The sequence below is a fragment of the Streptomyces daghestanicus genome (assembly GCF_020521275.1).
Taxonomy (GTDB): Bacteria; Actinomycetota; Actinomycetes; order Streptomycetales; family Streptomycetaceae; genus Streptomyces; species Streptomyces griseoviridis.
In genome coordinates, this window is sequence record NZ_BNDX01000016.1 from 807,401 (window position 1) to 920,285 (window position 112,885).

The 112,885-nt window shown below is 74.1% G+C and carries 96 protein-coding genes, 3 tRNA genes and 4 pseudogenes (2 of these 103 cut by a window edge); 44 read left to right on the top strand and 59 right to left on the bottom strand.

Annotated elements, in window-relative coordinates; all coding sequences use genetic code 11:
* Both dnaG and Sdagh_RS30280 read left to right on the top strand, forming a co-directional pair.
* On the top strand, positions 1–922 hold the end of the coding sequence (gene dnaG, locus Sdagh_RS30275; protein ID WP_189412908.1) for a DNA primase. 992 nt of this gene lie to the left of the window's left edge; only the last 922 of its 1,914 coding nucleotides appear in the window; the start codon falls outside the window, past its left edge; it ends in the stop codon at positions 920–922.
* A gap of 246 nt (positions 923–1,168) precedes the next feature.
* Entirely contained in the window at positions 1,169–2,350 is a 1,182-nt protein-coding gene (locus tag Sdagh_RS30280; protein ID WP_372478483.1) for an RNA polymerase sigma factor, read from the top strand.
* A gap of 63 nt (positions 2,351–2,413) precedes the next feature.
* On the opposite strand, the gene Sdagh_RS30285 is transcribed toward Sdagh_RS30280, so the two are convergent.
* The 4 genes from Sdagh_RS30285 to Sdagh_RS30300 form a co-directional block, all read right to left on the bottom strand.
* Positions 2,414–4,342 (bottom strand): ABC transporter ATP-binding protein, encoded by a 1,929-nt coding sequence (locus Sdagh_RS30285; protein WP_190077592.1) that lies wholly within the window; start codon positions 4,340–4,342, stop codon positions 2,414–2,416.
* A complete protein-coding gene (locus Sdagh_RS30290; RefSeq protein ID WP_190007892.1) occupies positions 4,342–6,075 on the bottom strand; it encodes an ABC transporter ATP-binding protein in 1,734 nt (577 codons plus the stop codon). Before Sdagh_RS30290 ends, Sdagh_RS30285 begins: the two co-directional genes overlap by 1 nt.
* A 119-nt stretch (positions 6,076–6,194) precedes the next feature.
* On the bottom strand, positions 6,195–7,649 hold the full coding sequence (locus Sdagh_RS30295; RefSeq protein ID WP_189412914.1) for a xylulokinase: 1,455 nt from the start codon (positions 7,647–7,649) through the stop codon (positions 6,195–6,197).
* A gap of 73 nt (positions 7,650–7,722) precedes the next feature.
* The gene (locus Sdagh_RS30300) at positions 7,723–8,028 is read right to left on the bottom strand and encodes a YtxH domain-containing protein (RefSeq protein WP_189412915.1); all 306 of its coding nucleotides are present in this window, start codon (positions 8,026–8,028) and stop codon (positions 7,723–7,725) included.
* A 148-nt stretch (positions 8,029–8,176) separates the two neighbouring features.
* Between Sdagh_RS30300 and Sdagh_RS30305 the strand changes: the two genes are divergently transcribed.
* The 3 genes from Sdagh_RS30305 (at position 8,177) to Sdagh_RS30315 (ending at position 8,600) form a co-directional block, all read left to right on the top strand.
* Positions 8,177–8,249 (top strand) — tRNA-Asn (locus tag Sdagh_RS30305).
* A 5-nt stretch (positions 8,250–8,254) separates the two neighbouring features.
* Positions 8,255–8,327 (top strand) — tRNA-Asn (locus tag Sdagh_RS30310).
* Positions 8,328–8,526: 199 nt separating this feature from the next.
* A tRNA-Ile gene (locus Sdagh_RS30315) sits at positions 8,527–8,600 on the top strand.
* A gap of 333 nt (positions 8,601–8,933) precedes the next feature.
* On the opposite strand, the gene Sdagh_RS30320 is transcribed toward Sdagh_RS30315, so the two are convergent.
* Entirely contained in the window at positions 8,934–9,683 is a 750-nt protein-coding gene (locus tag Sdagh_RS30320; RefSeq protein WP_189412916.1) for a nitroreductase, read from the bottom strand.
* 237 nt (positions 9,684–9,920) lie between these two features.
* Here Sdagh_RS30320 and Sdagh_RS30325 point away from each other — a divergent pair, with 237 nt between their 5' ends.
* On the top strand, positions 9,921–10,517 hold the full coding sequence (locus Sdagh_RS30325; RefSeq protein ID WP_189412917.1) for a TetR/AcrR family transcriptional regulator: 597 nt from the start codon (positions 9,921–9,923) through the stop codon (positions 10,515–10,517).
* 266 nt (positions 10,518–10,783) lie between these two features.
* Here the strand turns inward: Sdagh_RS30325 and Sdagh_RS36780 are convergent.
* The 3 genes and pseudogenes from Sdagh_RS36780 to Sdagh_RS30340 all read right to left on the bottom strand — a co-directional run.
* Positions 10,784–11,359: pseudogene (locus Sdagh_RS36780) on the bottom strand (hypothetical protein); the annotation flags it as partial.
* 63 nt (positions 11,360–11,422) lie between these two features.
* Complete coding sequence (locus tag Sdagh_RS30335; RefSeq protein WP_226535966.1) at positions 11,423–11,521, bottom strand: carotenoid oxygenase family protein; 99 nt, start codon at positions 11,519–11,521, stop codon at positions 11,423–11,425.
* A 142-nt stretch (positions 11,522–11,663) separates the two neighbouring features.
* A pseudogene (locus tag Sdagh_RS30340) lies at positions 11,664–12,179 on the bottom strand (carotenoid oxygenase family protein); the annotation flags it as partial.
* A gap of 698 nt (positions 12,180–12,877) precedes the next feature.
* Between Sdagh_RS30340 and Sdagh_RS30345 the strand changes: the two are divergent.
* The 3 genes from Sdagh_RS30345 to Sdagh_RS30355 all read left to right on the top strand — a co-directional run bounded on the left by Sdagh_RS30345 (position 12,878) and on the right by Sdagh_RS30355 (position 16,627).
* Entirely contained in the window at positions 12,878–15,412 is a 2,535-nt protein-coding gene (locus tag Sdagh_RS30345) for a tachylectin-related carbohydrate-binding protein (RefSeq protein WP_190077594.1), read from the top strand.
* Between the two features lie 220 nt (positions 15,413–15,632).
* Positions 15,633–16,355: a DUF899 family protein gene (locus Sdagh_RS30350; protein ID WP_190077655.1), complete on the top strand. Its 723-nt coding sequence runs from the start codon at positions 15,633–15,635 to the stop codon at positions 16,353–16,355.
* 56 nt (positions 16,356–16,411) lie between these two features.
* Positions 16,412–16,627 carry a hypothetical protein gene (locus Sdagh_RS30355; RefSeq protein WP_190007895.1) on the top strand — a complete coding sequence of 72 codons (216 nt, stop codon included), beginning with the start codon at positions 16,412–16,414 and terminating at the stop codon, positions 16,625–16,627.
* Between the two features lie 19 nt (positions 16,628–16,646).
* Here the strand turns inward: Sdagh_RS30355 and Sdagh_RS30360 are convergent, their stop codons facing one another.
* Entirely contained in the window at positions 16,647–16,805 is a 159-nt protein-coding gene (locus tag Sdagh_RS30360) for a hypothetical protein (RefSeq protein WP_190077595.1), read from the bottom strand.
* Between the two features lie 87 nt (positions 16,806–16,892).
* Positions 16,893–17,528: an ANTAR domain-containing response regulator gene (locus Sdagh_RS30365; protein ID WP_189412926.1), complete on the bottom strand. Its 636-nt coding sequence runs from the start codon at positions 17,526–17,528 to the stop codon at positions 16,893–16,895.
* A 156-nt stretch (positions 17,529–17,684) separates the two neighbouring features.
* On the opposite strand from Sdagh_RS30365, the gene Sdagh_RS30370 reads away from it, so the two are divergent.
* Together Sdagh_RS30370 and Sdagh_RS30375 are read left to right on the top strand one after the other, a co-directional pair.
* Positions 17,685–18,035, top strand: a complete 351-nt coding sequence (locus tag Sdagh_RS30370) for an STAS domain-containing protein (RefSeq protein ID WP_190077596.1) — start codon at positions 17,685–17,687, stop codon at positions 18,033–18,035.
* Positions 18,032–19,000 (top strand): anti-sigma factor RsbA family regulatory protein, encoded by a 969-nt coding sequence (locus Sdagh_RS30375; RefSeq protein WP_190077597.1) that lies wholly within the window; start codon positions 18,032–18,034, stop codon positions 18,998–19,000. Before Sdagh_RS30370 ends, Sdagh_RS30375 begins: the two co-directional genes overlap by 4 nt.
* A 48-nt stretch (positions 19,001–19,048) precedes the next feature.
* Here Sdagh_RS30375 and Sdagh_RS30380 read toward each other — a convergent pair whose 3' ends face one another.
* The 6 genes from Sdagh_RS30380 to Sdagh_RS30405 all read right to left on the bottom strand — a co-directional run bounded on the left by Sdagh_RS30380 (position 19,049) and on the right by Sdagh_RS30405 (position 29,853).
* On the bottom strand, positions 19,049–20,452 hold the full coding sequence (locus Sdagh_RS30380) for a GAF domain-containing protein (RefSeq protein ID WP_190007899.1): 1,404 nt from the start codon (positions 20,450–20,452) through the stop codon (positions 19,049–19,051).
* Between the two features lie 7 nt (positions 20,453–20,459).
* Positions 20,460–21,497 (bottom strand): rod shape-determining protein, encoded by a 1,038-nt coding sequence (locus Sdagh_RS30385; protein WP_189412933.1) that lies wholly within the window; start codon positions 21,495–21,497, stop codon positions 20,460–20,462.
* Positions 21,498–21,686: 189 nt separating this feature from the next.
* Complete coding sequence (locus tag Sdagh_RS30390; protein WP_190077598.1) at positions 21,687–26,711, bottom strand: SAV_2336 N-terminal domain-related protein; 5,025 nt, start codon at positions 26,709–26,711, stop codon at positions 21,687–21,689.
* Positions 26,701–27,756: an AAA family ATPase gene (locus Sdagh_RS30395; RefSeq protein WP_190077599.1), complete on the bottom strand. Its 1,056-nt coding sequence runs from the start codon at positions 27,754–27,756 to the stop codon at positions 26,701–26,703. The genes Sdagh_RS30390 and Sdagh_RS30395 overlap by 11 nt, the downstream gene beginning before the upstream one ends.
* Positions 27,757–27,832: 76 nt before the next feature.
* Complete coding sequence (locus Sdagh_RS30400; protein WP_190077600.1) at positions 27,833–29,494, bottom strand: VMAP-C domain-containing protein; 1,662 nt, start codon at positions 29,492–29,494, stop codon at positions 27,833–27,835.
* Positions 29,491–29,853: a CU044_2847 family protein gene (locus Sdagh_RS30405; protein WP_189412941.1), complete on the bottom strand. Its 363-nt coding sequence runs from the start codon at positions 29,851–29,853 to the stop codon at positions 29,491–29,493. Before Sdagh_RS30405 ends, Sdagh_RS30400 begins: the two co-directional genes overlap by 4 nt.
* Positions 29,854–30,074: 221 nt before the next feature.
* Here Sdagh_RS30405 and Sdagh_RS30410 point away from each other — a divergent pair, with 221 nt between their 5' ends.
* Positions 30,075–33,701: a S8 family serine peptidase gene (locus tag Sdagh_RS30410; RefSeq protein ID WP_190077601.1), complete on the top strand. Its 3,627-nt coding sequence runs from the start codon at positions 30,075–30,077 to the stop codon at positions 33,699–33,701.
* 247 nt (positions 33,702–33,948) lie between these two features.
* On the opposite strand, the gene Sdagh_RS30415 is transcribed toward Sdagh_RS30410, so the two are convergent.
* From Sdagh_RS30415 to Sdagh_RS30425, 3 genes are read right to left on the bottom strand one after another with little or no spacing between them, the layout of a single operon-like run.
* Positions 33,949–35,319, bottom strand: coding sequence for a carboxyl transferase domain-containing protein (locus Sdagh_RS30415; RefSeq protein ID WP_189412945.1), 1,371 nt, complete (start codon positions 35,317–35,319; stop codon positions 33,949–33,951).
* The gene (locus tag Sdagh_RS30420; protein WP_189412947.1) at positions 35,312–36,760 is read right to left on the bottom strand and encodes an acyl-CoA synthetase; all 1,449 of its coding nucleotides are present in this window, start codon (positions 36,758–36,760) and stop codon (positions 35,312–35,314) included. Before Sdagh_RS30420 ends, Sdagh_RS30415 begins: the two co-directional genes overlap by 8 nt.
* Before the next feature lie 22 nt (positions 36,761–36,782).
* Positions 36,783–38,030 (bottom strand): SLC13 family permease, encoded by a 1,248-nt coding sequence (locus tag Sdagh_RS30425; RefSeq protein ID WP_190077602.1) that lies wholly within the window; start codon positions 38,028–38,030, stop codon positions 36,783–36,785.
* A 210-nt stretch (positions 38,031–38,240) separates the two neighbouring features.
* Between Sdagh_RS30425 and Sdagh_RS30430 the strand changes: the two genes are divergently transcribed.
* Together Sdagh_RS30430 and Sdagh_RS30435 are read left to right on the top strand one after the other, a co-directional pair.
* Entirely contained in the window at positions 38,241–38,942 is a 702-nt protein-coding gene (locus Sdagh_RS30430; RefSeq protein ID WP_190077603.1) for a FadR/GntR family transcriptional regulator, read from the top strand.
* A 221-nt stretch (positions 38,943–39,163) separates the two neighbouring features.
* Positions 39,164–40,027: an ATP-grasp domain-containing protein gene (locus Sdagh_RS30435; RefSeq protein WP_190077604.1), complete on the top strand. Its 864-nt coding sequence runs from the start codon at positions 39,164–39,166 to the stop codon at positions 40,025–40,027.
* On the opposite strand, the gene Sdagh_RS30440 is transcribed toward Sdagh_RS30435, so the two are convergent.
* The gene (locus Sdagh_RS30440; RefSeq protein WP_190077605.1) at positions 40,008–40,604 is read right to left on the bottom strand and encodes a hypothetical protein; all 597 of its coding nucleotides are present in this window, start codon (positions 40,602–40,604) and stop codon (positions 40,008–40,010) included. The genes Sdagh_RS30435 and Sdagh_RS30440 overlap by 20 nt on opposite strands.
* A gap of 198 nt (positions 40,605–40,802) precedes the next feature.
* On the opposite strand from Sdagh_RS30440, the gene Sdagh_RS30445 reads away from it, so the two are divergent.
* Positions 40,803–41,573, top strand: a complete 771-nt coding sequence (locus Sdagh_RS30445; protein WP_189412956.1) for an IclR family transcriptional regulator — start codon at positions 40,803–40,805, stop codon at positions 41,571–41,573.
* Positions 41,570–42,421, top strand: coding sequence for an SMP-30/gluconolactonase/LRE family protein (locus Sdagh_RS30450; RefSeq protein WP_190077606.1), 852 nt, complete (start codon positions 41,570–41,572; stop codon positions 42,419–42,421). Before Sdagh_RS30445 ends, Sdagh_RS30450 begins: the two co-directional genes overlap by 4 nt.
* 7 nt (positions 42,422–42,428) lie before the next feature.
* Here Sdagh_RS30450 and Sdagh_RS30455 read toward each other — a convergent pair whose 3' ends face one another.
* From Sdagh_RS30455 to Sdagh_RS30470, 4 genes are all read right to left on the bottom strand, one after another.
* The gene (locus Sdagh_RS30455) at positions 42,429–43,835 is read right to left on the bottom strand and encodes an FAD-dependent monooxygenase (protein WP_189412960.1); all 1,407 of its coding nucleotides are present in this window, start codon (positions 43,833–43,835) and stop codon (positions 42,429–42,431) included.
* A gap of 67 nt (positions 43,836–43,902) precedes the next feature.
* The gene (locus Sdagh_RS30460) at positions 43,903–45,060 is read right to left on the bottom strand and encodes an MAB_1171c family putative transporter (protein ID WP_189412962.1); all 1,158 of its coding nucleotides are present in this window, start codon (positions 45,058–45,060) and stop codon (positions 43,903–43,905) included.
* A complete protein-coding gene (locus Sdagh_RS30465) occupies positions 45,057–46,223 on the bottom strand; it encodes an MAB_1171c family putative transporter (RefSeq protein ID WP_189412964.1) in 1,167 nt (388 codons plus the stop codon). The genes Sdagh_RS30460 and Sdagh_RS30465 overlap by 4 nt, the downstream gene beginning before the upstream one ends.
* Positions 46,220–46,738 carry a toxin gene (locus Sdagh_RS30470; RefSeq protein ID WP_190007918.1) on the bottom strand — a complete coding sequence of 173 codons (519 nt, stop codon included), beginning with the start codon at positions 46,736–46,738 and terminating at the stop codon, positions 46,220–46,222. Before Sdagh_RS30470 ends, Sdagh_RS30465 begins: the two co-directional genes overlap by 4 nt.
* A gap of 435 nt (positions 46,739–47,173) precedes the next feature.
* On the opposite strand from Sdagh_RS30470, the gene Sdagh_RS30475 reads away from it, so the two are divergent.
* Genes Sdagh_RS30475 through arfA form a run of 4 tightly spaced genes read left to right on the top strand, consistent with a single transcriptional unit; the run spans position 47,174 to position 51,880 of the window.
* The gene (locus Sdagh_RS30475) at positions 47,174–48,532 is read left to right on the top strand and encodes an extracellular solute-binding protein (protein WP_189412972.1); all 1,359 of its coding nucleotides are present in this window, start codon (positions 47,174–47,176) and stop codon (positions 48,530–48,532) included.
* Positions 48,529–49,473 carry a carbohydrate ABC transporter permease gene (locus Sdagh_RS30480; RefSeq protein ID WP_189412975.1) on the top strand — a complete coding sequence of 315 codons (945 nt, stop codon included), beginning with the start codon at positions 48,529–48,531 and terminating at the stop codon, positions 49,471–49,473. Before Sdagh_RS30475 ends, Sdagh_RS30480 begins: the two co-directional genes overlap by 4 nt.
* A complete protein-coding gene (locus Sdagh_RS30485) occupies positions 49,470–50,327 on the top strand; it encodes a carbohydrate ABC transporter permease (RefSeq protein ID WP_190007922.1) in 858 nt (285 codons plus the stop codon). The genes Sdagh_RS30480 and Sdagh_RS30485 overlap by 4 nt, the downstream gene beginning before the upstream one ends.
* Before the next feature lie 47 nt (positions 50,328–50,374).
* Positions 50,375–51,880 carry an arabinosylfuranosidase ArfA gene (gene arfA, locus Sdagh_RS30490; protein WP_189412978.1) on the top strand — a complete coding sequence of 502 codons (1,506 nt, stop codon included), beginning with the start codon at positions 50,375–50,377 and terminating at the stop codon, positions 51,878–51,880.
* 2 nt (positions 51,881–51,882) lie between these two features.
* On the opposite strand, the gene Sdagh_RS30495 is transcribed toward arfA, so the two are convergent.
* Positions 51,883–54,588: a beta-galactosidase gene (locus Sdagh_RS30495; protein WP_226535968.1), complete on the bottom strand. Its 2,706-nt coding sequence runs from the start codon at positions 54,586–54,588 to the stop codon at positions 51,883–51,885.
* 237 nt (positions 54,589–54,825) lie between these two features.
* Between Sdagh_RS30495 and Sdagh_RS30500 the strand changes: the two genes are divergently transcribed.
* Together Sdagh_RS30500 and Sdagh_RS30505 are read left to right on the top strand one after the other, a co-directional pair.
* Positions 54,826–55,752, top strand: a complete 927-nt coding sequence (locus Sdagh_RS30500; RefSeq protein ID WP_189412982.1) for a sulfite exporter TauE/SafE family protein — start codon at positions 54,826–54,828, stop codon at positions 55,750–55,752.
* Between the two features lie 82 nt (positions 55,753–55,834).
* Positions 55,835–56,044, top strand: coding sequence for a hypothetical protein (locus Sdagh_RS30505; protein ID WP_226535970.1), 210 nt, complete (start codon positions 55,835–55,837; stop codon positions 56,042–56,044).
* Positions 56,045–56,427: 383 nt separating this feature from the next.
* Here Sdagh_RS30505 and rph read toward each other — a convergent pair whose 3' ends face one another.
* Positions 56,428–59,049, bottom strand: coding sequence for a rifamycin-inactivating phosphotransferase (gene rph, locus Sdagh_RS30510; protein WP_190077608.1), 2,622 nt, complete (start codon positions 59,047–59,049; stop codon positions 56,428–56,430).
* A 236-nt stretch (positions 59,050–59,285) separates the two neighbouring features.
* Entirely contained in the window at positions 59,286–60,182 is an 897-nt protein-coding gene (locus tag Sdagh_RS30515) for an SDR family oxidoreductase (protein WP_190077609.1), read from the bottom strand.
* Between the two features lie 104 nt (positions 60,183–60,286).
* Here Sdagh_RS30515 and Sdagh_RS30520 point away from each other — a divergent pair, with 104 nt between their 5' ends.
* Positions 60,287–60,868 (top strand): TetR/AcrR family transcriptional regulator, encoded by a 582-nt coding sequence (locus Sdagh_RS30520; RefSeq protein WP_190077610.1) that lies wholly within the window; start codon positions 60,287–60,289, stop codon positions 60,866–60,868.
* A gap of 34 nt (positions 60,869–60,902) precedes the next feature.
* On the opposite strand, the pseudogene Sdagh_RS30525 reads toward Sdagh_RS30520, so the two are convergent.
* A pseudogene (locus Sdagh_RS30525) lies at positions 60,903–61,561 on the bottom strand (dioxygenase family protein); the annotation flags it as partial.
* A 227-nt stretch (positions 61,562–61,788) separates the two neighbouring features.
* On the opposite strand from Sdagh_RS30525, the gene Sdagh_RS30530 reads away from it, so the two are divergent.
* The 3 genes from Sdagh_RS30530 (at position 61,789) to Sdagh_RS30540 (ending at position 64,353) form a co-directional block, all read left to right on the top strand.
* Positions 61,789–62,661: an AraC family transcriptional regulator gene (locus tag Sdagh_RS30530; protein ID WP_190077611.1), complete on the top strand. Its 873-nt coding sequence runs from the start codon at positions 61,789–61,791 to the stop codon at positions 62,659–62,661.
* Between the two features lie 130 nt (positions 62,662–62,791).
* Complete coding sequence (locus tag Sdagh_RS30535) at positions 62,792–63,199, top strand: YciI family protein (RefSeq protein ID WP_189412991.1); 408 nt, start codon at positions 62,792–62,794, stop codon at positions 63,197–63,199.
* An 8-nt stretch (positions 63,200–63,207) separates the two neighbouring features.
* Positions 63,208–64,353, top strand: coding sequence for an RNA polymerase sigma factor (locus Sdagh_RS30540; protein ID WP_190077656.1), 1,146 nt, complete (start codon positions 63,208–63,210; stop codon positions 64,351–64,353).
* Here Sdagh_RS30540 and Sdagh_RS30545 read toward each other — a convergent pair.
* A complete protein-coding gene (locus tag Sdagh_RS30545; protein ID WP_190077612.1) occupies positions 64,331–65,458 on the bottom strand; it encodes an alkene reductase in 1,128 nt (375 codons plus the stop codon). The two genes, Sdagh_RS30540 and Sdagh_RS30545, sit on opposite strands and share 23 nt — an antisense overlap.
* Positions 65,459–65,519: 61 nt before the next feature.
* Here Sdagh_RS30545 and Sdagh_RS30550 point away from each other — a divergent pair, with 61 nt between their 5' ends.
* The 5 genes from Sdagh_RS30550 (at position 65,520) to Sdagh_RS30570 (ending at position 69,676) form a co-directional block, all read left to right on the top strand.
* Positions 65,520–65,891, top strand: a complete 372-nt coding sequence (locus Sdagh_RS30550) for a MerR family transcriptional regulator (protein ID WP_189412995.1) — start codon at positions 65,520–65,522, stop codon at positions 65,889–65,891.
* Positions 65,892–66,075: 184 nt separating this feature from the next.
* Positions 66,076–67,044, top strand: a complete 969-nt coding sequence (locus Sdagh_RS30555; protein WP_190077613.1) for an arabinan endo-1,5-alpha-L-arabinosidase — start codon at positions 66,076–66,078, stop codon at positions 67,042–67,044.
* 128 nt (positions 67,045–67,172) lie between these two features.
* On the top strand, positions 67,173–67,451 hold the full coding sequence (locus Sdagh_RS30560; RefSeq protein ID WP_189412999.1) for a polyprenyl synthetase: 279 nt from the start codon (positions 67,173–67,175) through the stop codon (positions 67,449–67,451).
* The gene (locus Sdagh_RS30565; RefSeq protein ID WP_190077614.1) at positions 67,444–68,496 is read left to right on the top strand and encodes a polyprenyl synthetase family protein; all 1,053 of its coding nucleotides are present in this window, start codon (positions 67,444–67,446) and stop codon (positions 68,494–68,496) included. Before Sdagh_RS30560 ends, Sdagh_RS30565 begins: the two co-directional genes overlap by 8 nt.
* A gap of 22 nt (positions 68,497–68,518) precedes the next feature.
* Positions 68,519–69,676 carry an oxygenase MpaB family protein gene (locus Sdagh_RS30570; RefSeq protein ID WP_189413003.1) on the top strand — a complete coding sequence of 386 codons (1,158 nt, stop codon included), beginning with the start codon at positions 68,519–68,521 and terminating at the stop codon, positions 69,674–69,676.
* A gap of 605 nt (positions 69,677–70,281) precedes the next feature.
* On the opposite strand, the gene Sdagh_RS30580 is transcribed toward Sdagh_RS30570, so the two are convergent.
* The 7 genes from Sdagh_RS30580 to Sdagh_RS30610 all read right to left on the bottom strand — a co-directional run bounded on the left by Sdagh_RS30580 (position 70,282) and on the right by Sdagh_RS30610 (position 78,822).
* Positions 70,282–71,433, bottom strand: a complete 1,152-nt coding sequence (locus Sdagh_RS30580) for an aldose epimerase family protein (RefSeq protein WP_190007941.1) — start codon at positions 71,431–71,433, stop codon at positions 70,282–70,284.
* 61 nt (positions 71,434–71,494) lie between these two features.
* Positions 71,495–72,739, bottom strand: coding sequence for a multiple monosaccharide ABC transporter permease (gene mmsB, locus Sdagh_RS30585; RefSeq protein WP_190077615.1), 1,245 nt, complete (start codon positions 72,737–72,739; stop codon positions 71,495–71,497).
* A complete protein-coding gene (mmsA, locus tag Sdagh_RS30590; RefSeq protein ID WP_189413009.1) occupies positions 72,736–74,286 on the bottom strand; it encodes a multiple monosaccharide ABC transporter ATP-binding protein in 1,551 nt (516 codons plus the stop codon). The genes mmsB and mmsA overlap by 4 nt, the downstream gene beginning before the upstream one ends.
* Positions 74,287–74,318: 32 nt before the next feature.
* A complete protein-coding gene (chvE, locus tag Sdagh_RS30595) occupies positions 74,319–75,431 on the bottom strand; it encodes a multiple monosaccharide ABC transporter substrate-binding protein (RefSeq protein ID WP_189413011.1) in 1,113 nt (370 codons plus the stop codon).
* 96 nt (positions 75,432–75,527) lie between these two features.
* Complete coding sequence (locus tag Sdagh_RS30600; RefSeq protein WP_190077616.1) at positions 75,528–76,496, bottom strand: hypothetical protein; 969 nt, start codon at positions 76,494–76,496, stop codon at positions 75,528–75,530.
* Between the two features lie 161 nt (positions 76,497–76,657).
* Complete coding sequence (locus Sdagh_RS30605) at positions 76,658–77,662, bottom strand: zinc-dependent alcohol dehydrogenase (protein WP_189413015.1); 1,005 nt, start codon at positions 77,660–77,662, stop codon at positions 76,658–76,660.
* On the bottom strand, positions 77,659–78,822 hold the full coding sequence (locus Sdagh_RS30610) for a mandelate racemase/muconate lactonizing enzyme family protein (protein WP_189413017.1): 1,164 nt from the start codon (positions 78,820–78,822) through the stop codon (positions 77,659–77,661). The genes Sdagh_RS30605 and Sdagh_RS30610 overlap by 4 nt, the downstream gene beginning before the upstream one ends.
* Before the next feature lie 225 nt (positions 78,823–79,047).
* On the opposite strand from Sdagh_RS30610, the gene Sdagh_RS30615 reads away from it, so the two are divergent.
* Positions 79,048–80,097 carry an SCO2400 family protein gene (locus Sdagh_RS30615; protein WP_443732408.1) on the top strand — a complete coding sequence of 350 codons (1,050 nt, stop codon included), beginning with the start codon at positions 79,048–79,050 and terminating at the stop codon, positions 80,095–80,097.
* A gap of 78 nt (positions 80,098–80,175) precedes the next feature.
* Positions 80,176–80,595: an SRPBCC family protein gene (locus Sdagh_RS30620; RefSeq protein ID WP_189413021.1), complete on the top strand. Its 420-nt coding sequence runs from the start codon at positions 80,176–80,178 to the stop codon at positions 80,593–80,595.
* Between the two features lie 25 nt (positions 80,596–80,620).
* On the opposite strand, the gene Sdagh_RS30625 is transcribed toward Sdagh_RS30620, so the two are convergent.
* Positions 80,621–81,037: a winged helix-turn-helix transcriptional regulator gene (locus tag Sdagh_RS30625; RefSeq protein WP_190077618.1), complete on the bottom strand. Its 417-nt coding sequence runs from the start codon at positions 81,035–81,037 to the stop codon at positions 80,621–80,623.
* A gap of 103 nt (positions 81,038–81,140) precedes the next feature.
* On the opposite strand from Sdagh_RS30625, the gene Sdagh_RS30630 reads away from it, so the two are divergent.
* Positions 81,141–82,031: an alpha/beta fold hydrolase gene (locus Sdagh_RS30630; protein ID WP_190077619.1), complete on the top strand. Its 891-nt coding sequence runs from the start codon at positions 81,141–81,143 to the stop codon at positions 82,029–82,031.
* Here Sdagh_RS30630 and Sdagh_RS30635 read toward each other — a convergent pair.
* Entirely contained in the window at positions 81,994–82,959 is a 966-nt protein-coding gene (locus tag Sdagh_RS30635) for a LysR family transcriptional regulator (RefSeq protein WP_190077620.1), read from the bottom strand. The two genes, Sdagh_RS30630 and Sdagh_RS30635, sit on opposite strands and share 38 nt — an antisense overlap.
* A gap of 151 nt (positions 82,960–83,110) precedes the next feature.
* Here Sdagh_RS30635 and Sdagh_RS30640 point away from each other — a divergent pair, with 151 nt between their 5' ends.
* The 3 genes from Sdagh_RS30640 to Sdagh_RS30650 all read left to right on the top strand — a co-directional run bounded on the left by Sdagh_RS30640 (position 83,111) and on the right by Sdagh_RS30650 (position 85,082).
* The gene (locus Sdagh_RS30640; RefSeq protein WP_226535971.1) at positions 83,111–84,313 is read left to right on the top strand and encodes an MFS transporter; all 1,203 of its coding nucleotides are present in this window, start codon (positions 83,111–83,113) and stop codon (positions 84,311–84,313) included.
* Positions 84,314–84,343: 30 nt separating this feature from the next.
* Complete coding sequence (locus tag Sdagh_RS30645; RefSeq protein ID WP_226535973.1) at positions 84,344–84,667, top strand: hypothetical protein; 324 nt, start codon at positions 84,344–84,346, stop codon at positions 84,665–84,667.
* Positions 84,668–84,884: 217 nt separating this feature from the next.
* Positions 84,885–85,082: a hypothetical protein gene (locus tag Sdagh_RS30650; protein ID WP_190077621.1), complete on the top strand. Its 198-nt coding sequence runs from the start codon at positions 84,885–84,887 to the stop codon at positions 85,080–85,082.
* Positions 85,083–85,115: 33 nt separating this feature from the next.
* Here the strand turns inward: Sdagh_RS30650 and Sdagh_RS30655 are convergent, their stop codons facing one another.
* Positions 85,116–85,568, bottom strand: coding sequence for a MarR family winged helix-turn-helix transcriptional regulator (locus Sdagh_RS30655; protein WP_189413032.1), 453 nt, complete (start codon positions 85,566–85,568; stop codon positions 85,116–85,118).
* A gap of 111 nt (positions 85,569–85,679) precedes the next feature.
* On the opposite strand from Sdagh_RS30655, the gene Sdagh_RS30660 reads away from it, so the two are divergent.
* The 3 genes from Sdagh_RS30660 (at position 85,680) to Sdagh_RS30670 (ending at position 88,065) form a co-directional block, all read left to right on the top strand.
* Positions 85,680–86,702, top strand: a complete 1,023-nt coding sequence (locus Sdagh_RS30660; protein ID WP_190007957.1) for an NADP-dependent oxidoreductase — start codon at positions 85,680–85,682, stop codon at positions 86,700–86,702.
* Positions 86,703–86,806: 104 nt separating this feature from the next.
* A complete protein-coding gene (locus Sdagh_RS30665; protein WP_190007959.1) occupies positions 86,807–87,226 on the top strand; it encodes an organic hydroperoxide resistance protein in 420 nt (139 codons plus the stop codon).
* Positions 87,227–87,267: 41 nt separating this feature from the next.
* Positions 87,268–88,065, top strand: coding sequence for an EI24 domain-containing protein (locus tag Sdagh_RS30670; RefSeq protein WP_190007961.1), 798 nt, complete (start codon positions 87,268–87,270; stop codon positions 88,063–88,065).
* Between the two features lie 13 nt (positions 88,066–88,078).
* Here the strand turns inward: Sdagh_RS30670 and Sdagh_RS30675 are convergent, their stop codons facing one another.
* The 5 genes from Sdagh_RS30675 to Sdagh_RS30695 all read right to left on the bottom strand — a co-directional run bounded on the left by Sdagh_RS30675 (position 88,079) and on the right by Sdagh_RS30695 (position 95,281).
* Positions 88,079–88,549 carry an SUKH-3 domain-containing protein gene (locus tag Sdagh_RS30675; protein WP_190007963.1) on the bottom strand — a complete coding sequence of 157 codons (471 nt, stop codon included), beginning with the start codon at positions 88,547–88,549 and terminating at the stop codon, positions 88,079–88,081.
* On the bottom strand, positions 88,546–88,689 hold the full coding sequence (locus Sdagh_RS30680) for a hypothetical protein (protein WP_190077622.1): 144 nt from the start codon (positions 88,687–88,689) through the stop codon (positions 88,546–88,548). Before Sdagh_RS30680 ends, Sdagh_RS30675 begins: the two co-directional genes overlap by 4 nt.
* 7 nt (positions 88,690–88,696) lie before the next feature.
* Complete coding sequence (locus Sdagh_RS30685; protein ID WP_190077623.1) at positions 88,697–93,268, bottom strand: RHS repeat-associated core domain-containing protein; 4,572 nt, start codon at positions 93,266–93,268, stop codon at positions 88,697–88,699.
* Between the two features lie 72 nt (positions 93,269–93,340).
* Positions 93,341–94,627 (bottom strand): pyroglutamyl-peptidase I, encoded by a 1,287-nt coding sequence (locus Sdagh_RS30690; RefSeq protein ID WP_189413045.1) that lies wholly within the window; start codon positions 94,625–94,627, stop codon positions 93,341–93,343.
* 48 nt (positions 94,628–94,675) lie between these two features.
* Positions 94,676–95,281, bottom strand: a complete 606-nt coding sequence (locus tag Sdagh_RS30695; protein ID WP_189413046.1) for a TetR/AcrR family transcriptional regulator — start codon at positions 95,279–95,281, stop codon at positions 94,676–94,678.
* A 64-nt stretch (positions 95,282–95,345) separates the two neighbouring features.
* On the opposite strand from Sdagh_RS30695, the gene Sdagh_RS30700 reads away from it, so the two are divergent.
* Positions 95,346–97,847 (top strand): beta-glucosidase, encoded by a 2,502-nt coding sequence (locus Sdagh_RS30700; RefSeq protein ID WP_190077624.1) that lies wholly within the window; start codon positions 95,346–95,348, stop codon positions 97,845–97,847.
* A 99-nt stretch (positions 97,848–97,946) separates the two neighbouring features.
* On the opposite strand, the gene Sdagh_RS30705 is transcribed toward Sdagh_RS30700, so the two are convergent.
* The gene (locus Sdagh_RS30705; RefSeq protein ID WP_189413050.1) at positions 97,947–98,924 is read right to left on the bottom strand and encodes an aldose epimerase family protein; all 978 of its coding nucleotides are present in this window, start codon (positions 98,922–98,924) and stop codon (positions 97,947–97,949) included.
* Between the two features lie 28 nt (positions 98,925–98,952).
* On the bottom strand, positions 98,953–99,843 hold the full coding sequence (locus Sdagh_RS30710; protein WP_190007971.1) for an SGNH/GDSL hydrolase family protein: 891 nt from the start codon (positions 99,841–99,843) through the stop codon (positions 98,953–98,955).
* Between the two features lie 268 nt (positions 99,844–100,111).
* Between Sdagh_RS30710 and Sdagh_RS30715 the strand changes: the two genes are divergently transcribed.
* Positions 100,112–100,606, top strand: coding sequence for a DUF3145 domain-containing protein (locus tag Sdagh_RS30715; RefSeq protein ID WP_189413054.1), 495 nt, complete (start codon positions 100,112–100,114; stop codon positions 100,604–100,606).
* A gap of 145 nt (positions 100,607–100,751) precedes the next feature.
* Here Sdagh_RS30715 and Sdagh_RS30720 read toward each other — a convergent pair whose 3' ends face one another.
* From Sdagh_RS30720 to fasR, 5 genes are all read right to left on the bottom strand, one after another.
* A complete protein-coding gene (locus Sdagh_RS30720) occupies positions 100,752–102,023 on the bottom strand; it encodes a beta-ketoacyl-[acyl-carrier-protein] synthase family protein (protein ID WP_190077625.1) in 1,272 nt (423 codons plus the stop codon).
* An 85-nt stretch (positions 102,024–102,108) separates the two neighbouring features.
* Positions 102,109–102,357, bottom strand: a complete 249-nt coding sequence (locus Sdagh_RS30725; RefSeq protein ID WP_019326292.1) for an acyl carrier protein — start codon at positions 102,355–102,357, stop codon at positions 102,109–102,111.
* A gap of 78 nt (positions 102,358–102,435) precedes the next feature.
* Entirely contained in the window at positions 102,436–103,437 is a 1,002-nt protein-coding gene (locus Sdagh_RS30730; RefSeq protein WP_189413058.1) for a ketoacyl-ACP synthase III, read from the bottom strand.
* Positions 103,438–103,453: 16 nt separating this feature from the next.
* On the bottom strand, positions 103,454–104,371 hold the full coding sequence (locus tag Sdagh_RS30735) for an ACP S-malonyltransferase (RefSeq protein WP_189413060.1): 918 nt from the start codon (positions 104,369–104,371) through the stop codon (positions 103,454–103,456).
* A gap of 89 nt (positions 104,372–104,460) precedes the next feature.
* Positions 104,461–105,669, bottom strand: a complete 1,209-nt coding sequence (fasR, locus tag Sdagh_RS30740) for a fatty acid biosynthesis transcriptional regulator FasR (protein ID WP_189413061.1) — start codon at positions 105,667–105,669, stop codon at positions 104,461–104,463.
* Between the two features lie 61 nt (positions 105,670–105,730).
* On the opposite strand from fasR, the gene Sdagh_RS30745 reads away from it, so the two are divergent.
* The gene (locus Sdagh_RS30745) at positions 105,731–106,396 is read left to right on the top strand and encodes a pirin family protein (protein ID WP_190077657.1); all 666 of its coding nucleotides are present in this window, start codon (positions 105,731–105,733) and stop codon (positions 106,394–106,396) included.
* On the opposite strand, the gene Sdagh_RS30750 is transcribed toward Sdagh_RS30745, so the two are convergent.
* The 5 genes and pseudogenes from Sdagh_RS30750 to Sdagh_RS30770 all read right to left on the bottom strand — a co-directional run bounded on the left by Sdagh_RS30750 (position 106,377) and on the right by Sdagh_RS30770 (position 109,941).
* Positions 106,377–106,640: a DUF397 domain-containing protein gene (locus tag Sdagh_RS30750; RefSeq protein ID WP_189413063.1), complete on the bottom strand. Its 264-nt coding sequence runs from the start codon at positions 106,638–106,640 to the stop codon at positions 106,377–106,379. The genes Sdagh_RS30745 and Sdagh_RS30750 overlap by 20 nt on opposite strands.
* Positions 106,606–107,268: pseudogene (locus Sdagh_RS30755) on the bottom strand (DUF5753 domain-containing protein); the annotation flags it as partial. The pseudogene Sdagh_RS30755 and the gene Sdagh_RS30750, both read right to left, overlap by 35 nt.
* A gap of 3 nt (positions 107,269–107,271) precedes the next feature.
* On the bottom strand, positions 107,272–108,396 hold the full coding sequence (locus Sdagh_RS30760) for a DUF5954 family protein (protein ID WP_190077626.1): 1,125 nt from the start codon (positions 108,394–108,396) through the stop codon (positions 107,272–107,274).
* A 49-nt stretch (positions 108,397–108,445) separates the two neighbouring features.
* A complete protein-coding gene (locus Sdagh_RS30765) occupies positions 108,446–109,264 on the bottom strand; it encodes a serine hydrolase domain-containing protein (protein ID WP_189413069.1) in 819 nt (272 codons plus the stop codon).
* 206 nt (positions 109,265–109,470) lie between these two features.
* On the bottom strand, positions 109,471–109,941 hold the full coding sequence (locus Sdagh_RS30770) for a GNAT family N-acetyltransferase (RefSeq protein WP_189413071.1): 471 nt from the start codon (positions 109,939–109,941) through the stop codon (positions 109,471–109,473).
* A gap of 94 nt (positions 109,942–110,035) precedes the next feature.
* On the opposite strand from Sdagh_RS30770, the gene Sdagh_RS30775 reads away from it, so the two are divergent.
* Complete coding sequence (locus Sdagh_RS30775) at positions 110,036–110,500, top strand: MerR family transcriptional regulator (protein ID WP_189413073.1); 465 nt, start codon at positions 110,036–110,038, stop codon at positions 110,498–110,500.
* On the opposite strand, the gene Sdagh_RS30780 is transcribed toward Sdagh_RS30775, so the two are convergent.
* The 3 genes from Sdagh_RS30780 to Sdagh_RS30790 all read right to left on the bottom strand — a co-directional run.
* Positions 110,497–111,363 carry a DUF4429 domain-containing protein gene (locus tag Sdagh_RS30780; RefSeq protein ID WP_189413797.1) on the bottom strand — a complete coding sequence of 289 codons (867 nt, stop codon included), beginning with the start codon at positions 111,361–111,363 and terminating at the stop codon, positions 110,497–110,499. The two genes, Sdagh_RS30775 and Sdagh_RS30780, sit on opposite strands and share 4 nt — an antisense overlap.
* Positions 111,364–111,421: 58 nt before the next feature.
* Complete coding sequence (locus Sdagh_RS30785) at positions 111,422–112,639, bottom strand: alpha/beta hydrolase (RefSeq protein ID WP_189413075.1); 1,218 nt, start codon at positions 112,637–112,639, stop codon at positions 111,422–111,424.
* 81 nt (positions 112,640–112,720) lie between these two features.
* A protein-coding gene (locus tag Sdagh_RS30790) for a TetR family transcriptional regulator (protein WP_189413076.1) crosses the window boundary here: on the bottom strand, positions 112,721–112,885 show its end. 462 nt of this gene lie beyond the right edge of the window; the window shows 165 of its 627 coding nt (coding positions 463–627); its start codon lies beyond the right edge, outside the window; the stop codon is at positions 112,721–112,723.

The following is a 112,885-nucleotide window of genomic DNA, read 5'->3' on the forward strand; positions in this document are numbered from 1 at the left end:
GGACGACCAGAAGTTCGCCGCCGAGACGTACATCGCCATCGCCCCCGACGGCATGGACCCCTGCGACCTGCGCCTGGCCAAGGGCGACGAGGCGGTCGCCGACCTGACCCGGCCCCGCACCCCGCTGTTCGAGTTCGCCCTGCGCCAGATCGTCTCCCGGTACGACCTGGACACCCCGGCGGGCCGCGCCGCCGCCCTGGACGAGGCCGCGCCCGTCGTCGCCCGCATCAAGAACAGCGGCGCCCAGCACGAGGTCGCCGTCCAGCTCGCCGGCATGCTCGGCATCCTCGACACCCAGTTCGTCGTCAAGCGCGTCGCCCAGCTCGCCCGCTGGGCCCGCGAGCGCGGCGGCGGCGGCGACCGGGGGCCCGCCCCCGGCGGCCCCCGGCAGCAGTACGCCGCGGCCCCGGCCCAGGCCGCCGCCCCCCGCGGCCCGTCCCTGACCCTGCGCAACCCCGTCTACGCCACCGAACGCGAGCTGCTCAAGCTCGCCCTCCAGCGCCCCGAGCTGGTCTCCCCGGCCTTCGACGCGTACGGCGTGGACGAGTTCACCGCCCCGCCCTACGCCGCCGTCCGCCAGGCGATCATGGACGCGGGCGGCGCCGAGCACGGCGTCGAGGACCCGCAGGAGTACCTGGTCCGGGTCCGCGAGGCGGCCCCCGACGACACCGTCCGCGCGATGGTCACCGAGCTGGCCGTGGAGGCGATCATGCGCCGCGCGGTCGACGAGGTGTACGCGGGTGAGGTGCTGGTCCGGGTCCGCCGCCGCGCCGTCGAGCGCCGCATCCGCGACATCCACGCCACCTTCACCCGGCTGGGCAACGGCGGCGACCCCGCCCATCTCGCCACCGTGCAGAACGAGCTGTGGGTGCTGGAGAAGTACGACCGCGCCCTGCGCGACCAGGGCGCCGCCGCCCTCTGAGCACCGCGCCGTCACGGACCGGACGCAAAAAGTCACCGCACGCCCCTCGTGGCGGTGATGTGTCGTACCCCACACTGGTGCCGGTGCCTGAGTCCTCGGAGCGCGGCCGTCCCCGTCCCCCACGGGTCCCCCGACCCCGCGGTTCCGGCCCCCGCGTACGGGACGGACAGCGGCGGGGCCGCCGACTCCGCCCGCGAAGCAGCGCTGCCGCACGGCCGGGCAGCGATCACCCTGGAGGTCGCACCCGTGCAGACCCAGACCCTCGCACAGACCGACACCGGCGGCGACACCGGCGGCGACACCGGCGCCGGCGGCGGTACCGGCGGTCCCGCGGAGCCCGAGGCCGCCGCGGACGTCCTCGGCGCGGTGCCCGCCCAGCACCGCGCCCGCCCGGAGAACCCGCCGGCCGCACCGGAGACCACCCCCGAGCCCGACTCGGAGTCCGACCCCGAGGCCGCCCCCGACCCGGACCCCGAGCCCGTCGATCCTCCCCCCGCCCGCGTCGACACCGGCAGCGGCCCCTCCGCGGACCTGTTCCGCCAGTACCTGCGGGAGATCGGCCGCATCCCGCTGCTCACCGCGGCCGAGGAGGTCGAACTCGCCCGCCGCGTGGAGGCCGGCCTGTTCGCCGAGGAGAAGCTGGGCACCGCCCCGGACCTGGACAGCCGCCTCGCCCACGACCTGGACCGGCTCGTCGTCATGGGCCGCCTGGCCAAGCGCCGCCTCATCGAGGCCAACCTGCGCCTGGTCGTCTCCGTCGCCAAGCGGTACGTGGGCCGCGGCCTGACCATGCTCGACCTGGTACAGGAGGGCAACCTGGGCCTGATCCGGGCCGTGGAGAAGTTCGACTACGCCCGCGGCTACAAGTTCTCCACGTACGCCACCTGGTGGATCAGGCAGGCCATGTCCCGCGCCCTGGCCGACCAGGCCCGCACCATCCGGGTCCCCGTCCACGTGGTCGAACTCATCAACCGGGTCGTCCGCGTCCAGCGCCGCATGCTCCAGGAACGCGGCTACGAGCCGACCCCGGCCGAGGTCGCCGCCCACCTCGACCTGCTCCCCGAGCGGGTCAGCGAGGTCCTGCGGCTCGCCCAGGAGCCGGTCTCGCTGCACGCCCCGGTCGGCGAGGAGGACGACGTCGCCCTCGGCGACCTGATCGAGGACGGCGACGCCGCCAGCCCCGTGGAGTCGGCCGCGTTCCTGCTGCTGCGCGAGCACCTGGAGGCCGTGCTCTCCACCCTCGGCGAACGCGAACGCAAGGTCGTCCAGCTCCGCTACGGCCTGGTCGACGGCCGCCCCCGCACCCTGGAGGAGATCGGCCGCATCTTCGGCGTCACCCGGGAGCGGATACGGCAGATCGAGTCCAAGACCCTCGGCAAACTCCGCGACCACGCCTTCGCGGACCAGCTCCGGGGCTACCTGGACTGACCGGGACGGGACCGGCCGGGGCGCGGACCCGCCCGCCCCCGGCAACCAGCCCCAGCCCAGGCCCTAGTCCACCTCCGCCACCGCCTGCGCGAACTGCGCCCGGTACAGCCGCGCGTACGCCCCGCCCGCCGCGAGCAGCTCGTCGTGCGCGCCCTGCTCGCCGATCGAGCCGTTCTCCATGACGAGGATGGTGTCCGCGTCCCGGATGGTGGAGAGCCGGTGCGCGATGACGAACGAGGTCCGCCCGTGCGCCAGCTTGGCCATCGCCTTCTGGATCAGCACCTCGGTACGGGTGTCCACGGAGGACGTCGCCTCGTCCAGGACCAGGATCACCGGGTCGGACAGGAACGCCCGCGCGATGGTGATGAGCTGCTTCTCGCCGGCGCTGACCCCGCTGCCCTCGTCGTCGATCACCGTGTCGTAGCCGTCGGGCAGCGTCCGTACGAACCGGTCGGCGTGCGCGGCCCGCGCGGCCTCCTCGATCTCCCCGCGCGTCACCTCGCGGGACGCCCCGTACGCGATGTTCTCCGCGATGGTGCCGCCGAACAGCCAGGTGTCCTGGAGCACCATGCCGATCCCGGCCCGCAGCTCGTCCCGCGACATCCGCGCGATGTCGACCCCGTCGAGCGTGATCCGCCCGCCGGACACCTCGTAGAACCGCATCAGCAGATTGACGAGGGTCGTCTTCCCCGCCCCCGTCGGCCCGACGATGGCGACCGTGTGCCCCGGCTCGACGGTGAGCGACAGGTCCTCGATCAGCGGCTTCTCCGGGTCGTACCGGAAGGACACGTGCTCCAGCGCCACCCGCCCCCGCGGCTCGGCCGGCCTCTCGGCGGCGGCCGGGTCGGCCGACTGCTCCTCCGCGTCCAGCACCTCGAAGATCCGCTCGGCGGAGGCGACCCCGGACTGCACCAGGTTGGCCATCGACGCGACCTGCGTCAGCGGCATCGAGAACTGCCGGGAGTACTGGATGAACGCCTGCACGTCCCCGATGGACAGCGCCCCGGACGCCACCCGCAGCCCGCCGACCACGGCGACCAGCACGTAGTTCAGGTTGGACACGAACATCATCAGCGGCTGCATGATCCCGCTGTTGAACTGCGCCTTGAACCCGGCCTCGTACAGCGCCTCGTTCTGCTCGGCGAACTGCGCGGCCGACTCCTCCTGCCGCCCGAACACCTTCACCAGGGCGTGCCCGGTGTACATCTCCTCGATGTGCGCGTTCAGCTTGCCCGTGGAGCGCCACTGCTGCACGAAGTGCGGTTGCGACCGCTTGCCGACCCGGGTGGCCACCACGAACGACAGCGGCACGGTCACCAGCGCGACCAGCGCGAGGATCCAGGAGACGTAGAACATCATCGCCAGCACGCCGATGATGGTCAGCAGCGAGTTGATGAGCTGGCCCATCGACTGCTGGAGGGTCTGCCCGATGTTGTCGATGTCGTTGGTCGCCCGGGACAGCACCTCGCCGCGCTGCCGCCGGTCGAAGTAGGACAGCGGCAGCCGCGACAGCTTGGTCTGCACGTCCTCGCGCAGCCGGAACATGGTCCGGTTGACCGCCCGGTTCACCAGCCGGGTGGCCACCGCCATCAGCAGCCCGGCGACCAGGAACGTGCCCAGCGCGAGCAGCAGCACATGCCCCACGGCCGTGAAGTCGATGCCCTCGCCGGGTGTGAAGTCGGTGCCGCGCAGCATGTCGGCGACGTTCCCGTCACCGCGCTCCCGCATCGACTCCAGCACCTGCTCCTTGCTGGCCCCGGACGGCATGTCCCGCCCGATGATCCCCGCGAAGACCAGGTCGGTGGCCCGGCCGAGGATCTTCGGCCCCACCACGTTCAGCCCGACGCTGACCACCAGGCACAGCAACAGCAGCCCGATCGTCGCCCGCTCCGGCCGGAACTGCCCGACCAGCCGTCTGCCCGACCCCTTGAAGTCCATCGACCGCTGGTCGGGTCCCGTCCCGGCCATCATCCGCCCCGCCGGCCCTGCCATCAGGCGGCCTCCGCTTCCGTGAGCTGGGAGAGCACGATCTCCCGGTAGGTGTCGTTCTCCGCCATCAGCTCGGCGTGCCGACCGGTGCCGACCACCCGGCCCTCGTCGAGGACGACGATCCGGTCCGCGTCCCGGATCGTCGACACCCGCTGGGCGACGATGACGACGGTCGCCTCCGCCGTCTCCTCGGCGAGCGCCGCGCGCAGGGCGGCGTCGGTGGCGTAGTCGAGGGCGGAGAAGGAGTCGTCGAAGAGGTAGATCTCCGGCCGCTGCACCAGCGTCCGCGCGATCGCGAGCCGCTGCCGCTGCCCGCCGGAGACATTGGTCCCGCCCTGCGCGACGGGCGCGTCGAGCCCGCCCTCCAGTCCCTGGACGAACTCCTTGGCCTGCGCCACCTCCAGCGCGTGCCACAGCTCGTCGTCGGTGGCGTCGGGATTGCCGTAGCGCAGATTGGTCGCGACCGTCCCCGCGAAGAGGTACGGCTTCTGCGGCACCAGCCCGACGGTCTTCGCCAGCACCTTCTGGTCCAGGGTCCGTACGTCCGTCCCGTCGACCAGCACCTCCCCGTCGGTGGCGTCGAACAGCCGCGGTACCAGCCCGAGGAGCGTGGACTTGCCGCTGCCGGTCGAGCCGATGACGGCGGTCGTCTCGCCCGGCCGGGCCACCAGGTCGACGCTCCTGAGCACCGGCTCCTCCGCGCCCGGGTAGCGGAAGCCCGCGCCCCGGATCTCCAGGTGCCCGTGCCGCCGCAGCTCGGTGACCGGCGCGACGGGCGGCACCACGCTGCTCTCGGTGCCGAGCACCTCCTCGATGCGCTCGGCGCACACCTCCGCGCGCGGCACCATCATGAACATGAAGGTGGCCATCATCACGGACATCACGATCTGCATCAGATAGGCGAGGAACGCCGTCAGATCGCCGATCTGCATCTCGCCGCTGTCGATCCGGTGGGCGCCGAACCACACCACCGCGATCGACGACAGGTTCACGGTGGTCATCACCACCGGGAACATCAGCGCGAGCAGATTGCCGGTGCCCAGCGCCACGTCGGTCAGCTCGGCGTTGGCCTTCCGGAACCGCTTCTCCTCGTACGCGTCCCGCACGAACGCGCGGATGACCCGGTTGCCGGTGATCTGCTCCCGCAGCACCCGGTTCACGGTGTCCAGCCGTCCCTGCATGGACCGGAACAGCGGGCGCAGCCGCCGCACGATCAGCGTCACGCAGACGCCCAGTACCGGCACCACGGCGACGAGCACCCCGGACAGCGGCACGTCCAGCCCGAGGGCGAGCACCACCCCGCCCACGCACATGATGGGCGCCGACACCATCAGCGTGAACGTCATGAGGGCCAGCATCTGGACCTGCTGCACGTCATTGGTCGTACGCGTGATGAGCGACGGCGCGCCGAAGCGGGCGACCTCCCGGGCGGAGAAGGACTGCACCCGGTCGAAGACGGCACCGCGCACGTCCCGGCCGAGCGCGGACGCGGTCCGGGCACCGTAGTAGACGGCCCCGATGTTGCAGACGACCTGCACCAGCGAGATGCCGATCATCAGGGCGCCGTAGCCCAGGATGTAACCGGTGTCGCCGTTGACGACGCCCTGGTCGATGATGTCGGCGTTCAGGGTCGGCAGGTAGAGGGTGGCGCAGGTCTGCAGGAACTGCAGGGCCACCAGCAGGGCGATGGGTTTCTTGTAGGGCCTGAGATAGGTCCGCAGGAGTCGTATGAGCACGCTGGGTCTCTCGGGTCGGCGAAAGGGCGGATGGTTGCCCTTGGCCCCTATCGTCGGGCACCGCCCCCGCGTTACCTCAACCGATTAACCCAACAGGACCCGTGCCCGTCCGCCGCTCCTCACGCGTGGAACGCGCCCGGATGCGTCTGCTCCCGCACGGACACGAACTGCTGCCGCACCGCCTGACCCACCGCCAGTTCCTCCCCGGGCTCCAGCACCTGCGCCACCGCCCCCTGCCAGGGCGGGGGAGTCCGCGCGTCGAGCGTCCCCCGCGAGGCCCCCAGCGCCCACGCCGCCTGCCGCGCCGCGCCGATCGCCCCGTAGTCCGCGGGCTGCGGCACGACGACCTGCGCCCCGAACAGCGCCGGCGCCGCCGCCTGCACGGCCGGCAGCTCCGCCGCCGCGCCCAGCAGGAACACCCGCCGTACGTCGACCCCCCGGCCGCGCAGCACGTCCAGCGCGTCGGCGAGCCCGCACAGCATCCCCTCGAACGCGGCCCGCGCCAGGTGCTCGGGCCGCATCGACTCCCGCCTGAGCCCGGCCAGCGTCCCCGCCGTGTGCGGCAGGTGCGGCGTCCGCTCACCTTCCAGATAGGGCAGCAGCACCAGCCCGTGCGCCCCCGGCGTCGACTTCATCGCCAGTTCGGACAGGCTCTCCAGATCCGGCACCCCGAGCAGCTCGGCGGCCCCGCGCAGGGTCCGCACGGCGTTCAGGGTGGTGACGACGGGCAGGTGCATGCCGGTCGCGTCGGCCAGCGCGGTGATCATCCCGGACGGGTCGACGAGCGGCTCGGAGTGCACCGCCATGACCGACCCCGACGCGCCCAGCGACACCACGGCGTCCCCCAGCCCGATCCCGAGCCCGAAGGCGGCGGCCTGCGTCTCGCCCGTCCCCGCGGAGATCAGCAGCCCCTCCGGCGTCGTCCCGGCCGCGTCGGCCGGACCGATCACCTCCGGCAGCATCGCGTGGTGCCCCAGCGCCAGCTCCACCAGGTCCGGCCGGTACCCGCCGGTCGCCGCCGACCAGTACCCGGTCCCGGAGGCCCCGCCCCGGTCGGTGGTCCGCCGCGCCGGCCGCCCGAGCAACTGCCACACCAGCCAGTCGTGCGCCTGGAGCAGTACGGCGGTCCGCGCGGCGTTCTCCGGTTCGGTACGGGCCAGCCAGCGCAGCTTGGTCACCGGATGCGGGGCCTGCGGCACACATCCCACGGCCCGCGCCCAGGCCTCCCGCCCGCCGAGCGCGTCGACCAGGTCCGCCCCGGCGACCTGCGCCCGCTTGTCCCCGCCCACCAGGGCGGGCCGCACGGTGTTCCCCTGGGCGTCCAGCGGCACGACCGCGTTGGCCTGCGCCGACACGCCGATGGCCTGGACGCCCTCCAGGAGCCCGCCGCCGGCCGCCTCCCCGAGGGACAGCAGCCACGCCTGCGGATCGACGTCGGAGGGCCGGCCCCCGCCCTCGGGGTTCTCCACCGGATGCGGCGCGTACCCCTGCCGGAGCACGGCCCCCGTGTCCGAGTCACAGACGACGATACGAGTGAAATCGGGCGAACTGTCCAACCCGGCGACTATCCCCATGCCCGAAATTCTGCCGTATCGCTGCGCTCGGCCGGGCCGGGGGGCGCCGGGTCGGCGGCGCCCGGAACCGTCCTCAGGTGTTGCTCGTACCCCAGTCGTCCCCGCCCGCGCCGCTCGCGCTGCGCTCCCGCAGGGACTTCACGCGCTGGGCCACGGAGTCGGGCATCCGGTCCCCGACCTTGTCGCTGACCGCGTGGTACGCCTTGTCCGCGAAGTGCCGGCCCTGCTGCGCGGCCGACTCCGCGGTGTTGCGCACCGCCGGGTTCCGCGCGAGCTGCCGGGCGGTCTTGCGCAACTGCTCGTAACGCTCCCGCCCCGCCTTCGTGCCCAGTACGTACCCCACGGCGAGTCCGACGACGAACGTGAGCCGGTAACGCATGGCGGCCACCCTTCCTTTGCCTTCTGTCTGCGGTGCCGGGGAGGACCGATTGGCGGAGCACCCCCCTGCTTGCGCTAATGTATGTGTCGCAGCGAGCGCACGCCCCCTGGCGACTACCCAGGGAGTCACGTTCGATGCGACGAGGCAATCCTCGGTAGCTCAATTGGCAGAGCAGCCGGCTGTTAACCGGCAGGTTACTGGTTCGAGTCCAGTCCGGGGAGCTCGGTCCTCCGTAGCTCAATTGGCAGAGCAGCCGGCTGTTAACCGGCAGGTTACTGGTTCGAGTCCAGTCGGGGGAGCATGGTGAACGAGGACCCTCAGGGGTCCTTTTTCATGTCCGCGCACGGTCCGGCGCCCCGCCCTGGAACCGCGCGGGCCGCCCCGGAGTCCTCATGGTCGTGAAGGCGTCGCGGCAAGCCGACCACCCGAAGCAGGAGATCGTATGAGCGGCTATGCTGCGGCAGACGGCGCGCACACATGTACGCGACACGCCGCTATGGGGCGGTAGCTCAGCCGGTTAGAGCAGCGGACTCATAATCCGCCGGCCGTGGGTTCGAGTCCCACCCGCCCCACCTCTGCAGAAACGTCGTGACCTGCGGAAACGATGTAGCAGCGCGGTCCGGCCGCTGCTTCGGGGGCAAGGACGGGCGGGGGCCTCGAGGACCTGGCGGTCCGTCATCTCCCGGCAGGCGTCGGGGGTTTCGTCAAGGGGGAAGGTCCGGACCTCGACGTGGACGTCGCCGGCCCCGTACATCACTGCTGCGCGCACGAGGGGCCACTGCTCCCGACGGGGCCGTGCCGGGCGGTCCGATCGACTCCGTGATGTGGCGGCGCGGGATGTCCGGGGGATGACAGGGGCCCCGCGCCCGCGCGCGGCGGGTGGACGGGGCGGGGCACCCTCACTCTCACCGCGCAGTCACCGGCGAGGTGGTGCCGCGGCCCCGTACCCGGGGCGGATTCCGCTCGTCGAGGACTCCCGGGGTGTCGTGCGGGACCACGCTCTGCCGCAGGGGGACGCGGCCCATGCCGATGTCGTACATCGGGGAGGTCTCGTCGCCGATGCCGAAGGCGATGCCGAAGAGCAGCGCGAGGTCGTCGGGGACGCCCAGTGACGTGCGGACCGTGTCCGCGTACATGCCGAGGATGGTCTGCGGGATGCCGTGGAAGCCGCGCGCGGCCAGCGAGAGCAGGAAGGTCTGGGCGTACATGCCGATGTCGCCCGCCGTCCGGACCCCGTCGCCGAGGCGCGGCATGAAGAGGAAGGCCGCGTGGGGCGCGTCGTAGAAGCGCAGGTTCTCGCGGATCACCTCCTTCCTGCCCTCCACGTCCGAGCGGGCTATGCCGCGCGCCCCGTAGAGGAGGGCGCCGTGCTGACGCGACCGCTCCTGGTGGACGCCGTCGCCGTAGTCGGCGGTGAAGTCCGCCGAGGTCCGGCCCTCCTCGTACGCCGTGAGCAGTTCCTCGCTCAGGGCGTCCCGGGCGGCACCCGAGACGATGTGCACCGTCCAGGGCTGGGTGTTGCTGTTCGAGGGGGAGGTCTGCGCGTCCTCCAGCACGGCGCGGATGTCCGCGGGGGACAGCGGGGTCGGCAGGAACTGGCGCGGCGAGTGCCGGGCGCGGACGAGGTCGGCGAAGAGGGCGGCGGTGCTGGACAAGGAGATCCTTTCCACGGGGCCGGATGCGGCTCGGGGCGGGCGTGTCAGCGGTGGGAGGGAGCGGTACCGTGCCACGGGGCCGCGCGAGTACGCCGCGTGGACGAGGCGCCCGGCGGTGCTGAGCGGGCGCGCCGAAGCGGCCGGCGGTGGCGTCGGAACCGAAAGGGAGTTAGTCTCCGTTTTCGAGGGAGACGATACGGAGATGGTCTCCGCATTGTCAACGAGAGGTGCGCGGACATGAGCGAGGCAGCCACCGGCGAGCGCCGGCAGCGGGCGGACAAGCAGCGCAACCGCACGCACATCCTGGAGGTCGCGGAGCGGTTCTTCGCCGAGCAGGGCATCACCGGCTCCATGGACGCCATCGCCAAGCGGGCCGGGATCGGGCCGGGCACCCTCTACCGGCACTTCCCCAACCGGGAGGCGCTGCTGGCCGCTCTGCTCCAGGCCCGCGACGAGGAGCTGGAGGCCCGCCGCGAGGCCATCCGCGGCGAGGTGACCGACTCCCGCGCCGCGCTCGCGCAGTGGCTGCGGGCGCTGGGGGAGTGGGTGACCGCCTTCGACGGGCTGCCCGAGCCGCTGCGGGCCGCGCTGACCGGGGACACGTCCCCGCTGGCGCTCACCTGCCAGAGCTTGATCACGACCACCGAGGAGTTCCTTCAGGCGGCCCAGCGCGACGGGGGTGCCAAACCCTGGGTGCGGGGCCGTGACCTCTTCCTCAGCACGCTGGCCACGGCCTGGGCCAGCGGCGCCGTCCTCGCCGACGCGTCGTCGCTCGACGCGCTCGACTCCCTCGTGCGCACCGGCTGGGAGACGCCTGAGGCGGGAGACGCCTGAGGCGGGAGACGCCTGAGGGCGGAGCGGACCCGGCGTGGCCCTCCGGGGCCGCTCCCCCGGCGGACGGCACCGCGCTCCCGGCGACGTCGCCTCCCGTCCGGCCCCGCCGGCCACCGAGCCCGCCCCGGCTCGAACGTCCGCGATCCAGCTTCCGCGGAAGCCCGGCGGCACGCGGCCGGGCAGGTGGACGCGGGCCGGGGGTGGCCGCCGAGATTTTGGGCCGCGAGGATCACCAGGTCGCTCGCGCCGCGGGCGGGATCGTTCACATGGGCCAGGACGCAGCCGCCGTCCTCGTCCCGCGCGCCGCGCCCGGGGACGAACACCGGCTCGCTGACCGCCGAACCCGCGGGGAAGCGGTGGCGCTGCCCCGCGCCATGTCGTGCTTGACCAAGCGGTCCGTGGACTTCTCGTCCGGCGGCACCCCGTCGACGGTCTCGTGGGCGCCCCACATCCCGCCGTGCTCGCGGTGTGGGCGCAGCGCTGCCGGCGTGCGGCCGGGGACTCGCTGACGGGGGGGGGAACTCCTGGGGGCGGTCGTCCCAGCCGGGTGCCCCGCACCCGGCCCGCGCGCAGCTCGATCGTCCACCGGCCGGGCGTCGGGGACCCGGTCGCCGAGGGGCCGCCCGTGCCGCGTCCGGCGGGGTGGAACGGTGCGGGCATCCCGGTGTACTCCACGGCGGCCGTGTCGCCCTGGTCGCGGGCGTCGAGGGTGCGCGAGTGGCACACCGGGTCGACGTCGAACCGGCGTGTGCCGCCACCGGCGCGCGGCGGCAGCCCGATGCGCGGGGGGTGCCCGTCGTGCCACGCGTACGGCACGGGCGCGCCCGCCGCCGCGGCGGCACCGCCGAAGGTGACCGGCACGTCCACGATCACACGTACGTCCACGATCACACGTACGTCCACGATCACACGTACGTCCAGGTGAGCGCGAAGTCGCGCATCATCGCCGCGTCCGCGACGGGCACCCGCGTGGTCCGCGCCACCCGGCCGGTCCGGTCGATCATGAGGCGAGGGACGTGGTCCCAGGCGGGGTGGTACGTGATCGCGGTGCAACTCGTCGGCGACCGAGGCGCCCTCCCGTGTGGACCGGAAGCCGTACGGGCCCAAGGTGCCGAGGCCGCCGTCCAGCTCGTACGGCAGCGGTCCGCTCTCCCGCGCCGCCAGGACGCGGCCCTTGTACGGGATCACGCGCGTGTCGCGGGCGAAGCCGTCGGGCGGTGCGCCTGCCCCGGGCACGCTCCCCAGTTCGCCCCCAGTTCCCGCCGTCACCCGTGAGGACCGCACCCAGCGGTCGCGGTACCACCCGGCGCGTCCGCCGCGCAGCCGGACCCCGTGCGTCACGCCGTCGCCGAGCAGCCAGTGGTCGGCGCCGACGGTCTCCGGGCCCAGCGCGTTCGGGCCGTCGCGCGGGTAGCCGCCGTCCAGGTCGCGCCGGACGCGACCGGTGGCGTCGAGGTCGAAGACGGTCGGCTCCTGGGCGACCGGCGCGAAGGCTCCTCCAGGAACGGGGTCGTGCCGGTCCCGCCGCCGGCCGGGCCCGCGGGACACGTCCGTACCGCGGCCGTGCCGGAGCCGGGCCCGATGCCGAGGCCGGCCGCCCCGCCCCGCTGCCGCGACCGCGGCGCCCCTGAGCGGTCCCCGCCGCGTGTGACCGGCCGGCATGGTTCCTCGCTCCGTCGTCGGGACCGGCCCGGCGGCCGGGCCGGGTCCGTGGTGACGCGGTCAACCCTCCTCCGCGGCCGGAGCCGGCACAGGGGGGCCAGGATCCGGACCGGGGGATGCCGGGCCCCCGTCCCGCACCGGGAAAAGCGGGGGGACGCCTTCCGGTCGATCGGAGTTCAACGGGAATTCACCAGGGGGGTGGTTTGAATTGAGCGGGTGGCGGAGGTGGGGTTTCGCCGTCCGGAGGAATGGGTTCACGGAGTGCTGCGAATGTGCTCCCCAGGGGCGTGACGATCATCATGGTGTGAGACGCGATGTGAGGCGTTACGCCCCGTTTGACGTGCGGGTTCGAGGTGTCTGTGTGAACCCTATGGGGTTTTCTGGGTGATTCCCGGCAGGGAATTCCGGGGCGATCAGGGACGGTATTTTTCCGCTGTGCTTATCCGCCCCTGTGGTTACTATTCGGCTGCCGGGTGTGGGGGGCGCGTGGTATCCGGTTCGCCTTCATGCCCGTATCCATATGAAGGCGAAGGGGAACGCGATGAAGGAACGTGCCGTGCCGCCGGCGAGGTCGGTGGGGGCCGCGCCGGCGGCCCAGGAGGCTCCGGGGCACACCGTGGAGACGTTCGACCACGCGCGGTAGGCGCCCACCCCGCCCCGTTCCGCCTGCCGTCCGGCTCCCACCAAGGAAATGACAGATGCCCCTCAGACGTGCCCACGTGGGCCTCACCGCCCTCCTGCTGACCACCGGTGTCGCGGCCGGCGCGCTGACCGCGCCGCCCGCCGTCGCCCTCGCCGGCTCCCCGGCCGCCGACAACGCCTACGCCTTCACCGCGAAGCTCGACATCGGCACCGGTGACGCCAAGCGGGCCTGCTCGGCGACGCTCGTGTACACCGACTGGCTGCTGACGGCGGCCAGTTGCTTCGCCGCCGACCCCGCGTCCGTACCGGCCGGCGCCCCCGCGCTCCCCACCACCGCCACCGTCGGCCGCACCGACCTGACCGGCACCACCGGCCAGGTCCGCCAGGTCGTCCGCCTGGTGCCGCACCCGGACCAGGACCTGGTCCTGGCCGAGCTGGCGACCCCCGTCACCGGCGTCACCCCGGTCGCCCTCGGCACCACCGCCCCCGCCGCCGGGGAGGCCCTGCGCGGCGCGGGCTACGGCCGTACGAAGGACGAGTGGGCGCCGCTGCGGCTGCACTCGGGGACCTTCACCGTGGACTCGGCGTCCGCCTCCCAGGTGTCGGTGAGCGGCAAGGACGGCGCCGCGGTCTGCGCCGGTGACGCCGGCGGCCCGCTCTTCCGCGAGGTGAACGGCACCCCGCAGCTCGTCGCCGTCACCAGCCGTTCCTGGCAGGGCGGCTGCTTCGGCGCCGACCCCGCCGAGACCCGAACCGGCGCCCTCGCCACCCGTACCGACAAGCTGCGCAACTGGATCGGGGTCAACGCCGGCCCGACCTGCTCCACGCAGGGCGCCCTGTACTCGACGACCACGACCGGCAGCCTGCTGCGCCGCAACGTCGACGACCCCGACGGCGGCACCGCGGCCGTGCCGGAGTCCAGCACCATCGACACCGGCTGGGACCAGTACGGCCGGATGCTGGCCGGACCCGGCGCCACCTTCTACGGCATCAAGAGCGACGGCGTCTACCTCAGCCACCGGGTCTCCTCCACCGGCACCTGGGACGTCCACCACCAGAAGATCAGCACCGACCTGGGCACCTACGCGTCGGCCGCCAACCACAACAAGATCAGCGTCGACCGGACCGGGCACATCTGGTACGTCGACGGCGGTGGCGACCTGCGGTTCCAGAAGTACGACCGGACCGCGGCGGCCTGGGACCCGCAGGGCAACAAGAAGATCGACTCCGGCTGGGCCGCGTACACCCATGTGTTCGCCGCCGACGACGGCGTCGTCTTCGGCATCGACTCGGCCACCGGCCACCTGGTGCGCTCCCGCTACGACTTCGACAGCCAGCGGTGGATCGAGCGGCAGAAGACCGTGAGCACCTCCGACTGGCGGGCCACCAAGGAGATCACCTCCTTCGGCGGCGACACCATCGTCCGGGTCAACACGGGCGGCGACGTCCGGCACTACCGCTACAACGAGTCCACCGGCGTCTTCGGCACCACCTGGAACAAGCTGATCGGCTCCGGCACCCACTGGTCCGGCTACACCAGCGTCAGCGGCGGCCCCGACGTCTGCCGCCTGCGGTCCGACTGGACCCCGGACGCCCCGGCCGTCGACGCCGACCGCACCACCGGACCGGACGTCCTGCAGACCTCGGCCGGTGAACTCGTCTACGCCGCCACCGACGCCGACGGCCGCCTGCTGACCGGCCGCCAGACCGACCCGGCCGACCCCGGCACCCTGCGCTGGACCACCGGCGCCGCGAACGAGGTCCTCACCGGGCAGCCCCAGCTCGCCGAGCAGCCCGACGGCCGGATCGCGCTGAGCGCGCAGACCCCGGACAGCCAGACCCGGTGGCGCCGCCGCGCCGCCGCCGACGACACCTGGGGGTCCTGGATCGGCCTGGCCGGTTCCATGGCCGGCCACCCCGTCCTCGGCCGGACCCCGGCCGGCGTCCTGGCCGAGTTCGGCGTCGACGCCGAGGGACACCCCTGGTACCGGCAGCAGCAGCGGGCCAACGTCGACTTCATGGGCTGGGTACGGCTCACCGGTGACGGCTTCGCCGGGCCGCTGACCGCGGTCACCGTCCGCGACGGCATCCAGCTCTTCGGCACCGGCACCGACGGCCGGCTGCGCACCGCCGCCTTCGCCGACGGCACCCTCGGCACCTGGACGACCGTGGGCGACAGCGGGGTGACCGGTGCCCCGTCGGTCGTCGTGTACCCCGGCCACCGGCTGGGCGTCTACGCCCGCGGCGCCGACGGCGCGGTGCTGTCGGCGGTCCAGACGGAGGAGAACGCCGTCTTCCCGGCCACCTGGACGAAGGTCGCCGACCTGACCGCGGCCGGCGCCCCGTCCGCCGTGGTGGACCCGGCCAGCGGATACACGCAGGTGCTCGCGCGGGCCGAGGACGGCACGATCCGCGGGTCCCGCGAGGCCGTCCAGGGCGACTTCGGCACCTGGCAGGCGTCGACGCGGATCGGCACGGACGTCCCGGCGTCCGATCCGACCGCCTACTCCTACACGGCCGGCACCACCTCGGCCTGGGCCTTCGCCTACCGCACCGAATCCGGTGAGGTGCGCGTCACGAAGGGGTCCTGAACCGGCACGGGCAGCGGCCGGTCCGCCGGGCCACCCGGCCCGGCGGACCGCCGCCGTGACCACCCGGCCGCGCCGCTGCCCGGGCCTCGCGACGAGTTCCGCCCGCGGCGGGAGTCCGCCGTGGTGACCGCCGGTACGCGAACATCACGGAGGACACCATGACCAGCGAGCCGCGGCAGCCCCCGCCACCCCGCCGGGCGGACGGCCGCCCGTCGTCGGGATCGCCGAGTGGCGGACCGCCCGGGAGGCCCTGCTGGTCCGGGAGAAGGCGCACACCCGGGAGGGCGACGCCATCGCCGCGGCACGGCGCCGGCTGCCGAGGGTGGAGTTCGACGGGACGGCGCGGGTCGTCGGCCCCGACGGACCCGTGCCGTTCCTGGAGCTGTTCCAGGGGCGCGAGGCACTCGTCGTGTACAAGCACATGTGGTACGACGGCGCCCCGCACCAGGGACAGTGCGAGGGGTGCACCACCACGGCCTGGCACCTGAGGGACGCCGTCCACCTCCACGCCCGAGGGGTGTCGTTCGCCGTCCTGACCACGGGGGAGTGGCCGGAGGTCGCGGCGTACGTCGCGTTCATGGGCTACCGGCAGCCCTGGTACTCGGTGCGTGACGCGCCGGAGCCCGTGGGGGGAGACATGGGGTACCTGACCTGTTACCTGCGGGACGGCGACCGTACGTTCCTCACCTACGCCACCACCGGACGCGGCAACGAGCGGGTCAACGGGTCCCTAGGCCTGCTCGACATGACGCCCCACGGGCGCGGCGAGGCATGGGAGGACCACCCGGCGGGCCGGCCCGCCGGGCGCGAGGCGTGCTGGAGCTGGCGGACGGACGCGGACGGCGCCGCCACCTGGGGGCCGACCAGCCGTCCCGTACCGCAGTGGACCCGGCCCGGCGCCGGACCGGTGGACACCCTCGGGCGTCGGCACGGCCACTCCTGACGCGGGTCACCCGCTTGCCGGACGGCTGCCGGGCCCGGACGGTCGTTGGGCCGGGCATGACGAAGAAACTGCTCTGCGCATCCCTGCTGGCCGCCACCGCCCTCGTGACGGCCGCTCCCGCCGCCCAGGCCGCGCCCGCCCCGGGCCCGGCCGGTCCGGTGCCCGTCGCGCCGCTGCTGGACGGGCTGCTCGGCTCGCTGGAGATCGGCAACCCGGCCACCTCTCCGCAGTCGCTGCTCCCCGCCGGCCTGCTCGGCGGCGCCAGGGGCTGACCACCGCCCCCGACGGGACTCAGAGCGAGCCGGGCTCCTCCACGTCGCGGTCGTCGTCGCGTTCGCCCTCCGCCTGGGAGGGGGGCGGCCGCGGCGGGGACGGACGGCCGGAGGTGTCCGGCTCGTCGTCGCGTTCGCCCTCGGCCTGGGACGGGGTCGGCTGGTCCGGTGACGTCATGGTGGCTCCTGTGGGGGGAGAGAAGAACTGTGGGGGAGGGGAGGAACGTGAGGCCGGGTACCCGCCCCGGGCCGGGGCATCCGCGGCTCAGCGGCCGTGCCGGACCAGGGCCGCGCGCAGCGCCGCGCGCACCTCGGGCGGCGGGGCCGGGCCGTCGCCCGAGGCGCCGGCGGTGACCGCCTCGGCGACCGCGCGCAGCTTGGTGTTGGACAGCTGGGACGCCTCCCGCAGGATCTCCCACGCCGCGTCCGGCGTACACGCGTGCACCGCCATCAGCACCCCCCGCGCCTGGTCTATCACCGGGCGCGAGGCGATCGCCTGCCGCAGTTGCTCCACTTCCTCCTGGAGGACGTGCAGCCGCTCCGGCTCCGTCCCCGGGGCGCGCAGCGGATCGTCGGGGTCCAGGCCGGTCAGCTCCAGCGTCCGGCGGGGCTGGCCGCGCCAGTGCCGTGCGGCCACCGCCAGCGACTGCCGCTGGCCGTAGCCGCTGAGCAGGTCCAGGAAACGCATCCCGGCCGTGTCCATGAACACCACGTGCCGCATGTCCGCGTCGATCCGGGCGATCCCGGGTGGCAGCCCGGCGAGCGCCTCGGCCAGGAGTTCCGCACAGCCCTGGACCAGGTCGCCGCGCGGGACGAGCAGTGCCCGCTCCTCCTCCACCCGGCACTCGATGACCAGGCCGGGCGGCCGGTCCGTCGGACCCGGTGGTGCCGCTGAGGTCATGTCACCGCCTTGTTCGGTCACTCTTCCCTGTCGGTGTCGTCGTCCCGTCGGTGTCGCAGATGCGCCTGCCCCCCGTCCGCGTGAGTACACCCGGCGAGGTGAAGGGGCCGGGGAAGGACGGGTAGGGTGCCTGGTCCGGGAGTAGGGGAGACAACGGTGGGCACTCAGGGCGAGGCATCGTCCGCAGCCGTCGGTACGGCGCCGGGACTGACGGTGTCCCCGCTGCCCGGTCTCGACGGCGTACGAGCGGCGGGCGAGATCGGACTGGCGACGCGGGGCACCTGGCAGCGGGCGCTGGAACAGGCGGTGCGGGTGGACGGCGACGTGCATGTGGACATGTCGGGCGTGAGCTTCGTCGACGTCGACGGGGCGCGGGTGCTGGCGGACACCGCGGGCCGCCTCCCCGAGGGGCGGCGGTTGGTGCTGCACCGGCCGCCTGCGACACTGCGACGGGTGCTGGAGATGTTCTGGCCCGACCAGCCGGCGATCGAGGTGTCGAAGTCATGAGTACCGTGACCGAACCGTTCACGGGCTCCCGTCCGGAGCCCGGCGCCTTCGTGCACCCCGCGCTCTTCTACCGCGACGACGACGAGTACCTGGCCGGCACCGTCCCCTTCGTCCGCGAGGGACTGGCCGGCGGCGAGCCCGTCGCCGTCGCCGTCCCCGGTGAGCGGCTCGCCCTGATCCGCGACGCCCTCGGCGCCGACGCCGAGCGGGTGCGGCTGCTGGACATGCGGGAGGCAGGACGCAACCCCGGCCGGATCATCCCCGGGGTGCTGCGCGCCTTCGCCGACGCCCAGCCCGCCGGCCGCCGGGTACGGATCATCGGCGAGCCCATCTGGGCCGGCCGCAGCGGCACCGAGTACCCCGCCTGCGCCCAGCACGAGGCGCTGATCAACGACGCCTTCGAGGGCCGGGCGGTCACCATCCTCTGCCCCTACGACGCCGTGCGGCTGGACGCCGGCGTCCTCGCCGACGCCCACGCCACCCACCCCGTCGTCATCCCCGCCGGCTCCGCCGGGGAACTGCCCAGCACCGCCTACGACCCGGCCGGGGTCGTCGCCCGGTACAACGCGCCGCTGCCGCCGGGGCCGGACGCGCCCGTGCTGTCCTTCCCGTTCGCGGCCGGCTCCCTGCCGGACGCCCGGCACGCCGCCACCGGCGCGGCCGGCCGGCTCGGCCTCGGCGGGGTCCGGCTCGACGACCTGGCCCTGGTGACGGCCGAGCTGACCACCAACTCCGTGGTGCACGGCGGCGGCGCGGGCGTGCTGCGGCTGTGGGCCGAGGACGGGTACGTGGTCTGCGAGGTCCGGGACCGGGGCCGGCTCACCGACCCGCTGGCGGGCCGCCGGCCCGCCTCCCGCGACCAGCGCGGCGGTCGCGGCCTGCTCCTGGTCAACCTCGTCTGCGACCTGGTCCGCACGCACACCGGGCCGGACGGCACGACGGTGCGTACCTGGTTCGCCGTCTGAGGCGCCGCGACTCCTCGGCCGCGCGGAGCATGTGAGGCGTCCCCGGTCTCACAGCGGCTCCTGCCAGGTGTACGCCGTCCCCGTGCCGTCGTCGGCCACCGTCAGCCGGACCGCCGCCCGGCCGTCCGGGCCGGTCGCCGTCGCGTCCACGACGATCCGGACGCGGTCGGTGCCCGGCTGCCGCAGGGCCGCCGCCAGCGCCTCGCGCACCGCGGCGACCAGCCGGTCAGCCACCTCGTCCGGCACCCGGTGCTCGACCGGGCCCGCGAAGTGCGTGGACGGCGGGGAGCCGAGGTGCGCGGCGGCGCCCGCCGCCTCCCTGAGCACCCGGGCCCGCAGGCCGGCCGGCGGGCCGGCGGGCGGCTGCCGCAGCGCGATGATCGCCGTACGCACCTCCCGCACGGTCGAGCGCAGGTCGTCCACCGCCCGGTCCAGCAGCGCGCCGACGTCCTCTGCGTCGGTGCGGCGCCGGGTGGACTCCAGCATCATGCCGGTGGCGAAGAGCCGCTGCACCACCAGATCGTGCAGGTCACGGGCGATGCGGTCCCGGTCCTCATAGACCGCGAGCCGGGCCCGGCCCCGGTGCGCGTCGGCCAGGACGAGGGCCAGCGCGGCCTGCGCGGCGAACGGGACGGCGAGCTGCCGTTCGACGTCGGTGTACGGACGCTCCCCGCGCCGGCGGGGCAGCGCGAGGGTGCCGATCAGCCGGCCGTCCGCCTCCAGCGGCAGCATCATGCTGGGCCCGTACCGGTGCCGTACCCCGGTCGTCATCCGCGGGTCGGTCGCCGAGTCCTCGAGGAACACCGGCTCCCCGCCCAGCAACTGCGCCAGCACCGGCGCGTCCGGTGCGATGGCCGTGCCGACGATCCCGGCCGGGTCGTCCGGCGTGGAGACGGTCACGATCTCCATGCCGCCCTCCCCGGTCGGCCGGAGGACGACCCCGGCCGCGGCGTCCGCGAGCCGCCGGGCCCGTTCGGCGACCGTCGTCAGGGCGTCGGCACCGGCGTCCTCCCCGGCGAGCAGCGCGGTGGTGACGGCCGCGGTGCCCTCGATCCAGCGCTCCCGCTGCCGGGCCGCCTCGTGCAGCCGGGCGTTGCCCAGCGCGATCCCGGCCTGCTCGGCGAGGACCCGCGCGAGCTGCTCGTCCTCCACGGTGAACGGCCGCCCGCCGGGCCGCCCGGTCAGCACCAGTTCGCCGAACTCCTCGTCGCCGGCCCGCACCGGCACCCGCAGCCGGTCCCCGGCGCCGGCGGGGTCCGCGCCGGCCCGGACCTCGGTGGCGCCGTCCGGCGCGGGCCGGACCGTGCGCACCACGGCCGACGCCGCCCCGGTCAGGGACACCGCGCCGGCCACCAGGCGGCGCAGGGTGCCGCACGGGTCGAGGTCGGTGCCGAGGGCCAGGACGGCGTCGAGGAGGGCGGTGAGCCGGGAGCCGGAGGGGGGACCGGTCACGCCGGGGTCAGTCGGCGGCGGGCTGCAGCGACACCGGCTCCACCTTGCCCTCCAGCATGGTGCCGAGGCCCTGGACGGCGCAGATGTCGGGGCGTTCGGCGATGTGCACCGGCATGCCGGTCGCCTGCCGCAGCATCTGGTCGAAACCGGGCAGCAGCGCGCTGCCGCCGACCATCATGATGCCCCGGTCGGCGAGGTCGGCCACCAGGTCGGGCGGGCAGTCCCGCAGCACCCTGCCGATGCCGTCGAGGACACCCGTCAGCGGCGTCTGGATGGCGTTCCGCACGGCGGCGGTGTCGACCTGGACGCTGCGGGCGAGACCGGTCGCCACGTCGCGGCCGTGGATCTCGGTGGAGGCCGGGCCGTGGGCGGTGAGCCCGTTGCCGGACAGGGCGAGCTGGAGGGGCCGTACGGACTGGCTGGGCAGGACCAGTTCGTGCTGGTGACGCAGGTGCTGGACGATCGCGGCGTCGACCGCCTCGCCGCCCACCGGGATACGGGCCGCGGTCACGATCGAGCCCAGGGAGAGCACCGCGACCTGCGTGGCGTGCGCCCCGCACACCATGATCATGGTGGCCTCGGGCTGCTCCACGGGCAGTCCGCAGCCGACCGCCGCGGCGATGAGCGTGTCGACCAGCTCCACCCGCCGGGCGCCGAGCCCGACCATCGTCTCGATCGCGGCGCGCTGGGCCAGCGGGTCGGCGTCGTGCGGGGTGCAGACCGCGGCCCGCAGCCGGGGCTTGCGGCGCAGCGTGCGGCGGACCTTGTCGCCGATCAGGTGCCGCAGCATGCGCTGGGCCATCTCGATGTCGACGACCGTGCCGCCCGAGACGGGCCGTACGACGCGGATGTAGCCGGGGGTGCGGCCGGTCATCTTCTCCGCGAACTCACCGACCGCGATGAGCGCGCCGGTGCGGGTGTTGACGGCGGCGGCGGACGGCTGGTCGACGACCAGCCCCGCCCCCTTGACGTAGACGCGGGTCCGCGCGGCCCCCAGGTCGACGGCGAAATGGCAGCGGCGCAGCTGCTCCAGAGTGGCGGTCATGGCGGATCCTCCCGAGAGCACGGACCGTGGCCGACGGGCGGCCGGCCTCCCTCGCATCGTGCGGGCGGCCCCCGGACCGCCGCCTCCTGGAGGGGGCCGGGCGGGGCGCCGCCGAACGGGTGGCCGGCCTCCCGGGAACGGCCCGCGGGCTGTCCGGAGCGCCGGGGCCCCGTCGGCGGCGGCATCCCCTCACCGCTGCTCCGCGGCGGTCAGCAGGGGACGCAGGTCGGTCACCAGGGGGACGTCGGGGTCGGCGGCGCGCAGGTCCCGCCGGACCCGCTCGGACCGCCAGTAGCCGATGAACGGCAGCCCGGCGGCGCGGGCGGCGCGCTGCTCGGCGGCCGACGCTCCCACCAGCACGCACTCTTCCGGCGCGGCGTCGACCGCCTCCAGCGCCCGGCGCAGTACGTCCGGGTCGGGCATGAGCCGGGTGAGGTCGTCCTGCCGGCCGTGCACCCCGCCGGTCACCCGGTCCAGCAGGCCGTGCCGCCGCAGGTACCCGGTGACCGGGCCGGGCGCCCGGTCGGTCACCACGGCGACCGGCACCTCCCGCCGGTGCAGGGCGCGGATCAGCGGGCCGGCGAACGGGGTGCCCCGCGCGGTGCGGGCCGCCCGCTCCTCGTGCCGGGCCAGCCGCCGCTGCACCTCGGCGCCGACCCGGTGCCCGGCCAGCGCCCGGACGAAGTCCAGTGTCCCGGCGTAGCCGTCCGACGGGAGACCGGTCCCCGGCGGCGGCGGGACCCCGGCCGGCGCGTCCTCGGGGGCCCGGTCGTCGGCGACGAGCTGCGCGATGTCCAGCAGCACCTCGCGCTCCGCGCCCGGCCGGTACAGCCGGGCCACCACGTCGTCGAAGCCCAGCAGCACACAGCGGGCGCCGGTGATCAGCGGCTCCGGGCCGGGGCGGGCGCGGCGGGCGGCGGCGAGGGGCGGCGGGACGGTCCAGTCGACGTGGTAGCCGGGGACGCCGGTGCGGGCCAGGGCGGCACCGAGACCGTCACCGGCCGCGGTGCGGCGGGCGTGCCGCAGGGCGTCGGTGAGCAGCGCCGCCGGGGCGGGTCCCGCCGCGGCCCGCGCGGGGTCCTCGACCCGCCAGGTCGCCGCGACCCCGGCCACCGCGTCGACGGCGAGGTGCCGGGGGCGCAGGTCGACCTCGTAGTACTGCCAGGCGGCCCGTTCGGCGGCGGGGGCGGTGCGGACCCGGGCGGAGTCCGCCGGGAGGAAGGTGCCGCCGCCCGCCGTGCCGGGCAGCAGCAGGACGACGGCCTCGGCGGCGTCGCGGGCCGGCGGGACCCAGCCGCCGGACGGCACCGGGAACGGGCCGCGCGCCGGATGCCCCTCGGGGGCCGGGCGGGCGGTGCCCGGTACCAGGTGGTACCAGCCCGACTCGTCGTCCAGCCGCCCGAACGTCCCCGGCGGGAAGAAGAAGTCCTCGTCGGCCACCTCGCCGTGGTACAGCGCGTCGGACACGGCGACGACGGCCTGGGCCGGGGCGGCGTCCAGGGCCGCGGTCACCGCCCCGGGGGCGGCCCGGAAGACGTGCTCCCCGCCGCCGTCCGGCCGGAACCCCACCAGCCAGAACTCGGCCCGCAGCCGCAGCCCGCCCAGCCGCGCCAGCCGTCCGGGCAGCCGGTCGACGGCCGCCCGCAGCAGTCCGGCGACCGGAACACGGGGCGACAGCGCCACCAGCACCTCGCCGGGGCCGGGGGCGCTCAGCCGGTACGCGTCACCGGCCAGACCGCTGTCCGCGAGCAGGTCACGGGCGAGCGCGGTCAGCGCCGCGTCCGCCCGGGTGCCGCGCGGGCCGTCGGCGAGGGCGAGGCGGACCCAGGCGCGGTGATCGGTGCCGTACGCCTCGTCCTCGTCCTTCAGCCCTTCTGCCGCCCCTCCCCTGGGGGACCACGCGACCGGCTCCGGCTCCTCGGGCTCCTCCGGCTCGTCCTCCTCCGAATCCGGGTCCTCCCGGCGTTCCCGGTCGAACGGCGGGAAGCCGGCCGGCACCTCCGGCGGGGGCCGCCTGCCCTGCCCGGCACCGGCCGCCCACCACTCGTCCTCGGTCGGGAACGAGCCCTCCGGGAACTCGTCCGGCGCGGCCACGACGGCCCCCGGCGAGCCGTCCACCGGGTGCTGCGGGGAGGGCCGACCCGGGTCGTCCGCCGGCGGGGCGTGGTCCTGGCGCAGTTCCCGGCCGAGGGCCAGCAGCTCCGGGTTGTCGCCGCCGGACAGCTCGTACTCGGCGTACCGCTCCAGGGCCTCCTCGAAGCGGCCCAGGCGGCGCAGCGCGATCAGGTACAGGCGCAGGAAGGTGTCGTGGAAGGGGTGGGCGTCCAGCAGACCGGCCAGCTCCCCGGCCGCCCGGTCGGCGTCGCCGAGGGCGAGGTGCAGTCCGGCGAGCCGGGCGTGCAGGGTGAGCCGGAGCTGCTGGAGGTTCCGGCGCGCGGTGCGGGCGGCGGGGCCGGGCACCCCGGCCAGCGGGGGGCCGCCGCGCCAGAGCCCCAGCGCCTCGGCGACCAGGTCGCGCGCCTCGGCCTCCGCGCCCGCCGCCCCGGCCGCGTCGGCCCGCCGGACCAGTTCCTCGCAGCGCACCACGTCCACGACGTCGGCGCCGGTGTGCAGCGCGTACCCGTGCGAGGGTGTCGCCAGCACCCCGGGGCCGAGCGCCGCCGCCAGCCGCTCGGCCGCCCGGCGCAGCCGCGTACGCGCGTCCCGGGGCTCGTCGGCCGGGTCCCACAGGCCGTACCGCAGCTCCTCGTGGGTGAGCGTCCGGCCGTGCTTGAGGAGCAGCATGGCGAGCAGCGCGGCCTCGTCCGGCGCCGGCTCGGAGGAGCCCTGGGGCCCCTCCACGCGCAGCGGCCCCAGGACGTAGTAGAACCGCTGGTCGTACTCCTGCCGGGCCAGCCGGGCCAGCTCCGGGTCGGTGAGCAGGTCCCGGCCCTGGAGCTGGGCGGGCGGCGACGGGGACATCAGCAGGTCCAGGGCGTGCGCGAACGGCCCGCGCAGCACCGGCGGGAGATGTTCGAGCCGCCCGGGGTCGACGGGCATCGTCAGCCGCGAGGTGCCCGACGCCAGCAGCAGCACCAGCTCGCACAGCGCGCGCAGGTCCGCCGCGCGGGCGTCCCTGGCGCCCGGCCAGCTGCCCCGGCCCGGTGCGAACAGGCTGAGCCGGACCGTCCCGTCCGGCATCAGCACCACCCGGGACGGCTCCAGCGCGCCGTGCACCGCGCCCGCCGCGTGCACGGCGGTCAGCGCGCGGGCCAGCTGCGCCGCGACGGCCACGGTCAACGGGGCCGGCAGCCGGTTGCCGTAGGGGCGGGCGAGGGTGTTCAGGGCGATGCCGTCGAGGTGCTCCATGACGACGTAGGGCGTGTCGTCGTCCACGCCGGCGTCGAGGACGGTCACCACGTTGGGGTGGTCGATCTCCCGCAGGGGCCGCGCGTCCCGCAGGAACGCCCGCTGCCGTGCCGGGTCGGCGGTGGGCTCGTGCAGCCGGACCGCCACCGTGCGGCGGGTGCGGGTGTCCTCGGCGAGCCACACCTTGCCGTCCGGGTTGAGGCGCCGCACCAGCCGGTACCGGTCGCCGAGCCGTCGCGCCGAGGGCGCCGGGGGCGCGACACGGGCGGCGCTCAGCCGCCGGGCGCCGCGCTCGCTGATCTCGGCGATGGCCTCGCCGCGCGGCCCGGTCTCGGTGCCGTCCGGGGCGGGTGTCAGGGCGTGGAACTCGCCGGGGGAGCGGCCCGCCCGGTCCTCGATCAGGTCACCGGTGCGCAGCAGCAGGTCGTGGGTGCGGGCGCGGGCGGAGCGCGGCAGCCCGCGCAGCAGCAGCTCGCGCACCCCGGGCCGCCACACGTACGAGCCCGGCGGCCCCGGCACGGAGGCGAGCAGGCCGCTGAGGATCACCTCGGCCAGGTGCGCGGGGCGCGGCTCGGGTTCCACGGCGGCCTGCACCAGCCGCATCACCGGCAGGTCAGGCCGGCCCAGCGCGAGGTGCCCGGCCAGCCGGTACGCCGCGGGGGACGCCGCCGACCGGAACCGCAGGACCAGTTCCTCGGCGGGCAGCCGGGCCACGTCGGTGCGGTCGTCGGTGTCGGCGGGCAGCGGGCCGAGCACCGCCGCCGCCGCGCCGGGGTGGCCGGTGCCGCCCGGACCGGCCACCAGCGCCGCCCAGTTGGCCAGCCACTGCGGCCCCGGCTCCAGGACCGGCACGTACGCGGTGTCCGCGGGTGGCTCCTCCTCGGTGCTGTCGTACGGGGTGAAGGAGAGCACGGCGCTGGGCGCGGCGCGGTGGGGGGCGGTGAGCAGGCCGGGGACCGGGGGCAGCGCGGTGTCCCGCCACAGGTGCTCGGGGAGCGGCTGGACCACCGCCAGCGGCATCCGGCGCGCCCAGCGGCGCAGCGTGGCGAACCAGCGGGTGCCGGCCGGTCCGGCCCGCCACTGCGGGCCCATGCAGTCGCTGATCAGGAGGGTGACGGTCCGGCCGTCGGCGGGGGCGTGCACACCGTCGCCGGCCACCGTGCCGTCGGGCAGGGCGCGGTGCAGCGTGACGGTGCGGAAGACGCCGGACTGGGCGAGCGCGGTGTGCAGTTCGCGCACCAGCGGGCGCCAGACCGGCATCGTCGGCCCGGCGTCGTGCACCAGGTGCAGCCGCAGCCAGCGCTCCCGCGCGGGGCGCAGCACCGGCAGCCACCAGCGGGGGTCGGCGCCGAGCCGGGCGATGCGGTCGGCGGTGGCCGCCTCGTCGACCTCGCGGACGGCGGGCGCGTCGGTCCGGCGGCGCAGCGGGCGCAGCGCGCGTTGCAGGGCCAGCGGGTGCGGCAGCATCGGCGGGGCCGGGGCCAGCACGGCGGTGTGCGGCTCGGGCGCCGCCCCGGCCGTCCCCGCCGCCGTCGGCAGGGACGGCGGCAGCCGCAGCGGGGCGCGGGGCGCGGCCGGACGGCCGGTCCGGTCCGGGGGCGGCGCGGCCGGCTCGCCGCGTGCCCCGCCGACGTCCTCCTCCGGTGCGCGGGGCGGCGGCGCGGCGGGCGGTACGGGGGTGCCCGGGGGCCGGCCGGAGGCGGGGCGGGGCGGACCGGCGCCGTCCGGGGCGGGCTCCATGTGCCGGGCCAGCCACAGCAGTTCGGCCAGCTCGCGCGGGGTCGGGCGGGTGCCCGGGGCGGCCCGGCCGAGCAGCTCGGCCAGGCGGGCGACGGGTTCCGGCGGGCCGGCGGGGTCAGAAGGCATGCGGCTGCGGGGACTGGCCCAGGTACGGCATCAGCCGCTCGGCCAGCTCGTCGAGGGAGTCGGCGGTCAGCCCGGAGGCACGGGCCAGGTAGATGGCGTTGAGGAGCTGGTCGGTGGCGAGGTCGCCGCTGCCCACCCGGGACAGGAACCGGTCGATGAGCTGCCGGGCGTAGGCGTCCGGCTCGCCCAGGTGGGCGCGGACGATGTCGGCGAGGTGCTGGTCGTCGGGCTGGCGCAGACGCAGGGTGACGCAGCGGCGCAGGAAGGCGGGCGGGAACTCCCGCTCCCCGTTGCTGGTCAGCACGACGAAGGGGAAGGCGCGGCAGCGGACCCGGCCGTGCTCCACCGGCACCCGCCGGCCGGTGCCGTCGGCCATCACCTCGGCCCGGCCGCCCGGGGCGTCACGGGCGGCCCGCACCAGTTCGGGGATCTCGTACTGGCCCTCCTCCAGCACGTTCAGCAGGTCGTTGGGCAGGTCCAGGTCGCTCTTGTCGATCTCGTCGATGAGCAGGGCCCGGGGGTGGGCGTAGGGCAGCAGGGCGGTGCCCAGCGGGCCGAGCCGCAGATGGTCCTCCACACCGGCGCCCGTGCCGTCCCCGTCCGTGCCCCTGCCGTCCGTGCCCCTGCCGTCCGGACCGGCCGCCGCCTGCCGGGCCGCGTACAGCCGGGACAGCGGGTCGTACTGGTAGAGGCCGTCGTGCAGGGTGGAGCGGCTGGTGATGTTCCATCTGAGGACCGGGCCGAGGCGCAGCTCCCGGGCGACCGCGTAGACCAGCGAGGACTTGCCGGTGCCGGGCGGCCCGGTGACCAGCAGCGGACGGCGCAGGTACAGCGCGGCGTTGACGAGCTGGACGGTCTCCTCGGTGGCCCGGTAGGTCCGGGCGCGGTGGGTGCGGTCGGGCGAGGCCGCCGCGGCGTCGTCGTCCTCGGCGGGCGGGTCCAGGACGGGACGGCCGTCGAAGGCCCGCCAGGGCGGTGGCGGGGGCAGCCGGGTGATGCCGTCGTGCGGCTGCGACGCTCCGGTGTAGACGGGCCACAGGGCCATGGGGTTTCTCTTTCGGGGTCGGGTGCGGTCGTGCGGTGGCCGGCCGCGGGCCGGACGCGCCGGCCGGCCGGGCGGGTCAGCCGACGGGCGAGTGCAGGCAGGCGGCGGGCTCGGGGAAGCAGCGCGGATCGTCCCACAGCACCTGCACCTCCCGCGCCCAGTGCCCCTCGGGATCGTCGGCCGCGTACGCCTCCTCACGCAAGTCCATTACGCGGCGCGGCAGTTCGGCGGGGGAGACGCCCTCGACCGACTCCGCGAGCCGCTCCAGGAAGGCCGTACCGGCGCACGCGCCGGCGTGGTCGTCGCCCGGACAGCCGGTGCGCCGCCACAGCAGCACGGGCACGGGGGCGCTGAGCCCGGCCCTGAAGTGCTCGCCGACCGAGGTGAACCCGGCCAGCGCCGCCGCCTCGTCGCGCAGCCGCATCCGCAGGCTGCGCGGGTTCTCCCGGGTGCCGCACGCCACCCGGTGCAGCCGGGCGTCGGACCGGGCGTCCAGCTCCTGCCACTTCTTGCTCAGCTCGTGCCGGGCGCGGCTGCTGCGGTGCCGGGAGCGCTCCGCCACGACCACCGGGTGGGCGCAGCCCAGCGGGGTCGGGTCGTACGCGCTGCACTCCCACTGCGCCACCGGCTTGTCCAGCCACTCGTACGGCAGGACGAAGGCGAGCAGCGCCTCGGCGTCCCGGTCGAGCTGGTTGAACGCCGCGTCCACCCGTTCCTGGACGTAGGCGGGCACCGCGTCCTGGGGGACGCGGCGGGTGCCCACCGGGCGGCGGTGCCCGTCGCGGTAGGCGGACACCTCCACGGTGACCTGGTCCGGTCCGGCGCCGCTGCGGGCCAGTTCGACGACGATGGGCGTCCAGGCGGAGGCGGCGGCCGGCCGGGGGCCGGGCACCCGTCCGGGCAGCGGTGTCAGCCGCTCCTCCAGCGCCCGTTCGAGCTGGTCGGCGAACCGGTCCTCGGCGCCGACGCCGGGCACCTCCCGGCGTACGTAGTCCGCGGCCTGCCGCAGCGTGTGGAACAGCTCCTCGGGCTCCGGGGCGAAGGGGTCCACGGAGGAGGCGTAGAGCCGGTTGGGGTCGCAGTCCAGGCCGAGCCGCTCGGCCCGGCCCAGCAGCAGTTCCAGCCGTCCCGCGTCCGGGGGCGGGGCCGGCGCGGGAACCAGCCCGCCCAGCCCCTCCCAGTGCCGGGCCAGCACCTCGACGGGCAGCATCCGGCCGACGTGCGTCGAGGTGGTGGAGGTGACCATGCCGACGACCGTGCCGTCGCTGAGGGTGGCCGCCGCGCCGCTGAACCCGCCGACCAGGGTCTGCCCGTGCGCGGTGAGGGCCTCCAGCTGCACCCACTCGCCGGCGATCAGCGGGCCCGGTACGGCCCGGTAGGAGGCGAGGACGCCCTTCGGGAGGGCCCCCGGGAAGCCGTAGGCGATCAGCTCGGGGGCGGGGTCGCGGCGCTCCGCGCCGGGCGGCGCGAACACGGCGGGCCGCACCGGCACCTCCCGCTCCAGCTCCAGGACGGCCAGGTCGCCGGGGTCGTCCCGGTGCCCCTGCCAGCCACCCCGGAAGAAGACCCGGGCGGTCACGTCGCCCAGGTCCCGGTGGCCGGGGAAGACCACGGTGGCCGTGTCCGCGTCCTGGACGACGTGCGCGCAGGTCAGCACCAGCCGCCGGGTCACGAGGAAGCCCGCGCCGACCCTTCTGCCGCACTCGATCCGGACGTGGAAGGAGGCACGGCCGGTCATGACCGTACGGCGGCCCGGCCGTCCGCCACCGGCGAGGGGGCCGGCGTCCCCGGCGACCAGTGCAGCCGCACCACCAGATGGCCCTCGGCGGTGCCCTTGGCGATGACCGCGCCGGCCTCCGCGCTCAGCCGCACTCCGAACTCCAGCTCCACCGAGTCGGGTCTGAGGGTGCCGTCGCGGAAGACCCGCAGCGCGGACGCGGCGGCGGCGCGCACCCCCTCCAGCGCGTTCTCGAAGGTCCGCGCCGCCTGGGCCGGGCCGTCGCCGCGCGAGACCAGGCGGGCGCCGGTCTCGTCGTCGACGGCCTCGACCACGACCCGGGCGCCGTCCTCCGTCGTGAACTCCAGCAGTCCGTCCATGCGCCGTTCTCCCCGTTCGCCGTGCGCCCGCGCCTCTCCCTCACGCGGACGGACCTCATTGTGACGGACGGTGCTCGGCGGTGTCCCGTGAAGGACCGGCCGCGCCCCGCCGACGTGGCGGAAACCCGCCAGTGCGCGCATCCGCCACCCCTGGTCAACTCACCCGTGACACCCGGGCCATGAGACTCGTGCGCGGCAACGCTACGAGGAGAGGGGCGTGCATGAGCACGAGACCCAGAGGTACCGGACCGGTCCTGCTGGCCGCCGCGGTGGCGGTCGCGCTGCTGCCGGCCGGCCCGGCGGCGGCCGGGGCGGCGGACGCGGCCCCGTCGGACATCCGGCAGACCCGGGCGGATCCGGCCCGTACGGTCACGCTGGTCACCGGCGACCGGGTGACCGTCACCGGCACCGGCGGCGGCGGGCGGACCGTCACCGTCGAGCGCCCGCGGGGCGCCACCGGCGCCGTACGCACGCAGGACGCCGGTGGCTCGCTGACCGTCGTACCGGACGAGGCCCTGCCCTATCTGCGGGCCGGGACGCTCGACGAACGCCTCTTCGACGTCACGGAGTTGCTCCGTCAGGGGCTCGGGGACGGCGACTCCGGCGAGCTGCCGCTGATCGTGACCTACGAGAAGGGCGCGTCCGTCGTCACCCCGCGCAGCACCCAGCGCACCCGGACCCTGACCAGCGTGCGCGGGGCGGCCGTGGAGGCGGCCAGGGGCCGGGCCTTCTGGGAGGACTTCACCCGGCGCGCCGGCACCGTCGAGGGCGTCTGGCTCGACGGACGGGTCAGCGCGGAGATGGCCGAAAGCAATGCCCAGATCGGCACCCCGCGGGCCTGGGACGCGGGCCTGACCGGCAAGGGAGTCACCGTCGCCGTCCTGGACAGCGGGGTGGACGCCGGCCATCCCGACCTGGCCGGGCGGATATCCGCCGCCCGCAGCTTCGTCGAGGGCGAGGAGGTCGCCGACCGGCACGGCCACGGCACCCACGTCACCTCCACCGTCGGCGGCAGCGGCGCCGTCTCGGACGGCGCCGAGAAGGGCGTGGCGCCCGGCGCGACCCTCGCGGTCGGCAAGGTCCTCAGCGACCAGGGCTCGGGCAGCGAGTCGCAGATCATCGCGGGCATGGAGTGGGCAGCCCGGGAGGTGAAGGCCGACGTCGTCTCGATGTCCCTGGGCTCGACGGAGGCCAGCGACGGCACCGACCCGATGGCGCGGGCGGTGAACGCCCTGTCCGCCGAGACCGGCGCGCTGTTCGTGATCGCCGCCGGGAACACCGGCTCCCCCTCGTCCATCGGCTCGCCCGGCGCCGCCGACGCCGCGCTGACCGTCGGCGCCGTGGACGCCGCCGACGAGGCCGCCTGGTTCACCAGCGCCGGACCCCGCCACGGCGACAACGCCCTCAAGCCCGACCTGTCCGCCCCCGGGGTCGGCATCCTCGCCGCCCGCTCCACGCTCACCGCGGGCGAGGGCGCGTACACCTCCATGGACGGCACGTCGATGGCGACCCCGCACGTCGCCGGGGTGGCCGCGCTGCTCGCCGAGGAACACCCCGACTGGACCGGCGCGCAGCTCAAGGACGCGCTGATGTCCACCTCGAAGCCGCTCGACGCCTCCGCCTACCGGCTGGGCGCCGGCCGGGTCAGCGTCCCGGACGCGATCGGCGCGGACATCACCGCCACCGGCAGCGCCGGCCTCGGCTTCCACTCCTGGCCGTACGAGGAGAACGAGCCGGTCACCAGGACCGTGACCTACACCAACTCCTCCGCCGCGCCGGTCGAGCTGGCGCTCTCCGTCGAGGGCGCCCCCGAGGGCGTCGTCACCCTCGCCGACACCGCCCTGACCGTGCCGGCGCACGGCACCGCCGCCACCACCGTCACCGGGGACGGCACCGGCGCCCCCGTGGGGCAGACCAGTGGCCGGATCGTCGCCTCCGCCGCCGGGACGCCGGTCGCCCGCACGGCCTTCGGACTGGTGAAGGAGGAGGAGCGCTACACGCTCACCGTCCACGTCAAGGACCGCTCCGGCGCGGGCACCGCCGCCGACCTGACGGTGCAGCGGCTCGCCCCGGGCGTCGACCCGGAACCGGCGTACGTCGGTGACTCCGGCACCCTCGCACTGCGCGTCAAGCCCGGCACGTACAGCCTGTCCGCCTTCCTCGACGTGCGCGGCGGCCACGGCGCCGACTCGCTCGGCCTCGGCTTCCTCGCCGCGCCCGAGGTCGTCGTCGACCGCGACCGCGAGATCACCCTCGACGGCCGCACGCTCCGCGAGATCGACGCGGACGTCGGCCGGCGCACCGAGACCCGGCAGCTGCTCATGGAGTACGACCGCGACGGCGGCGGCGCCGACCTGTTCGGCGCGGTGCAGGTGCCGCTGACGTACGACAGCGTCTTCGCCGCGCCCACCGGCCGGAAGGTCACCGTGGGCACCTTCGAGTACCGGACCGTGTGGCGGCTCGGCAAGCCGCTGCTGGAGGTCAGGGGCGTCGGTGACGCCACCGTCCAGTCCGGCGGCACGCTGCCCGCGGGCCGGGTCCGGCTGCCGCTGGTGGACGCCGGGACCGGCCCGGTGACCGGCGCGAAGGGCAAGGCGGTCCTCGCCCGGCTCACCGAGGGAACCGACCCGGCCGCGCTCGCGCGGGCCGCCCAGGACGCGGGCGCTAAGGCGCTGTTCGTGACCGACGACGCGCCCGGCCGGCTGATGGAGTGGTGGGGCACCGACGACAACGCCGACCGGCCGCTGGCCGTCGCGACCCTGAACCAGGCCGACGCGGCGGCGCTGCGCAGGGCGGGCCGGGTCGACATGACCGGCACGCCGGACACGCCGTACACCTACGACCTGTCCCAGGGGCACCCCGGCGCGATCCCCGACCGGGACCTGACCTACCGCCCCGGCACGCGCGAACTGGCCACCCTCCACACCAAGTACCACGGTGCCCGGGCGTCCGCCGGCGGCGGGTTCCGCTACTCGCTCACCGGCACCTTCGCCATCGGCATCGGCTTCAAGGAGCGGATCGCCTTCCCCGCCGAGCGCACCGAGTACGTCTCGACCGGGCCCGGCCAGCTGTGGACCGAGTCGATCGACTCGGCCGGCGGGCTGGAGCAGCGCAGCGGAGAGGTCCGCTACGAGGGCGGCACGAGCCAGGAGCTGGACTGGTTCAAGCCGGTCTGGCACCCCTACCTCGGCACCGGGCTCGGCTGGGGGCAGCAGCGCACCGGTGACCAGATGCGGTTCAACGCGCCCGGCTGGGGCGACTCCGGCCCGGACCACACCGGCTTCGGGGACATCTGGAGCGACAGCGGCATGACCCAGACCACGGCGCTCTACCAGGACGGCGCGCTCGTCGACCGGATGGACGGCTCCACCGCCTACCTCTGGGACGCGCCCGCCGACGAGCACACCTACCGGCTCGTCACCGACACCGCGCTGGACGCGGAGCGCTGGGGGACCGGCGCGACGGGCCACTCCGCGTGGACCTTCCGCTCGGCGCGCACCCCCGAGGACCGGAGCACCCGCCTGCCCCTGATCAACCTCTCCTACGACCTCGGCACCGACCTCGCGGGCGAGGTGCGGGCCGGGCACCGGCTCGGCATCGGCCTGGACGCGGCGTACGTGGCCGGCGCGGCGGACACCGGCCGCCTCGGCGGCGGGAGGCTCGACGTCTCCTACGACGGCGGCGAGACCTGGCGGCCGGTCCGGCTGAGCGGCGACGGCGGCGCCTCCTGGCGGGGCACCCTGACCGTGCCCCGCGACGCCGCCCACCTCTCCCTGCGGGCCTCGGCCGAGGACGACCGGGGCGGCTCGGTGACGCAGGAACTCCTCCGGGCGGTGAGCGTCCGGTAGGGCACGGACACGCGGACGGCGCCGCCTCCCTGGGACGGGGGGACGGCGCCGCCGTTGTTCTGCCGGACGAACCTCAGACCAGCCAGCCGACGAAGTGGACGAGGCCGGCGAGGATGTCGGTGAGAACGTTCATGTGAGTACTGCTCCTTGCGTGATACGTGCGATGTGGGACCTCACGCCGACTACGGTCTGCAGCCCGTTGCTTGCGTACCGTCAGTCTCGTTGATCCCGCCGGGCGCAGCCGCGCTCATGAGCGACGATCACCTGTTCCAGGGAACACCTGCTCGCTTGTTCGGATCACGCCCAGTTCGGCGAGGTCCTGCGGTCGCAGCCGCAGCAGGCCGGCGGTCTCGTCGGCCCGCTCCGGCGGGCGCTTCAGGATCGCGGTGGCCGCCTCCGGCCCGATGACGGAGAAGTAGCTGTCCGGGGTCGCCCAGGTCCGCCCCGGCGCCGCCAGCGCCAGCGCCCCGCCCGAACCGCCCTCCCCGATGAGCAGCGTGGTGACCGGCGTCCCGGCGGCGGCCACCGCGCCGAACAGCTCCGCGACGGCCGGCCCCACGCCCTGCCGCTCGGCCGCCGCGTCATTGGCCGCGCCCGGGGTGTCCACCAGCGTCAGCACCGGGATGCCGAGCCGGTCCGCGAGCCGGATCAGCCGGGCGGCGGTGCGGAAACCGGCGGGCCGGGTCGCGGTCCCGGTCTGCGCGGCGTACGCGACCGTCCGGGTCCCGTGCGCGTCCTCGCGGGTGCCGAAGCCGCACAGCATGCCGTCCGGGTCGGCGCCGCCGCAGCGGTCGCCGCTGATCTCCCGCCGGTCGGTGAAGTAGGCGTCGAGGTAGGCGCGGGCACGCGGACGCTCCGGAGCGCGCGCCCGGCGCACCGCCTCCCGCCCGCTGCCCGGAGCGTCCGTCGCGCCGAGCGGCGCGGGGACCGGCGCAGGCGCCCCGGACGGCCGGGTGAGCAGCCGCAGCCAGTGCCCCAGCGTCGCGCGCAGCTCCTCCGGCGCCACGACGGCGTCCACCGACCCGGCCGCGAGCTGCGCCTCGGCCGTGTACGCCGCCGGGTCGGCGTCCGGCGGCCGGACCCGCGACCCGGCGAAACCGATCTGGGCGCCGGGCAGCGCCAGCGTCACGTCGGCGCCCGCGCCGAGGGTCGCCCAGCCGCCGCCGGTGGTCGGGTCCCGGGCGACGGCGAGCTGCGCCAGGCCGGCCGCCCGGGTCAGCGCCGACTGCCGGGCCACCCGCTGGAGCTGGGTCAGCGCGAGCATGCCCTCCTGCATCCGGGAGCCCCCGGTGGCGACCAGCGGGACGACCGGCAGCCGGTGCGCGCGGGCGTGCGCGTACGCCGCCTCCAGCCGGTCCCCGGTGGCCTGCCCCAGCGAGCCGCCGAGGAAGCCGAACTCGAAGGCGATCAGCACCGCCGGGGTGCCCTCGATCCGGCCGGTGCCGCAGACGACGGACTCCGACTCGCCGGTCCGCCCGGCCGCGCGGGCCCGGGAGGCACCGTAACCGGGCCAGGCGAGCGGCCCGTCCGGGGCCGTCTGCCGGCCGGGCGGCGGCAGTTCGGCGAAGTCGTCGGTGAGCAGGGAGAGGAGGCGGCGGGCGGAGAGCCGCTCAGTCATGGCTCAGCGCCCGCTTCATGATCTTCCCCATGTCGTTGCGGGGCAGCACGTCGAGCAGGCGCAGCGCGCGGGGCCGCTTGTGCGGGGCGAGCCGGGCGGCGACGTGGTCGGCCAGCTCCGCGAGGCCGGGCGGGGCGCCGGGGTCGGCGGGCACCACCCAGGCGACGATCCGCTCCCCGAGGTCGGCGTCCGGCTCCCCGGTGACGGCGGCCTCACGGACCGCCGGGTGCTCCAGGAGCGCGTTCTCGATCTCCCCGGCGCCGATCTTGTACCCGCCGCTCTTGATCAGGTCGGTGGCCTTGCGGCCGACGATGCGGACGTAGCCGTCCGGGTCGCGCACCGCCATGTCACCGGTGCGGAAGAAGCCGTCGGCGGTGAAGGCGGCGGCGGTGGCGTCGGGCCGGTTCAGGTACTCGGTGAACAGGTTCGGGCCGCGCACCTGGATCTCGCCGACCGTCTCCCCGTCGTACGCGGTGACCCCGGAGCCGTCCTCCTCCGCCAGCCGCAGCTCCACGCCGGGCAGCGGCACGCCCACCGTCCCGGCGCGGGCCTCGCCGTCCGCGCGGACGCTGGTGTTCATCAGCGTCTCCGTCATCCCGTACCGCTCGATCACCCGGCGTCCGGTGGCGGCGGCGATCCGCTCGTGGTCGTGGACCGGCAGCGCGGCGGACCCGGAGACCAGCAGCCGCGCCCCGGTGAGCGCCTCGGCCAGCGCGGGTTCGGCGGGGAGCGCCTCGGCGATCCGGTGGTACATGGTCGGTACGCCGAACAGCATGGTGGCGCCGGCCTTCAGCTCCCGCGCCACGCCCTCGGTGGAGAACCGCCCCAGGTGCCGCACCGAGCCGCCGCGCCGGAGCGGGCCGAGGGTGCCCAGCACGAGCCCGTGCACGTGGAACAGCGGCAGCCCGTGCACCAGGACGTCGTCGCCGGTCCACCCCCAGGCGTCGGCGAGCGCGTCCAGGGTGGCGGCGACGGCCCGGCGCGGGAGGACCGCGCCCTTGGGCGGCCCGGTGGTGCCGGAGGTGTAGACGACCAGCGCCGGGTCACCGTCCCCGGCCGCCCGGTCGTCCGGCACCGGACCGCGGGCGGCCACGTCCACGTCGGCGCGGGCCAGGCCGGCCGGCGGGGCCGGGAGTTCGTCGCCGGGGGCGGCCAGGACCAGGGCCGGGGCGCTGTCGGACAGGATGTGCCGCAGCTCCTTCTCGCCCGACTTCGGGTTGAGCGGTACGGCGGGCACTCCGGCGAGCAGCGCCGCGACCACCGCGACCGCCGTCTCCAGCGCCGGGGTCGCCCAGACGGCCACCCGGCCGGCCCCGGCGAGGCGACCGGCGGTGGCACCGGCCGCGCCGGCCAGCTCGGCGTAGGTCAGGGAACGGGTGCCGAACCGCAGGGCGGGACGGTCGGCGGGGACGCCGGTGAGGGCCGGGAAGAGTGAGGACATCCGTAGTGCTCCTTTGTTCCGCTCACGAGTCGGGCACGACCAGCACCAGCCAGGCCAGGGCCGGTACGACCGCCACCACCACCCCTCCGTACACCATCAACTGCCGGAAGAAGCGGTCGCGGTCGACGTCCGGCGCGGCGGCCAGCACCAGCGCGCCGTTGGTGGAGAACGGGCTGACGTCCACCACCGTCGCCGACACCGCGAGCGCCGCGACCATGCCGGCCGCCCCGATCTCGCCCTGCGCGAGGAACGGCACGGCCAGCGGGATCAGCGCCCCCATGATCCCGACCGAGGAGGCGAACGCCGAGACCAGCGCGCCGATGTAGCAGAGCAGCACCGCCGCGAGCAGCGGCACGCCGATGCCGCCGACGCCCTCGCCGGCCCAGGTGATGGTGCCCATCTCCTGGAGGACGCCGACATAGGTGAGGACACCGCAGATCAGCAGGACGGTGGACCAGGCGATCTCGTTCACCGCGCGGCGGCTGTCGTCCGGCCAGACGGTGCTGAGCAGCACGGCCAGCGTCACCGCGGTCAGTCCCGCGTCCAGGTCGAAGCCGAGGACGGCGACGACGAGGGCGACCAGCGCGACGAGGGTGGCGGTCCGGGCGGGGGAGAGCCGGACCGGTCCGTCGTCGCCCGCCCCGGGAACGTCGCCGTCCACCGCCACCGCACGCCCACGCCGCCGGAACACCGCGAACACCACCGCGGCGATGACCAGGTTGGCGACCAGCGAGGCGAGGAACAGCCCGATCTCGCTCCCCGGCAGCTTCTCCCGCGCCACGATGCCGTTGACGATGGACCCGTAGATGCTGATCGGCGAGAACCCGCCCGCCTGGGCGCCGTGCACCACCATCGCGCCCATCAGCAGCGGGCTGATCCCGTACCGGGTGGCGAAACTGAGCGCGACCGGCGCGACGATGGCGACGGCGGCCGGACTGACGGCCCCGATCGCGGTGAGCGCCCCGGTCAGGGCGAACATCACCCAGGGGATCAGCGCCACCCGCCCGCGCACCAGCCGCACGGCCGCGTGCACCAGCCAGTCGGTGGTGCCGTTGGCCCGCGCGAGGGCGAACAGGTACGTCACCCCGACCAGGACGACGAACAGATCACCGGGGAACCCGGCGAAGATGCCGTCCGCGTCGAGGTCCGCGACCAGCGTGCCCACCCCGAAGGCGGCGGCGAAGGCGAGGGCGCCCATGTTGACGGAACGGGTGGTGGCGAGGACGAACACCACCACGAGGACGAGGATCGAGACGAGTTCGGGGGACATCCGGGCTCCCGACGGCGGACCTGGAGAAGGCGGGGAGAAGTAGGGGAGAAGTGGGGGAGAAGTGGCTGAGTGGCTGAGCCACTCGGGGCGTGGACCGGCCCGGTCAGCCTGGGGCCGCCACCGGCCGCAGTCAAGGGGTCGCGCGACAACTGGCTCGGCCACTCGTCCAGTTGGGGCCCGGTGCTAACCTCCAGCGGAGAGGGGGGGACCGTGACCGACGCCCTGCGCCCGATGCCCAGACAGCGCCTGTACGAGCAGGTCCTCGACCGGCTGCGCCAGTACGTCACCGAGGGCGGCCTGCGGGCCGGCGACCGCCTCCCGCCCGAACGGGACCTGGCCCGGCGGCTCGGGGTCAGCCGGGCCTCGGTGAAGCAGGCCATCGTGGTCCTGGAGGTCCAGGGCCTGGTGGAGGCGCGGCACGGCGGCGGCACGTACCTGGTCCGCGACAGCCTCGACGTCGAACCGGTCGAGGAGATGGTCGAGCGCCGCCGGCGGCTGCCGGACGTCCTGGAGGCCCGCGAGGCGCTGGAGACGAAACTCGCCGAACTGGCCGCCGAGCGCCGCACCGACGACGACCTCGCGGCGCTGCGCTCCGCGCTCGACGTGATGGCCCGGGAGATCGGGCAGGGCGGCCACGGTGTCGAGGGCGACCGCCTGTTCCACGCGGCGGTGACGGCGGCGGCCCACAGCAGTCTGCTCGCGGAGTTCATGCGCTCCATCGCCCCGCAGATCGCCGAGAGCCGTACGGAGTCCCTGCGGCAGCCCGCCCGCCCCGCCCGCTCCCTCGCCCAGCACCGTGCCATCCTGGAGGCGATCACCGCCGCCGACCCCCGCCGCGCCGCCACCGCCATGCGCCGCCACGTCCGCACGGTGGCGAAGGTGCGGTTGCTGGACTGGGAGCCGGAGGACTAGGGTCTGCCGTTCGGATCACGCCGGTGAGCGGGGCCTGGCACGCGCAGCTGCCGCGTTGTCGTCACTCGCCGACGCTCCGCGTCGGCTCCCTCCTCCGCCTCGCATCCGCACGCACCAGGCCCCGCTCACCGGCGCGAGGAAGGCGCAAGCCGATTCCCCGCGACCTGATCCGAACGACAGGCCCTGGCGCCGGGCCGAGGCCCGTGGGAGAAGGAGTCGTCGTGCCGCGCATAGCCCTGGTCACCTGCCGCCCCGCCCCGGACATCGGGGCCGACCGTGATCTGCCGGTGCTCGCGCGGGCGCTGGCGGACGCCGGGGCCGATGTCCGGGTGGAGGTGTGGGACGACGACCGGGTCGGCTGGGACGCGTTCGACCTGGTGCTGATCCGGTCGACCTGGGACTACAGCCGGCGGCCCGCGGAGTTCCTGGCCTGGGCGGAGCGGGTGCCGCGGCTGGCCAACCCGGCCGGTGTTGTGCGGTGGAACGCCGACAAGCGCTACCTCGGTGACCTCGCGGCGGCCGGCGTGCCCGTCGTCCCCACCCGTTACCTCGCCCCCGGCGACACCGCCGGCCTTCCCCGGGACCACGAGTACGTGATCAAGCCGGCCTCCGGGGCCGGCGCCCGGTACGCGGCCCGCTACACCCCGGACGAACACGCCACCGCCGTACGGCAGCTGGCGCGGATGCACGCCGAGGGGCTGACGGCGATGGTGCAGCCGTACGTGCGGGGCGTCGACTCCGCCGGGGAGCGGGCGCTGCTGTACTTCGGGGGTGAGCTGATGCACGCCAGCCGGAAAGGGGCCGTGCTCGCGCCCGGGACGCCGTACGACGAGAAGAAGGTGGCGCATCCGGGACTCGAACCGTGGCGGACCACCCTGGAGGAGGCCGCCGTCGCCCGCCGGGCGCTGGCCGCCGTGCCGGGCGGGGACCAGCCGCTGTACGCGCGGGTGGACCTCGTCACCGGGGACGACGGGACGTCCCGGGTGATGGAACTGGAGCTGATCGAGCCCAACCTCTTCCTGTGGCTGCACCCGGACTCGCTCCCCCGGGTCGTCGGCGCGGTGCTCAGTGCAGCGACCCGCTGACGGCGGTGCGCTGGAGCAGGCCCCAGGTGAACTCGGCGGTGACCTCGCGCGGGGTGCCGTCCCGGTCCGGGGCGGTGAAGGCCAGGCCCCACCGGGTCGGTGCCGAGCCCTGGAGGGGCCGGGCGGGGGCGAAGGCGCGGGCCGCCTCGTCGACCGTGCAGGACCAGGGGGCGAGGTCGGCGAGGGTGCGCAGGACCGGTGGCGCGGCGCCGGGGGCGCGGACCAGCCACTCGTTCCAGACGGCGCCGTCCGCGCCGACCAGCACCTCGAAGCGGAGGTCCGGCCAGAGGGGGAGGGACCACCGGCGGGCCTCGCAGTCGAGGTCGCCGACGCGGCGCGGGGTCACGGACTCCGGTGCGCCGAGCACGGAGCGGTAGCGGGCGGCGGCCGAGCGGGCGCGGGGCGAGCGGAGCATCGCCTGCCAGCGCTTGTTGGCCTCCCGCATCTCGGACAGGGAGGCGCCCAGGGCGCGGCGGGCGCCGTCCACCAGCTGCGGGTTGTGGTCGGCCATGCGGCGCAGCAGGACCAGCTGGAAGTCGGCGGACGTGAACGGGCGCGGTGCGGGAGCGGACGGCATGCGGCCATCGTCGCGCACCGGCCTGCGTACGGTCCGCCACCGGACCCCGCACCGGACCCCGCACCGGACCGCCGGGGGCCGTTGCCCGCGCGGAACGCGTGTGGTTAGCCTTTGTTCGTCATGCCGATCACGCGTTGATATATCGAACATGCGCGTAGCGCATACGCGCATCGCATACGAGAGAGGGGGGAGCCGTACATGGGACGTCTCGTACCAGCCGTGACCAGGGCTCTCGACATCCTGGAGCTGTTCCTCGACGGGGACGGCACGCTCTCCGCCCCCGACATCGTGCGCAGGCTCCAGCTGCCGCGCACCACCGTGCACGAGCTGGTCACCACGCTCGCCGCCCGGAAGTACATCGTCCCCGTCTCCGGCCAGCCCGGACGCTACCGGCTCGGGGTGCGTCCCTACCAGCTCGGGGCCCGCTACGCCGAGCACCTCGACCTGGCCGCCGAGGGGCAGCAGGTCGCCCGGACCGTCGCCGAGACCTGCGACGAGACGGTGCACGTGGCGATCCTGGAGGACACCGACGTCATCTACATCGCCAAGGTGGACTCCACGCACGCGGTGCGCATGGTGTCGGCGGCCGGGCGGCGGCTGCCCGCCCACTGCACCTCGGTCGGCAAGATGCTGCTCGCCTCCCTCCCCGAGCACGAGCTGGCGGCCCGTCTGGACGGCGTGGAGCTGGCCGCGATGACACCCAACAGCATCACCGACCCGGCCGCCCTGCGCGAGGCCCTGGCCGAGATCCGGGAGCGGGGCATCGCGGTGGAGAGCCGCGAGTCCAACCCGGACGTCAGCTGCGTCGCCGCCCCGGTCCGCGACCGCACCGGCCGCGTCGTGGCCGCCCTGTCGATCTCCGTCCCTATGATCCGCTGGAGCGACGAGCGCCGGGCGGAGCTGGAACAACTCGCCGCCAAGGGCGCGGCGGACCTGTCGGAACACCTCGGACACCGGAGTGCGGCATGACGACCATCGACGTGGCGGTACGGGCACAGGCGGAGCTGGGCGAGGGTCCCACCTGGGACGCGGCGGCCGGCCGCCTGATCTGGGTGGACATCCTCAACTGCCGGGTGCACACCTACGACCCGGCCACCGGACGCCGTACCGTGCGCACCACCGAGCAGCACGTGGGCGCCGCCAGACCGCGCGCCGGCGGCGGCCTCGTCCTCAACCTCCGCGACGGCATCGCCCTGCTCGACCCCGACGGCACCCTGCGCACCGCGCACCACGAGGCCGTCCCGGGCCGCCGCGCCAACGACGCCGCCGTCGCCCCGGACGGCAGCCTGTGGGCCGGCACCATGCGCTACGACGAGGCACCGGGCGGCGGCACCCTCGCCCGCCTCGCCCCCGACGGCACGCACACCACCGTCCTGGACGACGTGACCGTCAGCAACGGCACCGGCTGGAGCCCCGACGGGCGGCTGATGTACTACATCGACTCCCCGACCCGCCGGATCGACGTCTTCGACCACGACCCCGGCGACGGCCGGATCTCCGGGCGCCGGACGCTGGCCGCGGTCGAGGACGGCGCGGGCCTCCCCGACGGGCTCGCCGTCGACGCGGACGGCTGCGTCTGGGTCGCCCTGTGGGACGGCGGCGCGGTCCGCCGCTACACCCCGGACGGCCGGCTCGACCGGGTGGTGGAACTGCCGGTGCCGCGCGTGACGGCATGCGCCTTCGGCGGCGCGGGCCTCACCGACCTGTACGTCACCACCGCCCGTACCGGCCTCACCGCCCCGCACCCGCTCGCCGGGGCGCTGCTGGTGCTGCCGGACGCGGGCAAGGGCCTGCCCCAGCCCGCCTACGCCAGCTGACGAGGTATCAGGCGTCCACCCGGGCCGCCCGCTCCAGCGCGCGCAGCGTCGCCCGCTCACCCGGTGTCAGCGGCGGCTCGGCGGCGGGCGGCAGCGCGGGCCCGCCCAGCGTGGCCAGCAGGGTGTCCGGGCGCAGCAGCCGCCCCGGACCGGTGCGCAGGCTCGTCACGTCCCACAGGGCGGCGGCGGCCGGGTAGGAACCGGTCGCCGTCCGCGTCAGGCGCCGGGTGTACGCGGCGACCAGATGATCGGCGGGACGGGGCCGCCCGCCGCGCACCCCGGGGTAGCGGACGTCCTGGCTGACCGCCATCGCCCAGGCCGCGTCGACCGGCCGGGCCACCCCGCGCTGCACCCGCCGGGCCAGGCCGGGCACGTCCACGCCGCCGCGCCGCGCCTCCCGGCCGAGCACCCGCGCGCCGAGCGCGGCGACCGACATGCCCTGCCCGTAGGCCGGGTTGAACCTGGCCAGCGCGTCCCCGAGGACCACGAACCGCTCCGGCCACCACCGGGCCCGCTCCACGTACCGCCGCACGTTGCTGGTGGAGCGGCTGACGTGGACGTCGGTGAGGGGCTCGGCACCCGCGATCAGCCGGCCGACGATCGGGTCGGGCAGGTCCAGGGTGTAGCGGAGGAAGCCCTCCGGGTCGGCCGGCGGCTCACCGCCCCGGGTGCCGGCCAGGCTGACCATCCAGCGGCCGTCCTCCACGGGCAGCACCATGCCGCTGCGGCCGGGCCGTCCGGCGTACGGATCGGCCTGTACGACGGTCAGCGGGAACCGTTCGGCGCCCTCGGGCACCCGGTACAGCCGGGTGGCGTTGACCAGCCCGGCGTCCACCGTCCGCTCCCGGACCGCGGGGACGCCGAGCGCGGCCAGCCAGTGCGGCAGCCGCGAGCCGCGCCCGCTCGCGTCCACCACCAGGTCGGCGTCGAGATGGGTCTCCCCCTCCCCGGCCGCGATCCGCACCCCGGTCACCCGCCCCGCGTCCCCGGCGAGCCCGCGCGCCTCGGCGCGGCGCAGGGTGACACCGGGCAGGTCGAGCACGGCCCGGCGCACCACCCAGTCCAGCAGCGCCCGGGTGCAGGTGATCATGTGCGGTCCCCCGCGGCGCCAGCGGCGCAGCCAGCCCTCGGGGCTGTACGCCAGCATCCCCGAGGCCAGGGGTATCTCGTGGGCCCCGGCGGCCAGCAGCCGCCCGCGCGGACCGGCGCCGGGCAGCAGCTCCTCCATCGCGGCCAGGCCGCCGGTCATCAGCAGGTGCGCGTGCCGCCCCTGCGGCAGGCCCCGGCGGTGCGCCGGCCCGTCGGGCAGGTCGTCGCGCTCCAGGACGATCACCTCGTCGACGGCGGTGGACAGGGCCGCCGCTGCCAGCAGTCCGGCCAGGCCGGCACCGATGACGACAGTTCTGCGCGACATGGGTCTCCTCAGGGACGGCCGGGTCAACGGCCCGCGGGTCGGCCCGTGTTGCGGCCGTGGGCGGCCCTCACCGTACCGTCGTGCCGGCCGGGGCCGGCGGCGGCCGGGACATGGCCTGGGCCAGCTCGACCAGCCCACCGGTCCCGGAGACCTCCGTGGCCCGCAGCCGGTAGCCGCTCGGCCGGTCCAGCGGCGCCTCGCGGTTCGCGGCCCGGCGCGCCGCGTCGGTGAGCATCGCCGCCTCCGCCGCCAGCCGTGCCTGGTGCGCGCCGTGGCCCGCGCGCAGCGCGGCGTCCAGGGCGGCGACGCGCACCCGGTCGTCGAAGTACGGGGCGAGGGCCAGCAGCGCGTCGTGGATGGACACCTCCCGCCACTGCAGGCGCTCGCGCGGCGAACGCCACCAGGACGCCGCCGGCTTCGGCGCGGTCGGCACGAACCGCAGCAGCGCCCACAGCGGGGCGAGGCGCCGGTAGTCGCCGAGGCCCCGCCAGTGCGCCACGGCCGTCGGCAGCAGCCGCGGCAGCACGAACCCGGCGGAGCAGGTCAGGGCGCCCAGCGAGGCCATCGGCGGGGCGACGTAGGTGGAGAGGAAGTCCAGGTCGTGGCCGGCGATCCGGGCGGCGACCGCCGTGTACTTGGCCGCCTGGAAGCCGATCGTGTCCAGCAGGCAGCCCACCAGGATCAGCCGCAGCCCGGTCCGGAGCACCCCGGTGACCTCGCGGCCCCACTTGAGGCACATCACGCACATCGAGACCGTCGCCGCGGTGTGCCCGGCGAGGTAGAGCAGGATCATCTCCCGCAGATACGGCGTCCTCGCGTAGTAGGTGTCCAGGTCGGTGAGGCGCTCGGTGCGCGCGTCGGCCAGCACGAACAGCACGACGAGGGCCGCGACCAGCAGCGCGTACGCCACGATCGTGGCCCGCACCAGCCGCCGCACCCGCGCCCGGGGACCGCCCCGCCAGACGACCAGCAGGACGACCAGGGAGCAGCTGTACGCCGAGAGCATGCCGTACGTCAGCGGCGCCCCGAAGTTGGGGACGCCGGTGAGGTCGTTGACGGTGGCCAGCGTCAGCGGGGCCGCGCAGACCAGGACCAGGCTGCCGAGGAGGATGGCGGCGCAGGCGGACAGCACCGGGGGCGTGCGCACGGCGGTGCCGGGGCGGCGCAGCAGGACCACGCAGGACAGCCCGAAGACCAGGGCCGCGGCGTAGACGACGGCGCTCACGCGGTGCCCGTCGGGGCGGCGGCCTCGTGGGCCCGGACGGCGGCGCGCGGCAGCGGCCCGGCCAGCACGTCGGCGACCCGCACCAGGGCGTCCGGTCCTGGCACCCGCAGGGCCGTGCCGTCCCACGCCGGGGCCGGTTCGGACCCGTCCCGCGCCGCGGCCTGCGCGACCACCGTCGCCCAGGCCAGCGCCTCGGCCCGGTCCGGGTCGCCGGTCTCGTGCAGCGCGGCCCGGCGGGTGCGGTCGTACAGGGCGCCGTCGAGGTGGGCGGCGAGGTCGCCGAGCGCGTTGTGGATGCTGGTCTGCCGCCACATCAGCCGGGTGGCGGGGGAGGCGAAGCGGGGCGGGGGCAGCCGCAGGGCGCGACGGGTGAGGACCTCCTCCAGGGCGCGTTCCAGCGGGGCCAGCCGGACGTAGGCGCGCCGGGCCCGTCGCCACTGCGTCAGCCGCGGCCCGAGCAGCGGGATCAGCACCCCGGTGACGGTGAGCACGGCGCCGAGCCCGGCGGCGGCCGGGGCGACGCCGGTGACCAGCGCCGACCAGTCCCGGCCGGTCCAGCGGGCGGCGACGGCGACCAGCTTGGCGACGCTGTACCCGGCGCTGCACAGGCTGCCGGCGCCCAGCACGGCCAGCCCGGTGCGCAGCGGGCCGCGCACCTGCCGGGCCCAGCGCAGCGCCGAACCGGCGGTGACGGCGGCGGCGGTGAGGTGCCCCGCCAGGTACAGCAGGATCATCTCGGCGACGTAGGGCGTGGTCGCGTAGTGCAGGTCGAAGTCGGTACGGCGCTCCACCGGGGCCTCGCCCAGCGCGAAGCCCGCCGCGATGCCGACGACGACCCCGGTGTAGGCGAGCACCCAGCGCCGCACCACCCGGCGCACCGCCGGGCCGCCGCGCCAGTGCACGATCAGCACCTGGGAGGCGGCGCTGTAGGCGGTGATGGAGGCGTACGTCAGCGGCGCGGCGAGGTTGGGCACCCCGCCGAGCCGGTTGACCGCGCCGACGGTCGGCGGGGCGCCCAGGAAGAAGCAGAGCCCGGCCAGGCCCAGCACCGCGCAGATCGTCCGCAGATAGGGGTCGTGCCGGTGGCGTACCAGGTCCGGTGCCTTGACGGCGAGGCCGAGCCAGAGCGCGGCGCAGCTCGCGTAGTTGACGGCGGTGCTCATCCGCGCTGCCCCCGGTAGCCGAGGGCGGCGCCGATCCGCCCGGCGAGTCCGTCGCCGTCGTCGTCGCCGACGGCGTACCCGGTCTCCTCCGGGGTCTGCAGCCAGGTCCGCAGCCGGCGGCCCATCAGCATGCCGAAGCGGTCGGCCTCCTGCTCCTCGGCGAGGCTGAAGTCGGTGCGCGCGGCGACCGGCCGGGGCGCCCCGCCGGGGCCGGGCGGGGCCTCCTCGTCCCGGCGGCTCATGTGCCAGACCTCGTGGCAGAGGATGACGATCTGGTGCCAGACGGCGGCCCGCCGGTCGACCACCACCACGTCCTGCCCGGCCGCCTCCAGCCAGAGGCCGCTGGCGGTGTGCGGCGGGAACGTCTCGCGGCGCACCACGATCTCCCGGCCCCGCCAGGCGGCGACGGACGCCACCAGCGCCTCGAACAGCTCCTCGGGGTCGGCGGGCACCGGCACCCGGATCGGGTCGATGAGCACGTCGGCGAGACGACGCATCTGTCTGTTCCTGCGCACCGCGCTCCTCCCGCTCCCGGACCGCCCGGACGCCGTACGGTCACCCGTGCAATATGCCAAGTCGTCGCCCCCGCGGGCCACTTCCCGGCGTGCGGCAGGAGGAAGCCGACCGCGGTCGGTACGGCGGTGGGCCCGGCGGCGCCGAAGAGCGGGTTCATCGCGTGGCCGGCGCCCGGGAACGGCGGACGGGACCCACCGGAAGTCCGTGCGGAACCCGCTGAGGGCCGCGACGTCCATCGCGTCCTCCTTCGCCCCGCCCTTCCGGCCCGCCCCTTCGCGGCGTTCCGAGCGTACGCGCCTGTGGATGTTCGCGTCATCGTGTCCAACCCATTGACGCGCACGGTGTTCGACTTTACGGTCCGTTCGAAGTTACGAGCGCCATTCGACATATCGAACGTGTGCGGAACAGTGGACACCGAACAGATGGGGCAGGGCATGGGACGACCTGGCCTGAATCGCAGGCAACTGCTCGCCGGGCTCGGCGGGCTGACGGTCGCCGGAAGCTTCGGCTTCGCGGCGCTCGGTACCGGGGCCGACGCGCTCGCCTCCGGGGCGGACACCCGTGTGCGCTACTGGAATCTCTTCAGCGGCGGCGACGGCTACAACATGATCGCGATGCTGGACTCCTTCCGCGCGGACAACCCGGGCATCGAGGTGAAGGACTCCACCCTCCAGTGGGGCAGCCCCTTCTACACCAAGCTCGCCATGGCCGCCGCCGGCAACCGTGCGCCGGAACTGGGCGTGATGCACCTGGGCCGCGTGACCGGCTTCGCGCCCGGCCGTCTCCTGGACCCCTGGGACCTGGACCTCCTCGCCAAGTACGGCGTGCGCGAGCAGGACTTCAACCCCGCGCTGTGGAAGCGCGCCGTCATCGACGGCAAGCTCTACGCCCTGCCCCTCGACATCCATGTCCAGCTCTGCTTCTACCGCAAGGACGTGCTGGGAAAGGCGGGCCTGCTCGGCGCCGACGGCCGCATGGTGGCGCCCACCTCCGTCGACGAGTGGTTCGCGATGCTGAAGGAGGCCAGGGCGGCCACCGAGAAGGGCCTGCAGACCATCGGCCTCTGGCACAACGACATGAACTTCCAGTGGTGGTTCTTCGTCGCCTTCTACACCCAGCTCGGCGGCACCTGGTTCAGCGCCGACAACACCGAGGTCACCTTCGACACCGACAAGGCCACCCAGGTCCTGGAGTTCCTGCGCCGGCACCTCACCGACGGCTACGCCGACCCGGGCTTCGGCGGCAACGCGGGCGCCGAGCAGTTCGTCAACGGCTCCCCCTTCTGCTGGGAGGGCAACTGGTCGGTGCCGGTCTTCGACAGCGCGAAGGTCGACTACGGGGCCGTACCGCTGCCCCCGGTCTTCGGCCGGCCCGCCACCCACGCCGAGTCGCACTCCTTCGTGCTGCCGCACCAGGCGGGCCGCGGCGGCGCCACCGACGAGGGCGCCCACCGCCTCGCCGCCTACGTCGTCCAGCACGCCCGGCAGTGGGCGGCCGGCGGGCACATCCCCGCCTACACACCGACCCTCACCACCGCCGCGTACCGAAAGCTCCAGCCGCAGAACGAGTACGCCACGGCGATGGACCACCAGGCCACCGAGCCCAAGGTGTGGTTCGCCGGCTCGACCGGCATCCTCGCCCAGCGCGTCGGCCCGGTCGTCGTCTCCTCGACCACCGGCTCGGCGAGGCCGGACGCCGTCGCCCGCCGGATGAAGAGCACCCTGGCCACGCTGCTCGCCATGAAGAACCCGATGGACGGCAGGACCGCCGCCGAGGGAGGTGCGCTCGCGTGACGACCACCAGCGCCGAGACCGTCGTCCGCCGCCCGGCCCGCGCGCGGGCCGCCGCGGCCGGCGCGGCCGTCCGCCGCAAGCAGGGCCTCCAGCACGGCGGCTGGTTCGTCGCGCCGTTCCTGCTGCTGTTCGCGCTCTTCGTGATCTGGCCGCTGCTGCGCGGCGTCTGGCTCAGCTTCACCGACGCCAACATCTCCGGCGACGGCGCGCGCTTCGTCGGCCTCGCCAACTACCGCGAGGCCCTCGACGACCCGCTGATGTGGGACGCGCTCGGCCACAGCGCCTTCTTCACGCTGCTGGTCGTGCCCTGCATCGCGGTCCTCGCCTTCCTCCTCGCGATGCTCGCCCACCACATCGAGCGCGGCACGTGGCTGTGGCGGCTCTGCTTCTTCCTGCCGTTCCTGCTGCCCTCCACGGTCGCGGGCAACCTGTGGCAGTGGCTGTTCAACCCGGGCAACGGCATGGTCAACCACGTCTTCGGACTCGACACCCCGTGGCTGACCGACAAGTCGTACGCCATGCTCGCCGTCGTCATCTGCACCCTGTGGTGGACGGTCGGCTTCAGCTTCCTGCTCTACCTCGCCGCCCTCCAGGGCATCCCCGCCCACCTCTACGAGGCGGCCCGCCTGGACGGCGCGAACGCCTGGCACCGGATGGTCCACATCACCCTGCCGATGCTGCGCAACATCACCGGCCTGGTCATCGCGCTGCAGATCCTCGCCTCGCTCCAGGTCTTCGACCAGGCCGTGGTGATGATGGACTTCACCACCGGCCCCGAGGACTCCACCCGCACCTTCGTGCAGTACACCCTCGAACAGGGCTTCACCAGCTACCGCGTGGGCTACGCCTCCGCGATCTCCATCATCTTCTTCGTGCTCATCGCGGCCGTCGCCCTCGGGCGGATGTGGCTGCTGCGCAACCGTGAGGAGGGCGGCCGATGACCACCACCACCGTCACAGGGACCCGCCGGCGGTCCTGGAGCGCCGGCCAGATCGTCCTCACCGCGCTCGGCGCCGCCGTCTCCGCCGTACTGCTGGCACCCCTGCTGTGGGCGCTGTTCACCTCGCTGAAGTCGGAGACCGAGTCCGTCGAGGTGCCCACGCACTGGCTGCCGGAGAAGTGGACCGGCCAGGCCTGGTCGGGCATCTTCGAGACCGGCAACATCACCGACTGGTTCGTCAACTCCCTGGTGGTGTCGGTCTGCGTGACCGCCGTCGTGCTGCTGGTCTCCTCCCTCGCCGGCTACGGCTTCGCCCGCACCGAGTTCCGCGGCAAGGGCCTGCTGATGGGCATCGTGATGGCGGGACTGATGATCTCCCCGGCCGTGCTCGGCGTCCCGCTGTTCACCACGGTCCAGCAGATGGGGATGGTCGACACCTACTGGGGCATGATCCTGCCGCAGTGCGCGCCCGCCGCGATGGTGTACATCCTCTACAAGTTCTTCCAGGGCGTCCCGCGCGAACTGGAGGAGGCCGCGTTCATCGACGGCGCGGGCCGCTGGCGGGTCTTCTTCACCATCATCCTGCCGCTCTCCCGCCCCTCCCTCGCGGCGGTCGGCATCTTCACCTTCATCAGCTCCTGGAACAACTTCCTGTGGCCGTACATGGTCACCAACAACCCCGACCTGATGACCATGCCGAACGGCATCGCGACCGTCATGAACTCCTACGGCATCCAGTGGTCCCAGCTCATGGCCGGCGGTCTGCTGGCGGGCCTGCCGCTGATCGTCGTCTTCGTCTTCTTCCAGCGCCAGATCGTGGCAGGCGTGGCCCACACCGGACTCGCCGGCCAGTAGGCCGCGTTCCCCCTCCCCCTCCCCTCTCCCTCTTCCGGAAGGAAAAGATGCGCACCGCCCGCTTCACCCTCGACCCCGCCTTCACCGTCGCCGAAGTGAACCCCCGCCTCTTCGGCAGCTTCGTCGAACACCTCGGCCGCTGCGTCTACACCGGCATCTACGAACCCGGCCACCCCACCGCCGACGAGGCGGGCCTGCGCACCGATGTCCTGGACCTGGTCAGGGAACTCGGCGTCACCGCCATCCGCTACCCCGGCGGCAACTTCGTCTCCGGGTACAAGTGGGAGGACTCCGTAGGCCCCGTCGAGGACCGCCCCCGCCGCCTCGACCTCGCCTGGCGCTCGACGGAGACCAACCGCTTCGGCCTCTCCGAGTACATCGCCTTCCTGCGGAAGATCGGCCCCCAGGCCGAGCCGATGATGGCCGTCAACCTCGGCACCCGCGGCGTCGCCGAGGCCCTGGAACTCCAGGAGTACGCCAACCACCCGGCCGGCACCGCCCTGTCCGACCTCCGCGCCGGGCACGGCGACAAGGACCCCTTCGGCATCCGGCTGTGGTGCCTGGGCAACGAGATGGACGGCCCCTGGCAGACCGGCCACAAGACCGCCGAGGAGTACGGCCGGGTCGCCGCCGAGACCGCCCGCGCCATGCGCCAGGCGGACCCCGGTGTCGAACTGGTCGCCTGCGGTTCCTCCGGCCAGTCCATGGAGACCTTCGCCGAGTGGGAGGCGACGGTCCTGAAGGAGACGTACGACCTCGTCGACTTCATCTCCCTGCACGCCTACTACGAGCCCCTCGACGGCGACGTCGACTCCTTCCTCGCCTCGGCCGTGGACATGGAGTCGTTCATCGAGAACGTCGTCGCCACCTGCGACCACATCGGCGCCCGCCTGAAGTCGAAGAAGAAGATCAACCTCTCCTTCGACGAGTGGAACGTCTGGTACATGTCCCGGTCGCAGGCCGAGGTCGCCGCCCTGGACTGGCCGGAGGCACCGCGCCTGCTGGAGGACAACTACAGCGTCCTGGACGCCGTGGTCTTCGGCTCGCTGCTCATCGCCCTGCTGCGGCACGCCGACCGCGTCACCGTCGCCTGCCTCGCCCAGCTCGTCAACGTCATCGCCCCGATCATGACCGAGCCCGGCGGCGCGGCCTGGCGGCAGACCACCTTCTTCCCCTTCGCGCAGGCGTCGAAGCACGGCCGCGGCGAGGTCCTCGACGTCCGCGTGGACTCACCGACGTACCAGACGGCGAAGTACGGCGAGACCGACCTGCTGCACGCCACCGCCGTGCGCGCCGGTGACGGCACGGTCACCGTCTTCGCCGTCAACCGGTCCCGCACCGACGCGCTCCCCCTCGACGTCGCCCTCAACGGGCTGGACCTCACCGAGGTCGTCGAGCACAGCGCCCTCGCGGACGCCGACCCGGACGCCCGCAATACCGCCGCCGAGCCGGAGCGGGTCGTCCCGCACCCCGTCGACGGCACCGCCCTCGCGGACGGCCGGCTCACCGCCGTACTGGAGCCGCTGTCCTGGAACGTGATCCGGCTGGCCTGAGGTCAGGCGCGGCCGGGGGCGGCGACCGGTTCCACCGGCACCCCGCCGGCCGCGCCGCCCAGCACGGTCAGCCGCACGGCACGCGGCCCGGCCCCGGTCGTGCCCTCCGCGAGCACCGCGAGGGCGAGGGTGTTGGTCTCCCGGGGGCGCAGGATGCCGTTCGGCAGGACGAAGGTGTGCTGGGCGCCGGTCCGGTCGCCCGCGTACTGGCCGATGTTCCAGCCGTTGAGGAAGATCTGCACGCGGTAGGCGCGGTCCGGGGCGTCGTCCTCCAGGACCAGCCCGAAGGTGGCGTCGACGCCCGCGGGGAGATCCGGACGGAACGCGGTCCGCAGCCAGGTCTCACCCTGGCGCCGCCCGGTCCGTGTCGACCGCACGGCCGTCCAGCCGCGCTCGTCCAGGCCCGGCAGGTGCCAGCCCCGCCGTTCCCCGTACAGCCCGCCGGTGTTGAGCGGCCCGCGCACGGCGTCCGTGCCGGCCGCCCCGCGTATCCGCCACGCGGCCCGGGGCGTGGCCCCGCCGAACCGGGCGGACACCAGCCCGCGCGCCGTCCCGAGCCCGTCGTGCGGCCCCGGCCGGACCAGCACGGACAGCACCGCGTCGGGGGCACCGGTCCCGTCCTCGTCCTCGAAGCGTTCCCGGAGCTTCCCGGGCAGCCGCAGCCGGGTCTCGGTCTCCCCGGCGCCGCCGTGCCCGCAGCCCAGCGGCTCCCCGTCCAGCCAGGCCAGGACCAGCCCGTCCGGGCCGGTGCGGTGGGCCAGCGTCACCGAGGTGAGACCGGCGGTACCCGTCAGCCGAGCCCGGTACCAGACGTCGCCGTAGTGGCAGCCGTGGTCGTCGGCGAAGAGGACGGGCCCGCCCTCCGGCACGGGCGTGGCGCTGTGCGACTCCGTGCGGTCCGCGCGCGTCCAGTCGCCGTCGTCGAAGTCCGGGCCGGCCTCCGGGTTGCCGGTCCGCCGCCGCCAGCCGCCCAGCGCCGGCGGCTGCACCGGGGGCGCGCCCGGCAGCAGTCCCTCGACGGTGAGGCTGCCGGCCCGGCTCGTCCGCGTCCGCCGCGCGGCGCCGTTCCAGGTGACGCCGGTCAGCCCGCGCGGCCCCCAGACCTCCAGCCCCGTCGCGGCCCGGACGTCACCGGTGAGGTGCGCGGTGGCGCCGGCCGGTTCCACGCCGCGCAGCAGCGCCGGGCCGTACACGAGGAACGGGCCGGCCTCCGTCTCGTACGGCCACATCCGCAGCGCGCCCGCGTCGTCGGTGAACAGCAGGAGCAGCGGCCGGCCGGAACCGCCGCCCACCACCGACACCCGGGCGAGCCCGCCGGCGCCGAGCGGCACCGACACATTGAGCCGGCCGTGGTCGTACGCCCAGGCGGCCTCCGTGTCCAGGCGGGTGGTCTCCGGTTCGCTCGGGACGTCCAGGACCACCTGCGCGATCTCGCCGTGCCGCCCGGCGAACACCGCGATGTCCCGGCCGCCCACGTCGCTCAGGAACAGCACCGGCTGCGCGGTGCAGTACGCCAGCCTGCGCTCACCGCCCATCCGCAGCCCGGCGGCGAGCAGCTTGGCGTCCCGCGCGGCGACGGTCACCGGCGCCGCCACGGGGGTGCCCGGCAAGGTGGTGGTGACCTCCTCGCCGGAGTCGTTGCGCAGCACGAACACCTGGGTGCCGGTGTCCGGGTTGGCGAGGTGGTCCACCGCGATCCGGCGGTCGCCCGCCCGCACCCGCGCGGCCGGCTCCAGCCGGGCGAGGTCCGGCACGTGCCGCACCAGGTGCCCGAGCTGGTGCACCGGCTCCAGGCGCGGCGTCGGCTTGCGTCCCCCGTCGAAGACGGCCCCCTCGTCGTACCGGGTGGGCAGCGCCGGCGCGCCCAGCCACCCCGCGTTGATCCCGCCGAAGGCCAGTGATCCGGCCGGCACGACCGTGCCGGCCGCGAGGTCCGCGAGCCGCAGCCGCCGTTCCTCCGCCGGCCCCGAGGTCCGCCGCGCCCGCGCCGGCCCGGACACCAGCGGCACGTCGATGCCGTCCGCCCGCACCCTCCGGCGGACGTGCGCGGCCAGCGCCCGCGCGTCGGCGGAGTCGCCGGGTTCCTCCAGCCGGTAGAGCAGGACGGTGCCCTCGCCCCGCGTGTACAGGTGGCGCCGGGCCGTCGCGTCGACCCGGGCCAGCCAGGCGTCGGCGTGCCGCAGGTACTCCGGGTCGGTGGTCCGGGGCCGGGCCCCGGTCGCCGCCAGCCAGCCGGGCAGCCCGCCGCCGTCGACGTCGGCGCCGATGTACGGCCCCGGCCGCAGCACCACGTACAGCCCGGCCCCGGCGGCGGTGCGCAGGAACAGGTCGAGGTCGCGGACGCCGGTGAAGTCGTAGCGGCCGGGGGCGGGGGAGTGGACGTTCCAGGCGACCGGGACCTCGACCGCGTTGTAGCCGTGCGCCCGCATCTTCTCCAGGGCGTCCCGCCACAGCGTGGGGCCCGGCAGCCGGAAGGGGTGCAGCTCGCCCGGCCACAGCACCAGCCGGCGCCCGTCCACCAGCAGCGAGTACCGGTCGCGGCCGACCTGGTGGCGGACCCCGTCCGCGCGGGGCCGGGGCGGCGGCGGACCGGTCGGGACGGTGCCGCCCGCGGAGTCGGGCGCCGCCCCGCTGCTGCCGCCGCCGAGCACCAGGCCGAGAAGGGTGGTGCCCGCGAGGGCGCTGAAGGTACGTCTGGTCGGCTCCAAGGCGGAGCTCCTCCCCTCGCGCGCCTCCGGTCGGCGCGGGTTCATGCGCTGTTCATGTGCCGCCCCATTGTGTACAGCGGACCCCCGAATGGTCATATGACCAGGTGGCAGGGGGTGTGTCCGGCTCTCAGGCCCCGCTCAGGTCGGTGCCCTACCCTCGTCCCTGCTGTTCCCCACCTCTCCGGTGGGAAAGCCAGGGAAACGACACCGACACCGGGAAAGGACGGCGGGCCCCTCATGCGCACGCTGGTACTGCTCGCCCTCGCCGGCCTGGGCGCCCAGCTCGTCGACGGCAGCCTCGGCATGGCCTACGGCGTCACCTCCACCACCCTGCTGCTGGCCATGGGCACCAACCCGGCCGCCGCCTCCGCCACGGTCCACCTCGCCGAGATCGGCACCACCCTGATGTCCGGTGTCTCGCACTGGCGCTTCGGCAACGTCGACTGGAAGGTGGTCGTCCGGATCGGCGTCCCCGGCGCCGCCGGCTCCTTCCTCGGCGCGACGGTCCTGACCCGGCTCTCCACCGAGGTCGCCGAACCGGCGATGTCGGTGGTCCTGCTCGGCCTCGGTGTGTACGTCATGTCCCGGTTCACCCTGCGCGGCCTGCCCGAGCAGCGCCTCGGCACACCGCTGCGCCGGCGCTTCCTGACCCCCCTCGGCCTGGTCGCCGGGTTCCTCGACGCCACCGGCGGGGGCGGCTGGGGCCCGGTCGGCACCCCCGCCCTGCTCGCCGGCGGGCGGCTGGAGCCCCGCAAGGTGATCGGCTCCGTCGACACCGGCGAGTTCCTGGTGGCCGTCGCCGCGAGCCTCGGCTTCCTCCTCTCCCTCGGCTCCCGGGGCATCGAGTGGTCCTGGGTGCTCGCCTTCCTCCTCGGCGGCCTCATCGCCGCGCCGATCGCCGCCTGGCTGGTCCGCGTCCTCCCGCCCCGCGTCCTCGGCTCGGCGGTCGGCGGTGTCATCGTCGTCACCAACGTCCGCACCCTGGTCAACAGCGACTGGGCCCGCCTCTCCGGCACCCCCGCCGTCCTCCTCTACGCGGCCCTGTACGCCCTGTGGGCAGCGGCCCTCACCCACTCGGTCCGCGCCCACCTGCGCGACCGGGCCGGCACGCCGGACCGCCCGGTCGCGGCACAGGAGGAGACACGGGAGCCGGCCGGGGGCTGACACGGTTCCCGGGGCACGGGGTGCTCGGGGCCCCGGGGGTGTGCCCTTCCCCACTCGCCCTCCCCGCCGGACGAGCGGGGGCATGACGTCGCCTCTGGTGTTCTCCTCCCCGTCCCGGGCGTGGCCGCTGCCCGGCGCCGTCCCGACCGTCGCGCTGACCGTGTGGGGTGTGCTGCGCTACCCGCGGCTGCCGGAGCGGCTGCCGCGGCACATCGGGGCGGAGGGGGTGGACGCCTGGACGGCAAGTCGGTCGGCAGCGCCTTCGTCCTCGTCCTCCCGTACGCGGGGCTGACCCCGCTGCCGGCCGGAGGCGCGGAACTGACCCTCCGGGTCACGCCACGCGACGAGCCGGCGGACGCCGGCCGGGCCGCGCCGTCCCTGCTCGACCGGCCCGCCACCCGTGCCCCGGCCCGCCACCCGTGCCCCGGCCCGCCACCCGTGCCCCGGCCCGCCGCACGGCACGGGCCTGCTGCTGTTCGACGCCTGTGCCGGCGTCTCCTTCCTGGCGGGCTGCGGTGCCCTCCGGCGGGCCGCGCCGGACCGCGAGGTGCCGGCGTCACCGCGGTCCCGGCGACGCTGCTGCCGCTCCTCGCCGGGACCGCGGTGACGGTCGCGGCGGCCGTCGCCGGCCGCAGGGGGTGAGGCCCGCTCTCGCACCGGGCCCGGGGCGGCGGGTCACGGCTGCGGCAGGATCTCCACGTACCCGTCGCCGCCGTGCACGCGGACGCGCCGGCCGTCCTCGATGAGCCGGGTGGCGCCGGCCACGCCCACCACGGCGGGCAGGCCGTACTCACGGGCGATCACCGCGCCGTGGGTCATCAGCCCGCCCACCTCCGTCACCAGGCCGGCGATCCCGGTGAACAGCGGTGACCAGCTCGGGTCCGTGTACGTCGTGACCAGGATGTCGCCCGCCTCCAGGTCGGCGTCGGCCAGGTCGAGGACGACCCGGGCCCGGCCCTCGACGGTCCCGGCGGAGACCGCGAGCCCCGCGAGGGCGCCGGCCGGCACGTCGTCGCGCCGGTACGCCCCGTCGACCGCCTCGCCGTCCGAGGTGAGGACGCGGGGCGGGGTGAGCGTCTGGTGGGCGCGGAACTCCGCCCTGCGCCGCCGTACGAGCCCGTCGTCCACCCGCCGTGTCCGCACGGCCTCGCGGAACTCCTCGAAGGTCAGGTAGGAGACGTCCTCGCGGTCGCCGATCACCCCGGCCCGCACCAGGCGGTCGGCCTCCGCGAGCAGCGCCCGCTTGTAGACGAAGAGGCGGCTGACGATGCCGTACTTCGGGTACTCCCGGTAGCCGATGAAGGTCCGGACCCGGTCGATCATCCGCTTGGTCTCGGCGGCCTTGCGGTCGCCGTCCGGCAGCGCCCGCAGCCGCTCCAGGACCTCCTGCTCCTTCCGCCGTGCCCTGCGCAGCCCCTCCTCGAAGCGCCGCGCGGCGGCCCCCGCCGTGAAGTTGCGGACGTTGTCGAGGAGGGCGGGCACCAGGGTGGCGGGCCGTTCGCGCCACCGGGGCCGGGTGATGTCGATCTCGCCGGTGCAGCGCATCCCGTACCGGTCGAGGTAGGACTCCAGGGCGGCGCGCGCCTCGGCCCCGCCTTCGTGCTTCGGCAGCTCGTCCAGGAAGCCGTCGTCGTTCCCGACGCCCCGCAGGAACGCCACCACCTCCGGATGCGGCCGGATCACGTCGGCCACGTCGAGCAGCGCCAGGCCCATCTCCGAGGTGATGTTGCCGGGGGCGGACAGCGTGAGGGTGTCGGCCGCGTTCTTCTCGCCCAGCCACCGAGCCAGCCTGTCGTTGAGCCACCAGGTGGCGTCCATGCCCGCCATGAGGACCCGGAAGCTCAGCGGATCGCCGAGCACGCGCCGGTGTTCCGCGAACGCCTCCAGCAGGAAGTCGAACAGCTCGGGTCCGCTGTGCGCGCGGATGTCGCGTTCCAGGGCGGCGAGGGAGGCCCGGCTGCGGTCGACCAGCTCGGTGACGAGGGCCGGGTCGGTCTCGACCGGGGCGGGCGGCCCGCCGGGCGGGGGTCCGCCGGCGTCCGCCGCGTCCGGGAGCGTGGGGATGAAGTCGCCCCGGTCGAGCACGCTCTCCAGCGCGTCCCTGACCAGCGGGTCGCCGCGCCCCATGAGGTCCAGCAGGGCGGTGCGGCCCGCGGGCGTGGCCAGGCGCCGGGTGACGTCGACGAACAGCCGCCCGCCGGCCTCGTGCATCGGTGCCATGGCCGTCAGCCGCCACACGGAGAGCCCCAGCGGCTTCATGGCGTCGGTCATCATCTGCTGGTGCCCGACGGAGACGTAGACGTGGTTCTCCCCGTCGCCGGCCTCGGGGACCGGGAAGAGCGTCGTGACCGGCCGGCTCTGCACGAACCAGAACCCGTCGTCGGTCAGGCACCACTCGATGTCCTGCGGGCGGCCGAAGTGCCGTTCGATCCGCCGCCCCAGCTCCACGAGCCGCACCGCCTCCGCGTCCGTCAGCACCGGCCGCTCCCGCAGCGCCGCGTCGACCGGCACCTCCCGGGTGCCGCCGCCCGGCAGCGCCCGCACGGCCCGTTCCTTGACGGCGGTCGTCCGGGCCACGACCTCGCCGCCGCGCACCCTGAGGACGTCCGGGTTCACCACGCCGGACACCAGGGCCTCGCCCAGCCCGTGACCGGCGTCCACGGTGGCGGTCCGCCGGTCGCCCGTGACGGGGTCGGCGGTGAACAGGACGCCCGCCGCCCGCGGGTCGGCCATCCGCTGCACGACCACGGCCATCCGGACCGTACGGTCGTCGACGCCGCCCCGCCGGCGGTAGCGCACGGCCCGCTCGCTGAACAGCGAGGCCCAGCACCGGCGGATGTGCCGGACGACCTCCTCGGCGCCCACCACGTTCAGGTACGAGTCGTGCTGCCCGGCGAAGGAGGCCGTCGGCAGGTCCTCCGCCGTCGCGCTGGACCGGACGGCGTAGGCGTCCCGCTCGCCGAGCCGGGCCAGGGCGCCCGTGACCTCCGCCGCGAGGCCCTCCGGGACGGGGGCCTCCTCGACGGCCCGGCGGAGCCGCGCGCCGAGCGCGCGGACCGTCTCCGCGTCGTCCGGGTCCGTGCGCGCCGACCGGTCCAGCAGCCCGTCCACCGCCGGCGCCCCCGCCAGGGCCGCCCGGAAGGCGTCCGTCGTCACACAGAAGCCGTCCGGTACGCGGATGCCGTCGATCCCCACCAGTTCGCCGAGGTGCGCGGCCTTGCCGCCGAAGCGCGCGGTCCGGTCCTCACCGCCGTGCCCCGCGATCTCCCGGAGGCCGACCACGTACTGCTCGCTCACCGTGAACCTCCATGGCGGGCCGGGCCCGCCGTCGCCTTGCGGTGGCCGGTCGTGGCCACGGCCGACGATTCTGCGCCGTACCCCGGGTCTTGCCGCAAGCCCCCTGGTGGGCTATAGCTTGAGAGTGGCAGGGAGAGTCGTTTCTCCTTGCCTTTTCCATGCCGTCTCCCTCGCCTCTCTCCTCAGCCTTTCCCTGGCCCTTCTCCCGGCCCGGGGCCGCCCTCGGCGCGGAGGCGTCAGCGGCGCCCGTACGCCCCCGCGGCGATGTCCTCCAGCAGCGTCGGCCCGGTCGGGGTCCAGCCGAGCAGCTCCCGGGTGGCGGTGCTGGTCGCGGCGAGGTCCATGCGGAAGAAGGCGCCGATCCAGCCGAAGTGGTCCGCGGCGTCCTCGGCGGGGACCGGGGCGACCGGCAGGCCGAGGGCGCGGCCGAGGGCCTCCGCGATGGCGCGGGTGCTGACGCCCTCCTCCGCGACGGCGTGCAGCCGGGAGCCGGCCGGCGCCTTCTCCAGGCCGAGGCGGACCATCCGGGCGGCGTCGCGGACGTGCACCGCCGCCCACCGGTTGGTGCCGTCGCCGGGGTGGGCGGAGACGCCCTTCTCCCGGGCCACCCCGGCGAGGACCGAGACGAAGCCGTGGTCACCGGTGCCGTGCACGGTGGGCGAGAAGCGCAGGCTCACGCTGTGCACGCCGCGCTCCACGAACTCCAGGGCCAGGTTCTCCGTGCCGCCGCGCGGCGAGTCGGGGCCGTGGGACGGATTCGGGTCGCTCTCGGTGGCGGGCCGCCCCAGGGCCAGCCCGGCCACCCCCGACGCCAGCAGGAACGGCCGCCCGCTCCCGGTGAGCGCGTCCCCGATGGTCTGGACGGCGGCCCGCTCGGCCGCGTTCGATGCGGCCTGGTCGGTGAAGTCGTGCTTGTTGGCCAGGTGGACGACGGCCTCGGCGGCGTCGGCCGCCGAGGCGATGCCCCGCGGGTCGTCGAGGTCACCGCGGTGGACCCGCACGCCCTTGGCCGCCAGGGCCGCGGCGGAGGCGTCGGACCGGGCCAGCCCGGTGACCTCGTGCCCCGCGGTGAGCAGTTCGTCGACGACGGCGGAGCCGATCCAGCCGGAGGCCCCGGTGACGAAAACGCGCATGACGTGCTCCTGGAAGAGGAATCAGTGATGTCTGTGACTGACGTCAGCCACAGACATCACTGTACGCCTCCACGTCAGTTGCTGTCATCACTAGACTCGTGCCCATGGCGAGATGGGAACCCGGGACCGCGGAACGACTCCAGGCGGCCGCACTGGAACTGTTCGCGACCCGCGGCTACGAGCGCACGACGGCCACGGAGATCGCCCAGTCCGTCGGGCTGACCGAGCGGACCTTCTTCCGGCACTTCCAGGACAAGCGCGAGGTCCTCTTCCACGGGCAGGACCGGCTGAGCGAGGCGATCCTCGACGGGGTGCGCGGCACGCCGGACGACGCCTCGCCGCTGGACACGGTCGCCCGCGCCCTGTGCGCCCTCGCGCCGTTCTTCTCGCCGGAGCGCCGCGCCTCCTCCCGGACGCGGAAGGCCGTGGTCGACGACAACCCCGCCCTCCAGGAGCGTGAACTGCGCAAGCTGGCCGACCTCGCCGTGCTGCTCGCCGACACGCTCCGGGCCCGGGGCGTCGGCGACCTCGCGGCCACCGTGGCGGCGCAGACCGGGACCGCGGTCTTCGGGGTCGCCTTCGGGCGCTGGGTCCGCGACGGCGAGGAGCGGGGGTTCGCGGAGGTCGTGACCGAGGTCCACGGCGAGCTGCTCGCCCTCGCCGGGAGGGCGGCGCCGGTGGCGTGAGCACCGGCGCCGCCCCGGTGCGCCCGGGTGCCCAGCCCTGGTCGACGCCCAGGGTCAGGGTGCCGGTGTACCCGGCGGTGACGGAGCCGGTGACGGTCATCGGGCCGGCCGCGGCGCCGCCGTCTCCGTGGATGCCGTCCTGCGCGAGCGTGGTGCGCGGCACGGTGTTGGCCGAGTACGGCGATACGGCGGCGACGGCCTGGGGGACCGACTCGGCGACGAAGAGCTGGCCGGTGTGCAGTTCCTCGCCTCCGGTGAACGAACCGTCCGGGGTGAGGGTGACGTCCGTGTGCACCTTGACGTGCAGGTGCACGCACCGGCCGCGGTACCGGCCGGGGTACCGGCCGGGGTGGACCGTGCCGACGCGAGCGACGCCGTCGGCGCCGGTCAGGACGCCGCCGCGGAGGAAGGTGCCGTTGTCGGGTTCGGTGTGGCCGTTGTTGCCGGCGAAGCCGGAGTACCCGCCGAGCGCGTCGCAGTGCCCCAGCTCCACCAGCGCCCCGGCTGGCGGCGCGCAGACGGGCGCGGTGCGCGGGTCCGCGCACCTTCGGCGGTCGCACCTTCGGCGGTCGCGGCCTCGGCGGTGACGGCTTCCTTGGCGGACACGGCGCCGACGGTGAGCGCGGCGGCCGTCGCGCCGGTACCGAGCGGGACGGTACGGCGCCGGACGCGGGGGTCGGTGTTGTCTGTCATGAACACGGCACCGTAGGGAGACCACCTGGCAGGACGTGCGAGCCCGGCCAGGTGACGCACCGTCAAGTCGGGTACCGGTCATGCGCGGAACCACTCCCTCCGCCCGCTGCCCCCTCCGCCCGCTGCCCCCTCCGCCCGCCGTCCCCTCCGCCCCGACCGGACCGGTCCGCGGCGATCGGGCCGGGGCACCGCGCCCTCTGCGACGGTGGACACCGAAAGGAGGCGCGGTGATCTCAGCGCTCAACGAACTGGTCGGCCGCGTGGAGGAGGACCTCGCCGCGGACCCCGACCTCCCCGCCCTGGCCACGGCGCTCGGCACCACCGAGTACCACCTGCGCCGGATGTTCTCCTCCCTGGCCGGCCTGCCCCTGTCGGAGTACGTGCGCCGGCGCCGTATGACCGTCGCCGCCGCCGATGTCGTCCGGGGCGAGGACGACCTGCTGACCATCGCCGTCCGGCACGGCTACGGCTCCACCGAGGCGTTCGGACGCGCGTTCCGGGCGGTCCACGGGGCCACGCCCCGCGAGGTCCGCCGCGCCGGAGGACCACTGCGCACACAACCCCGGCTCAGGTTCCGCCTGACCGTCGAAGGGAGCACCCCCATGGACACCCGTATCACCGACCGCCCCGCGTTCCGCCTGATCGGCCACGCGGCCCGGGTCCCGCTCGTCCACCAGGGCGTCAACCCGCACATCCAGCGGCACATCGCCGCCCTGCCGCAGCGGGAGCACACCCGGCTGAAATCCCTCGGCGACACCGACCCCGCCGGCCTCCTCCAGGTCTGCGACGACCTCGCCCCCGACGCCCCCGAGGGCACCGAACTGACCTACCTGCACGGCGTCGCCGTCACCCGGGACACCCCCGCCCCCGACGACCTCGACGCCATCGAGGTGCCGGCCGGCCGGTGGGCGGTCTTCCGCAGTGCCGGACCGTACCCGGCGGCCCTCCAGGGCACCTGGGCCGCGACCGCGGCCGAGTGGTTCCCCGCCAACCCGTGGCGCCTGCGCCCCGGCCCGTCGATCGTCGCCGTCCTCGACCGCGCGGCGGACTTCACCACGGCCACGTGCGAACTGTGGCTGCCGGTCGAACCGGCCGCCTGACCCGCCCGTACGACGCCCTCACGGAGATCCGGGAGAAAAATCCGCCGAGGATGTCGAGAACGCGGCGCCGGCTCCGTCCCCGGGGTGAACGCGGCCACAATGGGCCGCACCCGCACCGAGGAGAGCCACGATGGCCAAGTACCTGCTCCTGAAGCACTACCGCGGCGCCCCGGCGGCGGTGAACGACATCCCCATGGACCGGTGGACGCCGGAAGAGATCTCCGCGCACATCCGGTACATGAACGAGTTCGCCGCCCGGCTGGAGGAGACCGGGGAGTTCGTCGACGGCCAGGCCCTCGCCCCCGAGGGGGCCTGGGTCCGGTACGACGGCGAGGGCCGGCCGCCGGTCACCGACGGCCCGTTCGCCGAGACCAAGGACCTCATCGCCGGCTGGATGGTGATCGACGTCGACGGCTACGACCGCGCCGTCGAACTGGCCGGGGAACTCTCGGCGGCCCCCGGCGCCGGCGGCAGGCCGATCCACGAGTGGCTGGAGGTGCGCCCCTTCCTCACCGCGCACCCCACCGTCACGGAGTGACCCCGCCGATGGACGAGGCCCTGCTCCGCCGCCTCACCCCGGGCGTCCTCGCCGTCCTCGTCCGCCGCGGAGCCGACTTCGCGGCGGCCGAGGACGCCGTGCAGGACGCCCTGGTCGAGGCGGTCCGGAGCTGGCCGGACGACCCGCCCCGGGACCCCAGGGGCTGGCTGGTCACCGTGGCCTGGCGCAAGTTCCTCGACCGGGCCCGCTCGGACACCGCCCGCCGCCGGCGCGAGCACCTCGTCGAGGAGGAACCCGCGCCCGGCCCCGCCCCCGCCGCGGACGACACCCTCCAGCTCTACTTCCTGTGCGCCCATCCGTCCCTGTCCCCGTCGTCCGCTGTCGCCCTCACCCTGCGCGCCGTCGGCGGCCTCACCACCCGCCAGATCGCCGCCGCCTACCTGGTCCCCGAGGCGACGATGGCCCAGCGCATCAGCCGCGCCAAACGCACCGTCTCCGGCGTCCGCCTCGACCGGCCCGGCGACGTCGCCACCGTGCTGCGCGTCCTCTACCTGGTCTTCAACGAGGGTTACTCCGGTGACGTCGACCTCGCCGCCGAGGCCATCCGGCTCACCCGCCACCTCGCGGCGGCCGTCGACCACCCCGAGGTGGCGGGCCTGCTCGCCCTGATGCTGCTCCACCACGCCCGGCGCCCCGCCAGGACCGCGCCCGACGGCAGCCTGGTGCCGCTCGCCGAGCAGGACCGGAGCCGGTGGGACACCGGCGCCATCGCCGAGGGCGTCGCCGTCCTCCAGGCCGCCCTCGCCCGCGATCGGCTGGGCGAGTTCCAGGCCCAGGCCGCCGTCGCCGCCCTGCACGCCGACGCGCCCACCGCCGGGGAGACCGACTGGCCGCAGATCGTGGAGTGGTACGACGAACTCGTCCGCCTGACCGGCAGTCCGGTCGTCCGCCTCAACCGCGCGGTCGCCGTGGGCGAGGCCGACGGGCCGCGCGCCGGGCTGGCCGCCCTCGCGGAACTGGACCCCGCGCTGCCCCGCCACACCGCGGCGGCGGCCTACCTCCACGAACGCGACGGCGACCTGGCGAAGGCGGCCCGGCTGTACGCCGAGGCGGCCCACAAGGCGTCCGACCTCGCCGAACGCGACCACCTGACCCGCCGGGCCGCCCGGCTCAACGCCCGGCCGCGGCGCTGACGGAGGCCGGCCGGTAGGTGGGATAGTCCGTGTACCCGACGGGTCCGCCGGTGTACATGGCGTACCGCGCCCGGATGTCGTTGACGGGAGCCCCGGCGCGGATACGGGCGACCAGGTCGGGGTTGGCGAGGAAGGGCCGGCCGAGCGCGACGAGGTCGGCCCCGGCGGCGAGGAGGCGCTCCCCGGCCGCCCGGCCGCCGTCGGCGGGGACGTGGTCGGCGGGCAGCACCGGGTTGGCGATCAGCGTTCCCGGCCACAGCTCCCGCAGCCGGTGGAAGAGCGGCCGGTCCGGATCGGCGTAGGCGAGGTGCAGATACGCCGGTTCCCGCCCGGCGACGGCCGCCAGCAGGGCCGGGTAGAGGGCGTCGGTGTCGGTCTCGGTGATGCCGTTGACCGTGTTGCCGGGGGAGACGCGCAGACCGGTCCGTTCGGGCCCGATCACCTCGACCACGGCGGCGACGACCTCCGCCGCGAACCGGACGCGGCCCGCGACGCCGCCGCCGTAACCGTCCGTCCGCCGGTTGGTGCCGGAGGCGAGGAACTGGTGGAGCAGATGGCCGTTGGCGCTGTGCACCTCCACCCCGGCGAACCCGGCGTCGACCGCGCGGCGGGCGGCGGAGGCGAAGTCGCGGACCGTCCGCGCGATGTCCTCGGCGGTCATCTCCCGTGGCACGACGGCCGGCCGGAGCCCGCCCGGCGTGTGGATCGGCTCGGGCAGCGCGACGGGGGAGGGGGCGACCGGGGTCAGCCCGTTGGTGTCGGGGTGGCCCACCCGGCCGCCGTGCTGGAGCTGGACGAACACCGGCCCGCCGCCGGCGGCCCGCACGGCCTCGACGACCCGCCGCCAGCCCTCCTGGTGCCGGTCGGTGTACAGGGCGGTGATGTTCGGGTACGTCTGCCCTTCCGCGTTCGGCGTGGACGCCTCCGCGATGATCATCCCGGCGGTGGCCCGCTGGGCGTAGTACTCGGCCATCAGCGGGGTCGGCGTGCCGTCAGGTTCCGCGCGGTTGCGGGTCATGGGGGCGATGACCAGGCGGTTCGCCAGCTCGTGGGGGCCGAGACGGGCCGGTTCGAGGAGCGGGGAGACGGTCGTGTCGTAGGTCATGCGCTTACGCTAGAACTTGACACAGGTGTCAGATTCAAGGCGGAGAGGTGTGACGTGCGTCATGCGTATCGGTGAGCTGGCCCGCCGCACGGGCGTCAGTGAGCGGTCCCTGCGCTACTACGAGCAGGAGGGCCTGCTGTGGGCCTCGCGCACCCCCGGCGGACACCGCGAGTTCACAGAGGCCGCGGTGGAACGGGTGCGGCGCGTCCAGGAGCTGTACGCGGCCGGGCTGTGCAGCTCGAAGATCGCCGAGCTGCTGCCGTGCATGCGCGACAGCGACGGCGGCCCCTCCCGGACCGCGGACGCGCGCCTCGTCGAGGAACTGACGGCGGAACGGGCCCGTATCGACGGCATGATCGAGGACCTGCGGCGCTCACGCGCCCTGCTGGACGCGGTGATCGAGGCGGCGTCGGCCCCGGGCGGGGGGAGCTGACGGCGGACGCGACCCGTCCGGGCTGAGGCTCCGGAGCGGACAGGGCTGCGCGAACCATTGACGCGCAAGGAGTTCGATTCTACGGTCCCGTTCGAACTTGCGACCATCGTCCGGTATTTCGAACCGGCCGGAGCGCCTCCCGGACGGCGCGTCGTGAACTCCCCCCATCCGCAAGGAGACCCGTATGAGCCGCAAGCGCACCGCTCTCCTCGCCCTCCCCTTCGCCGCCCTGCTCGCCCTCGTGCCGGGTACCGCGTCGGCGTACCCGAACCCGGGACACGTCACCGGTTCCGTCGTCACCCACGACCCGACGATGATCCGCACCTCGTCCGGGCAGTACCTGCTCTACGCCACCGGCGGCGGCATCGCGAACAAGTCCTCCGCCGACCGCACCGCCTTCACCGCGGGCGCCGACGCGTTCTCCGCCAAGCCGGGCTGGTGGTCGACGTACAGCTCCGTCCCGGAGGCCTGGGCGCCGGACATCTCGTACCACGGCGGCAAGTACCTGATGTACTACTCCGTCTCCTCGTTCGGCGTGAACACCTCCGCCATCGGCCTCGCCGGCTCCACCACCGGGCAGCCGGGCAGCTGGACCGACTACGGCGTCGTCTACACGTCGAACGGTTCCAGCGACTACAACGCCATCGACCCCAACCTCTTCGTCGACGACGACGCCAAGTGGTGGCTGTCCTTCGGCAGTTGGTGGACCGGCATCAAGATGATCCAGATCAACCCGTCCACCGGGAAGCAGCTCTCCTCCAACACCACCCGCTACTCCCTCGCCTCCCGCCCCACCGGGACCAAGGCCGTCGAAGCCCCGTACATCGTCAAGCGGAACGGGTACTACTACCTCTTCGCCTCGTACGACACCTGCTGCGCCGGCACCAGCTCCACGTACAAGGTCAAGGTCGGCCGGGCCACCTCCGTCACCGGGCCGTACCGCGACAAGAACGGCGTGGCGATGACCAGCAACGGCGGCACCCCGGTCCTGGAGTCGCACGGCGGCGTCATCGGCCCCGGCGGCCAGTCGATCATGAAGGACGCCGACGGCGACCTGATCGTCTACCACTACTACGACGGCAACGACAACGGCACCCCCAAGCTCGGCCTCAACCTCCTGAACTGGAGCAGCGGCTGGCCCGTCGCCTACTGACCGCGCGCGTGTCGTACATGCATACGGTGTGATCGCTCGTTGGTGAGTCCCGGCCTCCCCCCGCCCGGTGGAACGCGACGCTGAGCGGAACGACGACTTCTGCGGGTGGGGGAGGCATGACACAGGGCATGGCACGGGAAACGGAACGCCCCGGCGGCGTGGAACAGCACGCCCTGCTGCTGGCGGCCGGAGTGGCCGGCCTGGCGGTGAGCGCCGCCGGTTCGGTCCTCGGCACGGTCCGCGGACTGCTGCGCCGGGCGGACACCGCGGAGCTGGTGGCCGAGGCCGAGCAGGACCTGATCGCGCGCGGACGCCTGGTCGTGGACCGGGTCACGACCGCGCCACCGCCCCAGCTGGAGGTACTCGCCCGGCACGTCACGGCCCGGCGGTCCGGCGACGGTGGCTGAGCGCTGGGAGGCGGGCGCGTTCAAGGCCCGCGTCGACGCGGTGCTGGGCCCGTTCGTCGCCGAGGAGGCCGACCGGCTCGCGGAGATCGATGCGGCGCTCGCGCCCGTCGCCCGCGAGCTGGAGCAGGCGGTCGCCGACGGCAAACGGCTCCGCGCGGCCTTCTGCTACTGGGGCTGGCGCGCCGCCGGGCAGCCCGACAGCGACGCGCTGCTGCGGGCCGCGGCGGCCATGGAACTGGTGCACGCCGCCGCCGTCGTGCACGACGACCTCGTCGACGACAGCGCGCTGCGCCACGGCCGGCCCACCGCGCACGTGGCACTGCGGTCCGCGCTGCGGCGCCGGCCCCGCGCGGTGACGGCCGCCCGGTCGCTGGCCATGCTGGTGGGGGACCTGCTGATGTCGCTGGCCGGACAGCTGTTCGCCACCAGCGGCCTGCCCGCCGCCTACCTCGGCCGGGCCCGCCCCCTCTGGGCGGTGCTCGCCCGCGAACTGATCGCCGGCGAGTGCCTGGAGATCCTGCACACCGGGGCCGACCCGGACCTGGCCACGTCGCTGAAGGTCATCCGGTACAAGACCGCCAAGTACACCGTCGAGCACCCCCTGCTGATCGGCGGGGCGCTGGCCGGCGCCGGACCGCGGCTGACCGAGGGGTACAGCGGGTACGGGCTGCCGCTGGGCGAGGCGTTCCAGCTCAGGGACGATCTGCTGGGCCTGTTCGGGGAACCCGAGCGCACCGGCAAGGCCAACCTCGACGACCTACGCGGCCGGCGGCCCACCGCCCTGCTGGCCGAGACCTGGCGGATCGCCGGTGACGGGGAACGCGCCGAGCTGGGAGCCCTGCTGGGCCGGCGCGACCCGGGCCCCGGCGCGCTGGAGGCCGTACGCGCGTTGATGCTCCGCCTGAAGGCGCCGGACCGCGTCGAAGACATGATCACCGCGCGGGTCGAGGAGGCCACCCGCTGCCTGCACGACCTCGACCTGCCCGCGTCCGCCGCCGCGGCCCTGACCGCCCTGGCGCGGTCGGCGACGGCCCGCCAACACTGACAGCCCGCCGAGGAGACCCGTGATGACCCGTACCGAGGCGTCGATGGACGCCCTGCGCCGAGCCGGCGACGAACTGGCCGACGCGACCGTGGCCACCCTGTTCGCACGCGGGGAGGCCGGCACGTTCAACACCCTGATGCGGTACGTGTCCACCGCCGGCGCCCCGCTGCCCGAGGGGCTGCCCGACGTGGCCCGGGAGTACCTGGCGGCGACGAGCGCCCCGCCGTCCTGGGTGGACTGGGAGGAGATGGAGAAGGCCCGGTTGTTCTTCGTCGACAACAACGTCCACATCTCCACGGCACTGTCGTTCGCCTCGATGCCCGCCTGTTACGTCGTCCCGAACGTGGCCAGGCTGCTGTCGGCCACGCACGGGCTGGAGTACCCCTCGAAGCGGATGGCGGAGACCGGGCAGTTCACCGTCTACCTGATGCGGCCCGACGCGTTCGAGGCCGGCAGCCGGTTCATCCCGGCCGCGCAGAAGGTCCGCCTGCTGCACGCCGCCATCCGCCACCACCTGGTGCGGGAGGACCGCTGGGACGCCGCGGCGCTGGGCGTGCCGATCTGCCAGGAGGACATGATCGGCGGGCAGCTGTTCTTCTCGCTGCTCGTGCTGGACTCCCTGCACCGGCTCGGCATCCACATGTCGGCCGAGGGCGCCGAGGCGTACTACTACGCGTGGCGGGTCGTGGGCGCGATGCTCGGCGTCGACCAGGACGCCGTACCGAAGACCCTGGACGACGCCCGGGACTTCCTCGACCGGTACATGATCCGGCACATGGGCCCCTCCGAGGAGGGCGCGCACCTGACGCGGCAGCTGATCGACCTGTACGAGGAGGTCGTCCCCGGCACCTTCTTCGACCCGATCGTCTCCGCGCTGATCCGGCATCTGATCGGCGACACCTGCGCCGACTGGCTCCAGGTGCCCCGCACCCCCTGGGACACCGTCGTCAGGGCCGTCCCTCACCTGCTCGGCGTCCTGGAGACCATCGAGGACCGCTCCCCGCTGGGCGCCTGGGCGCTGGACCGGCTCGGGCACCTCACCACCGTCCTGGAGCTGTCCTCGCTCACCCGCGGCCGGGTCATGCACTACGCCATCCCCGAGCAGCTGAAGAAGGAGTACGGCGTGACCGGCCAGGTTCCCCGCACCCACCGCTGGACACCGCCCGTGTCCAGCGTCTGAGCCACGTCCCCGCCGCCTGCGGCCAGCTCCGCGCCCACGGCCGGTCCGTGGCCGAGGCCGCTTCAGGACCGGTGGCGCCCCGGACCTGCGCCGCGGTGAGACCGCCCGGCGCGGGGACCCCGGGCGGGGTGGCGGCGGGCAGGACGGCGGCGGCCGGGGCGGGCGCGGCGGCGGCCGGGAGCGGCTGGGGCGCCATCGGTGCCGGCAGCGGCTTGCGGTACCGCCTGCGGCAGCGGCAGCGGCGCCGGCATCCGCGTCCCCGCCCTGTCGGTCTCGCCCACCAGCCGGTCCACCGCCGCCGTGCCCGAGCTGTAGCCGGCCTCGGCCCCGGCCCCGGCCTCGGCCCCGGCTCCGGTTCCCGCGCTGCAGAAGTCCACGGACCCCGCGCCGTCGCCGCTTCCCCGGGCCGGCGCCGCCATCGACGGGCTGTGCGCCGCGGTGCCGCGGACCAGCGAGGTGACGTTGCCGGTCGAGGGAACCTCCGTAGCGGCGAGGACGGCCCGCGCGGGGGAGCGCGGGCCGTCCTCGAGTACACGGCGGAGTGCGCCGCCGTTCACCTCAGGTGAGGGAAGTGTGACGACAGGGCTCCAGGAGTCTCACGGAACTCAGGAGTCGAACGTGTGGATGGTCGTCGTCCGGTAGGTCTCGCCGGGGCGCAGCACGGTCGACGGGAAGGACGGCTGGTTCGGGGAGTCCGGGAAGTGCTGCGTCTCCAGGCAGAGCGCGTCGCCCTGCCGGTAGACGGAACCGCCGGTGCCGGTGAGGGTGCCGTCCAGGAAGTTGCCCGAGTAGAACTGCAGGCCGGGCTGGTCGGTGGCGATGCGCAGGGTGCGGCCGGAGGAGCCGTCGCGCAGGGTGGCGATGTGCTCGGGGCGGGCGGTGATGCCCTTGTCCAGCACCCAGTTGTGGTCGAAGCCCTTGGCGAGGACGAGCTGCGGGTGGCCCGCGCGGATGTCCCGGCCGATCGGCTTGGCCCGCCGGAAGTCGAAGGGGGTGCCCGCGACCTTCGCCAGCTCGCCGGTGGGGATCAGGCCCGCGTCGGTGGGGGTGAACCGCGAGGCGGCGATGGAGAGTTCGTGGTCCTCGACGGTGCCGCTGCCCTCGCCGGCCAGGTTCCAGTAGACGTGGCTGGTGAGGTTGACGACGGTGGCCTTGTCGGTGGTGGCCGCGTAGTCGACGCGCCAGTCGCCGGAGCGGGTGAGGGTGTACGTCACCTTCGCCCTCAGGGTGCCGGGGTAGCCCATCTCGCCGTCGGCGCTGGTGTAGCGGAGCACCAGGCCGACGTCGGAGCCCCTGGTGAACGGCTCCACGTCCCAGACCCGGTAGTCGAAGCCGAGCGCGCCGCCGTGCAGGGAGTTCTCGCCGTCGTTGACGGAGAGCTGGTACGCGGTGCCGTCGAGGGTGAAGCGGCCCTTGGCGATGCGGTTGCCGTAGCGGCCGATCAGCGCGCCGAAGTGGGGGCTGCGGGCCACGTAGTCGTCGAGGTTGTCGAAGCCGAGGGAGACGTTCTCGTACCGGCCCCGGCGGTCGGGTATCTCCAGGGACTGCACGACACCGCCGTACGACAGCACCCTCATCCGCGTGCCGCCGTTCTCCAGCGACCAGCGGTACACCTTCGTGCCGTCGGCGAGCGTGCCGAAGAGGTCCTTCACCGGCTTCCTGCCTCCCCCTGCTGCCTGTGCCGTGCCGCCGATCGCGGTGGCGGCGACGCCCGCCGCGGCGGCGCCCGCGATGACCGTACGTCTGCTCAGTTCCATGCGGCTCTCCTGTCATAAGGAAACGGCCCCCGCCCGGTACCGGACGGGGGCCCGAACTGCCCTACGAACCGACCTTGCGTTTGTTCCACACGTCGAAGCCGACCGCCGCCAGCAGCACCAGGCCCTTGATGACCTGCTGCCAGTCGGTGCCGATGCCGACGAGGTTCATGCCGTTGTTCAGCACGCCCAGGACCAGACCGCCGATGATCGCGCCGAGGACCGTGCCGACGCCGCCGCTCATCGACGCCCCGCCGATGAACGAGGCGGCGATGGCCTCCAGCTCGAAGTTGAGGCCCGCCTTGGGCGAGGCCGCGTTGAAGCGGGCGGCGAAGACCAGACCCGCCAGGGCCGCGAGCATGCCCATGTTCAGGAAGACCAGGAAGGTGACCTTCTTGTCCTTCACGCCCGACAGCTTGGCCGCGGGCAGGTTGCCGCCGATGGCGTAGATGTGCCGGCCGATGATCGCGTTGCGCATGACATAGCCGAAGCCGACCAGCAGCACGCTGAGGACCAGCAGCACGATCGGGGCGCCCTTGTAGCTGGCGAGCAGCAGCGTGACGACGAGGACCGCGGCGACCAGCGCCACCAGCTTCAGCGCCCACAGCTTGACGGGGAGCACGTCGAGCGCGAACTCCTGCTGCCGCTTGCGGTCGCGCCACTCCTGATACAGCACGAACGCGATCAGCGCGAAGCCCAGCAACAGGGTCAGGTTGTGGTAGTTCGTCTCCGGGCCGACCTCGGGCAGGAAGCCGTTGGCGACCTTCTGCAGGCCCTCCGGGAACGGGCCGAGGGTCTGCCCCTCCAGGAAGATCTCCGTCAGCCCGCGGAAGATCAGCATGCCGGCGAGGGTCACGATGAACGACGGTATGCCGCCGTACGCGATGAAGAATCCCTGCACCGCGCCGGCGAGGGCGCCCATGGCCAGGCAGAGGATCACCGCGACCGGCCAGGGCAGATCGTGTTTCACCATGAACACGGCGGCCATCGACCCGACGAACGCCGTCAGCGAGCCCACCGACAGGTCGATGTGACCCGCGATGATCACCAGCATCATGCCGATCGCGAGGATCAGGATGTAGCTGTTCTGCAGGACCAGGTTGGAGACGTTGCGCGGCAGCAGCAGGTCACCGCCGGTCCAGACGGCGAACAGCACCACGATCAGCCCGAGGGCGAACAGCATGCCGTACTGCCGCATGTTGCGGCGCATGCCGTCCAGCATCAGCTGGAGCAGGCCGTCGCCGCCGGCCGGCCCGCCCTTCCCGGCCGGCGCCGGGGCCGGCGACTTGGCGGTCACATCCGTGCTCATCGGGTTACCTCTTTGTCCTTCGTCATCTGACGCATCAGCACTTCCTGCGAGGCCTCGGCCCGCGAGAACTCACCGGTCAGCCGCCCCGCGGCCATCGTGTAGATGCGGTCGCACATGCCGAGCAGCTCCGGCAGCTCGGAGGAGATGAAGACGACCGCCTTGCCCTGGGCGGCCAGTTGGTCGATGACCGTGTAGATCTCGTACTTCGCGCCGACGTCGATGCCGCGCGTCGGCTCGTCCAGGATCAGCACGTCCGGACCCGCGAAGATCCACTTGCTGAGGACGACCTTCTGCTGGTTGCCGCCGGAGAGCTTGCCCACCGGCTCGAAGACCGTCGGCGCCTTGATGTTCATGGACTTCCGGAAGCCCTCGGCGACCTGGCGCTCGCCGTGCTCGTCGACGACCCCGCGCCTGGCGACCTTCTGCAGGGCGCTCAGCGAGATGTTGCGGCCGATGGTGTCGATGAGGTTGAGCCCGTAGTGCTTGCGGTCCTCGGTGACGTACGCGATGCCGTGCTTGACCGCCTCGGGGACGGACTTGGTACGGATCTCCGTGCCGTCCTTCAGGACCGTGCCGCCCGCGTACCGGCCGTAGGCGCGGCCGAAGACGCTCATCGCCAGTTCGGTGCGGCCCGCGCCCATCAGGCCCGCGATGCCGACGATCTCGCCGCGCCGTACGTTCAGCGAGACGTCGTCGACCACCTTGCGCTGCTGGTCGATGGGGTGGTGCACGGTCCAGCCGCGGATCTCCAGGGCCGGTGCCTGCCCGGCCTCCGGCTCGTGCGGGGAGCGCTCGGGGAAGCGGTGCTCCAGGTCCCGGCCGACCATCCCGGAGATGATCCGGTCCTCGGTGGTCTCCGGGGCCTTCACGTCCAGCGTCTCGATGGTCCGTCCGTCCCGCAGGATGGTCACCGAGTCGGCGACCCGGCGGATCTCGTTCAGCTTGTGGGAGATGATGATCGAGGTGATGCCCTGTTCCTTCAACTGGAGGATCAGGTCGAGCAGTTTGCCGCTGTCCTCGTCGTTCAGGGCCGCCGTCGGCTCGTCGAGGATGAGCAGCTTCACCTTCTTCGACAGCGCCTTGGCGATCTCCACGAGCTGCTGCTTGCCGACGCCGATGTCCGCGACCCGGGTCTCGGGGTGCTCGTCCAGGCCGACTCGGCGCAGCAGCTCGGTGGCGTGCCTGAGGGTGTCGTTCCAGTTGATGAAGCCCCGGGCGGCGTGCTCGTTGCCGAGGAAGATGTTCTCCGCGATGGGGAGGTAGGGCACCAGGGCCAGTTCCTGGTGGATGATCACGATGCCGTGCTGCTCGCTGGCCCGGATGTCCTTGAAGGCGCAGGGCCGGCCCTCGAAGAGGATCTCGCCCTCGTAGGTGCCGTGCGGATGGACCCCGGAGAGGACCTTCATCAGCGTCGACTTGCCGGCGCCGTTCTCCCCGCAGATGGCGTGGACCTCGCCCTGCCGTACGGTCAGCGTGACGTCCGACAGCGCCTTGACGCCGGGAAAGGTCTTGACGATCGAGCGCATTTCCAGGACGGGTCCCGCCATGGTCGTGCCTTCCAATCACTCGGTGGCGGCGGTTACTTGAGGTCGCTCGCCTTGATGTAGCCGGAGTCGACGAGTTCCTTCTGGTAGTTCTCCTTGTCGACGGCGACCGGCTCCAGCAGGTAGGCCGGGACGACCTTGGCGCCGTTGTCGTAGGTCTTGGTGTCGTTGACCTCGGGCTTCTTGTCGTTGAGGAGGCCGTCGACCATGTTCGCGGAGACCTTCGCCAGCTCGCGGAGGTCCTTGAAGACGGACATCGACTGCTCGCCGGCGATGATCGACTTCACCGAGGCCAGCTCGGCGTCCTGGCCGGTGACGACCGGCAGCGGCTTGCTCTTGGACCCGTAGTCGTCCGACTTCAGGGCGGAGAGGATGCCGATGGAGATGCCGTCGTACGGCGACAGCACCGCGTCGACCCGCTCGCGCTTGTACGCCGACGTCAGGATGTCGTCCATGCGCTTCTGGGCGGTGCCGCCGTCCCAGCGCAGGGTGGTGACCTGGTTGAGGGCGGTCTGCCCGGAGCGGACGACGAGCTGCTTCTTGTCGATGTAGGGCTGGAGCACCTTCATCGCGCCGTTGAAGAAGTAGCGGGTGTTGTTGTCGTCGTTGGAGCCGGCGAACAGCTCGATGTTGAACGGGCCCTTCTCACCGCCGTCCTTCAGGCCGAGCTTCTCCAGGATGTAGGTGCCCTGGAGCTCACCGACCTTCTCGTTGTCGAAGGAGGCGTAGTAGTCGACGTTCTCGGTGCCCAGGATCAGGCGGTCGTAGGAGATCACCGGGATGTCGGCGTCCTTGGCCTGCTGCACCACGTTGTTCATCGACTTGTTGTCGATGGCCGCGATGATCAGCGCCTTCACACCCTGCGTGATCAGGTTCTCGATCTGGGAGACCTGCTGGTCGGGGTCGTCCTCCCCGTAGACCAGCTTGGTCTTGTAGCCCTTGGCCTCCAGCTCCTTGACGACGTTGGCGCCGTCGGCGATCCAGCGCTCGGAGGACTTGGTCGGCATCGCGATGCCGATGGTGGCGCCGTCCGACCCTCCCTTGTCCTCCTCGCTGCCGCCTTCGCCGCTCTGGCCGCAGGCGGTCAGGGTGAGGGCGAGGGAGGCGGCCGTGGCGAGGGCGGCGAGAGCGGCTCTGCGGTTGCGCATGATCATCATCCTTGATGTGTGCGTACGAGACCGAGACGAAGGTGTGTCGGATTGTGCGCGGTCGTGTCTTCTTTTGAGAAGGGAGTTTCCAGAACGTTATGACGAGATCTCGAACCGGTTGAGCGTGCCGGGCAGCCGGGAGCCGAGCGGCGCCATCTCGTTGTCCGCGCCGTGCCGTTGGAGCAGATCCAGCGCGAGCCGTCCGCGCCGCACCCGCTCCTTGGCGGTGGCCAGGGTGAGTTCCCGCAGGTGGTTCCCGTACGGGTAGAGCCCCGGGGACTTGGACAGGCCGAACTTCAGGTACAGCGGGGCGCCGCGCCGGATCAGCTCGGCCACCTCGTACATCCGGACATAGCCCCCGAGGTCGTCGGGCGCCTCGATGTACATGTCCATCGGCGCCGCCGACACCCGCCGGATCTCGGTGAGATGGTCCAGTGTCAGATCGCTGGGCACGTTGACGGAGTCGGCGCCCAGCCGTTCGTAGACGGCGAACGAGGCCGGGTTGACCGGCCCGACCAGCGCCGAGACCTTGAGCGTGGTGTCGGCGGGGATGATCCCGGCGGCCCGCGCCCGGTGCAGCGTCCACAGCACGCCCTCGTCGGCGACGAGCAGGCACTTCACGCCCAGCTCGGTGGCGCGCACGGCGTCCTCGACGCACCCGGCCACGGCGTCGTGGCCGCGGGCCCGCAGGCCCCCGCCGCCGGAGTCGGTCCGGGTGGAGCCGCCGATGTCCCAGGTGCCGCGCGGGCCGGTGAACAGGCACAGCTCGATGTCGCGGGCGGCGGTGGCCTCGACCATCTCGGTGATCTCGGCGTCCGTGAGCATCCACACGCCGCTGCCCTGGCTGATCCGGTGGATCGGCACGTCGAGGCGTGAGGACTCCTTCAGGACCACCGCCAGCGCCTCGGGGCCCTCGCAGGAGGGGATCTCGGTGCGCCAGCGACCGCCGTCGGGGAAGGCGTGCGGCGAGGCGTCGGCGGGGTCGAGGGCGGGCGCGCCCAGGCCGAGGGCGGTGAGGGCCTGCTCACCGGGCCGGCGGGGCGCCGTGGCGGAAGCGTCGGTCACAAGCTGTCCTTCGTGTTCGGGAGACTGGTTCGGCGGACCGGCCCGGGGGCCGGTCCGACATGCCGGACGAGGTTCGCGGCAGGTGTCAGGGGTGACGAATGGGTGTACGCCGGTACGGGGACCGTCAGGGCGCCCCCGTACCGGCGTACGGTCGGGGCGCCCTAGGGGCGCAGGAGGACCTTGCCGACCTTGGGGTCGCCGGAGCCGACCAGCTCGATGGCGTGGTCGAACTCGGCGAGCGGCAGCTCGTGCGTCACCAGTGGCAGCGGGTCGAGCAGGCCGGCGCCGAACACCCGGACCGTGTGCGCCCAGGCGTCCGGCGGCGCCCCGAAGACGGTGTGCACCTCCAGTTGCCGCACCACCAGGTCGGTGGGGTCGAGACCGTCGGCGCCGGCGGCCGGGATGCCGGTGAGCACGAGGCGTCCGCCCCGCCGGAGCAGGCCCGCCGCGGTCCGGGCGGCGTCGGCGGACCCGGCGGTCTCGATGACGACGTCGAAGTCGTCCGGCAGCGGGCGGTCCTTGGTGCGGAAGCCGGTCGCGCCGAACTGCCGGGAGAGCGCCTCCCGGTCGTCGCGCGTGCCGACGACCAGCAGCTCGGCGGGGGAGCCGGCCGCCAGGAACTGCACGGCGAACATCCCGAGCGTCCCCGTGCCGACCACGGCGACCCGCTCGCCCGGCCGCGCGTTCGCCTTCAGCGCGGCGGCGGCGACGCAGGCGGCCGGTTCCAGCAGGGCGGCGGCGGTGAGGTCGGCGTCGTCCGGGAGGACGTGCAGCAGCCGGGCCGGGAGGGTCAGGGTCGCCGCCATCGCGCCCGGCTGGGTGAACCCGGTCTCCTCGTACCCGGCGGTGCACAACGTCGTCTCACCGGCGTGGCAGCGGTCGCAGACCTGGCAGTTGCGGAACCCCTCGCCGACGACCTTCCGCCCGACCAGCGAGACCGGCACCCCGGCACCGACCGCCTCGACCGTCCCGGACCACTCGTGGCCGGGGACGAGCGGGTAACGGACGTACCCTTCGGGCCGGTTGCCCTGGTGGACCTCCCGGTCGCTGCCGCAGATCCCGGCCGCGTGCACCCGCACCAGCGCCTCACCGGCGGCCGGGTCGCGCGGCTCGTGCGGGACGAGCCGGTGCGCGCCCGGCGCCTCGATGACGACGGCGGTGCTCACCGGGTGCCCTTGGGCTTGCGCTGCTCCCAGCCCTCGGCCCACAGGTCGAACCGGGCCTGCTGCTGCGGGAACTCGGCGGCGGCGTCGGTGTCCAGCTCGACGCCGAGGCCGGGCGCGTCGGAGAGGTGGAAGCACCCGTCCTCCGGGTCCACCTGCGGGGCGCCCTTGACCACCTTCTTGATCTCCGCGTCCGCGAAGTCGTTGAAGTGCTCCAGGATCTTGAAGTTGGGCGAGGTGAAGCCGACCTGGAGCGAGGCGGCGGTGAGCACGGACCCGCCGACGTTGTGCGGCGCGACCAGCGTGTAGTGGGTCTCGGCGGTGGCGGCGAGCTTGCGGGTCTCCCAGATGCCGCCGATGTGGCCGACGTCCGGCTGGATGATGTCGACGGACTGGTCCTCGAACAGCTCGCGGAACTCGATCCGGTCGTGGATGCGCTCACCGGTGGCGACCGGCAGGTCCACCTTCTCGGCCACCTTCTTCAGCGCCCGCAGGTTCTCCGGCGGCACCGGCTCCTCCAGCCAGGCCGGCTTGAACGGCGCCAGCTCGTGCGCGAGCCGGACCGCCGTGCTGGGGGAGAACCGGCCGTGCATCTCCAGCATCAGCTCGGCGTCGGGCCCGATGGCGTCCCGCACGGCCTCGATCAGGGAGACGGCGTACAGCGTCTGCTGGTGGTCCAGCTCGAAGTGCCCGGTCCCGAACGGGTCGATCTTCAGCGCGCGGTACCCGCGCTCCATGACCCCCTGCGCGGCCTTGTGGTACGCCTCCGGGGTCCGCTCGGTGGTGTACCAGCCGTTGGCGTACGCCTTCACCTTGTCGGTGACCTTGCCGCCGAGGAGCTGCCACACCGGGACGCCGAGGGCCTTGCCCTTGATGTCCCAGCAGGCCATCTCGATCACGGCGATGCCGGACATCACGATCTCGCCCGCGCGCCCGTAGTCGCCGTACTTCATGCGCTTGACGAGGTCCTCGACAGCGAACGGGTCGGAGCCGAGAATGTGGTTGACCTCGGCTTCCTTCAGATAGCCGAGGAGCGCGTCGGTGTGGCCCAGCATCCGGGTCTCGCCGACTCCCGTGAGGCCCTCGTCGGTGTGCACCTGGACATAGGTCAGGTTGCGCCACGGCGTGCCGACCACGTGCGTGCTGATTCCGGTGATGCGCACGGCAGTTGTCCTCCGCTGTGTTCGATATTTCGTCACTCGTTCGAAATGCTGGCGTGACAGTAAGGACGGGGCGGCGGGGGTGTCAATGGGTCGCGCAGATAACGGTTTCGGCAGTTTTCGAAACCCCGCCCAAACCTTTCGACGGCCGGGGGCGGCCGGTTCCCACACAACCTTCACAGGTGGCTCTAGGAAGCGGGTCGGCGCGGAACTTAACCTTCACGCGTCATGGACTACTGCGACCCGTGCCGACGGCACCTGAACGGCGCCCTGATCTGCCCGGGGTGCGGCACACCGGCCGAACGGGCGGACATATCGGCTACGGGGGGACAGGGGGGTCTCTTCGAAGGGAGCGGGACAGGGGGCTCCCTCGGGAGTGACGCGGGTCCCGGCGTCGGTGCCGTGGGGCATGACGGCCGTGGTGACGGGCTCGACGGCCGGGGTGACGGTGGGCTCGACGGCCGGGGTGACGGGCACGGCGCCCGGCGGGAGCGGCGGCTCTCCGGGAGCGGCGCGGGCCGGGACGACCGTACGACGGCCGGGTTCGACGATCACTCCGCGGCGGGGCATGGCGATCGCGCGATGGCCGGGTTCGACGATCACTCGGCGGTCGGGTGGGACGATCGCTCGGCGGTCGGGTTCGACGATCACTCGGCGGTCGGGTGGGACGATCGCGGCGCCGGCCGGGACGACCGTACGGCCGGCCGCGCCGACCGCCCCGGCCGGGGCGGCCGGCGGGACCGCAAGGCGGCCGCCCACCGCAGGCGCCGCCGCCGGACGCTGCTCGTCGCCGCCGGGTTCGCCCTCGCCGCGGGCGGCCTGAGCCTGGCCGAACTCGGCATGGACACACCGGGAGCCCCGTCCTCCAGGCCGGACACCACCGAGGGCAACGCTCCCGGGACCGACGCGGAGCGCGCGGACGCCTCCTCGCCGGCGACGGCGGAGGGCGCCACGGACGGCACCGCCTCCGCCGCCGCCTCCGCCACCGGCTCGGCGTCCCCCGGGGCGGACGCCTCGGACTCGGCGTCGCCCGGCCCGGACGCGTCGGGGTCCGGCGCGGAGACGGCGGCGTCCGGCTCTCCGGACGACCGGGACCCGGACGGGTCGGCGACCACCCCGCGGGACACGGCCCCGGTGGCCCCCTCGGCGACCCCGCCCGCGACGACCCCGCCGGACGCCTCCCCGTCCGGCCCGGCCTCCGACCCGGCCCCCACCACCTCGGCCCCGGAACCGTCACCGTCCGAGACGTGCGACCGGTGGCTGTGGTGGTGCACCTGAGTGTGCGCGTCCGTCCCCCCTCCGCCATGTCCGTTTCCTTCACGAATCTGGGGACTTCGGCCCGCTAGCGTCGCGGCCATGAACCTCACCCGCAAGGAATCACGGCACATCGGCGTCCGTATCGACCGGGCCGCCGACGAGGTCTACGCCTACGCGTCGGACCCGCTCCACCTCCCCGCCTGGGCGCACGGGCTGGGCAGGTCCGTCGAGCGGATCGACGGGCAGTGGGTCGCGGAGTCCCCCATGGGCCGGGTCACGGTCGCCTTCGTGCCGCGCAACGACCTGGGCGTGCTCGACCACGACGTCACGCTCCCCTCCGGGGAGACCGTCCACAACCCGGTCCGGGTGATCGCCGACGGCCCCGGCAGCGAGATCGTGTTCACCCTCCGCAGGCAGCCCGGCATGAGCGACGCCGACTTCGGCCGCGACACCGCCATGGTGACCGCCGACCTGACCCGGCTCAGGGACCTCCTGGAGAACCGGGGCGAGGAGTCCTGACGCCACCGCCTCCGCGGGCGGGCGGTCAGCGGTCCCGCGAGGGGGCGTCCGGTCCGCTCCCCGCGGAGGCCGCCCGCTCGAACTCCCGGTTGTTCCGGTCGATCTCCGCCATGTGCGTCTCGGCCCAGTCCCGCAGCACGGACAGCGGCCCTTCGAGGGACCGGCCCAGCTCGGTGAGCCGGTAGTGGACGGCGGGCGGCACGGTGGGTTCCACCCGGCGCGCGACCAGTCCGTCGCGGGCCAGGCCGCGCAGGGTGGTGGAGAGCATCTTCTGCGAGATGCCCGGGGCGCGGCGCCGCAGCTCCGCGAACCGGATCTCGCCCGGCGCCTCCTCGGCCAGCACCTTGACCACCATCGACGTCCACTTGGTGCCGACGCGGTCGAGCAACTGCCGGGTCGGGCAGCGCGGGTCGAGCAGGTCTCCGGAGCGTGACGTGGTCACCCGGGACTCACCACCTGAGGGAGAAGTGCCGTCTTGGACCCCTCACCCTAGTTCCCTACGGTGACCAGGTCACCCTTTCTCACCACTGCTCCCGGAGCCCGCCATGCCCGAACTGCGCCGCGTCCCCGTCAACGGCGTCGAACTGAACGTCGCCCTCGCCGGATCGGGCCCGGCCGTCCTGCTGCTGCACGGCTTCCCGCACACCTGGGAGGTGTGGACGGACGTCATGGCCGGCCTCACCGACCGCCACCTGGTCATCGCCCCGGACCTGCGGGGCTTCGGCGCGAGCAGTGGGCCCGCGGCCGGGCACGGCACCGGCCGCGCCGACGCCGGGCACGACGCCGGGTACGGCACCGGTTACGACGCCGGCACCCTCGCCGACGACGCCGCCGCGCTGCTCGCCGCGCTCGGCGTCTCCTCGGCCGCCGTGGTCGGCATCGACGCGGGCACCCCGCCGGCCTTCCTCCTCGCCCTGCGCCGCCCCGGTCTCGTCCGGCGCCTGGTCGTCATGGAGTCCCTGCTGGGCCGGCTGCCCGGCGCCGAGGACTTCCTCGCCGGCGGCCCGCCGTGGTGGTTCGGCTTCCACGCCGCCGCGCCCGGCCTCGCCGAGACCGTCCTGGAGGGCCACGAGGCCGCGTACATCGACTGGTTCCTGAACGCCGGCACGCTGGGGGAGGGGGTCCGCCCGCCGCTCCGCGACGCCTTCGTCCGCGCCTACACCGGCCGCGAGGCCCTCGGGCGGGCGTTCGCGTCCTACCGGGCGCTGCCCGAGAGCGCCGCGCGGATCGAGCGGGCGGTCGCCACGGCCCGGCTGACCGTCCCGACGATGGCACTGGGCGCCCGGCCCGTCGGCACCGCGCTCGAACGCCAGCTCCGCCCGGTGACCGACGACCTCACCGGCCACGTCATCGACGACTGTGGCCACATCATCCCCCTGCACCGGCCGCGGGCCCTGCTCACCCTGCTCCTCCCCTTCCTGGCCGGCGCGGCGTGACCGTGGGCCAGGACGGCAGCCAGACGTCGTCCGGCAGCGGGTCGACACCGGCGAAGTGGTCCAGCAGACCCCGGAGTTCGGGATGCGGCGCGGTCCGCGGCAGCAGGAGGGAGATCGGGTAGGCGAGCACCGGGTCCACCACCGGGATGCGCCGCAGGTCGTGCGCGGCCGGCCAGACGTACCGGTCGCGGGCGCCGACGAGGGTGGCCACGTCCGCGGAGTCCGCGAGGGTGTCGAGGAGCGCCTCGTCGCCGAAGTGCGGCCCCGCCGCGTCGACGCGCAGCCCGAAGGCGTCGGCGAGCTGGTCGTAGAACTCCGACCACTCGCTCCCCGCCGCGATGCCCGGCACCCAGATCCGGTGCGGGCGCAGCCGCTCCGGCGTCACCGCGCGCGCCCCGGCGAGCGGGTGCCGGGGGCCGACGAGGAGCTGGAGCGGGGAGCTGAAGGCGTGTGCCATCCGCACGTCGGGCGGCAGCGCGGCCGGGTCGGTGACGGTGCGGAAGGCGGCGTCCACCTCCCCGGCCCGGACGGCGGCCGCCGCCACCCGGGGGTCGGCGGCCCGGAGGGTGACGACGTCGAGGTCGGTCCCGGGCGGCCGCGTCCGCCAGTACGCGCGCAGCAGGACGGCCTGCGCGCTGCGGAAGCCGAGGACGTCGATCCGCAGGGCCCGGCTGCCGGGCCGTACCGAGGCGACGGCCCGGTCGGCGCCGGCCACGATGCTCCGCGCGTGCGGCAGGAACGCCTGCCCGTCCAGGGTCGGCTCGACCCCCCGGGCGGTACGGGCGAACAGCCGGACCCCCACCTCCCGCTCCAGCGCCGCGATCCGCTTCGACACCGCCTGCTGCGTCACCCCCAGCTCGTCGGCCGCCTGCCCCAGCTGTCCCAGCTCGGCGGCCCGCACGAAGGACCGCACCGCCTCGGTGTCCATGCCCCGACCCTACACAGCCACAACCGACGGTTGTGCTCCACGCCCCTCCGGTTGTTTGCCCCGCACCCCCGCCAACCGGTCTGATGACCCCGCCCCAACACCCCGTTGTCGCCCCCACCTCCACCCCACCTCACGGAAGACCCGTACGCCCGTGTCCGCACTCCCCGTCCCCGGGTTCCGCCGCCTCTGGGCGGCCTACGCCGTCAGCACGTACGGCACGTGGATCGCCTTCGGCGCGTTCCCGCTGATCGCGGTCCGCGTGCTGCACGCGTCACCCTTCGCGGTGTCGCTCCTGGAGGCGGCCGGGCTCGCGGTCGCGGCGGTGGCCGCCCTCCCGCTCGGCCCCTGGGTGGAGCGCCGCCCCAAACGCCCGGTGCTGATCGCGGCGGACCTGGTCCGCTTCCTCGCGACGGCGAGCATCCCCCTCACCTACGCCCTCGGCCTGCTCACCTACCCCCAGCTCCTCCTCGCCGCGACCGTCTCCGGCACCGCGAACATCGCCTTCACCGCCGCGTCCGGCGCGTACCTCAGGACCCTGGTCCCCGGTGACCGCCTCCTTGCCGCGCACGGCCGGTTCGAGGGCACGAGCTGGGTGGCGACCGCCGTCGGCCCGCCCCTCGGCGGCGCCCTCACCGCCCTGTTCGGCCCGGTCGTCACCGTCCTGGCCGACGCCGTCAGCTACCTGCTGTCCGCGCTGGGCCTCGCGGGCATCCGCGCGGCCGACCCCCCGGCCCCCGCACGCTCCCGCGTCCACCTCCTCACCGGCTGGCGCACCCTCCGTCACGACCGCTTCCTGCGCCGCCTGTTCCTCAACTCCGTCCTGGTCAGCGGCCTGATCACGGCGACGGTCCCCCTTCTGGCCGTCCTCCTCCTCGGCACGTACCACTTCCCGCCCTGGCAGTACGGCCTCGCCTTCGGCGTCCCGGCCCTCGGCGGCCTCGCGGGCGCCCGCCTCTCCGCGCCCCTGGTCCGCCACTACGGCCACCACCGCGTCCGCACCGTCTCCGGCCGGCTCCGCTCCCTCTTCCCCCTCGGCCTCGCCTTCCTCGGCCCCGGCACCTCGGGCCTGCTCACGGTGATCGTGGTCGAGGCCCTCCTGATCACCTGCATGGGCGTGTACAACCCCCTGTACGCCACCGAGCGCCTCCGCCGCACCCCCGCCGACCGCACCGCGCAGGTGCTCACCACCTGGACCGTCGCCGGCCGGCTCACCCAGGCCGCGCTCACCGCCCTCTGGGGCCTCCTCGCCACCGCCACCACCCCCCTGACGGCGATCACCCTCGCCGGCGTCCTCCTGCTGGGCACCCCCCTGCTGCTGCCGCGCCGCGACCACGAGCAGCCGGTGGCTGGTTGACGGAACGCGCGAAGGGATACGGCCGCCCTGGTGCCGGTCGCGGTCCTCGTCGGCCTGGACACCGCCGGACAGGCGGCGAGCGTGGCCGGCGCGGTGGTCGGGCTGCTCGCCCTGCTGGTGTCCGTGATCGCCCTGTCCCGCTCCGGCGCCCCGGCCGCCGGAGCCCGGTCGGTCCAGTCCGGCGGCGCCGTCGGCCGTGCCGTCACCGGCGACCGCAACCGCCTCGGCCCCGCTCCCGCCGCCCCGGCGGCGGCCCCGCCGGCCGGCCCCGCCGCCGTACCGGGGGAGCGGGGCGTCTCCGCGGCGGGCGGCATCGGCCAGGCCGTCACCGGAGACGAGAACGAGGACGCGTGAAGTGGCCGTGGGGCCCGCGCGAACCGGCCGAACGGCCCGCGCCCAAGCGCGAGTCGGCCCTCGGCAGACGCGTGGTCGACGTCGACGGCGACCCCACCATGGTCATCACCGGCGACCCCACCACGGTCATCACCGGCGACCACAACATCATCGTGGGCGACGTCTCCCGGCCCTTCCTGGCCGAGCTGCGCCGGCAGCTGTCCGCCAGACCACCGAGGTGGCTCGCACCCTCACCGAACCGGCCCCGCGAGCATCCGCCCTGGCCGCGGCGGCCAAGGCCCACGGTGCCTCCCCCGAGGGCCGCTCCGTGCTCCGCTGGACCCTGTCCCTGCGTTCGCACGAGGACTTCCTGGCCGAACTGGCGACCGTCACCCCCGAGGCCCTCGGCGAGGCGGGGCGCTGCGCGACGACGTGACCGGTCCGCCCGCCGGCCGGACCCGAACGGCGATCAGTCCTCGTCCCCGCCCGCCCCCAGCATCCTCCGCAAGGAATCCCGCAGCACCCGCCGCTCCTCCACCGACAAGCCCGCCAGCGGCGCCCGCGCGAAGTGCAGGGACTCGCGCAGGCTGCGGGCCACCCGCAGGCCCTCCTCCGTCGCCGCGGCGACCTTCACGCGCCGGTCGCCGGGGTCGGGGCGGCGCTCGACCAGGCCCCGCGCCTCCAGGCGGTCCACGATCCCCGTGACGTTCGACGGCTCGCAGCGCAGCTTGCGGGCCAGCCGGCGCATCGGCAGCGGCTCAAGGGAGAGCAGCCGCAGCAGGCGGGCCTGGGCCCCGGTCAGCGCGTGCTCGGCCGCCGCCTCCTCGTACTCCGCGTGGTAGCGGGCCACCGCCTCGCCGATCAGCTCGACGACTTCCACGGTCAACGCGTCCGGTCGGTGGGCGGGGTGTGAGGCGGCCATACGTCCAGGGTACCCAGTGTTTGACAACCTGAAATTCTCAGTAGCACAGTTGTTTCAGGTACTGAAACATTTCGGCCGCCCGAGCCGACCGACCCCTCGAAAGGCACCTCCATGACCGAGTCCCCCGCCCTCCCCTCCGTCAACCGCGAGTGGCACCTGCTGAGCCGCCCCGTCGGCTGGCCGAAGGAGGAGGACTTCGCGCTGGTCGAGACGGACCTCCCGACGCCCGGCGAGGGCCAGGTGCTGGTCCGCAACCAGTACCTCTCCGTCGACCCGTACATGCGCGGCCGCATGAGCGCCGCCAAGTCCTACGTCGCCCCCTACGAGCTGAACCAGCCCATGCAGGGCGGCGCCGTCGGCGAGGTCGTCGCCTCGAACGCCGAGGGCATCGCCGTCGGCGACCACGTCCTGCACTGGCTCGGCTGGCGCGAGTACGCCGTCGTGGACGCGAAGCAGGCCGTCAAGGTCGACCCCGGGGTCGCCCCCCTGTCGACGTACCTCGGCGTGCTCGGCATGCCCGGCCTCACCGCCTACGCCGGTCTGCTGCGCACCGCCTCCTTCAAGGAGGGCGACGCCGTCTTCGTCTCCGGTGCCGCGGGCGCCGTCGGCGGCCAGGTCGGCCAGATCGCCAAGCTGAAGGGCGCCTCCCGGGTCATCGGCTCCGCGGGCTCGGACGAGAAGGTCAAGCTGCTCACGGAGGAGTACGGCTTCGACGCCGCCTTCAACTACAAGGACGGCGACGTCAGCCGCCAGCTCCGCGCCGCCGCCCCGGACGGCGTCGACGTCTACTTCGACAACGTCGGCGGCGACCACCTGGAGGCCGCGATCGGCTCCCTCAACCGGGACGGCCGGATCGCCGTCTGCGGCATGATCTCCGTCTACAACAACACCGAGCCCGCCCCCGGTCCGAAGAACCTCGCCCGCCTCATCCAGACCCGCGGCCGCATCGAGGGCTTCCTCGTCGGCGACCACTACGACCTCCAGCCCCAGTTCGTCGAGGAGGTCGGCCCCTGGGTCCGCGAGGGCCGCCTCAAGTACCGCGAGACCTTCGTCGAGGGCATCGAGAACAACCTGGAGGCATTCCTCGGCGTCCTGCGCGGCGACAACACCGGGAAGATGATCGTCACGCTCTGACAGCGGGCACACCTTCCCAGCAGTTTCGGCATGCGGTAACTTTCTTCCGGCCGATGAAAGTCAAGCCGAGGGAAGCCCCTCACGGCCCGGAGAAAGGCACCCGCATGCCGATCCAGCAGTCCGACGTCCAGTACACCGCCGTCGCCACCGCGGAGAACGGCCGCGACGGCCGCGTCCGCACCGACGACGGCAAGCTCGACGTGGTCGTCAACCCGCCCAAGGAGATGGGCGGCAGCGGCGCCGGCACCAACCCGGAGCAGCTCTTCGCCGCCGGTTACAGCGCCTGCTTCCAGGGCGCCCTCGGTGTCGTCGCCCGTCAGGAGGGCGTCGACATCTCCGGCTCCACCGTCACCGCCAAGGTCGGCATAGGCAAGAACGACGAGGGCTTCGGCCTGATCGTCGAGATCTCCGCCGCCCTCCCGGCCGTGGACGACGCCACCGCCCGCGACCTCCTGGAGAAGGCCCACCAAGTCTGCCCGTACTCCAAGGCGACCCGCGGCAACATCACGGTCACGCTCGCGTAGCACCGCTCCCCGGCCGCCGGACCGCCCGCTACAGTTCCCCCATGCGTGATCTTGGGGCGGGATTCGGTCATCTCCTGAAGGGCCAGCGCTGGGTGGCCCGGCACGGCAAGAGCTACGGCTTCGGCCTGCTGCCGGGCCTGATCACCCTGGTCCTGTACGTCGGGGCCCTGGTCGCCCTCGCCCTGTGGGGGGCGGACTTCGTCGGCTGGGCCACCCCGTTCGCCGACGACTGGTCCAGCCCGTGGGCGGGCCTCTTCCGCGGCTTCCTCACCGCCGTCCTCTTCGCCCTCGCCCTGCTGCTGGCCGTCCTCACCTTCACCGCGGTGACCCTGCTGGTCGGCCAGCCCTTCTACGAGAGCCTCTCCGAGCGCGTCGACCGCGACGTCTCCCCGGACGGCAGCGCCCCCGAATCCGGCCTGCCGCTCCTGCGCGAGCTGTGGATCTCCGCCCGCGACAGCCTCCGCCTCCTGGTCCGCGCCGCGGTCTGGGGCGTCCTCCTCTTCGCGCTGGGCTTCATCCCGGTCGTCGGACAGACCGTCGTCCCCGTGGTCGGCTTCTTCGTCACCGGCTTCTTCCTCACCGAGGAGCTGACCTCCGTCGCCCTCCAGCGGCGCGGCGTGCAGATGCGCGAGCGCCTCGCCCTGCTCCGCTCCCGCAAGACCCTGGTCTGGGGCTTCGGCACCCCGCTGGGCCTCGCCTTCCTGGTCCCGGTCGTCGCGGTCTTCCTGATGCCGGGCGCGGTCGCCGGCGCGACGCTCCTCGCCCGCGAACTCCTGGGCGAGGAGACGAAGGACGGCGACGAGGCCCCGGCCCCGGCCGACACGAACGCCACGTCCTGACGGACCCGGCCGGTCACAGCTCCCAGAAGAACGTCTTGTCCCAGTCACCGGTGAGCACGGCCCGCACGGCGTTCTCGAACCCGTTGGCCACCCGCTGGAACCCGGCGTCCCCGAAGAAGAAGATGTCACCGTCGCCGGCGAGGAGCACCGACTCCTCGGTGTGAGACACCGTGCCCACCAAGGTGACGGGGAAGCCGAGGCGCTTGGCATGGATGCCCAACGCCCTCGGTGTGGCGTGCGCGGACTCCAGCGTCCTCTCGACCGAGGTCGTGAGATCGTCCTTCCGCCCGCGCCACATCCAACTCACCGTGAGCTCACCGTACGCGGTGAGGAACTCCCGCAGCCGGTCCGTGACCTCGTACCCGTCCTCGGCATACCGCCGACAGGCGTCCTCCAGATCCAGAGGGTGCACTTCGAGTTCGCCCAGTTCCGCCACTGCGTCGCGGACTTGCCGGATCGCCCGTGAATCAGGGGTGTCGTTCATCCTGTCAGTACCTCTCCTCCGAAACCGGGGACCCATGCCGCGCAGTTGTCGCACATCTTGAATTTCTTGCCCTTGGGATTGACGGTCACCAGATCGATGTTCTTGGGATCCGCGCCGTCATGGAGAGCCTCGGTGAACATACGCGGTTCAGCACACCCCTGGCGGACGACCGAACTTCTGCAGCGACTCTTCCGGCAACGCGTCGATCACTGCCTGGTGGTGGCCAGTCTCCGGGCCGCTCTCGCCGTAGTAGACCTTACCGGTGGTTCGATCCTTGCCCACGGAATAGGCCCCCGGGGCCCCCTCGTCCTCTCCCAGGCCCGCGATGACATGCTGGACGCGGGCCTTGCCCAGGTCCATCAACTCTTTTCTCAGATCCGCGCCGTCGTCCGGCATCAACCCCAACGGGTCGCACCACGTCAGCGGATTGTGGACGTAGGCGTCCGGATTGGGTGACGGGCTCAGGCCGAGCGGGTCCGGAGTCGTGTAGCGGGCGGTGGCGGGATCGTAGTAGCGGTTCAGGTTGTAGTGCAGGCCGGTCTCGGGGTCGAAGTACTGGCCGGGGAAGCGCAGCGGCGTCGTCGTGGTGCTGTCGGACGGCCAGGTGGTGTCGCCCCACAGCGTGGGTACGGTCCGCCAGGCGATGGCTCCGGTGGCGGTGTCGACGAGTTCGGTCGGTGAACCGATGAGGTCGGTGACGATCGCGAAGAACCGGCGGTCGATCCGGTCCTGCGGGGTGTCGGCGGTTGCCGGGGTGGTGATCGTCTCGGTCTGGGCCAGCGGATGCCGGCCCTTGTGGTCCCAGCTCATGGTGTACGGGCCGGGCAGCCCGGGTGCGTGCGTGGTCTGCTCGGCGAGGGTCGACCCGTCCCAGGTGAACTCGGTCCGCTCCACGACCGTGACGCCGTCGTCGGCCAGGCGGTGCTTGGCGATGCGGCGGCCGAAGGGGTCGTAGCGGTAGACCCAGCGGATGCCGTCGGGCGTGGTGACGTGGGTGAGACGGTTCTCGGCGTCCCAGGTGTAGTGCCACGTCGCGGGCTTCCGCGAGAGCCGGGTGAGCCGGCGGAGCGTCGTGCGGCCGGCGGCGTCGTACGCGTAGGGGACGCGGCCGGCGCTCTCCAGCTCGGTACCGGTGTAGGTGCGAGCGCCGACCGCCGCTTCGCCGGGGCCGGTGGCGGGCCAGTGCGCCTCGGTGAGATTGCCGGCCGGGTCGTAGGCGTACCTCTCGCTCCAGGTGGCGGCCCGCACGCCGGTGACACGCCCCGCGGTGTCGAGTTGGAAGGTGCGCGCCCCGTTGAGCTGGTCGTCGACGCCGGTCAGGGCTCCGTCGACGCGGTAGGTGAAGGCGCGGCTCTGCAGCACCGTCCGGTCGGAGCGGAGGATCTGCCCGGTCAGGCGGTGCTCGGTGTCCCAGGTGCTGTGCAGGGTGAGGCGGCCGTCCAAAACGCGTTCGCACTCGTGCCCGGCGGCGTCGTGGGCGAAGTCGAGCCGGCCGCCCGTGGTGATGAGGGAGGCGCGGCGGCCCGCCCGGTCGTAGGTCCAGGCGCTGTGGTGACCGCCGGGGGTGAGGCGGCCGGCGCGGCGGCCCACGGCGTCCAGGGTGTGGGTGAGGGTGCGGCCGTTCACGGTCTCGGTGAGCAGGCGGCCGAGGGGATCGACGGTACGGCGCAGGTCGGCGTCCGGACCGGTGGCCCGGATCAGGTGTCCCGCCGGGTCGTAGGCGTAGGTGGTGACCGCGCCGTCGCAGTCCTTCTCCACCAGGCGGCCGAGGATGTCGTAGCCGTACCGGACACGCTGCCCGGTCGGGGCGGTCCGGGTCACCACGTCGCCGGCGGCGTCGAGTTCGTAGCCGACGGTCCGGCCGTGGAAGTCGGTCTCCGACACCAGGCGTCCGGCGGCGTCGTAGCGGTACTGCCAGGACTGGCCGACGGCGTTGGTGACGGACACGAGCTGCATGTGCGCGTCGTAGCCGAAGGTGAGACGGGTGCCGTCGGGGTCGGTACGGGCGGCGACCGTCTCGAAGGGCGTGTACTCGAACGCGGTGACCCGGCCCGCCCGGTCGGTGTGCGTGAGGAGGTTGCCCTCGGCGTCGTGACTCCAGGTCCGGACGGCACCGTCCGGGGACGTGTACGACGTCAGTCGTCCCTCGACGATCCAGGTCAGCCGGGTGACGCCGCCCAGTTGGTCGGTGACGGCGATGACCCGGCCGAAGGCGTCCCGGTCGTAGCGGCTCGTGGCGCCGGCCGGGTCGGTGACCTCGATCGGCATGCCGGCCGCGTCGCACCGCACGAGCGTGGTGTGGCCCAGGGCGTCGGTGACCGAGGCGAGGTGGCCGGACGCGTCATAGCCGTAGCGGGTCGTGGCCCCGGTCGGGTCGGTGACGGAGGTGCGGCGCCCGGCTTCGTCGAAGGTCTGGTGCCAGGTCCGGTCGCCGGGCCGGACGATCCGGGTGGGCCGGTGCGCGTCGCCGAAGTAGAGGGCCGTGGACTGTTCGCCGTCCGGCCGGACCACGGAGACGAGTTCGCCCGCGTCGTCGTAGGCGAGGCGAGTCGTACGGCCCAGCGGATCGGTCTGGGAGACGAGGCGGTCGTACTCGTCCCGCTCGAAGCGCGTGGTGTTGCCCAGGGGGTCGGTCTCGGAGACGATCTGGGCGTGCTCGTTGACCTCGTACCGGGTGGAGTGTCCCAGTGCGTTGGTCTCCGTGTGCACTCGGACCCCGGTGACCGGGTCGGGAGCCCCGTACGTGAACCGGAAGCGCAGCGAACCGTCCGCGCCGCCCTCCTCGACGACCCGGTCCGACTCGTCGTAGGCGTACCGGTACTGGGTGCCGTTGCGGTCGGTCCAGGACAGGACGCGGCCGTACGCGTCGTTGTCGAAGCGCAAGGGCAGGCCGGAGGAGTTGTACACCGTGTGCAGGTGGCCGTCGGCGTAGCCGTACTCCACCAAGGGCACGTCCTGCCCGTCCTCGCCCGCCTCGGCCAGGCGGAGCGCGGTGATCCGGTCCCCCTCGACCGTGACCAGGACCCGGTAGCCGCCGGAGTGGGTCATGCTCCGTGGTGCGCCGTCGGCGTCGTAGGCGAAGTCGACGTGGTGTCCGGACCGGTCGCGGATACGGGTGAGCAGAGCCGTCGCGCCGTCCGGGCGGCGGGTGAACTCCCGGACCAGGCCGGTGGCCGGGTCGGTCAGGAGGTAGTCACCCGACGGAGCGTCGATCGCCAGTTCCTGCCGCACCCCGGCCGACGCCCGCGTCGCCTCACCGGGGGCCGGATGCGGGTACGCCTGGGTGAACCGGTCCGCGCTGAGGTAGACCACGCCCTCGGCGTCGATCTCCAGCCGTTCGTCGAAGGCGCACACCCAGCGCGGCCCCATCCAGCGTCCGGCCCGGTACCCGGACTCGAAGGAGCGCTTGAACAACAGCGGCAGTGAGCCCGGCAGCGAGACGTCCATCTGCTCGATGAACATCCGCCCGGTCGCCATGTCCACCGGCTCACCGCCGGGACAGACCGACTCCCGTGGGCGGCCCGCCTCCCGCGGGTTCCGGACCTGCTCACGGCCGCGGCCGGGCGTCGTACCCGAGGCTGTTCCCCGTCCGTCACCGCTCCCCGCGCCCGCCCTCGGACCCGTGTCGCTCCCGCCGTCCCGTCTGCTGAGGCCCTTCAGGCCGTCCGCGATCCGGTCGTCGTTCTCGCGGTGGTTGGTGGCCATCCTCTTCAGGCCGCCGGTCATGCTGTCGTCGAGGTGCCTGGCGGACCTCTTGACGCCCGTCTCGATGCCGTCGATGACCTGGTCCAGCATCGCGTTGGCCGCGTCGGCGATCGCGTCCCGGCCCTTGGTCCGGCCCTGCGTCGACCTGGCGCGGGACAGTTTCCCGCCGGCCCGGTCCCGGATCTTGCCGCCGGCGCCCGCCAGTCGGGTACCGGCCCGGTCGTAGGCGTCGGGGTCCATGCTGAACCGGCCTCCGCCCGCGCCTGCGGGCGAGCTTCCGCCCCCGTTCGCGCCGGCCAGCTTCATCGCCCCGTCGACCCCGGCCTTCGCGCTGTCGACGCCCTCGCTCAGACCCTGGCGGCCCGCCTGCGCGGTCTGCCCGGGGTCGACCCCGTTCCGCACACCGAGGGCATGGCCGCCCACCTGGACCACGAGATCGCCGGCCATGGAACCGAGAGCCTGGTACACCGGGCCCATCGCGGTCTCGATCACCCGGGAGGCGACCTCCTCGCACACCTCCTGGAAGATGCGCTTGACCGCGATGCGGGTGGCCTGGGTCGCGGCCAGGCCACCGAGGGCCGACAGTCCGAGGGTGACCGGTGACGCGGCGACGGCCGCCGCGATCTCGGCGGCCAGGATGCCCAGCTGGGCGATGGCGGCCAGTTTGGCGCCCTCGATCAGTACGGCCACCCCGTCCAGCGCGGTCGCCGCGAGCCGGCCCGCCTCGGCGAGGTTGGCGAGGTGGGTGTCCTTGACCTTGCTCCAGTGCTTCTCCAGGGCCTGGACCGCGAGTCCCTCGTTGGCGCCGGTCAGGTCCGCGATGGCGGCATGGGCGTCGGCGGCCCCGTCGTCCACGTCGTCCGCGAACTCCCGCATGGCCTGCGCCATCTCGCGGTAGTCGTCCTCGTCGACGTTCGGCCAGCTGACACCGATCAGATCAAGGGCTTCGTCCAGGTAGCCCGGCAGCGTGACGCCCATGAGATCCCCCGTCCCGGCCCCGTCCACGGCCGGCATCCACATCACCGAACGGATCGGTGAGCCTACAGAAAGTCAGGGGCGCGTGGTGGGCCAGTACTCGATCCGGCCCTACCGCACCGCCCCCACCGCCACCCCCACGATCCCCCGCACCTGCCCCACGATGTCCCGCCGGTTCGTCTCGAACTCCGGGTCCGTGACCTCCGTGGTGTCGTCCGGGGCGAACTGGAGTACCGGGGTGTGGACGTGGCCGCCGGGGAGGCGGTCGCGGAGGCCCAGGCGGTCGCGGAGGAGCGTCGCGCGGTAGGCGATCTCGTTGGAGAGGTAGTCCCCGCCGCCCCCGGCCCGTGCCGCCGAACCCGGTGTGGGCCCGTCGGGGCGTACGACCGGCCCGGTGCCGCCCGCCGGGATCTCGGTCACGCTGGTGTTGTCGTAGACCGGGAACCGGCCCGTGTCCGCCGCCACGATCTCCCGGTACGGCAGTGTGGTCGTCGTCCACTGGGGCTGGGTGGCCGGGTCGGAGACCGGGGCGAGGCCGGTGCGCGAGACGTTCGCGTTGTCCGCGAAGCCGCCCCGCCACGCCCCGTTGGTCCGCTCCACGTCGAACCGGCCCACCCGGCCCTGGCTCACCGTCATGAACAGGTCGGCCTTCGGCAGGTGCGGCCGCAGCGTCCGCTCCACCTCGCCGGCCGCGAAGTCGTCCCAGCGGACCGGGAAGACGGCCGTCTCCACCCGGGCCGGGCCGGCCGCCGTCTCGATCACCGTGCCGTCCAGTGCCAGCGCGGACGCCCCGGAGGGGTTGGAGATGCGGATGTCCCGGTCCAGGGTGAACGGGTCGAAGCCGGTGACCAGGACCCGCTTCAGCCCACCCTCGGCGCCCGGGAGCCGGATGTCGGACTGCCCTCGCGTGGTCCGTTCCAGCGCCTCCAGCAGCCGGTCGCGCTGACGCTCCGTCAGCGAGAAGCCGGGCTGCAGGCCCCGCACCTCCCGTGTCATCCCCAACCGCGCCCAGTACAGCGGCCGGTCGTCGTCCACCGGCAGGTCCCCGGCGACCGGGCCGCGCCCCTGGGCCCGGTCCACCGCCCGCCGCCACAGCGCCGACCCCTGCCGTACGGCCACCCGCCGGGCCTCCTCGTAGGAGCCGGCCCGCTCCAGCGCGCGGGCGAACGCCGGGGCCACCGCGTCGAATCCGGAGCGCCGCAGGATCTCCTGCGGGACCGCCCTGTCCAGCCGCTGTTCCTCCACCGTGGCCGCCGAGGCCGGAGCCGAAGGGGCCGTGGCTCCCGGAGCCACCCCCGGCGCCGCCTGCGCCACCCCCGTCACCGAGAGCCCCGTCACCGAGAGCCCCGACACCGCAGCCAGGGCGAGTCCACTGATCCGTACGCCTATGCCGGTCATGGTCGGCAGTATCACGTGACGGAAGTGGCCCGCGCTACGGCGCCCGCCTCAGGAGCCGCCGGGGGAGCCGTCCGGTGCCCCGCCCAGCAGCGCCAGGAAGTCCCGGAACGCCTCCGCCATGTCCACCGACCCCGGGTCCAGCAGCCACTGGTACTGCAACCCGTCCAGCATCGCCACCACCAGCGGCGCCGCCCGCTCCGGTGTCAGTCCGCCCGGCAGCCGCTCGCCGTACTCGGCGCGCAGCACCTCCGCCATCGACTCCCGGACCCGCCCGTACCGTTCGGTGAAGAAGCCGCGCGCCGGGTGCCCCTCCGTGACGCTCTCGCCGAGCAGCGCGGAGAAGGTCTGGATGACGCCGGGCCGCATCGCGTTGTACTCGACGAGCGAGGCCAGCAGGTCGAGGCGGAGCCGCCCGGCCGGCAGCGCGTCCCAGCGGTCCCGTTCCTCCAGGACCGCGACCAGCAGCGCCTCCTTGGTGGGGAAGTGGTGCATCAGCCCTTGCTGGGTGAGCCCGACCCGCTCGGCGACGGCGGCCAGGCTCGCGCCCCGGTACCCCCGTTCCGCGATCACCTCCAGGGCGGCCCGCACGATCTCCGCGCGCCGTTCGGTTCCCCGGCCCCTGGCCCTGCTGGTCATGGCGTCACCGTACGACATGCGGACAATCTGAAAGTAACGTACGAATAACGGAACCTACCGATCACCAGGGAGCGGGGGCAGGATGAAAGGCATCCGGAACGGCTCGGCGAGGAGGCACGCGGTGACGGAGACAGCGGCGACCGGTACAGAGGCGCACGGCGAGGCACGGGCGGAGGCGGAGACCGAGGCGGCCGTCGAGGCGGCCCTCGGCGGGCTCGACCTGGACGCCAAGGCGCGGCTGCTGGGCGGCCGGGACATGTGGACGCTGCCCGCGCTGCCGGAGATCGGCCTGGACTCCCTGGTGATGTCCGACGGCCCGATCGGTGTCCGCGGCACCCGCTGGACCGCCGCCGACCCCTCCGTCGCCCTGCCCTCGCCGACCGCGCTGGCCGCCGCCTGGGACCCGGAGCTGGCCCGCCGCGCCGGGGTGCTGCTCGCCCAGGAGGCCCGCCGCAAGGGCGTCCACGTCCTCCTCGCCCCCACGGTCAACCTGCACCGCTCCCCGCTCGGCGGACGCCACTTCGAGGCGTACAGCGAGGACCCGTACCTCACCGGGCGGATCGGCGCGGGCTATGTGACCGGCGTCCAGTCCGGCGGCGTCGCCACCACGGTGAAGCACTTCGCCGCCAACGACGCCGAGACCGACCGCTTCACCGTGAACAACGTCGTCTCCGACCGCGTCCTGCGCGAGCTGTACCTCGCCCCCTTCGAGGCGATCGTCGCCGAGGCCCGCCCCTGGGGCATCATGACCGCCTACAACACGGTCAACGGCGTGCGGATGACCGAGCACCACCACCTGGTCAACGAGATCGCGCGCGGCGAGTGGGGCTTCGACGGCTTCAACGTCTCCGACTGGACCGCCGCCCGCTCCACCACCGGCGCCATCGAGGGCGGCCTCGACGCGGCCATGCCCGGCCCGCGCTCCGTGTACGGGGAGGCCCTGGCCCGCGCCGTGCGCGACGGCCGGGTCGCGGAGGCCACGGTCGACGCGGCCGTACGCAACGTCCTGCGGCTCGCCGCCCGGGTCGGCGCCCTCCGGGGCGCCCCGCCGGCCGTCCCCTGCCTCCCGGCCCCCGTGGACGGCGCCGCCCTGGCCCGCGAGATCGCCCGCCGCTCCTTCGTCCTGGTCCGCAACGAGAACGGGGCGCTCCCGCTCAAGGCCGGCACCGTCGCCCTCACCGGCGCCGCCGCCCGCGACGCCCGGGTCCTCGGCGGCGGCTCCGCCACCGTCTTCCCCGACCACGTCGTCTCCCCGCTCGACGGCCTCACCGCCGCCCTCCCCGAGGGCACCCTCACCTACACCGTCGGCGCCGACCCGAACACCGAACTCGCCGTCGCCGGCCGGGGCTTCACCCTGCGCGCCGTCTGCCGCGACGCGGACGGGCGGACCCTCGGCACCGCCGACGCCCCCAGCGGCCACGTCCAGTGGATGGGCGACGACCTCCCCGACGGCGTCACCCACGACACCCTGCACACCGTCGACCTCACCGGCACCTTCACCCCGCGCGAGAGCGGCACCCACACCTTCGGCATCAAGGGCCTCGGCGCCTTCACCCTCACCGTCGACGGCACCACGTACTTCGACGACGTGCAGCGCCCCGTCAAGGACGACCCGTTCCTGTCCTTCTTCGGAGCCCCCGAACCCCGCGCCGAGGTCGAGCTGACCGCCGGCCGGCCGGTCGAGGTGAGCCTGCGCCACACCGTCGCCCTCCCCGACGACATGCCGCTGAAGGTCGTCACCTTCGCCCTCTGCCACGCCGAACCCGTCCGCGACCCCGACGAACTGATCGCCGAGGCCGCCCGCGCCGCCGGTGCCGCCGACACCGCCGTGGTCGTCGTCGCCACCACCGAACGCGTCGAGTCCGAGGGCTTCGACCGCACCGACCTGCGCCTGCCCGGCCGCCAGGACGACCTGGTCCGCGCCGTCGCCGCCGCCAACCCGAACACCGTCGTGGTCGTCAACGCCGGCTCCCCGGTCGAACTGCCCTGGCGCGACGAGGTCGCCGCCGTGCTGCTGACCTGGTTCCCCGGCCAGGAGGGCGGCGCCGCCCTCGCCGACGTCCTGACCGGCGCCCACGAGCCCGGCGGCCGGCTCCCCACCACCTGGGGCGCCCTCGCCGACGCCCCCGTCACCCAGGTCGTCCCCGAGGACGGCGAACTGCACTACACCGAGGGCGTCTTCATCGGCTACCGCGCCTGGGAGCGCGCGGGCCGCACCCCCGCCTACCCCTTCGGGCACGGCCTCGGCTACACCGACTGGACCTACGAGTCCCTCCAGGTCACCGGTACGACCGTCAAGGTCCGCCTGCGCAACACCGGCGACCGGCACGGCCGCGAGGTCGTCCAGCTCTACCTCGCCCCCGCCGCCCCCGACCCGGCCCGCCCCGCCCGCTGGCTCGCCGGGTTCGCCGGCGTCGAGGCCGCCCCCGGCGAGCGCGCCGAGGTCACCGTCACCCTCCCGCGCCGCGCCTTCGAGGTCTGGGACGAGGCGGCGGGCGCCTGGTCGTTTGTGAAGGGTTCGTACGAACTCCAGGCCGGCCGCTCGATCACCGACCGCCGCATCACCGCGCCGATTACCGTCTGAGACCAGCCCCGGCCCGGACCTGACGACCGGGCCGGGGCTCACCTGCGCCCACCGGATCACGAGAGAACCCGCGGAGCACCGCACGAAGGGGCCCGCGGATCACCGCACGGAGAACCCGTACACCGTCTCCGAGCGGTACACCTGCCCCGGCTGGAGCACGGTGCTCGGGAAGGCGGGCCGGTTCGGCGAGTCGGGGAAGTGCTGGGTCTCCAGCGCGATCCCGTCCCCGGGCGCGAACGGCTCCTCCAGGTGGTCGGCGGTGTAGAGCTGGAGTCCGGGCTCGGTGGTCGCCACGGTCAGCACCCGCCCGGACGCCGGGTCGTACAGCTCCGCGACCTCCTCGGCCGCCGCCGTGACCCCCTTGTCCAGCACGAAGTTGTGGTCGTACCCGGACCCGGTCTTGCGTGCCGTGCGGAAGTCGAAGCGGGTCCCCGTCACGTCCGCCGGCTCGCCCGTCGGGATCAGGTCGTCGTCCACCGGGGTGATCCGCGACGCGGCGATCCGCAGCTCGTGGCCGCCCGCGTGCCCGGCGCCCCGCCCGCCGAGGTGGAAGTAGCTGTGGTTGGTCAGGTTCACCACCGTCGGCGCGTCGGTGACCGCCTCGTACGCGATCCGCAGCGCGCCGGACGCGTCCAGCGTGTACGTCGCCGTCACCTCCAGGCGGCCCGGGAAGCCCTCCTCGCCGTGCGGGCTGACCCGGCGCAGCCGCACCCCGTGCTCCACCGGCGCCGCGTCCCACACGTACTTGTCGAAGCCGCGCTCACCGCCGTGCAGCGCGTTCGGCCAGTTGTTGCGGGCCAGCGTGTACGTCTCGCCGTCCAGCGTGAACCGCCCGCCCGCGATCCGGTTGGCGTACCGCCCGACCAGGGCGCCGAAGTACGGCCCGGGGTGCGTCAGGTACCCGTCCAGGTCCGCGAACCCCAGCACCACGTCGGCGCTCCGCCCGTCCCGGTCGGGGACCTCGACGGACTGCACGATCCCGCCGTACGACAGGACCCGTACCCGCGTGCCGGCCCGCTCCAGGGTCCAGCGGCGGACCGGGGTGCTGTCGGAAAGTGTTCCGAAGAGTTCGTTCATGTGCGGAACTCTAGGACACGTACGCAGGTCAGGGTGTCTTCTCGGTCACCGCCCGGTAGGCGATCGCCGCGAGCCGCGCCTGCCCGTCCACGCTCGGGTGGAACCAGTCCCAGTGGCTCAGCTGCCCGGTCCCGAACCGGTACGCGTACACCGCCCCGCCGTCGGTGCGGCACCTGCGGTCCTCGGCGCAGACGTCCGCCAGCACCTCGTTGTAGTCCCGCACCCGCTGCTCGACGGTGGCGCGGCGCTCGGTGGCCGCCTCGTCCAGCGCGTCCGCGTCCCCCAGCATGGTGGGGCAGATGCCCAGCTTCCACACCTGCTTGCCCAGCGCGCTGGTCCGCCCCTGCGACCAGAGCCGCTTCAGGTCCGGGATGCTCGACACGTACACCTGCGCCCGGGGCGCCGTCGCCCGCAGCGTGCGCAGCGCCGCCTCGAACCGCTCCCGGAACTCCGCCACCGGCGTCATCGCGGCCGTGCTCGACCGGCAGGCGTCGTTGGCGCCCACCATCACCGTCACCAGCTCGGGGCGGTGCCCCGCCGCGCGGGCCATCTGCGCGGGCAGGTCCGCCATCCGCGCCCCGGTCACCGCGTGGTTCCAGCTCCGCCCGGCCGCCGCCTTCCGCCCCAGCAGCCGTACGGCGAGGCTGTCGACCTCCGCGCTGTCGCCGGTCGCCCACGAGACCTCCGGGCAGTCCGACAGCACCGTACAGGCGTCGAAACCGCGGGTGATGGAGTCGCCGACCGCCGCCACCGACGCGGGACTGGTGTCCCACAGCGGCGTCCGCGTCGGGGACGGTGACGCCTTGGACTCCGCCGGACCGCCGCCCCCGCACGCGCCCGCCCCGAGGGCGGTCACGGCGGCCAGGGCGACGGACGCGGCCCACGGCCGGCGCCGCCCCCGGCTCGTCCGCTGTCCCATCCCGCGTCCCCTTCTCCCGGCTGCTCCCGGACCGTCCCTACGCTTCCCAACCCATGACACCGCGCCAGGGTTCCCGGCGCGCCGCGAAGCAACGTCCCGGACCCGTACAAGCGTCCTGCCGGGTGAATGGTGAGGGTTTCCCGCTGCCGGGACCGACGGTACGTCACACTCCGCACGCCCCCGCACGGTAGCCTCGCCCTCAACACGGCCCACCGGGCCGCTGCCGTTCCGCCCCGCCCGAGATGTCCCGCTCTGCCCGGAGGTTCCGGTGACGACACGTGGAGTTCTGTACGTGCACTCCGCTCCGCGCGCGCTCTGCCCCCACGTCGAGTGGGCCGTCGCGGGCGTACTCGGCACGCGCGTCAGCCTGGACTGGATCCGCCAGCCCGCCGCGCCCGGCACCTGGCGCTCGGAGTTCTCCTGGCAGGGCCAGCCCGGCATCGCCTCCCAGCTCGCCTCCGCCCTGCGCGGCTGGCAGCTGCTGCGCTTCGAGGTCACGGCCGAGCCCGGCGCCTCCCACGAGGGCGAGCGCTACAGCTGCACCCCCGACCTCGGCATCTTCCACGCGGTCACCGGCATCCACGGCGACATCCTCATCCCCGAGGACCGCCTGCGCGCCGCCCTGACCCGCTCCCAGCGCGGCGAGACCGACCTCGAATCCGATCTGGCCCACCTCCTCGGCAAGCCCTGGGACGACGAACTCGAACCCTTCCGCTACGCCGGCGAGGGCGCCCCCGTGAGATGGCTCCACCAGGTCGTCTGACCCGCTGGGCGTGCCCTGGGGGCGCGCGGCTGTCCCGCTGTGCGGCTCCGCCGCGCACGGACGCGGCCAGCCCCACTGGACCCGCACCCGAGAACGGCGAACGGCCCGCCCCCACCCGGGGGACGGGCCGTCGAAGCGAACGGCGTCACACGGTCCGGAACGCCAGCACCACGTTGTGCCCACCGAACCCGAACGAGTCGTTCAGCGCGGCGATCCGCCCGTCCACGGGCAGCTTCCGCGCCTCCCCGGTCACGATGTCCGCGTTGGCCGCGGCCTCCGGGTCCAGCTCGGTCACGTTGATCGTCGGCGGAGCCACCCGGTGGTACAGCGCCAGCACGGTCGCGACGGTCTCGACACCACCGGCGCCACCCAGCAGATGCCCCGTCATCGACTTCGTCGCGGACACCGCCATGTGGTCCGCGTCGTCCCCGAACACCTTCCGCAGCGCCTTCAGCTCCGCGATGTCCCCGGCCGGCGTCGACGTCGCGTGCGCGTTGACGTGCACGATCTCCGCCGGGTCCAGGTCGGTGCGCTCCAGCAGGTGCTGGAGGGCGGCGGAGATGCCCCGCCCCTCCGGCTCCGGCTGCACGATGTCGTGGCTGTCGGCGGAGATGCCCTGCCCGACCGCCTCCGCGTAGACGCGGGCGCCGCGCGCGGCGGCGTGCTCGGCGGACTCCAGGACGATGACGCCCGCGCCCTCACCGAGCACGAAGCCGTCGCGGCCCGTGTCGAAGGGGCGGGACGCGCCCTGCGGGTCGTCGTTGTTCTTGGACATCGCCATCATGTTGCCGAACGCGGCGATGGGCAGCGGGTGGATCGCCGCCTCCGTGCCGCCCGCGACGACGACGTCCGCCCGGCCGGTGCGGATCATCTCGATGGCGTAGCCGATCGCCTCCGCGCCGGACGCGCAGGCGGAGACCGGGGTGTGGACGCCCGCGCGGGCGCCGACGGCGAGGCCGACGTTGGCGGACGGGCCGTTCGGCATGAGCATGGGCACGGTGTGCGGGGAGACCCGGCGGACGCCCTTCTCCTTCAGCACGTCGTACTGGTCGAGGAGCGTGGTCACGCCGCCGATGCCGGAGGCGATGACCGTGCCGAGCCGGTCGGGGTCGACGGGCGCGCCCTCGCCGGCCTTGGCCTCGAAACCGGCGTCCTTCCACGCTTCCTGGGCCGCGATCAGCGCGAACTGCGCCGAGCGGTCCAGACGGCGGGCCTGGGGCCGGGGGATGACCTCGGTCGGTTCCACGGCCGCGGGGGCCGCGATGCGGACCGCCTGGTCGGCGGCCCACTCCTGCGTGAGGGGCTTGGCACCGGACTTGCCGGCGACGAGGCCCTCCCAGGTAGAGGCCGCGTCGCCACCCAGCGGTGTGGTTGCGCCGATACCGGTGACGACCACGGTGCGATTGGTCGAGCTCACGGGAATTCTTTCTCCAAGTACGAAGGAATCGAACGGCGCCACCGCCGGGTGGCGGGGCAGTCACCCCAGAGCGGTGATCGGCGGATCAGCTCTGGTGCTTGAGGATGTACTCGGTCGCGTCGCCGACGGTCTTGAGGTTCTTGACGTCGTCGTCGGGGATCTTCACGTCGAAGCGCTCCTCGGCGGCGACGACGACCTCGACCATGGACAGCGAGTCGACGTCCAGGTCGTCGGTGAAGGACTTGTCCGTCTGGACGTCCTCAACCGGAATGCCGGCGATCTCGTTCACGATCTCCGCGAGACCGGCGACGATCTCTTCCTGAGTGGCGGCCATGATGGCGCTCCTTCGTTGTGTTCCGTATGGGGTGTGGCGGGTGACCCGTCCCGGACCGCATGATCCGGCACGGAGTGCCTAAGGGAGGGTAACGACCGTCGCGGCGTAGACGAGACCCGCCCCGAAGCCGATGACGAGCGCGGTGTCGCCGCTCTTCGCCTCGCCGGTCGCCAGGAGCCGCTCCATCGCGAGCGGGATCGAGGCGGCCGAGGTGTTGCCGGTGGTGCGGATGTCACGGGCGACCGTGACGTGCTCCGGCAGCTTCAGCGTCTTCACCATCGAGTCGATGATCCGCACGTTGGCCTGGTGCGGGATGAAGACGTCGAGATCGTCCGAGGTGATCCCGGCCGCGTCCAGCGCCTGCTGGGCGACCTTCGCCATCTCGAACACGGCCCAGCGGAACACCGCCTGGCCCTCCTGCGTGATCGCAGGAAACTTCGTGTGGCCCTCGGCGGCGAACCGGTCCCAGGACACGGTCTGCTTGATCGTCTCGGACTTGTCGCCCTCCGAGCCCCAGACGGTCGGGCCGATCGCCGGCTCCTTGGAGGGACCGACGACGACCGCGCCCGCGCCGTCGCCGAAGAGGAACGCGGTGGCCCGGTCCTCCAGGTCGGTGAGGTCGCTGAGCCGCTCCACGCCGATCACGAGTACGTACTCCGCCGAGCCCTCGACGATCATGCCCTTGGCCAGGGTCAGACCGTAGCCGAAGCCCGCGCAGCCCGCCGAGATGTCGAAGGCGGCGGCCTTGTCCGTGCCGAGCTGGTCGGCGATGGCGGTGGCGATGGCCGGGGTCTGGGCGAAGTGCGACACGGTCGACACCACGACGGCGCCGATCTGCTGGGCGTCGATGCCCGCGTCCGCGATGGCCTTGCCGGACGCCTCCACCGACATCGCGGCGACGGTCTCCTCCGGCGAGGCCCAGTGCCGGGTCTCGATGCCGGAGCGGGAGCGGATCCACTCGTCGGAGGAGTCGATCTTCTCCAGGATCACCTCGTTGGGCACCACCCGGGTCGGGCGGTAGCCGCCGACACCGAGGATGCGCGCGTACGGGGCTCCCTTGCTCGGCTTGATCTTCGACATGCTCTCGGGCTCCTTCTCACGCACCGTGTTCCGCGATGAGTTCGCGGGCGGCGTCGAGGTCGGCGGGGGACTTGAGGGCCAGCGTCTTCACGCCGGGCAGCGCGCGCTTGGCCAGCCCGGTGAGCGTGCCGCCGGGGCAGACCTCGATCAGGGCGGTGACGCCCAGCTCCTTGAAGGTCTCCATGCACAGGTCCCAGCGGACCGGGTTGGCGACCTGGCCGACCAGCCGGTCGAGCACCTCGGCGCCCGACACGACGGCCTGCCCGTCCTTGTTGGAGACGTAGGTGAGCCTCGGGTCGGCGGGGGAGAGCTTCTTGGCGGCCTCGGCGAGCGTGTCGACGGCGGGGGCCATGTGGTGCGTGTGGAAGGCGCCGGCGACCTTCAGCGGGACGACCTTGCGGACGCCCTCCGGCTTGTCCTCGGCGAGCGCGGCGAGCTGCGCCATGGTGCCGGCGGCGACGATCTGCCCGGCGCCGTTGACGTTGGCCGGGGTCAGGCCGAGCTTCTCCAGGTGCGCGACGCTCACCTCGGGGTCGCCGCCGAGCAGCGCCGACATCCCGGTCTCGGTGACGGCGGCGGCCTCGGCCATCGCCAGGCCCCGCTTCCGTACGAGGGTCAGCGCGGCGGTGTCGTCCAGGACGCCCGCGAAGGCGGCGGCGGTGATCTCGCCGACGCTGTGCCCGGCGACCGCGCCCGGCGTCACCTCGGTGCCGAGGGCCGCGGCGGACAGCAGTCCGGCGGCGACCAGCAGCGGCTGGGCGACGGCCGTGTCACGGATCGCGTCGGCGTCGGCCTCGGTGCCGTAGTGGGCGAGGTCGAGGCCGATGGTGTCCGACCACGCGGCGACGCGGTCGGCGGCGCCGGGGAGCTGGAGCCAGTCAGTCAGGAAGCCGGGCGTCTGAGCGCCCTGGCCGGGAGCGACGAGTACGAGCACTCTCACACTCTCTCTTGGGGACGGGCGTGGCCGCCCGTGAGGACAGGGACGAAGAACGTAGGGGGGATTTGTAGGGCTCCTACAAAAGACTAGGCTTGTGGATCTCCATCGGCCAGACGTCCCAGGATCAGCGCGATGCGCAGCGTGAAGGCGGATCGTACATCCGAGGGAGACCAGCCGGTGACATCAGTCACACGTCGGAGCCGGTAGCGCACGGTGTTGGGGTGGACGAAGAGCATCCGGGCGGCTCCTTCGAGACTGCTCGCCTGTTCGAGATAGACGCTGAGTGTCTCCAGGAGCGCCGCGCCGGCCTCTTCGAGCGGTCTGTAGATCTCCTCCACCAACTGGGTCCGGGCAGAGGGGTCACCGGCCATCGCGCGTTCCGGAAGCAGATCGTCCGCGAGGACCGGGCGGGGGGCGTCCGGCCAGGCGGCGCCCGCTTTCAGTCCGGCGGCGGCGGCCTGCGCGGAGCGGGTCGCCGCGAGCAGGTCGGGCACGACGGGACCGGCGACGACGGGTCCCTGCGCGAACGGCCCGATCAGCGACCGGGCGACCGCCAGCGGGTTGTCGCTGCCGCCCGCGATCACCACGAGCCGGGCGCCGAGGACCCCGGTCAGCACCTGGAGCTTGGCGTGCCGGGCGGCCCGCCGGATCGCGTCCACGGTCAGCTCCGAGTCGCCGTCCGGCGCGGTCCCGAGCACCACGCACACGTGCTCCGGGGAGTTCCAGCCCAGCGCGGCGGCCCGCGAGACGGCGCCCTCGTCGGCCTCCCCGCTGAGGACGGCGTTCACCACCAGCGACTCCAGGCGGGCGTCCCAGGCGCCGCGCGCCTCGGCGGCCTGCGCGTAGACCTGGGCGGTGGCGAAGGCGATCTCGCGGGCGTAGACCAGCAGCGCCTCCCGCAGCACCGACTCGTCGCCGGGCGCGGCCACCTCGTCGATCGCGGACTCCATGACCTCGATCGTGGTCCGCACCATCTCCACGGTCTGCCGCAGTGTGATCGCCCGGGTCAGTTCGCGCGGGGCGGTCCCGAAGACGTCGGTGGAGATCGCCTGCGGGGTGTCCGGCCGCCGGAACCACTCGGTGAACGCGGCGATGCCCGCCTGGGCCACCAGGCCGATCCAGGACCGGTTCTCCGGCGGCATGGCCCGGTACCACGGCAGTGTCTCGTCCATCCGCGTGATCGCCTGCGCGGCGAGCGATCCGGACGACTGCTCCAGCCGCTTCAGGGTCGCGGCGTGCGGGTGGGCGGGACGTGCGGCGGAGGCGGGGGGCCTGCTGGCTTCGGGTTCGGGCACGGGACAAGACTGCCTTATCGGGAGGGAGGCCCGTGCCGCTGGGTCTACGGTGGACGGCGTGATGGACGTACGCCGCGCCGACGCGCGCTACCCGGGAGGCGACCCGGCGGCCGGGATCGAGTCGTGGCACGCCTTCTCCTTCGGCCCGCACTACGACCCGGACAACCTGCGCTTCGGCGCGCTGATCGCCTGCAACGAGGAGCGGCTCGCGCCCGGCGCCGGTTTCGGTGAACACCCGCACCGCCACACGGAGATCGTGACGTGGGTGGCCGAGGGCGAGCTGACCCACCGTGACAGCACGGGGCGCGAGACGCGGGTGCGCGCGGGGGACGTGCAGCGGCTCAGCGCGGCGGCCGGCGTGCGGCACGTCGAGCGCAACGACGGCCCCGTGCCGCTGGTCTTCGTCCAGATGTGGCTGGCCCCCCTCGACCCCGGCGGCGAACCGTCCTACGAGATCGTCCGGGGCATCGCCGACTCCACGCCGTACGCCCTTCCCGAAGCCGGCGCGCTGCTGCACGTACGGCGGCCGGCGGCGGGGGAGCGGACGGCGCTGCCGGACGGGGCGTACGTGTACGTCCACGTCGTACGCGGCACGGTACGGCTCGCCGGGACGGAACTGCGCCCCGGCGACGCGGCGCGCGTCACCGGGGCGGAGGGTCTGGAGGCGGAGGGCGTGACGGAAGCGGAAATCTTGATGTGGGAGATGACTACCGCAGACCGTCGATGAACGCCCGCCAGGCCCCGGCCCCTACGGTGACGACGGGACCGGAGGGGTTCTTGCTGTCGCGCACGGGAACGAAACCGGTGGGGCAGTTGTCGGAAACCTCGACGCATTCGCCGCCGGTGCTGCCGCTGAACGAAGACGCACGCCACGTGGCGCCGCCGCCCACAGTGCATTCGACGCAGTCGCCGCCATTCGGTCCGCTGTAGCTGGACTTACGCCACTGTGTCGCGCTGGCTTCGGTCTTCATAGCGTTCCTCCATCACACGGGCGATCAGCGCCGCCGAATCGCTCACGGACAGGGCGGCTGCCTGCAAGTGAGCGTAGTGGAGGCTGGCTTCCCTGATGGTCTCCGGGTCAGCCGTCATGTGACCGGACATCATGTCCTCGGTGTAGAAGATGTCCGGGTGATCAGGGAAGCGCAGGACGTTGAACGCCCCCGCGAGCCAGGGGTGTTCGCCGGCGGAGTACGGCAGCACCTGGATGCGCATCCAGCGGTTCCGGTTGAATTCCAACAACCGCTCCAGTTGCCGCCGCATCACTCCCGCACCGCCGATCGGACGGTGCAGCACCGCCTCGTCCAGGACGATCCAGACCAGCGGCGGCTGCAACCGCTCCAGAATGCGCTGGCGTTCCATCCGGGCGGCTACCAGGCCCTCCAAGTCGTCCGGCGAGCCCGTCGCCAGCACCGCCCGCGCGTACTCCTCCGTCTGCAACAGCCCGTACACCAGCTGCGCCTGGTACGTGGAGATGTACGCCGCCTTGGACTCCATCTCCGCGTACGGCTGGAACCAGGTCGGCAGCTGGCTGCGCAGGACCAGGCCGACCAGGCGGGAGAACAGGCCGTCCGAGCCGAGCGCCGCGTCCACCCGCTCGGAGGATCAGCCCTGCTTCTTCCGCTCCCGGCGCTCCTTGACCTCCAGGCGGCGCTTCTCCTCCGCCTCCCAGAGGGCCTTCAGTTCGAGATCGCGTTCGTCGAGGACGAGGGGCTCGTCCTCCTCCTGCCAGAGCCCCTGCTCCTTCAGCCGGCGGGTGTGGACCTCGATCGGCGGCTCGGGGTCGTAGTCGCTGGGGCGGGGCCCCTCCGGGCCGTCCGGGCCGATCCGCACCAGCCGTTCGACGCGGGTCACGCGGTACCTGATGCCGTCGACGGTGAGGCTGTTGCTCCGCTTCTCGTCGAGCCGGTCGGCCGCGCGCGCGTACTCCGCCTTCTTCTCCTCCGACAGCCGCAGCGTGAACGGCGCCATCACCCGCAGCCAGCCCGCGAGGGCGTCGCGCGCGCCCTGCGGGGTGGAGTGCGAGGCGCCGGGGTTGTGCGACTTCCACTCGCCGTCCTCGCGCTCGGCGACCATGAAGACCGCCGGCAGCAGCACCCCGCCCGGGTACTCCTCGGCGGCCCTGCGCGCGTCCGCCCGTACGTCGTCCGGCGCGCCGGGGCCGGGGCCGACGAGCTGCACGAGGTCCAGTTTCAGCAGGCTGTCGGAGAGCCCGGCGGTGGTGTACGGGTCGACCACGAAACCCTTGGTGCGGCGCGGCACCCGGTAGCCCTCGCCGACCTCCGCCGGGTCGGGGTCGGAGGGCCGGGGCGGCTCCGGGCCCCCGTTGCCCATCCGGATGAACCTGGAGGCCCGGACGATCCGGAACCGCTCGCCGCGGACCGTCAGTTCGTTCACCACTTCGCGGTCCATGCGGTGGGCCGCCGCCATCCACGTCTTCTGGGCCTTCGTGTCGCCGGCCTCCCCGGCCTCCTTGGCCCGCATCCGGAAGTGCGAGCCCAGGGAGTCCCGGGACGCCTGCGGGGTGTCGTTGCCGTACTCGGACAGCTCCCACCCCCCGGTGTCGAGTGCCCGCGCGTGGAAGAACTCCCCGAGGCCCACCCCCATCAGACCCGGATAGCGCTCCCGCGCCTCCCACGCCTCCTGCTCGGCGAACGCCGCGATCGGCCCGTCCTGCGGGGCGACGCGGAAGGTCAGGTAGCCGGGCACTCTGTCTTCGTAACCGCTCATGCACACAATGTGCTGGAACCGGGGGCGGTTTCGCCGGGGAACGGGAGAATCAGGCGGTTTCGGCGAGCACCGCGTCGGTGAACGGCGGCCACGCCTCGACCGCCCACGGCCCGAACGCCCGGTCGGCCAGGGCGGCGCAGGCCAGCCCCGCGTCCGGGTCGATCCACAGGAACGTGCCGGACTGCCCGAAGTGCCCGAAGGTGCGCGGCGAGGACGAGGAGCCCGTCCAGTGCGGGGACTTGGCGGCGCGGATCTCGAAGCCGAGGCCCCAGTCGTTGGGATTCTGGTGGCCGTAGCCGGGGAGGACGCCCTTGACGCCCGGGTACTGCACGGTCATCGCCTCCGCGACCGTGCGCGGGTCGAGCAGGCGCGGCGCCTGCACCTCGGCGGCGAAGCGCAGCAGGTCGTCGACGGTGGAGACACCGTCCTTCGCGGGGGAGCCGGCCAGCGTGGTCGACGCCATGCCGAGCGGGGCGAGGACCGCCTGGCGGGCGTACTCCGCGAAGGGGATGTCGGTGGCCTCGGCGATGTGGTCGCCGAGCTGCTCGAAACCGGCGTTGGAGTACAGCCGCCGCTCACCGGGCGCGGCGGTGACACGGTGCTCGTCGAAGGCCAGCCCGGAGGTGTGGGCGAGCAGGTGCCGCACCGTCGACCCGGGCGGCCCCGCGGGCTCGTCCAGGTCGATCGCGCCCTCCTCGTACGCGACGAGGGCCGCGTAGGCGGCGAGCGGCTTGGTGACCGAGGCCAGCGGGAAGGGCCGCCCGGCCGGGCCGTGGGTGCCGAGGACGGTGCCGTCCGCCCGTACGACACCCGCCGCGGCGGTGGGGACGGGCCACTTCTCGATCGACGCGAGGCTGTTCAGGGACATGCGCCGAGCCTAGGGCCTGTCGTTCGGATCAGGTCGCGGGGAGTCGGCTGTGCCTTCCTCGCGCCGGTGAGCGGGGCCTGGTGCGTGCGGATGCGAGGCGGAGGAGGGAGTCGACGCGGAGCGTCGGCGAGTGACGACAACGCGGCAGGTGCGCGTGCCAGGCCACGCGTCCGCGGCGTGATCCGAACGACAGGCCCCAGGCGCCGCTACAGGTACAGCCGCATCGAGGGGTCGGTGTCCCGGGTGAAGCCGAGGGAGGCGTACAGCGGCTCGGCCTCGGCGGTCGAGGTCAGCATGACGTGCCCGGCGCCCCGCTCCCGGAACCACTCCAGCAGCTCCGCCACGCACGCCCGCGCGTAGCCCCGGCGCCGGGCGTCCTGGTCGGTGGCGACGCTGAAGACGTAGCCGATCAGGCCGCGCGGGTTGCCGGCCCGGCCGATGCGGTACTCCAGCGTCCCCGCCACCAGCGCGGCCAGCGCCCCCGGCCGGTCCGGGTGGTCCACGACGAACGCGGCGAAGTCGCCGTCCGGTTCGGCCAGCCGCGCCCGCAGCTCCGGCAGCGACCCGGCGTGCCAGCCGGTGTCACCCGGCGCCGCCGCCATCGCGTCGATCATCACCTGCCGCAGGCGCAGCACTTCCCCGGCGTCCCCGGGCACGGCCCGGCGTACGAGACTCATGGACGGGACGGTAATGATCCATCCCGTGCCGTGTCCGTCGGTTTTCGGCCGGGCGGCTTGCCTGGAGCGCACTCCAAGGTCTTAGCGTGGGCGCATGACGGTGATGCACACCCCGGCCGCGACCGCCCGGCCGACCCCCACCCGCACCGGCACCTGCGCCCCGGAACCCCCGCGCCATCCCCGCCCCGACGGCCAGGACCACTACACCATCAGCGAGGTCGTCGCCTTCACCGGCCTGAGCGCGCACACCCTGCGCTGGTACGAGCGGATCGGCCTGATGTCGCACATCGACCGCTCGCACACCGGGCAGCGCCGCTACCGCAACCGCGACCTGGACTGGCTGGACTTCGTCGGCAAGCTCCGCCTGACCGGCATGCCGGTCGCCGACATGGTCCGCTACGCCGAGCTGGTCCGCGCGGGCGACGAAACCCGCGCCGCCCGGCGCGCGCTGCTGGAGTCGACCCGCGGCGACGTCCTGACCCGGATCGCGGAACTCCAGGACGCCCTCGCCGTGCTCGACGTGAAGATCGGCCTGTACGCGGAGGGCACCGAGAGTTAGAGCTGGGCCAGCAGTTCCGCCTTCTTCACGGAGAACTCCTCGTCCGTGACCAGCCCCGCCTGGTGCAGCTCCCCGAGGTGCCGGATGCGTTCGGCGATGTCGGCGGGATCGCGGTGGGCCGCCGCCGTGACCGCCGGTACCGCCGCCGGTCCGGCCCGGCGCACCGCCGCCAGCACCGCCGCGGCGAACGGCAGCGACTCGTGCACCGCCCCGTACCCCAGCCCGAAGACCACGGACGCCGGGTCCTGGTCGACCTCGGCGGGCGCGGGCTCGCCGTCGCGGCGGTGCAGGCGCAGATGGCCCTCGAAGACCTCGGGCGAGCGCCACTCCACCCCGCTGAGACCGGCGACCGGGAAGGTCTGGTCGCCCGCCTTCCACTTCGCCGTCGACGCCCCCGTCCAGAACCAGCGGAACGACACCGCGCCGCCGTCGAAGGACGCCTTCGCGTCGTACGCCTTGAACTGGAGCGGCGCCTCGGGCACCGGGACCAGGTGGGTGCCGGCGGGACCGGGGTCGTCCTTCGGCAGCCGGGCGCGCAGCTCGTCGGCGTAGTACTCGGCGAGCACCTCCCGCTCGGCGGGCAGCACCAGCCGGTACGGGTCGGCGGACTCCTTGAGCTGGCCCGCCGCCACCTCCATCAGCGGGTCGGCACCGGCCCGCGGTTCCATGCGCAGCACGACCGTGCCGCGCTTGCCGGGCGTCAGGGCGACGCCGGCGACGGCCTCCAGGGGGACGCGGCGTTCCCCCAGCACCTGGAACAGCTTCGGTGTTCGTATCCCCCGTTCGTAGCGGATGAGCACGGAGTCGGACTCGAACTCCCAGGCGGCATGAAATCCGGCCAGTACGTCACCCATGCGGCTCATCGTATGCGGCACGGGTCGTTCCGTCCTATCCCCGCGCGGGCCGCGATTTCCGTCGTCTCTACGCGCGTCCCGCCGTGCCGACCGCGGACAAACCGGCCAGACAGCTTCCGTTTCGGTCGGCGCAGTCCACCGAGCGGTATGCGCCAACGCCGATCCGCGCGAAGTTCGCGAGGCTCTCGGTGCCCGGCACGAAGTAACCGCTGTGCCCGCGCGCGCCGCGCGCCGACAGCACCCGCGCGCCGAACGCGGCGGAGACCGGGTCGGCGCCGTGCCCGAGCCCGCCCCACTCCAGGTTCGGCACGTCCTGGATCCAGTCGTCGGCGTCCCGCATCGCCCACACCCGGGCCGAGCCGGGCAGCCGGGAGGCGCTCTCCACCCGCATGCCGGGACTGCCGGCCACCGCCACGTCGGTCACCCGGCGGGGCAGCGCGCGGGCCGCCAGCCCGCAGACCACCGAGCCGTAGCTGTGGCAGAACAGGGAGACCGGGGTGTCCCCGGGCAGCGCCCGCACCAGCGCGTCCAGCCGGGCCGCGCCGTCCTCGGCGAGTGTCGCCGTGGCCGCGTCCACCCCGAGACCGCTGGGCGCGGTGTAGTCGGCCCAGGCGATCACCGCCGTGCGCGTCGAGGGGAGCGCCGCGCGCTCGGCCCGGTACAGGGCCTTCGCCATGCCCACCGGGGCGGAGTACACCCGCTCGGTGCGCTGGAAGGTGAGCAGGTCGGTGTCCGAGCCGGGGACGACCACGGAGACCCGCTCGGCGCGGTCCAGGCCCCCGAAGACCTCCGCGACCCGGCCGGAACCGGCGGGATCGAAGGCGAGGACGTGCCGCCCGGGGCGCAGCAGCGCGTCGTAGCGGTGCATGCGCGCCGCCGCCTCGCGCTGCCCGGCGGGGGAGAGGCGGCTGTCGTGCAGCCGGCGCCGCTCCTGGCGGCGGGCGGCGCCGAGCGCGATCCGGTTGGCGCGGTAGCGGAGGGCGACGGGGGCGCCGTTCATGTTGCCCACGGCGAGCGGGTAGCGCCGGGCCAGGGCGGCGCGCTGCGCCGCGGTGAGCGAGGCGAAGAAGCGGGCGAGGCGGGCGGGTCCGGCGCCGGGGTCCGGGAGGCGGCGGCCGTCGACGCGGCCGTGCTCCCAGGCGGTGACCGACGCCTGGAGCGCCGTCACCTCCCGCTGGCCCCGCAGAGCGGTCCAGCCGGTGGTCGCGAGCATCACGAACACCACGGCCAGCGCGAGCAGCGCCCGCCAGGCGTTGAGCTGCGGGGAGGGGTCGAGAGAAGTCACTGGGAGGACACACTAGGAGAACGGAACGGTCTCGGGCGCATCAAGTGACACGGATCACGTTTCGATCCCGCCATACGGGGATCAGGGCGTCCGCCACTTCCCCGTCAGCGCCGGTCCGAGCTGGCCCAGATGAAGGTCCGTCAGCTCGCGCAGGGCGGCGAGACCGGCGTCGCCGCCGGCCGTCCAGACCCGCTCGGTCACCCGGATCACCGCGCCGAAGACGGCCACCACCACCCGCGGCCGGGG

What these genes read in the sequence shown, in the direction of transcription:
- Sdagh_RS30285 (WP_190077592.1), bottom strand. Translation starts at nt 4,342, where the DNA reads ATGGCAGGGCCGGCGGGGCGGATGATGGCCGGGACGGGACCCGACCAG.
- Sdagh_RS30295 (WP_189412914.1), bottom strand. Translation starts at nt 7,649, where the DNA reads ATGGGGATAGTCGCCGGGTTGGACAGTTCGCCCGATTTCACTCGTATC.
- Sdagh_RS30300 (WP_189412915.1), bottom strand. Translation starts at nt 8,028, where the DNA reads ATGCGTTACCGGCTCACGTTCGTCGTCGGACTCGCCGTGGGGTACGTA.
- Sdagh_RS30325 (WP_189412917.1), top strand. Translation starts at nt 9,921, where the DNA reads ATGAGCGAGGCAGCCACCGGCGAGCGCCGGCAGCGGGCGGACAAGCAG.
- Sdagh_RS30335 (WP_226535966.1), bottom strand. Translation starts at nt 11,521, where the DNA reads ATGATCGACCGGACCGGCCGGGTGGCGCGGACCACGCGGGTGCCCGTC.
- Sdagh_RS30345 (WP_190077594.1), top strand. Translation starts at nt 12,878, where the DNA reads ATGCCCCTCAGACGTGCCCACGTGGGCCTCACCGCCCTCCTGCTGACC.
- Sdagh_RS30355 (WP_190007895.1), top strand. Translation starts at nt 16,412, where the DNA reads ATGACGAAGAAACTGCTCTGCGCATCCCTGCTGGCCGCCACCGCCCTC.
- Sdagh_RS30360 (WP_190077595.1), bottom strand. Translation starts at nt 16,805, where the DNA reads ATGACGTCACCGGACCAGCCGACCCCGTCCCAGGCCGAGGGCGAACGC.
- Sdagh_RS30365 (WP_189412926.1), bottom strand. Translation starts at nt 17,528, where the DNA reads ATGACCTCAGCGGCACCACCGGGTCCGACGGACCGGCCGCCCGGCCTG.
- Sdagh_RS30375 (WP_190077597.1), top strand. Translation starts at nt 18,032, where the DNA reads ATGAGTACCGTGACCGAACCGTTCACGGGCTCCCGTCCGGAGCCCGGC.
- Sdagh_RS30385 (WP_189412933.1), bottom strand. Translation starts at nt 21,497, where the DNA reads ATGACCGCCACTCTGGAGCAGCTGCGCCGCTGCCATTTCGCCGTCGAC.
- Sdagh_RS30390 (WP_190077598.1), bottom strand. Translation starts at nt 26,711, where the DNA reads ATGCCTTCTGACCCCGCCGGCCCGCCGGAACCCGTCGCCCGCCTGGCC.
- Sdagh_RS30395 (WP_190077599.1), bottom strand. Translation starts at nt 27,756, where the DNA reads ATGGCCCTGTGGCCCGTCTACACCGGAGCGTCGCAGCCGCACGACGGC.
- Sdagh_RS30400 (WP_190077600.1), bottom strand. Translation starts at nt 29,494, where the DNA reads ATGACCGGCCGTGCCTCCTTCCACGTCCGGATCGAGTGCGGCAGAAGG.
- Sdagh_RS30405 (WP_189412941.1), bottom strand. Translation starts at nt 29,853, where the DNA reads ATGGACGGACTGCTGGAGTTCACGACGGAGGACGGCGCCCGGGTCGTG.
- Sdagh_RS30410 (WP_190077601.1), top strand. Translation starts at nt 30,075, where the DNA reads ATGAGCACGAGACCCAGAGGTACCGGACCGGTCCTGCTGGCCGCCGCG.
- Sdagh_RS30415 (WP_189412945.1), bottom strand. Translation starts at nt 35,319, where the DNA reads ATGACTGAGCGGCTCTCCGCCCGCCGCCTCCTCTCCCTGCTCACCGAC.
- Sdagh_RS30420 (WP_189412947.1), bottom strand. Translation starts at nt 36,760, where the DNA reads ATGTCCTCACTCTTCCCGGCCCTCACCGGCGTCCCCGCCGACCGTCCC.
- Sdagh_RS30425 (WP_190077602.1), bottom strand. Translation starts at nt 38,030, where the DNA reads ATGTCCCCCGAACTCGTCTCGATCCTCGTCCTCGTGGTGGTGTTCGTC.
- Sdagh_RS30440 (WP_190077605.1), bottom strand. Translation starts at nt 40,604, where the DNA reads ATGCCGTCCGCTCCCGCACCGCGCCCGTTCACGTCCGCCGACTTCCAG.
- Sdagh_RS30445 (WP_189412956.1), top strand. Translation starts at nt 40,803, where the DNA reads ATGGGACGTCTCGTACCAGCCGTGACCAGGGCTCTCGACATCCTGGAG.
- Sdagh_RS30450 (WP_190077606.1), top strand. Translation starts at nt 41,570, where the DNA reads ATGACGACCATCGACGTGGCGGTACGGGCACAGGCGGAGCTGGGCGAG.
- Sdagh_RS30455 (WP_189412960.1), bottom strand. Translation starts at nt 43,835, where the DNA reads ATGTCGCGCAGAACTGTCGTCATCGGTGCCGGCCTGGCCGGACTGCTG.
- Sdagh_RS30465 (WP_189412964.1), bottom strand. Translation starts at nt 46,223, where the DNA reads ATGAGCACCGCCGTCAACTACGCGAGCTGCGCCGCGCTCTGGCTCGGC.
- Sdagh_RS30475 (WP_189412972.1), top strand. Translation starts at nt 47,174, where the DNA reads ATGGGACGACCTGGCCTGAATCGCAGGCAACTGCTCGCCGGGCTCGGC.
- Sdagh_RS30485 (WP_190007922.1), top strand. Translation starts at nt 49,470, where the DNA reads ATGACCACCACCACCGTCACAGGGACCCGCCGGCGGTCCTGGAGCGCC.
- arfA (WP_189412978.1), top strand. Translation starts at nt 50,375, where the DNA reads ATGCGCACCGCCCGCTTCACCCTCGACCCCGCCTTCACCGTCGCCGAA.
- Sdagh_RS30500 (WP_189412982.1), top strand. Translation starts at nt 54,826, where the DNA reads ATGCGCACGCTGGTACTGCTCGCCCTCGCCGGCCTGGGCGCCCAGCTC.
- Sdagh_RS30505 (WP_226535970.1), top strand. Translation starts at nt 55,835, where the DNA reads ATGACGTCGCCTCTGGTGTTCTCCTCCCCGTCCCGGGCGTGGCCGCTG.
- Sdagh_RS30515 (WP_190077609.1), bottom strand. Translation starts at nt 60,182, where the DNA reads ATGCGCGTTTTCGTCACCGGGGCCTCCGGCTGGATCGGCTCCGCCGTC.
- Sdagh_RS30520 (WP_190077610.1), top strand. Translation starts at nt 60,287, where the DNA reads ATGGCGAGATGGGAACCCGGGACCGCGGAACGACTCCAGGCGGCCGCA.
- Sdagh_RS30535 (WP_189412991.1), top strand. Translation starts at nt 62,792, where the DNA reads ATGGCCAAGTACCTGCTCCTGAAGCACTACCGCGGCGCCCCGGCGGCG.
- Sdagh_RS30540 (WP_190077656.1), top strand. Translation starts at nt 63,208, where the DNA reads ATGGACGAGGCCCTGCTCCGCCGCCTCACCCCGGGCGTCCTCGCCGTC.
- Sdagh_RS30545 (WP_190077612.1), bottom strand. Translation starts at nt 65,458, where the DNA reads ATGACCTACGACACGACCGTCTCCCCGCTCCTCGAACCGGCCCGTCTC.
- Sdagh_RS30550 (WP_189412995.1), top strand. Translation starts at nt 65,520, where the DNA reads ATGCGTATCGGTGAGCTGGCCCGCCGCACGGGCGTCAGTGAGCGGTCC.
- Sdagh_RS30555 (WP_190077613.1), top strand. Translation starts at nt 66,076, where the DNA reads ATGAGCCGCAAGCGCACCGCTCTCCTCGCCCTCCCCTTCGCCGCCCTG.
- Sdagh_RS30560 (WP_189412999.1), top strand. Translation starts at nt 67,173, where the DNA reads ATGGCACGGGAAACGGAACGCCCCGGCGGCGTGGAACAGCACGCCCTG.
- Sdagh_RS30570 (WP_189413003.1), top strand. Translation starts at nt 68,519, where the DNA reads ATGACCCGTACCGAGGCGTCGATGGACGCCCTGCGCCGAGCCGGCGAC.
- Sdagh_RS30580 (WP_190007941.1), bottom strand. Translation starts at nt 71,433, where the DNA reads ATGGAACTGAGCAGACGTACGGTCATCGCGGGCGCCGCCGCGGCGGGC.
- mmsB (WP_190077615.1), bottom strand. Translation starts at nt 72,739, where the DNA reads ATGAGCACGGATGTGACCGCCAAGTCGCCGGCCCCGGCGCCGGCCGGG.
- mmsA (WP_189413009.1), bottom strand. Translation starts at nt 74,286, where the DNA reads ATGGCGGGACCCGTCCTGGAAATGCGCTCGATCGTCAAGACCTTTCCC.
- chvE (WP_189413011.1), bottom strand. Translation starts at nt 75,431, where the DNA reads ATGCGCAACCGCAGAGCCGCTCTCGCCGCCCTCGCCACGGCCGCCTCC.
- Sdagh_RS30615 (WP_443732408.1), top strand. Translation starts at nt 79,048, where the DNA reads ATGGACTACTGCGACCCGTGCCGACGGCACCTGAACGGCGCCCTGATC.
- Sdagh_RS30620 (WP_189413021.1), top strand. Translation starts at nt 80,176, where the DNA reads ATGAACCTCACCCGCAAGGAATCACGGCACATCGGCGTCCGTATCGAC.
- Sdagh_RS30630 (WP_190077619.1), top strand. Translation starts at nt 81,141, where the DNA reads ATGCCCGAACTGCGCCGCGTCCCCGTCAACGGCGTCGAACTGAACGTC.
- Sdagh_RS30635 (WP_190077620.1), bottom strand. Translation starts at nt 82,959, where the DNA reads ATGGACACCGAGGCGGTGCGGTCCTTCGTGCGGGCCGCCGAGCTGGGA.
- Sdagh_RS30655 (WP_189413032.1), bottom strand. Translation starts at nt 85,568, where the DNA reads ATGGCCGCCTCACACCCCGCCCACCGACCGGACGCGTTGACCGTGGAA.
- Sdagh_RS30660 (WP_190007957.1), top strand. Translation starts at nt 85,680, where the DNA reads ATGACCGAGTCCCCCGCCCTCCCCTCCGTCAACCGCGAGTGGCACCTG.
- Sdagh_RS30665 (WP_190007959.1), top strand. Translation starts at nt 86,807, where the DNA reads ATGCCGATCCAGCAGTCCGACGTCCAGTACACCGCCGTCGCCACCGCG.
- Sdagh_RS30670 (WP_190007961.1), top strand. Translation starts at nt 87,268, where the DNA reads ATGCGTGATCTTGGGGCGGGATTCGGTCATCTCCTGAAGGGCCAGCGC.
- Sdagh_RS30675 (WP_190007963.1), bottom strand. Translation starts at nt 88,549, where the DNA reads ATGAACGACACCCCTGATTCACGGGCGATCCGGCAAGTCCGCGACGCA.
- Sdagh_RS30680 (WP_190077622.1), bottom strand. Translation starts at nt 88,689, where the DNA reads ATGTTCACCGAGGCTCTCCATGACGGCGCGGATCCCAAGAACATCGAT.
- Sdagh_RS30685 (WP_190077623.1), bottom strand. Translation starts at nt 93,268, where the DNA reads ATGCCGGCCGTGGACGGGGCCGGGACGGGGGATCTCATGGGCGTCACG.
- Sdagh_RS30690 (WP_189413045.1), bottom strand. Translation starts at nt 94,627, where the DNA reads ATGACCGGCATAGGCGTACGGATCAGTGGACTCGCCCTGGCTGCGGTG.
- Sdagh_RS30695 (WP_189413046.1), bottom strand. Translation starts at nt 95,281, where the DNA reads ATGTCGTACGGTGACGCCATGACCAGCAGGGCCAGGGGCCGGGGAACC.
- Sdagh_RS30700 (WP_190077624.1), top strand. Translation starts at nt 95,346, where the DNA reads ATGAAAGGCATCCGGAACGGCTCGGCGAGGAGGCACGCGGTGACGGAG.
- Sdagh_RS30705 (WP_189413050.1), bottom strand. Translation starts at nt 98,924, where the DNA reads ATGAACGAACTCTTCGGAACACTTTCCGACAGCACCCCGGTCCGCCGC.
- Sdagh_RS30710 (WP_190007971.1), bottom strand. Translation starts at nt 99,843, where the DNA reads ATGGGACAGCGGACGAGCCGGGGGCGGCGCCGGCCGTGGGCCGCGTCC.
- Sdagh_RS30725 (WP_019326292.1), bottom strand. Translation starts at nt 102,357, where the DNA reads ATGGCCGCCACTCAGGAAGAGATCGTCGCCGGTCTCGCGGAGATCGTG.
- Sdagh_RS30730 (WP_189413058.1), bottom strand. Translation starts at nt 103,437, where the DNA reads ATGTCGAAGATCAAGCCGAGCAAGGGAGCCCCGTACGCGCGCATCCTC.
- Sdagh_RS30745 (WP_190077657.1), top strand. Translation starts at nt 105,731, where the DNA reads ATGGACGTACGCCGCGCCGACGCGCGCTACCCGGGAGGCGACCCGGCG.
- Sdagh_RS30750 (WP_189413063.1), bottom strand. Translation starts at nt 106,640, where the DNA reads ATGAAGACCGAAGCCAGCGCGACACAGTGGCGTAAGTCCAGCTACAGC.
- Sdagh_RS30760 (WP_190077626.1), bottom strand. Translation starts at nt 108,396, where the DNA reads ATGAGCGGTTACGAAGACAGAGTGCCCGGCTACCTGACCTTCCGCGTC.
- Sdagh_RS30765 (WP_189413069.1), bottom strand. Translation starts at nt 109,264, where the DNA reads ATGTCCCTGAACAGCCTCGCGTCGATCGAGAAGTGGCCCGTCCCCACC.
- Sdagh_RS30770 (WP_189413071.1), bottom strand. Translation starts at nt 109,941, where the DNA reads ATGAGTCTCGTACGCCGGGCCGTGCCCGGGGACGCCGGGGAAGTGCTG.
- Sdagh_RS30775 (WP_189413073.1), top strand. Translation starts at nt 110,036, where the DNA reads ATGACGGTGATGCACACCCCGGCCGCGACCGCCCGGCCGACCCCCACC.
- Sdagh_RS30780 (WP_189413797.1), bottom strand. Translation starts at nt 111,363, where the DNA reads ATGAGCCGCATGGGTGACGTACTGGCCGGATTTCATGCCGCCTGGGAG.